This is a genomic window from Sphaerisporangium fuscum, from assembly GCF_018531465.1.
Classification (GTDB): domain Bacteria; phylum Actinomycetota; class Actinomycetes; order Streptosporangiales; family Streptosporangiaceae; genus Sphaerisporangium; species Sphaerisporangium fuscum.
The window spans coordinates 113790-226734 of record NZ_JAHDTF010000019.1; the positions used below are offsets into that span (position 1 = coordinate 113790).

A 112945-nucleotide genomic window follows, 5' to 3' on the forward strand; every position below is an offset into this window, starting at 1 on the left:
GCGGAGCAGCCAGAAGGCATGACCCCACTCCACCAGGCCATCCGGGTCGCGCTCACCGAAGTCGCCGATCCGGACAAGGCCCCCGCCATGCAGGCGTACATGAAGTCCACGATGCCCTTCCTCGGGGTGCAGGCCGTGCCGCGGCGGGCGGCGGTGAAGCGGGTGCTCGCCGAGCGCCGCATCGACGCCGCGCCCGAGTGGCGGCGCGCGGTGCTCGCGGTGTGGCGCGACGCCGAGTACCGCGAGGAGCGGTACGCCGCGATGGAGCTGGCCGCGCACCGCTACTACCGCGAGTTCCAGACGCTCTACACGGTGCCCATGTACGAGGAGATGATCGTCACCGGCGCCTGGTGGGACTACGTCGACGACCTCGCGATCAACCGCGTCGGCGGGCTGCTGCGCGCCTTCCCCGACACCATGCGCCCGCTGATGCTCGAATGGTCGCGCGACGACGACCTGTGGAAGCGGCGCACCTCGATCCTCTGCCAGAACGCCTTCAAGGACCGCACCGATCCGGGCCTGCTGTACGCCTGCATCGAGCCGAGCCTGTCCGACACCGACTTCTTCGCCCGCAAGGCGATCGGCTGGGCACTGCGCGAGTACGCCAAGACCAGCCCGGCCGAGGTCGTCAGGTACGTCGACCACAAGGGGCTGACCGGCCTGAGCCGCCGGGAGGCGCTGAAGAACCTCCCGGTCGCCTAGCCGGCCGCCACCAGCAGGGCCGCGCTGCCGTAGCTGCCGCCGAAGCCGGTCACCAGGGCGGTCCCGTGGTCCCCGCCGCGCAGCTCGCGGACGGCCTGGGCGAGGTTGTTCAGCCCGTGCACGTACCCCTCCGACAGCAGGCCGCCGTGCGGGTTGACCTTCCGGTGGCCGCGTCCCAGCAGGTACGGGCCGAGGTCGGCGCGCTCGGCCAGGCCGAAGTCCTCCAGTTGCCGGGGGACGAGCCAGGAGTAGGCGTCGTAGAGGAGCGGCACCTCGACGTGGCGCGGCGTGAGCCCCGAGGTCTTCCACAGCATCGGGGCGACGTAGGCGGAGAAGATCGTGGTGACGTCGGGCGCCCGGTCCATGGTGGAGCATCCGGGGCCGCCGCCCCGCACCACCGCGTGGACGCGCGGCGCCTCGGGCGCGAGCCGCGCGTCCCGGACGACCAGCGCGCACGCGCCGTCGGTCTCCTGGCAGCAGTCGGCCGTGCGCAGCGGTGTGCAGACGTAGGGCTTGGCGAGGTACTCCGCGAGCGGGAGCGGCTCGCGGCGCAGCGCGCGCGGGTTGCCGGCGGCGTTCTCCCTGGACTGGGCGACGACGGCGTGCAGGTGCTCCTCCGTCAGGCCCGTGTCGTGCAGGTAGCGCTGGGCGGCGAGGGCGAACATCGGGACGGGCCCCGCCATGCCGTACGGGATGGTGAACCTCTCCTGCGGGCCGGTGGAGACGGTGTTCATGCGGGTGCCGGAGCGCCCGTTCAGCGCCCGGTAGACGAGCACGTTGGCGGCCGTGCCGGTGGATATCAGCATCGCGGCGTCGCCGAGGATGGACGCCGCCTGGGTGCCGCCGCCGCTGATGTCGTTGTGCCAGCCGAGCGTCCCGATCCGCAGGGCCCGGGCGACCTGCACCACGGGCGCCGAGTCGTTCAGGTGGTAGCTGAGGACGGCGTCCACCTCGCCCGGCTCGATCCCGGCGTCGGCGAGCGCGGCACGTGAGGCCTCCACCGCCAGTTCCAGCTCGGTGCGTCCGGACCGCCGGGTCAGCCCGGTCATGCCGATCCCGGCCACGGCCGCGCGGCCGGCGAACTCCTGCATGGCACCTCTCGGATACGAGCCGCTCGCCGGGGCAGGGCGCGATCCGCCCCGGCGAGCGGCGGCTGGAGGACGGGGTCACAGGCCACCCGCTCGCTGCTTCGAGTCGACGCCGTCACGCTAACGCCGCCCATCCCAATTAGGCAAGCGCTTGCTCGGTTTGGAGACGGAATCCGCGTCGAGGACCCGACACCCGGACGCCGACCAGGCGGAAAACCGCCACATGATCAACTATCTCGGGCTTTTCGTCTATATTCACCCCTAGGGCGTTTTCGCGAGATGACGTCTCAGGGGACTACGAGGCGAGGGCGGATGAGCGAGGAGCAGGCTCCACCCGGGATCGATCCCAAGATCCCCAGCGTTGCCCGCATGTACGACTACTACCTCGGAGGCAAGGACAACTTCGCGTCCGACCGCGAGGCGGCCGAGAGGGTGATCAAGCTCTTCCCCCGCGCCCGGGACATCGCCCGGGAGAACCGCGCCTTCCTGCGGAAAGCCGTGCGCCTGCTCGCCCGGTCGGGGATCGAGCAGTTCATCGACATCGGCACCGGGCTGCCCACCGCCGAGAACGTCCACCAGGTCGCACTGGAGGCCTCGCCCGACGCGCGGGTCGTCTACGTCGACAACGACCCCATCGTGCTCGTCCACGCCCGCGCGCTGCTCGCCGACAACCCGCAGACGATCGTCATCGAGGGCGATCTGCGCGACCCGAGGGCGATCATCGAGCACCCGGGGGTGCGGGCGCACATCGACTTCGGCAAGCCCTTCGCCGTCATCCTGTGCGCGGTGGTGCACTTCGTGGAGGACGACGCCGAGGCGGCGGGCATCGTGGCCTACCTGCGCGACCGGCTCCCGCCCGGCGGGGCGATGGTGCTCTCGCACGGCTTCAGGGGCGACCGCGGCTCCGACAGCGTCGACGAGGCACAGAAGATCTACTCCCAGACCAGGGGAGCGCTGAAGATGCGCGACCGCGAGACGATCGTGTCGTACTTCTCGGGGCTGGAGCTGGTGGAACCCGGCGTGGTCCAGGTCGAGGCGTGGCGTCCCGACTTCGACTACGACATCGACCCCTCCGCCCCCGGCGGCCTCGGCGGGGTCGGCCTGGTCCCCCGCACCTGACGGAAGCCCACTGGATAGCTGAAGTATCCAGTGGGGTAAGATGAGGCATGCGGATTTCCCAGCTCAGCGCGGCCTCCGGGGTCCCGATCCCCACGATCAAGTACTACCTGCGCGAAGGCCTGCTCCCCCAGGGCGAGCAGACCGCCGCGACGCGGGCCGAGTACGGCGAGGGGCATCTGCGCAGGCTCCGGCTCATCCGCGCGCTGCTGGAGGTCGGCCGCCTGCCCGTCGCCGCCATCAGCCAGATCATCGAGGCGGTCGAGGACGACGCGTTGCCGGTCCACCAGATGCTGGGCACGGCGCACTACGCGCTGGCCTCACCGGTGGAGGTGCAGCCGGACGACGAGGCGCACCAGGCCGCCCGCGAACGCGTGGACACCCTGATCGCCGAGCTCGGCTGGCACATCCATCCCGAGGCGCCCACCCGCGACGAGCTGGCGCAGATCCTGGTGCGGATGGACCAGCTCGGCATGCCGGCCACCGACGGGGAGCTCCGCCATCACGCCGGCGTCATACTGCGCCTGGTCGCCGAGCGCGAGATGACCAAGATCCCCTTCGACGGCCCCCGGGAGACGGCGGTCGAGTCGCTGGTGGTCGGCACCGTGCTGTACGGCAAGGCGTTCGACGTGCTCAGGAGGCTCGCCCACGAGTCGGAGTCGGCCCGGCTCCTCGCCCCTGAGGGCTGAGCGCCCCCGGGAGCCGCACCGACCCGCCTCATGAGGCCGTGATGTGGCGGCCCGACTCGGCCAGGGCCGCGACGAGGGCCGGCACGTCGTGGTGCAGGAGCGTGCCGCCGCGCTTGACGATGCGCCCGCCGACGATCACGGTGTCGACCGCCCTGGTGTCGGCCGCCAGCACCACTGCGCCGATCGGGTCGTGCACCGGGGCGTGGCCGAGGGCGTCCATGCGCAGCATGATCAGATCGGCCTGCTTGCCCGTGCGCAGCGAACCGGTGACGTCGGCGAGGCCCGCGACCTCGGCCCCCTCGATGGTGGCCATCCGCAGCGCGTCGCGGGTGGTGAACTCCATGCCGGCGCCCTCCGGACGTGCCCGCTCCAGCGTGTAGGCGGCCCGCATCAGGCTGAACATGTCACCCGGGGCGCTCGCCACCGTGTCGGCGCCGAGCGCGGCGGGCACCCCGCGCGCCCGCGCGCGTCCCGTCGCCGGGTAGCCGATGCCGAGCTCCGCCTCGACGACCGGGGAGAGCGACACCGATCCTCCACTGTCGGCGATCCTCCCGAGCGCGTCATCGGTGTAGAAGTTCGGGTGGACGTAGGTGGTGCGGGTGCCGAGCAGGTCGTTCTCCCGCAGGAACGCCAGGCCCCGCTCGGCGCTCTCGGCGCCGTGCCCGCCCATGTGGACCGTGACGGGCAGGCCGAGGTCGCGGGCGAGCCGCCACTCGTGCAGGGCCTGCTCCTCGCTGACGATCTCGGGCCCGAGCGCCGCGACCGCCATCGAGAGCAGGTCGCCGGTGAGTTCCTTGTGCACCCGGCGCCCCTCGGCCGCCAGGCCCTCCGGCCCGCCGTCGCCTCCGTAGCAGTAGCCGACGACGGCGCGGATGCCGGCGTCCTTCAGCGACTGGACCACCGCGTCGGTGTGCGCGGGCGTGAGGTTGATGTGGGACCAGTCGACGAGCGTGGTGATGCCCGCGTCCAGGCATTCCAGCGCGCCGGCGAGGTTGCCGGTGTAGACGTCCTCGGCGCGGTAGCGGGGGGCGTACCGGCCGAGGACGCGGCCCAGGTAGCCCGGGAAGTCGATGTCGGGGGCGGCCGAGCGGATGCCGGCCTGCCAGGTGTGCCGGTGGGTGTCGACGAACCCCGGCATGACGATCATGCCGGTCGCGTCGATCACTTCGGCGCCGGGGGCGTCGGGCAGCCCGGCGCCGACGGCCGCGATGACGCCGTCCTCGACGAGGACGTCGCCCCGCTCGGTGGTGGTGGGGACCGGCTCGGTGTCGACGAGCAGGCCGTTGCGCAGGAGAAGGCGTGAAGTCATGAGCGGTAACTTAGAAGAAAGCTTTTCAGAAAGCAATCTGGATGAGGAGTAGCCTTCTGGGGTGCAGCACGACGAATCCCGCGACGAGGTCGACGCGCTGGTCCCGCGATGGGAGGAGTCCGGGCTCTCCTCACGGCTGATCGCGTCCCTGGAGCTCGCCAAGCGCAGCTCGCGCATCGGCCTGCTGGTCGAGCAGGCCACCAAGGCGAGGCTCACCGAGCTGGGGCTGACCTACGCCGAGTTCGACGTCCTGGCGGCGCTGAGCCGCGTCGGCCCGCCGTACCGCCTCAAGCCCAGCGAGCTGACCCGCCGGCTGTTCCTGACCTCCGGCGGCATCAGCAACGTGCTGCAACGGCTGACCAGAGCGGGTTACGTGCGGCGCGAGGACAACCCCGGCGACGCGCGCAGCCGGTGGGTCGAGCTCACCGACGAGGGGCACCGGATCGCCACGATCACACTGCAGGGCGCGGGCGACGCGCACGACGAGGTGATGGCCGGCGTTCCCGAGGAGACCCTGCGGCGCGCGGCGGACGCCCTGCGCGAGGTGCTGCTCGTCGTCGGCAGACGCCGCGTCCGTTAAGGGTTCTCGGGCCGGCGGCGCCCGGCCGCTCCACGACAGGGCGGCGCCCCGGGCCGTCGCCGAGGCGAAGGGAACCTCGGCTCCCGGCCGGCACCGGCGCTTTCTCATGATCGCCGGAGGCCTGGGCGTCCGAATCGTCACCCCCGGCGAGAACGGGGCTCTCCATCGCGGCGTCGACCTGATACGCTTCCCAAGCGAGCGCTTGGTTTACGGTGACCGATCCGGGTCACCGGTGGACCGGGGGCACGGCACGGGCGCGACCGACAGGGCATGTGGAGACGACCGCCAGGGGTACTGCCGATGAAGTTCTCGACCTTCCACCTCTTCCACCGGTCCGACGGCCAGAGCTTCAAGGACGTCTACGACTACCACGTGCGGCTCGTCGAGCTCGCCGAGGAACTGGGCTTCGACGGGGTGCGGCTGGCCGAGCACCACTTCCGCGACTACGGCGTGGTCCCCAACCTGTTCACCATGCTCGGCCACCTCGCCGCGCGGACCGAACGGCTCCGGCTCGGAACGGGGATCGTCGTACTGCCCCTGCACAACCCCGTCCACGTCGCCGAGGAGGCGGCCCTGGTCGACGTGCTGTCCGGCGGCCGGCTCGACCTCGGCATCGGGCGCGGCTACCAGAGCTTCGAGTTCGAGGGCTTCGGCGTGGACCTGGCCGAGGCGCGCGACCGGTTCAACGAGTCGCTGGAGATGATCCTCGGCCTGTGGAGCACCGACAACTACCAGCACGCCGGGAAGTTCTACAGGACCGGGACCGAGGTGTCGCTGGTGCCGAGGCCGCTGCAGGCCCCCCACCCGCCGATCCACGTGGCCGCGGTGTCGCCCGAGACGGTGACCATGTACGCCGAGCGCGGCCTGCCGATCCTCGCCGACCCGGCGGCGCCGTTCCACAAGATCGCAAAGGCCGCCGAGACGTGGCGCGCCACCGCCGAGGCCGCCGGGCACGACGTCACCGAAGCCGGGCTGGTCGTGGCCCGGACGGTGTACGTGGCCCCGACCATCGAGCAGGCCAGGGAGGACCAGGCCAGGTTCGAGAAGATGTTCGACCGGTCGCGGATCTTCAACGAGAAGAGCGCGCCCATCGACTCCCGCACCGGACAGGCCGCGCAGGGGTTCGAGTACTACCAGAACCGCTACCTCAAGGGCGGCTCGGTGAGCAACGAGTTCCGGTGGGAGCAACTGGAGGTCATCGGCGACCCCGAGCGGGTGATCAGCCAGATCAGGATGCTTCAGGACTTCGGCTTCAGCGATCTGATGTGTGACTTCGGCAGCACGCGGCCCATCCCGATCGACGAGATGGAGAACGTCATGCGCTTCTTCGCCGCCGAGGTCATGCCGGCCTTCCGCGACTGACAGAACCACTCCCGCTCAGGAGGCGCGATGAGCACCGTCCACCGTCTGACCCTCGCGGACGTCCTCGCCGAGCACGGCCGCAGCCGTCCGCTGGTCACCGCCGTGGTCGACGGGAACGTCCGGCTGGACTACCCCGCGCTCGACCGGCGCGTCACCGCCCTGGCGGGGGCGCTCGCCACCGAGGGCGTCGGGGTGGGAGACCGGGTGCTGTGGGTGGGCCGGAACTCCCACCGGGTACTCGAGCTGCTGCTGGCCTGCGGCCGGCTCGGGGCGATCTTCTGCCCGGCCAACTGGCGTCAGTCACCGGACGAACTCTCCTTCGTGCTCACCGACCTCACCCCGAAGGTCGTCGTATGGGAGCCCTCGGAGGCCGTGGAGGCGGCCCGGCCCCCGGACGGCGCGCGGTGGGTGCCGTCCGGGGAGGAGTACGAGCGGTTCCTCGCCGGCGCCGTGCGGGGCGGGCCGTCCGAGGGGGAGCACGAGGAGCGGTCCCGCGGGGACGGTTCGCCCGGCCTGGGGGACTTCGGCGACGACGGCGCGCCCGTGCTGGCCCTCTACACCGCGGCCTTCGACGGGCGGCCGAACGCCGCGCTGCTCAGCCACGCGGCGCTGATCGCGCACGCGGCGTCCCTGCTGCACGTACGGCAGATGGAGCCCGGCTTCACCTTCCTCAACAGCGGACCGCTGTTCCACGTGGGCACGATGATGTTCTGCCTGGCCACCCTGCTGGCCGGCGGCACCAACGTCTTCACCCCCACCTTCGACGCCGAGGAGGTCTGCAGGCTCATCGAGGCCGAGTCGTGCACGCAGGCCTTCCTGTTCGGCCAGATGATCGACGCCGTCGTCGCGGCCAACGCCGGCGGCCGGTACAACCTGAAGTCGCTCGGGTTCGTCTCCCACTCGGCGGAGTGGGACAGCATGATCACGGTGTCCGACACGCCGTGGTGCCGTTCCGGGATGGGCGGGTACGGCCAGACCGAGGTCGGCGGCATGCTGACGTTCCTCGGGCTCGCCCCCGGAGGCGCGGGGTACGCCGGACGGCCCTCGCCGCTCGTCCAGGTGCGGCTGCTGGACCCCGCGGACGAGGAGGTGCCGACCGGCGAGGTCGGGGAGATCTGCGCGCGCGGCAAGTCGATCTTCTCCGGCTACTTCAACAGGCCCGAGCTGAACGAGCGGAAGTTCCGGGGCGGCTGGCACCACACCGGCGACCTCGGCCGCAGGGAGCCCGACGGCACCCTCACCTTCGTCGGCCCGAAGCTGCGCATGATCAAGTCCGGGAACGAGAACATCTACCCGGCCGAGGTGGAACGCGCCCTGAGGTCCCATCCCGCCGTCGCGGACGCGGCCGTGATCGGCGTCCCGGACGAGCGCTGGAGGCAGGCGGTGAAGGCGATCGTCGTCCTGAAGCCGGACGCGACGGCGGACGCCGGTTCGATCGTCGGGCACACCCGCGGCCTGCTGGCCTCCTACAAGAAGCCCAGGCACGTGGAGTTCACCGACGCCATCCCCAAGAAGGGCTTCACCCCGGACTACGACGCCCTGGACGAGCTGTACGGAGGCGGCGCCTACCCCGGCACCTGACCACCTTGTGACGCCCCGCCCGGCTCGATCGACGACGGCGCGGAGAAGGGCGACGTCAGGCGGTGGCCGAGTCGCCGTGGTCGACGGGGGCGTCCAGCAGGGCGTTCGCCGAGCGGTGGATCTTCCTCAGTGCGCTGAGGAGATGTTCGCGTTCGGTCTCGGTGAGGTCGGCGGTGACCTTCTCTTCCAGCAGCCGCCGTTCCGTCTCGATGGGCGTCCGCAGGGCGCGTCCGGCGTCGGTGAGCCACAGCCGGACCAGCCGGTTGTCCCGGTCGTCGCGGCGTCGGATGAGCAGGCCCGCCGCGGCCATCCGGGTGGCCGCCTTGACCACGTTGGAGGTGGTGACGTTCAGCTCGGCGGCGACCTCGCCCGGGGTGCGGCCGTCCTGCCGCCACAGCACCGCGAGCAGGTGATCTTGCCCCAGGTGCAGCCCGTGGCGCCGCACGGCCGCCTCGGCCGCCGCCCGCAGCGCCTTCGACGTCTTGCTGTGCATGTCCAGGAATTCGGGCACGTCCAGGGCCTCCAGGTGATGTCGCGAGCGCGGCAGGGTGCGGTTGACAGTAAATCGTGTACCGGTTAACGTTTTTTCTGATCATTAACCGGTTCACGATTAAGAGGCTCTCATGATACTGGTCACCGGTGCCACCGGGAACGTCGGCCGCGAGCTCGTCCGCGAGCTGGACGAGACCGGCGTGCCGTTCCGCGTCCTGGTCCGCGACCCTGCCCGCGCCGCCACCTTGCCCGAGCGGGCCGAACGGGTCGTGGCGGACCTGAACGACCCCGCGACGCTGCCGCCCGCCTTCGCCGGGGTCGAACGGCTGTTCCTGCTCACCCCCGGCATCGGCCTCGACCACACCCGGCACGCCGTCGCCGCCGCCCGGTCCACCGGCGTGCGCCACATCGTGCACCTCTCCTCGTTCAACGTGCTCGGCGACCCCATGCCCGCCATGGGCCGCTGGCACCACGAACGTGAGCAGGTCATCCGGGCCTCCGGCATCCCGGCCACCTTCCTGCGGCCCGGCGGCTTCATGACCAACGCCTTCGACTGGCTGCCCACCATCCGCGAGGAGGGTCATGTCCTCGATCCGGTCGGCCCCGGCCGCTACGCGCCGATCGATCCCGCCGACATCGCCGCCGTCGCCGCCCTGGCCCTGACGGATGACGGCCACCAGGGCCAGGAGTACGTCCTCACCGGCGAGGAGTTGTTCACCGTCGCCGAACAGGTCGAGATCCTCGCCGCGGCGGCCGGCCGGGACATCACGGTCCGGGCCGTGACCACCGCGGAGGAGGCCGTCGCCTCCCGATTCCCCCACGGGGCGCCCCCGGCGCTGGCCGAGGCCATCATCGAGGGGTTCCACCTCATGCGCGCCGACACCGCCGGATTCCGCACCGATACCGTGGAGCGCCTGCTCCGGCGCAAGCCCCGCACCTTCGCCGCCTGGTGCGCACGCAACGCCGGCGCCTTCCGGACCACCTGACCGGCCCGGCGTCCCTTCGCCCACTCACAGGACGGCGAGGGGGTTGATCGGGCTGCCGGTGCCGCCCTCGATCTTCAGCGGGGCCGCGATGAACAGGAAATCATGCCTGCGCCCGCCCCCGGACGCGGAGCCCTCCGAGGCGGGGGGCTCGGGAGTGGAAGGCGGCGCGGCCAGGGCCGCCGAGAGTTCCTCCAGCCACAGCATCTCGGCCAGGTGGATCCCGTGCCGCCACAGAAGGACCATGTGGAGGTCGTCGTCCAGGCCCTCGTCGGCGAGTTGCCGGGCGTTGAGGCCGCCGATGGCCGCGTTGTCCGAGGCCACCAGGGACACGTCCCGGGCGGCGAGCCACCGTCCGCCGTCCCCCGAGAGCCCCGGCTGACCCGACCAGTACTCCTCCCGCGACCGTTCCCACACCACCGGCCAGCCGGTGCGGACGACGGCGACGTCCCCCGGCCGTACATCGGGGACGATCTCCTCCAGCAGGTCGCCGGACACGCGGAAGTCCACGGGCAGGTGCTCCACCCCGAGGTGCCTCGGCACGTCGAACAGCACCCCCCGCCCCACGACGCCCCCCACGGTCTCGATGCCGCAGCGGGAGGCCCCGTACGACCGGACGCGCGCGGCCGGGTGCCCGTTGTAGAGCGTCTCTCCGGACCACATGTGGCACAGGGCGTCCATGTGGGTGCTCGTGCCGTGAGGGGTGACGATCAACGCGTCGTCCGCCATGCTCAGCCCCGCGCCGATCGCGCGGGCGCCCGCCGCGTAGTCGCCGCCGTCCACCGACATGAAATGCTGGGGCAGCGGCCGCCCCTTGAGGTGCGGGACGGTCGTCGGCGCCGGCGACGACGTCGCTCCTCTGATCGGCATCGACAGGCTGACGACCTGGCCGGTGGATGCGGCGCCCAGGGCCTGGAGGACGGCGGCGGGGGTCAGCAGGTTCAGGGTGCCGCGTTGATCGTCTGGGCCGAAGCGCCCCCAGTTGTTAGGCTCGGTGACCAAGCAAGCGCTCCCTTCTACACGAGGTGCGGAGGTTCGGATGACGGCTCACGGCCACTGCGATCCCCGGTTCGCCCGGGTCCGCGAGGTGTTCGACGACCACTTCGCCAAGGGCGAGGAACTGGGCGCCGCCTTCGCCGTCTTCCTCGACGGCGAGCCGGTGGTCGACCTGTGGGACGGGGTCGCCGACCGGCACACCGGGCGGCCGTGGGAGCGGGACACCCCCGCGCTCGCCTATTCGTGCACCAAGGCGGTCACCGCCACGGCGTTCCTCATGCTCGCCGAGCGGGGGCTCGTCGACGTGCGGGGCCGCGTCGCGGAGGTGTGGCCCGAGTTCGCGTCCGGCGGCAAGCAGGACATCACCATCGAGCACCTCCTCAGCCACCAGAGCGGCCTGCCGGTGATCGAGGAGGAGGTCCCGATCGAGGAGTTCGGCGACCAGGCCGCCATCGCCGCGCGGCTCGCCGGGCAGACCCCGATCTGGGAGCCCGGCACCGCGCACGGCTACCACGCCCTCACCTACGGCTTCCTCGTCGGCGAGGTGGTGCGCAGGGTGACCGGCAGGACGGTCGGCGAGGTGGTGGCGGACGAGATCGCCGGTCCGCGCGGCCTCGAGCTCTGGCTCGGCGCGCCCGACGACGTCATCGCCCGCACCGCGCGGCTGTCCGCCGGGCAACGCCTCGCCTCCGGCCGCGCCGACGGCGGCCGTCCCGAGACAAACGGCGGCCGTCCCGGCGCGGACGGCGGCCGGACGTCCGAGGGAGCCGGAGACGGTGTGCCGGGCACCCGCCCCGCGGGGGCGGCGGCGGGACTGCCCGGCAAGGGGCCCGGCGATCCGGTGTACGAGCTGGCGCGCGCCTCGATCGACAAGGACAGCCTGATGAACAGGGCCATGAGCAACCCCAGCCCCAACAGGCTGAAGGGAGGCGCCAACCACCCGGTGATCATGCGGGCGGGCTGGCCCGCGATGGGCATGATCACCACGGCCCGCGGCCTGGCCGGGTTCTACCGCGATCTGGTCTCGGGCGACATCCTCAAGCCCGACACCTTGCGGGACGCGCTGCGCCGCCGGGTCGAGGGCCCCGATCGGGTGATGTTCATCGACAGTTCCTTCGGCCTCGGGTACATGCGCCCCTCGTCGGCGTTCCTGGTCCCGGCGAAGGGAGCCGAGACGGCGTTCGGGCACACCGGCTTCGGTGGCTTCCTCGGCCTCGGCGACGTCCGTCACGGGCTCGCGATGGGCTACACGATGAACATGATGGCCAACGCGATCGCGGGCAGCCTGCGGGCGTATCGCCTGGCCGAGGCCGTCTACGATTCGCTCGGCTGAGCACCGGGCCCCCGCGCTCAATGCATCGTGATTCCGCCGCTGACCGACAGGGTCTGGCCGGTGACGTACGCGGCCCGCTCGGTGCACAGGTACGCCACCAGCCCGGCGACGTCGGCGGGCCGCCCAAGACGCCGCAGCGGTATGCCTTTGGCGATCTTGTCCACCAGGCCCGGCTTCTCGGCGTCGATCCGCCGGAGCATCGGGGTGTCGGTCGGACCGGGGCAGACGACGTTGCTGGTCACGTTGCCCCGCGCGGCCTCCCTGGCGAGGGTCTTGGCCAGGCCGAACAGTCCCGCCTTGGTCGCGGCGTACGCGCCCTCGCCCCCCGATCCGGCGCGGGCGCCGTCGGAGGAGATGAAGACCAGCCTGCCCCAGGAGCGCGCGAGCATCCCGGGGAGCAGCAGGCGGGTGAGCAGCATCGGGGCCCGCAGGTTGACCCTCCACATCAGGTCCCATCCGGCCGGATCACTGCCGGCGAACGGCTCCACGATCGACACCCCGGCGTTGTGGACGACGATGTCGACCGGCCCCACCGCGTCACAGAACTCCTGGATGGATCCGGGGTCGGCGAGGTCGACCTTCGTTCCCACCGCCCCCGCCGCCCCTTCACGGCGGCTCTCCCGCAGGCGCGCGGCGACCTCGGCGGCGCCGGCCCCGTCCACGTCCGCGACGACCACGCCGGCTCCGAGCGCGACCAGGTCGGCGCAGATGGCGGCCCCGATCGCCCCCGCTCCCCCGGTCACCACCGCGGTGCGCCCGCCCAGCCACAATCCGTCCATCACACCTCGAACCCTAGCAACCAAGCACTTGCTCAGCCAGAGTGGCGGTCCTCCCGCGCACCCCAGACGCCGACGAGCTCGGCGGTCTTCGCTCTCGCGGCCAGAAGGCCGATCGTGTGCTCCAGGACGGCTTCGGCGTAGGACTCGGGGAAACCGGCCACGGCGTCGGTGATCACGACCGCCCGGTAGCCGAGGTTGACCGCCTCCAGGGCCAGGCCGGGGATGCCGAGGTTGAGGGAGACCCCGGCGGCCACGACGGTCGAGACGTCCAGCGAGCGCAGGAGCATGTCCAGGGACGTCCCGGTGAAGGGCGAGAAGCCGTGGCCGCGCCGCGACTCCAGGTCCGACGGGTCCCACAGGCCGGGGACGACCTCCACCGCGCCGGTGCCCTCCAGCATGTGCGCGGGGTCCTTCAGCAGGACGGTGATGAACGGGCTGTTGCGCGCGTGCGAGCCGGCCCGGTCGGGCCGGAAGGCGGCGGTGCAGTGGACGACCGGCACCCCGGCCGCACGGGCGGCTTCCAGCAGGGCGTGGGTGTTGGCGATCACGCCGACCCGGTCGCAGGCCTTCACCAGCTCCGGAAACCGCGCCAGGTCCCCGACCACGCCGCGCTGCATCTCCATCACCAGCACCGCCGTACGGCCGGGCGCCACCATCGCCCCGAGATCCACCGGCATGATCGTGTCTCCTTCCGAGCGGCCCCACTCCCTCGCCGGCCAGAGGCGATCGAGGCGCGCAGCCCTCGCACAGGGGCCCGGCCCGACTGTACCTACCTAGCACTTGTTCGGCTAGCCACCCATCGCAGCAGAAGACGATCTCCGGCCGAGCCCCCCGCGGACGCCTCTCCCGGAACCCGCGGTCAGGACTAGTGGAAGCCGGGGACCACCAGAGCACCGGACCATGCCCGGTAGCTATAGGTGTGTCGGAGACGAGCCTGCCCGCCTCCGACGGGCGGAGGGTGGCCTACGTGGCGTCCGACGGTCAGGAAGGGACCGATGGCGTGGAGGCCGGGCACCACATGCTCGCCACCGTCGACGTCACGACGGGCAGGACGCTGACCAAGGTCAGGTTCCGCGGCGTCCCCGAGGACGTCCGGCGGCTCGGAGGTCACCTTCACCCTGGAGAACCAGCCCGCCCTCTGCTCGGCGAGGAAGACCCGTATGAGGATCACCCGGACATAGGCGTCCATGTCGTCCGCCGCGCGGGCCCGGCGCCACTTGACGTAGAGCCTCGTGATCGTCGTCTGGACGAGGTCGTCGGCCCGATGCCAGTCCTGGCACAACAGGTAGGCGGTACGCCGCAGCCACTGCAGCCGCCCGCCGACGTAGGCCGTGTACTCCTCATCGGAACTCATAGGGCTCCCAGGAAAGTAGCTTCACATCCCGGGAGATGCCGCCGGCCCGCCGACGGGTTGCATCGCGGTGTCGCCGGATTCGTCCGCCGTGCCGGCGTCTCCCATGCTTCCCTGTACCAAGCCATTGCTCGGTTTGCCGGAAAAGCTACCGAGACCTTGACATATGCTGAACCGGCATACCTTCCGTAATTGAATCGTCACAGTGGTGATCTACCAAACTCGTGACAACAGGCGGTTCCGGTGAGACCGTCGTCTGGGGAGTCAGGAGCTTTGGTCACTCCGAGGGGACAACGATGGACGCCTGGACCGTTCCGGGGTACCGGGAAGAACGTGTGCTCGGCACCGGCGGCAGCGGCCGGGTCGTACTGGCCACCTACAGCGGCACGGGCGCCCATGTGGCGATCAAATACCTGAGCGACGAGCTCCGGGCCGATCCGCGTTTCCTGGCCGCCTTCCGCGAGGAGGCGCGCACGATGGTCGAGATCAGTGATCCGAACATCGTCCGCTTCTACGAGTACGTCGAGAGCCCGCTGGGCGCGGCCATCGTGATGGAGCTCGTCGACGGCGTCTCGCTGCGCGCGATCCTCCGCGAGCACGGGTCCACCAGCCCCGAGGCCGCGCTGGTGGTGCTGAAGGGCTCGCTGCTCGGGCTGTCGGCCGCGCACGCCGCCGGCATCGTCCACCGCGACTACAAGCCCGAGAACGTCCTGGTCCAGCCCGACGGCTTCAGCAAGCTGGCCGACTTCGGCATCGCCACGCCCGCCGGCAGCCCTGGCACGCCGTCGGGCACCCCGCCGTACATGGCGCCCGAGCAGTGGAACGGCGCCCCGGCCGGTCCGGCGACCGACGTCTACGCCGCGACGTGCGTCTTCTTCGAGTGCCTCACCGGGCACAGGCCCTACCGTGGCGATCACCCGGCGGCGCTGATGCACCAGCACCAGAGCGGCGCGATCCCCGTCGAGGCCGTGCCGGGCTCGGTACGCATGCTGGTGGCCCGCGGTCTCGCCAAGAATCCCGCCGACCGTCCCACGTCGGCCGCCACGTTCGTCGCGGAGCTGGAGACGGCGGCGCTCGCGGCCTACGGCCCGGAGTGGGAGGACCGCGGGCGCCGCCACCTGGCCGAGCTGGCCGCCCTTCTGGCGCTGTTCTTCCCGCTCTCCGAGCAACAGCCGCAGGCGAGCACGAGCCTGGCCCGCACGGTGCTGCGCCGGCCGCTCAAGAACGGCCGCCTGCTCGCCGGCACCGTCGGAGCCGGCATCCTCGCGGTGGGCGTGGTCATCGCCGTGCTGGCCGCCAACCGCCACGACACGCCGGTACGCGACGTGGCGCTGACGAAGCCGACGGCGCGGGCGCAGGTGAACGACCCGGCCGGCGATCCGACCAAGGCGCTCGCCAAGAAGCCCCTGACGCCGAGCCCGGGGCACCCGGCGACCACCGATCCGCGGCCTCCGGCCTCCACCCGCCCCGCCACGGTGCCCAGCCGCACGCACACGGCCGCGCCGAGCCACACGGCCTCTCCCACCCACACGCCGCCGCACACCCCGACGCCGAAGCCGACCCCGACTCCGAAGCCGACGCCGACCCCCACACCCACTCCCACTCCGACGCCCACGCCGCAGGCGGTGAGCGATCTGGCGGTGACCGGGTTCGACGGCCGTACGGCGACGGTCACCCTGCGCGCCTCGACCGCGCAGAACGTCACGCTGACGGTGCGGTTCGCCGAGGGGCGGTCGCGGTCGGAGCTGACGCCGGGGAGTACGAAGACGCTGGCGCTGACCGGTGCGACGTCCTACACGCGGTCGGTGGACGGCGGCTTCGCCCCGCCGCCCTGCGGCACGACGGTGTACCGGCAGGTGACGGTCTCGACGTCGCCGAAGGCCGCCGACGGGGCCGACAGCAGGATCGTCTCGGTGAAGGGCGAGGCGTGCGCGCCGCCCTCGGTGCGCAACCTCTCCCTCGGCTGGAACGGCCGCACGGCGTCCGTCGGGGTGCGCACCGACGGTCCCGGCGCGGTGCGCCTGGCGGCCGAGTTCACGCGCCGGGAAGGCGAGGGCACGGCCAAGGTCGTCGACCAGGCGAGCCGCACGCTGTCCGGCGACACCGCCTACGACCTGTCGCTGGCGGGCGACCTCGGCGACGTGCCCTGCGGCACGGTCGCGTACTTCGGCGTGCGGGTGACCACGCAGCCCGCCGCCGCCAACGGCGCGCAGTCGAAGGAAGTGCGGGTCGTCGGGCCGAGGTGCGCGCCGCCGACGGTCTCGATCACCTCGTGGAACGGCACCGCCGCGACGGTCAGGGTGCGCAGCTCGACCACCGGCCCGGTGAAGCTCACCGTGGGCTTCACGCAGACCGTCACCATCGGTGAACGCACCGTCCAGCACACCGACGGGCGCCAGGAGACCCTGTCCGGCGGCACGGCGTACGACCGCACCTACTCCGTCCGGTTCGGCAGCGTCGCCCGGTGCGGGTACGTGGACGCGAGAAGGGTCTCGGTGCACGTCGAGTCGGCCCTCGGGTCGGCGGACGACAGCGGCAAGGTGGTGCGGCGGGGCGTCCCCTGCACGGAGCCGACCAAGGAGCCGACGAAGGAGCCGACGAAGGAGCCCACGAAGGAGCCGACCAAGGAGCCCACCCGCGAGCCGACGCGGGAGCCCACCCACGAGCCCACCAAGGAACCGACGCACGAGCCTCCCACGAAGGAGCCCACCGTCGAGCCGACGATCGACTGACGCGGACACGGGGGTGGGCGGGCGGGTCGTGAGGGGGCCCGCCCGCCCATCGCGCCGCACCCGGCACCCGACCGGCCCAGCCCCCAGTGCGGCAGTCGTCCCCTGTCCAGGGTGTCGCCGGGCGGCCGGCGGACCGGGGTGGACTGACCCGGGGCCGGGGTTGTGGCAGGGGTGGCCCGAAGTGGTCGAATGGCGGGGTACCCGAACGTGATCGAATAGCGGCACTCCTGGACCTTGTCGGACAACCAAGCGTGCGCTAGCTTGGCTTGCGATGAGCGGTGACACCTCGCCTTACTGGGACGCCTGCCGCCGCGGCGAGCTGGTCGTCCAGGCCTGCGCGGCCTGCGGCCGCCGGGTGCACCTGCCCGCCGCCGAATGCCCCTACTGCGGGACGCCCGGCCCGCCGTTCGCGCCCGTCTCAGGAGACGGGCTCGTGCACACCTTCACGGTCGTGCACCGGAGCTTCGTCCCGGAGTTCCGGGGACGCGAACCGTACGTGCTGGCCTGGGTCGACCTGCCGGAGGGCGCACGGGCGTTCGGGCGGGTGGTGGGGTGCCCACCGGAACGGGTGCGCATCGGCATGCCCGTGCGGGTCACCTTCGACGACGACGATCTACCACAGTGGAGGCCGGCGTGAGCGCGCACGCCCAGAAGCTCGGCAACGTATTGATCCCGGTGGACGACCTCGGTAAGGCGGTGACCTTCTACTCGGAGGTGCTGGGCCTGAAGGTGAAGTTCCGGGACGGCGACCGCTTCGCCGCCCTGGACGGCGGCGGCATCACCATCGCGCTCGCCGCCCAGGCCGAGCAGGTGGCGGGGGCGGTCACGGCGCCCTCCTACAAGGTGGGCGACGTCGAGGAGGCCGTGCGCGACCTGACGGCCGCGGGCGCGGAGCTGGTCAACGGCCCGGAGGCCGGCCCGCACGAGATGAGGGCCGTGCTGCGCGACCCGTCCGGCAACGTCCTGGTGCTGTACGCCCCCTTGCAACCCCCCGCCGCCCCCTGAGCCGCACCCCCGGCGACACGGCGACACCTACCTCGTGTGGAGGCCGTCCATGGCTCGACCGCATGGCAACCCCTACGGCAACTACGGCTACGCCGTCCTCACCGCGAACGCGCTGCGCACCCCCGACGACGTGGCGCTGACCTACTGCGGCGAACAGAGCTTCACCTACGACCAGCTGAACAAGGTGGTCAACCGGCGCGCCCACGCCCTGCGGGCCGCGGGCGTCCAGGCGGGGCGGCGGGTGGCCGTGCTGCTCAACGAGACCCTGAAGGTCGCCGAGGTGTACCTCGCGCAGGCCAAGCTGGGGGCGCTGACCTCCGCCCTGAACCCCTACTGGCCGGTGGAGACGCTTCGGGCGGTGGTGGCGCACTCGGAGTGCACGGCCTTCGTGTACGACGCGACGGTCGAGGAGCTCGCCGGCCGCATCCGCCGGGACCTGCCCGGGGTCACCACCTGGATCAAGGTGGGCGGCCCCGGCACCGACGCCGACGTGGTGGACCTGGACGCGCTGACCTCCGCCGCCCCGGACGGCGAGCCGGAGCTCGGCGGGTTCTGGGACGATCCGCTGGCCCTCTACTACACCTCCGGCACCACGGGCCTGCCGAAGGCCGTCGTCCACACCCACGCCTCCTCGCTCGCGACCGCGCAGATCTGGCTCGACGTGCCGCGCGGCCCGGACTCGGTGTTCGGCACCGGCGCCATCATCTGGGGCATCGGCTTCCCCGCCATCGTCGGCCCCGCCCTCTACACCGGCATGCGCCTGGTCCTGGAGCAGGACTGGGGGCCGGCCAACTTCCTGCGGGTCGTGCCGCGCGAGAAGGTCACGCACGTCAGCCAGATCCCGTCGTTCTACGCCGCGCTGCTCGGCTCGGAGGACCACGCGGGGGCCGACCTGTCGACGCTGCGCGTGATCATGCTGGGTGGCGAGCCACTGTCGGCCGCGCTGCTGTCCCGCATGAAGGAACGCCTGCCCGGCGCCGGTGTCTACAGCTACTACGGCCAGACCGAGGCCCCCTACACCTGCGTCGGCCGGGTCGACGACGGCGGCACGCCGCTGGGGTCGTCGGGCCGCGCGAGGACGGGCTGCGCCGTCCGGGTCACCGGCCCGGCCGGTGAGCGCCTGGTGGGCCGGCCCGGCGAGATCAACCTGGCGGGGCCGCACCGCATGGCCGGGTACGACAAGCTGCCGGACAGGACCGCCGAGGTGCTGCGCGACGGGTGGTACGTCGGCGGCGACCTCGGTGTGGTGTCCGAGGACGGCACGCTGACCGTGCTGGGCCGCCGCGAGGACGCCATCCTCAAGGGCGGCCGGTGGAGCCAGCCGGCGGCCGTGGAGGAGGCCGCCGTGACGCTGGACGGCGTGGCGGAGGCGGGCGCGGTCGGGGTGCCCGCCCACGTCGAGGGCCGGGACGCGGCCGAGCAGCGGATCCTGCTCGCGGTGGTGCCGCGGGCCGGGCGGTCGCTGGACGCCGAGAAGCTGTCGGCGGCCCTGGCCGAACGCCTGCCCGAGCACCAGCGGCCCGACCGCGTGGTGGTCGCCGAGGAACTGCCGCACTTCCAGGACGCCTCCGGCGGACCCGGCAAGCTGCTGCGCCGCGAGATCCGCGAACGCTACGGCCACCTGCTGGAGCAGGCGTGAGCCGCGGCCCCGGCGGAGCGGAGATGATCTACAAGCGGCACGGCCTCCCGGCGGAGCGCCGATGATCCACGAGCACGAGGTCAAGGCGCTGCTGCGTGACGCCGGCGTCGCCGTCCCGAGGGGGGTCACGGCGTCCCGGCCCGCCGAGATCACCGGCGCGGCCGAGGTGCTCGCGCCACCGCTCGTGCTGAAGGCCTACGGTCCGGGCCTGCTGCACAAGTCGGACGCCGGGGCCGTACGGCTGGGGCTGGCCTCGGCGGCACAGGCCGCGCGGGCGGCCGAGGAGATGCGCGGGCGCCTGGCCGCGCAGGGGATCACCCCCGAGGGGTTCCTGGTCGAGGAGCAGGCGGCCCCGGGGGTCGAGCTGATCGTGGGCCTGGTCCGCGACCCCGCGTTCGGACCGGCCGTCCTCGCCGGGCTCGGCGGCGTGTGGACCGAGATCATGCGGGACACCGCGCTGCGGCTGTGCCCCATCGGCGAGGCCGACGCCCGCGAGATGCTGGCGTCGCTGCGAGGCGCTCCCCTGCTGTCCGGCCATCGGGGCACGCCGGCGGCCGACCTCGGGTCGCTGGTCGAGCTCCTGGTGCGCCTCGCCGGCGAGGACGGCCTGTGGAGGGATCTGGACCTCGGCGAGTTCGAGCTGAACCCCGTGATCGCCTCCCCCGCCGGGGCCGTCGCGGTGGACGCCCGCCACATCCCCTCAGGCCGGCCGTCCGGGACGCCGCGCGGCCCGGCGGCGATGACGGACTTCACCGCGCTGTTCGAGCCGAAGAAGGTGGCGGTCGTGGGGGCCTCCACCACCCGGCCGAACTTCGGCAACATGTTCCTGGAGTTCTACAAGCTGACCGGCGTCCCTCTCGTCGCCGTGCACCCCGAGGCCGCCGAGATCGCCGGGGTGCCCGCCGTACCGTCGCTTTCTGACAGCGGCGCCGACTATGCCCTCGTCGCCGTGCCCGCCACGCGCTGCCCGGATGTCGTACGGCAGGCGGCGGGCGTTCCGTTCGTCCAGGTGATGAGCGGCGGGTTCGGCGAGCTCGGCCACCCGGAGCTGGAGGAGGACCTGGTCACGGCCGCGCGCGAGGCCGGGACCCGGCTGCTCGGCCCCAACTGCATGGGCGTCTACAGCCCGCGGGGCCGGCAGACGTTCGTCGGCGGGGAGCAGGGGCGGCCGGGGAGCGTGGCCCTGATCTCGCAGAGCGGCGGCCTGGCGGGAGAGGTCGTCAAGGTGGGCGAGCGGCGCGGCCTGGCGTTCAGCCGGGTGGCGACCGTGGGCAACTCGCTGGACGTCACCCCGGCCGAGCTGCTGCGCTGGCTCGCCGCCGATCCCGAGACCGCCGTCGTGGGCCTGTATCTGGAGGATCCGCGCGACGGCCGGGCACTGCTGGACGCGCTCATGGCGGTGCGCGGGCGGATGCCGGTGTCCCTGCTGGTCGGCGGCCGCAGCGCCCAGGGGCGCCGCGCCGCCGCGTCGCACACCGGGGGCCTCGCGGGCGAGGGCCGCGTCTGGCAGGCGGTCGCCGACCAGTGCGGCGCGGCGCTGGTGGCGAGCCAGGACGACCTGATCGGCACGCTCGCGTTCTTCCAGGCCCACGCGGCCCGCGCGGACGTGCCCGGGGACCCGGGGGTGCTCGTCATCGGGCCGAGCGGCGGGGCGGCGGTGCTGGCGGCGGACGTCCTCGACGGGGCGGGCCTCGCGCTGGACCCGCTCCCCCCGCAGGCCCGGGACGCGCTCACCGCGCTCGGCCTCGGCGTGGGCAGTTCCCTGGCCAACCCGCTGGAGATCCCCGTGGGGCCGAGGGCGCGTCCCGACCTGGTACGCGAGGCGATCGCCGCCATCCAGGCCCGGCGGCCGTACCCGGACGTGGTGGCGCACGTGAACGTGCAGAGCTTCTTCACCTACGGCGACACCGCCGAGCCCCTCTACGCCTACACCCGCCACCTCGCCGAGACCCAGGCCCTGCTGCCGGGCACCCGGATCACACTCGTCACGCGCAACGGGGAGTGCGCCCCGCCGGGGGTGGAGGACGAGGTGCGCGCCGTCGCGGCCGCCGGCGGGATCCCCGTCTACCGCTCCGTGGAGGCCGCGGCCGTCGCCGTCGCCGCCGGCAAACGCCACGCGCGTGCCCGCGCCGCCGCCACCGCGCCGGCCTAGCCACCCGACTACGACTTCCGGAGGAACCGATGGGGATGCTCGAGGGAAAGGTCGCCCTGATCACCGGCGGGGCGCGCGGCATGGGGGCCTCCCACGTCCGCCTGTTCGTCCAGGAAGGGGCGCGGGTGGTCTTCGGCGACGTGCTCGAAGAGGAGGGCAAGGCGCTGGCCGAGGAGACCGGCGCGGTCTTCGTGCGGCACGACGTGACCCGCGCGGAGGAGTGGTCCCACACGGTCGAGGTCGCCACCGGGACGTTCGGCAAGCTGGACGTGCTGGTGAACAACGCCGGGATCCTGAAGTTCCGCAGGATCGCCGACATGAGCGTCGAGGAGTACCAGCGGGTGCTCGACGTCAACCTCAAGGGCACCTGGCTGGGCATCAAGTCGGTGATCGAGCCGATGAAGGCCGCGGGGCGCGGCTCGATCGTGAACATCTCGTCGGTGGAGGGGTTCATCGGCGCGGAGGGGATGTCGGCCTACGCCGCCTCGAAGTTCGGTGTGCGCGGGGTGACGAAGTCGGCCGCCCGGGAACTGGCCCCGGCGAAGATCCGCGTCAACTCGGTGCATCCCGGCGCCATCAACACCCCCATGGTGGCCGATCCCGACATCGCGGCGGAGGTCGACGGCGAGGCCTTCATGAAGGCCATGGTGATCAAGCGGTTCGCCAAGCCGGTCGAGGTCTCCCATGTGGTGGCCTTCCTCGCCTCCGACCGCTCCAGCTACTGCACCGGCAGTGAGTTCACCGTGGACGGCGGCCTGCTCACCGGGGCCGGTTACTGACCTCGGGCCGGGCGGTCAGCCGGCCAGGGCGCGGGTGAACCAGATCGTCTTGCCCCTGCCGCCGGGGCACGGTTCGACGCCCCAGCAGTCGGTGAGCGCGGTGACGATCCGCAGGCCGCGCCCGTGCTCGAGATCGGTGCCGGCGGTGCGCAGGCACGGCCATCCGGGGCCGCCGTCGCTCACCGAGCCGGTGAGGGTGCGGTCCGCGGCGACGAGGGCCACGCGGATCGGGGGACCGCCGTGGATCAGGGCGTTGGCGAGCAGTTCGGTGACGACGACCACCATGTCGTCGGTCAGGCCCTGCAGCCTCCATTCGGCGAGCGTCTCCCGCACGACCGCGCGGCACTTGGCCGTCACGCCCGGATCGGGGGGCAGCTCCCAGCGGGCCTCGCGGGGGCAGGATGGAATGCTGGTCATCAGGAATCTCCCTGGCCTTTCGCGCTTAGGGGTGCATCGGCCTCGAGACGGCTCCCGCCGTGCGAACGAAGGACGGACGGGGCCGGACCTTTACCTTCCGGTGGGCGACGCCGGGCCGAACAGGCGCTCAGACCGGGGGCGTCTGTAGCCCGCGAGGGCGGATCGGCCCCGCGTACCGCCGCTCGTCGCGGAAACCGGCGGTCTGGTCGCCGATTTCCGGCAACCCTGCGTAGTCATGGAATCGCTTTGACTACTGTCGGTGGCGGCGTTACGAATCCAACGGGGGTCGGAGGGGTACGCGATGCCACGCAAGCCACGCAGCCTCAAAGAGGAGATGGACCGCCTCACCACCGAGCTGCGCGAACGGGGCTCCACCTGGGCCGAGATCGCTCAGGAGTACCGGCGGCGCTACCGGCTCAACGCCCGGCAGGCGTTCCGGGAGGCGCACCGCTACACGCAGGAACGCGTGGTCGCCGAGTGGAAGGCGCTGTGGCCGTCCGAGCCGTTCAGCGTCCGCAAGCTCGGGTCCTGGGAGGCCTGGCCAGGCGTCACGGGCAACGAGCCGCCCATGGCGGGCCTCAACCGGCTCGCCCGCATCTACGGCTGCCGGGCCTGCGACCTGGTCGACGGCGAGGACCACACGGGGGTCGACGAGAACGCGAATGTCTCCGGTCGGCGGGATATCCCACCCCCACATACTCCAACTAACCTCACATTCAGCGACATTAAGGGCATCCTGCCGACTCAGCCGCTCCCCGGGCCGACGTCGCCGGGAGAACTGCGTGACCGGGAGTTCGAGCAGCTCGTCCACGCCTTGACGGATTGGGCAACGCAGATGAATCGACGTGACCTCCTCGCCCTGATCGGAGCGGCGGCCACCTCCGCCTACGCCTCGCCGGCCCTCGACCGGCTGAACGGCGACGAGACACAGCGCCTCAGCAAGGCGATGGGCGATCCGAGCCGGGTGGACGACACCACGGTGGGCCACATCGAGGCGGTGCTGCGCCACTGCATGCGCCAGGAGGACGCCCTCGGCCCGCAGGCGACCGTGGCCACAGTGCTCGCCCAGCAGCACCTGGTCGTCTCCCTGCTGTCGAACGGGGTGACCGAGCGGATGCGGCCCAAGCTGCTGTCCCTGCTGGCCGACATCCGCCGCTGCACCGCGTGGATGCTGTTCAACCTCAACGACTTCCGCGGCGCCGACTACCACTACGCCAAGGCCCGCGACGCCGCCCACCAGGCCGACGACGACGCGATGTGCAGCATGGTCCTCGCCAACTGGAGCCAGCTCGCGACCTGGCGGGGCGACCCGCGCCTCGGGGTCGAGCACGCGCTGGGCGCCCTGGCGTGGGGGCAGCGGGCGGGCAGCAGGCTGCTCACCGCCTACGCCTGCGACGTCGGCGCCCGGGCGTACGCGGCGGTGGTCAGGCGCTCGGCCAAGGGCGCGCGCCGGGCCGACCACACCCGCTGCTTCAGGTCGGTGGACCAGGCCCGGCGGGAGCTCCACGGGGCCGACCCCGGCGATCCGGGTGCCCGTCTGGTCCCGTTCTACGGGGAGGGCCAGTACCTCTCCACCAAGACCGGCTGCCTGCTGGACACCGGCGATCCCGCACAGGCCCTCCAGGTGGCCGCCACCGCCGTCGCGGGCATCGACCCGACATTCGTCCGCAATGTCGCCTACATCCGCCTGAAGACCGCGCAGGCCCATCTCCGGCTGCGCGAGATCGACGAGGCCTGCCGGGAGCTCGGGGAGGCGGCACGGCTGGCGGTGCACAACACCTCCCCGCGCCTGGTGCGGTCGGTGGTCGAGACGCGCGAGAAGCTCGGCCCGTGGCACCGTACCCGCGCCGTGGCCGAGCTGGACGAGCGCCTACACGCGTCCCGGCTCATCGCCTAACGGCCGGGGGCGCCCTTCACCGCCTGGCGAGGCGGATCCACACGGCGGCGGCCAGGCAGGCCGCCGTGAGCACCGCCAGGACCACCGGCACCGCGCCCACGCCGTACCACTCGATGGCCTTGCCCGTGACCGGCGGCACGGCGACGCCGCCGATCATGGACGCGGCCACGATGTACCCGCTGGTCCCGGGAAGCAGCCGGGTGAGCCACGGCAGGCCGGTGGGAAAAATGGGGGCGATGAACAGCCCGACTCCGGCGTAGGCGTACGGGGCGAGCGCCGGCACCAGGGCCAGCAGCAGGCAGGCCAGCATGCCGGCCAGGCCGCCGATGACGATGGCCGGGGCCGACCAGCGCAGGCTGAGCGGGGCCGCCACGAGCCGTCCCACGGTCATCATCAGCCAGTAGACGGCGGTGGCGGAGGCGGCGGCGCGAGCGGAGTACCCGGCCGTCTCCAGGTGGGTGGGTTCCCAGCCGCCCACCCCGCTCTCGACGCCCACGTGCAGCACGTAGAGCACGAGGAACGCGGCCAGCAGGCCCCAGGCCCGCCGGATCCCCGTTCCGGACCCGTCACCGGAGCCCGCCCGGGCGAGGTCCTCCTGTCCCTCGCCCACGCCGCGCAGAGTCAGCAGCAGTGCCGCCGACAGCACGGCGAAGCCCCCGAAGATCAGGCCGTAGCGTTCGGGGCCGAGCAGGCCGACGAGCGCCGGCCCGAGGATGGCGCCCACGCCGAACTGGGCGTTCAGCACGTTCAGCATCGCCGTGCTGCGGGCGCCGAAGCCGATGGAGAACAGCTGGTTGAGGCCGTAGTCGATGCCGCCGAAGCCGAGCCCGGTGACGAGCGCGGCCGGCAGAGCCACCGACCACCACGGCGCCAGGGCGAATCCGGCGGCGCCCACGGCCATCAGCAGGTAGGAGGCGCCGATCATCCTGCGGTTGCCGATCGTCCGATGGATCCGCTGGAAGAGCAGGACGCCGAGCACGCCACCGACGAAGTGGGCGCTCAGCGCGAGGCCGGCTCCGGACGGCGACAGGCCGAAGTTCCCCCGGAAGGCCGAGATCGCGGGTCCGTACAGGGCCTGCAACGCGCCGATCAGCACGAACCCGGCGCATGAGGAGACGACCGCCCCCCGGCTGAACAGCCGCGTCCCTGCTTGCCCTTCTGCCCGTAGGGTGCTCCCCACCTATCCCCCCGAGAATCCATGTGAACGTTCACAAGAACCCTCACGGTAACCGGCAAAAAGGTCAAGATCGTGACAAGATGGACTTCTAGTCCGGTTCCCCCGTATCCTCCGCCACCTTAGCGGCGGGCCGGGGCACGGGACGGCGATGGCGCAGGGCCCGCGCGACGCTCAGCACCACCAGGCACAGGATGATGAGGTCGGCGGCCAGCGGGGCCACCAGCGGGCGGTAGGTCTCCGAGATCCACTGAGTGAAGGCGGTGGGGCTCAGGATCGCGGCCCCGCCCGGCAGGTAGATCAGGCTCGTCACCACGCCCCGGGCGACCAGCAGCCCGTCGAGCCGCCCCGCGGGCATCAGGGCGAGCATCGGGAACAGCATGGCGTCGTACCAGGGGTGCTGCACCGGGGAGGTGAGCAGCCAGCACAGGCACCAGGCCAGCGCCGGGCGCACGGACCCGAGGCCCTCCGGCCCCTCGGGCAGCCCCCAGCACAGCAGCAGGCCGATGACCAGGGCCGCGCCGAGCGCGAGCCGCCCCTCCAGCACCGACGACTGCACCCCGAGTCCCATCGCGTCGGTGATCAGGCGCCAGGGGTCGGCCAGGGAGCGGGACCCGATCTTGCCGGCGACGTTGTCCAGCGCCTCCGGGCCCTGCGTGGCGTACGCGGCGACCAGGGCGGCGCCGAGCCCCATGAGCATCGCCGCCAGTGCCGTGAACCGCTTGCGGGCCGCCCACATCAGACCGGCCCCGGCGAGGATGAACGGCGCCTTGACGGTGGCCGCGGCGGCGAGCAGCACTCCCGATCCGAACCCGCCGGCCAGCCCGCCCCCGCGCAGGGCGAGGAACGCCGCGATGAGGAAGAACGCCCCGAGCCCGTCGATGTGGCCGCCCAGCACGACGTGCCACAGCATCAGCGGGTTGAGACTCCACAGCAGGTGCACCCGGGCGCGCCGGCCGCGGTCGGGGCCCGCCAGCCGGTCGAGCATCAGCGCCGAGAGCAGGAACGCGACCGCTGTAATGATCTTGAAGGCCAGCACGGTGCCGGCCATGGAGTCGCCGCCCAGCCGCGAGGCCGCCATCTGCGCCCAGGTGGCGAGCGGCCCGTACACCGAGGGCGTGTGGCGCCAGGCCTGCGGCGCGAAGACCCCGACCGGGTCACCGATCTTGAACAGCCAGGACGGCGTGGTGATGTACGGGTCGTGGCCCAGCGCGGCGATCCGGCCGTAGACGGCGTAGTTGAGCACGTCCGTCGAGCCCGCGGGCGGCACCAGCGCCATGGCCGGCACGGCGAGGAGGACGCCCGCGAGCAGGACGCCGCGTGCCGGGCGCCATCCCCGCCGCAAGGCGTGCAGGGCGACGCCGACGCCGAGGCCACCGGTGATCATCGCCACCCATCCCAGCTGGACGGCCAGCGTGTCCGACGGCCCGGCCCGCCACGACCACGGAGGGGGACCGCCGACGTTCGGCACGGCCGCGGACGGCCCCAGCAGCGCGATGGCCAGCATGACGGAGACGGCGAGGCCGATCAGCACGAGCCCGGCCCACCCCGCGACGCGCGCGGGCCGCGACGGCTTCCCCGCGGGCAGCGGGCCCGTCATCGAGGGCGGGACAGCGCACACCGACGTCGGCACCGGCCGAACCTCCTCCGCTGGAGCACCAGGATGGTCATGGCGTCACGGCGGCCGGACCGCGGGCCGGCACGGTCGCCTGACCTGCCCCATGATCGGCTCCTGCCGGGACGCGATCGGGTCGCCGACCTCACGGTAAAGGGAGCCGGGTCAGCGGAAGCTTGGCGCAGGATTAACGCAATGCTTACCTTAAGCGAACCTGAGCGCCTCCGCGGCCCCCGCGGGGTCGTGATCCAACAGGGCGCGGAGAGGAGGTATCATCGTCCACAACAGGGGTCTCAATACCCCTTCGAGATCGATTTCCCGATGATTATCGGATAATCGCATCCTTTGTGGCCGGTTAACGCTGAATAAGCGAATCATTCCGGAGAACGGGCGAGCCGCAAGAACGTTCTCGCCCGCTTTCCCCCGGCATTTCCCGCCCCTAATGCACTGGGGCCGATTACGACGAAACCGGAAGCGGCCCGCCGGACGGTGGCGCTTCGGACCTCGCGATGTCGGACGCGGCGTTGTCAGGCCGTCCGCCCCCGGACGGCGTGCCGACCGGCGCCGCACCGCCTGATCGCTTCGCTCCCGCCCGCGCGGCGCCGGTCGCCCTGGTACGCGACGGCTTCGCCCCGGAGGCGCCGCTCCCGGACCCCGTGCCGCTCTCGGGCCCCACCTTGTCGAACCGCGCGGTCGCGGGCGCCGGGCCACCAGGCGCGGCGCTAACCGACTGCGCGGTGTCCGGCGAGCCGCTCCCGGACCCCGCGGCGCCGGACACCGTCGCCTCGGGCCGCCGGTGGCGCTTGCCGGGCAGCGGCAGCTTCGGCATGCCGACGGTGAGGAACGCCTCCGCCTGGAGCGCCGAGACGCCGATGCGCGGCAGGTCGCGGGCGGTGGGGTAGACCAGGAACCTCGGCTCCCAGAAGGGCCGGAACTTGGCGTTGAACTTGTACAGCGACTCGATCTGGAACCAGCGCGACAGGAACACCAGGATGCCGCGCCAGGCGCGCAGTACCGGGCCCGCGCCGAGCCGCTCGCCCCGGGCGAGCGCCGAGCGGAACATCGCGAAGTTCAGCGAGACCCTGGTCACCCCCAGGGAGGGGGCCGCCTGAAGAGCCTTGACGATCAGCAGCTCGTTCAGCCCCGGGTCGGCGCCCCGGTCTCGGCGCATCAGGTCGAGCGACATGCCGTTCTTGCCCCAGGGGACGAAGTTGAGCACCGCCCGGATGTCGTCGCCGGGGAGGTCCTGGCCGTCCTCGGAGGCCTTGTGGGCGGTGACGACCACGCACTCGTCGTCGGCCGGGTCGCCGAAGCGGCCCAGGGCCATGGAGAAGCCGCGCTCGGTCTCGGTGCCCCGCCAGAAGTCGGCGGCCCTGCGGATCTGGTCCTTCTCCTCGTCGGTGAGGTCGCCCACGCGCCGCACCAGGCAGGTGTATCCGGCGCGCTCGGTGCGCTTGACCATCTGGCGGACGTTGCGCATCGCCCGGCCTTCGAGGGTGAAGTCGGCGACCTCGACGATGGCCTCGTCGCCGATCTCCAGCGCGGACAGCCCCGCCTCGCGCGTCCAGACCTCGCCGCCGGTCTCGCCGCACCCGATGACCGCCGGGACCCAGGCGTGCCGGCCGGCCTCCTCCATGAAGCGTTTGATGGCGCCGGGCCACGCCTCGATGTCGCCGATCGGGTCGCCGCTGGCCAGCATCACTCCGGCCACCACACGGTAGGCGATGGCGGCCTTGCCCGAGGGCGAGAAGATCACGCTCTTGTCGCGGCGCAGGGCGAAGTAGCCCAGCGAGTCGAGCGAGCCGTGCCGGGCGAGCAGCTCGCGCAGCCTCTGCTCGTCGTCGGGGCTGAGCGCGGCCACCGGCCGCTCGGGACGGAGCAGCAGGTAGAGCGTGGTGATCGCGGTGAGCGCCCCAAGGCCGGCCAGCGAGTAGTAGACCAGGTCGGAGGTGCGGTCGAGGGAGTACTGGACCGGGCCCTCCATGCCGAACAGGCCGAGGACCACGTGTTGCAGCCGCTCCCCCGCTGAAGGATCGCCCACCATGGTCATCGGGTGGATGCTCACGATCACCCAGCCGATGGCGATGTCGAGCAGGCCGAGCGCGAGGAAGTTCCACAGGGCCCGCCACCTGGACCTGGGGTCCGACAGGGCGTGGAACTCGCGACGGTTGATGATCAGCACGATGAACAGCAGAATGCTGATGACGGCGGGCGCCGACTTGCGCCAGTGGAGCGCCTCGATGAGGGCGCCCAGGGGTAGCAGCACCACCACCGCCCGCCACGCCCGCACCTTCCGGCGCCGCAGCGCGTGGGCGATCATGACGAGCAGCACGCCGACGAGTATCGAGGCCGCCGCGGCGAGCGTGGTCACCGTTCCCGGGAAAACGCTCGCAATGGCCTCGACGCGGCTCCTGCGGAAATGCGGGACCACGCCTCTGATGATGTCGAGTATGCCGATGGCGAGCGCGGCGTAACCCGCCGCCGCCGGCACCCAGGAGCGCGACGCCAGCACCCGCGAAAGGGGTGTCCGATCCTTCACATCAGGACACACTAGAGGCTGAGGTCCGTGCATCGGACGTCCGTAGGGTGATACATCCTTACTTTGCCCTTATATCGATTGAGTAACTTTTGCTAGGCACTACCTTAAAAGACGCTGTGAGCAGCACCAAGACCGGGGGACGTTAGATTGGGACTCACGTCGACAAAGCTGGAGATTGCGATGGCCCTGCTCGCCGTGGCGGGCCTCGTCGCCACGGTCTGGTGGGTCTGGCCTCGCCTGAGCTCCCGCACCTGGAAGGCCGTGCTCGGGCGGGTGGGGGTGCTCCTCGCCAACCAGCTTCTCATCCTCCTCGCGCTGGCCCTGGTCATCAACAACTACGGCCTGTTCATCGGAAGCTGGAGCGACCTGTTCGGCACCGACGAGAACACCGGCGGATCCATCATCACCCAGGGCGGCGAGATCGACACCACGACCGGACAGGGGTCCAAGGGCGTCCAGGTGATCAACACCTCGCCGGTGGGGTTGCTCGCCAAGGGCCATTCGGGGGGCAAGCTCCAGGAGGTCGTCGTCTCGGGCGCCACCTCGAAGCTCAGCTCCTCCGGCTTCGTCTACCTTCCTCCCCAGTACTTCGAGAAGAAGTGGCAGAACAAGCGCTTCCCCGTCATCGTCGCGCTGACCGGCTACCCGGGTGACGCCCGCAACCTGATCACCAGGATGGAGCTTCCCACCCGCCTGGCGCAGGCCATCGACAACCACGAGATCCGCCCGACGGTGATGGTGCTGATGCGCCCCACCGTCGCCCCGCCGCGCGACACCGAGTGCATGGACGTCCCGAACGGGCCGCAGGTCGAGACCTACTTCACCAAGGACCTGCGCGAGTCGCTCTCGAGCGCCTACCGGGTGGGCACCAAGCGGGAGAACTGGGGCATCCTGGGCGGGTCCACGGGCGGCTACTGCGCGTTGAAGATGAGCATGCGCCACCCCGAGGCGTTCGCGGCCGCCGTGTCGCTTTCGGGCTACTACAAGGCGCCCATCGACCCCACCACGGGCGACCTGTTCGGCGGCGACCACAAGCTCCAGGACGAGAACGACCTGATGTGGCGGCTCGCCCACCTGCCGCACCCGCCGATCACCGTGCTGGTCACCAGCAGCAAGAAGGGCGAGGCGAACTACAAGTCGACCATGGCGTTCCTCGGGGCCGTGAAGCCCCCCATGCAGGCCTCGTCGCTGATCCTTCCGAGCGGCGGGCACAACTTCAACACCTGGAACCGCGAGCTGCCCCAGGCCCTGCCCTGGCTCGGCCAGCAGCTGCAGGCGCCGACCGACGAGGCCGCGACCCCGACCAGCGCCGACGCGACCCCCGCGTCCTGAACCCGCCCGGCGCCCGGCTCACCCCGGGCGCCCGGTCACCGGCCCTCAGACCGGGCCGTTGCCCTCCAGCCAGGCCGAGGGCGTGATGAACAGGCCCGTCGCCTCGACGAGCACCGTTCCGTCCGGCGAGGCGATGGCGCCGTCCACCCAGGTCTTGCGGCCCTCGACACGGGAGACGGCCGCGGAGGCGGCCAGCGGCTCGCCGTACGGGACGGGCCTGCGGTACTTGATGCTCAAGGTGGCGGTCATGCCGGGTCTGCCGGCCGCGGCGACGGCGTCGCCGAGCATGTGGTCGAGGATCATGGCGCTGACCCCGCCGTGCACGGAGGCGGGCGGCCCCTCGTGGACCGGGCGGAAGGTCACCTCGGCTGTGGAGCCTCCGTCGTCGGCCCTGTCGATCACCAGCGGCAGCGCGTGCGGGTTGCATTCGCCGATGACGGCGTTGCCGAGGTGCCGGAAGCGGCCGTCCGGCCCGTACTCGTGGGGCAGGGGCCCGCTGCGGCTACTGGCCTCCAGCCGTTCGGTCAGCGCGACGAGCTCGGCGGTCACCGCCCTCAGCTCGTCCTCGGGCACGTCCGTCAGCACGACCGCGTCAGCGAGGTCCCTGACCTGCTGGGCGAGTACGGCGAGGGCGCCGAGGCGGGCCTCACCGCCGGACTCCTGGGGCGTCGCGAGCTCGGGCATCATGACGACGAGTCTAGAACGATCGACCGAACGCTGTTCGACTTTGTCCGTTTTAGTCATGTTTGGGTAAAGAAATCCCAATCCATGCATGATCTGCCGCGAAGCCGACCGGGGCGCGAAACGCCTGGTCAGGGGCTTCTTGCGATCACCTCCCCGAGCCGGTGACGGGCGACTTGGGCTGTCTTGGTGTGCTTTTGACCTGCTCTTTCCCTCGCTAACGTCCTGCTCCACACGGACAGCCCCTGACGTGGCCCGCGTCAGTCGTACGAACGGAAGGATCCCTCGACTTCCCATGTCGCCTGAACTGCAGAAACTGATCCACTTGCTCCGCACCCAGCTCGGCTACAGCGAGCAGGCGGGCGGATACACCAAGTTCGGATCCTGGTACGGCAAGACGGTGGAGTTCGACTCCGACTACTCGGCCCAGCCCTGGTGCGACATGTTCCTGTCGTGGGGCGCGCACAGCCTCGGCTACGACAAGTGGTTCGGCCAGTTCGCCTACACCGTCGACCACGCCAAGTGGTTCATCGAGAAGGGCGCCTGGGGGCACGCTCCCAAGCCCGGCGCCGTCGTCTTCTTCGACTGGGGCGGCTCCGAGGTGGTCGACAACATCGACCACGTCGGCCTGGTCACCTCGGTCGACGGCGACACCATCCACACCATCGAGGGCAACGTCGACGGCCAGTACGTCAGGGAGAAGGTCAGGGACCAGAGCTACGTCGTCGGCTACGGCTACCCGGACAAGATCAGGCAGAGCACCGACGCCCTGATCCTGGCCAAGAAGGCCGCGGCGGAGTCCGCGCTGCCGGTGGGCGCGGCCACGATGGGCGTCCCCGTCGGCGCAGGCGGCCTCGCCGGTCAGCAGGACCTGGGCGCCCTGGTGATCCCGGTCCTGATCGCCGCCCTGGTCGTCCTCGCCTACCTCAAGGTCCAGCACGCCGGCGTACGGCTGGCGGCGGCCACCCGGCGCCACCCCGGGCGGCACGGCACGGCCGAGTAGGGCTCGCGGCTCAGGACTTCTCGGCGTGCACGAAGCGTTGATCGGCGAGACGGGAAGATCACGACCGGCGGGCCGAAGGTACCTGGAGACGTAGTCACCGGTGCCGACCTGCTCGCGCTCGGCCCAGCCGTACTCGCGCAGCAGACCGCCGACAAGGTCAGCGTGAAGGAGCGGGCGCCGTCAGGTCGTACCGGGTCGCGAACTCCTCCAGCTTCGCGACCGCCTCCCGGCCGCGGCCCCACGGGCGGACGATCATGCGGTCGACGCCGAGCCGCTCCCAGGCGGCCACCTCCTCCGGCCCGCCGAGCCAGTAGGCGTGCACGGTGACGGAGAACGGCCGGTCCCCCTCACGCAGGGCGGCGAGCCGGTCCAGCCGGGGACGGATCGACTCCAGCGTGTGCGGCATGCTGATCCAGCCGTCGCACAGGCGCGCCGCCCGGCGCAGCGCCGCCGCCGACTCCCCTCCCGCCAGGATCGGGAGCCGTTCCTGCACCGGCTTCGGCTCGAAGGCGACCTCCGGGAAGGAGAAGAACCGGCCGTCGTGGGCCACGGCCGGCTCCGACCACAGCCGGCGGGTGACCTCGATGGCCTCGTCGAGGCGGGGCCCGCGCGTGGCGAAGTCGAGCCCGGCGGCCGCCCACTCCCCCGGGTACCACCCGGCGCCCACCCCGCAGACGGCCCGGCCGCCGGAGACGTGGTCGAGGGTGGCGAAGGCCCGCGCCGACACCAGCGGGTGGCGCAGGGCGTACAGGTGGACGGCCGTGCCGAGCCGCACCCGCGTGGTGAGGGCGGCGAGCCAGCACAGGTAGGCGGGCGCGTCGAACAGCGGCGTGGTAGGCGATATGCCCGGCTTATCGGTCCCCGGGTAGATCGCCAGGGACAGGTCCGTCGCGAACACCAGGTGCTCCGGCAGCCAGACCGACTCGAACCCGAGCTCGTCAGCGGCCACCGCCACGTCCTTCCAGGCCCCCGGATGCAACAACCCGAGCGGCACCCCGAACCTCACCGGCGCCACCTGCCCTTCACCGGGGCGGACACGGCCGTCATCGGCATCTCCGCAGTTGCGGGGTGCCGAGAACGGCCGATCTGAGGCGTGCGCGGTGCAGGCCGGTGTCGCCGTAGGCCGAGGCGAGCGACCACACCCGGGCCAGCCACAGCCGCAGGTCGAGCTCGTCGGTGTACCCGATCGCCCCATGGACCTGAAGGGCCACCCGGGCCGCCCGGTCGGCCGCCTCACCGGCCGCCGCCTTGGCCGCGCTGACGTCCCGGTCCGCGGACGGCAGGTCGCGGTCGGCGGCGAGCGCCGCGGCGTACACCAGCGGCGCGGCGAAGTCGACCGCGATCGCGACGTCGGCGAGCTGGTGCTTGACCGCCTGGAACGACCCGATGGCGGCCCCGAACTGCCTTCGCGTCCTGGCGTACTCCACGGTGGCCGAGAGCAGGTGCCGGGCGAGGCCGATCAGCTGGGCGGCCACCGCCACCGTCACCTCTCGCAGCGCCCCCGGCTGCTGATGGGCCACACGGGTGCGCGGCGAGGGGTCGAAGGCGACCGTGAACAGCCTGCGCACCGGGTCCACACCGGCCTGCGGCGTGAGCCGCACCGCGGGGGCGGGCACGGCGTGCAGCTCGCCGCCGCGCTCCAGGAGGAGCAGGCCGGCGAGGTCGGCGTCCGGCGCGTACACCTGGTCGCCGACCCGCACGCTGACGCGGGTGGTCCCGGCCGCCACGTCGGGGAGGACGGCGGCGGCCGCGGCCGGGTCGGCCGCCAGGAGCGCGGGCGCGGCGGCGGCGGTCTCGGCCACCGGTCCGGGCAGCGCCGCCCTCCCGATCTCCTCGAAGGCGAGCACCGCGTCGGTGATCCCGAGCCCGACCCCGTCGTACCGCTCCGGGACGAGCAGGCCGAACAGCCCCACCTTGGCGAGATGGGCCCAGGCGGGCGTGCGGTCGCCGTCGCGCGCGGCCTCCCGTACGGCGGACGGCGGGCAGTGCGCCCGCAGGACGTCCCGCACGGTCGCCGCCAGGGCGAGCTGGTCGTCGCTGAAGGAGAAGTTCATCGCGGCAGCCCGAGGACGCGTTCGGCGATGATGTTCCGCTGGATCTCGTTGGTGCCGGCGTAGATGGGCCCGGCCAGCGAGAACAGGAAGCCGTCCAGCCACCGCCCGCCGTCCGGCGCGTCGGGCGCGCCGCCGGACAGCAGCCCCCGCTCGCCGAGCAACCGGAGGGCCAGGTCGTGCATCCGCACGTCCAGCTCGGACCAGAAGACCTTGCCCATGCTGGACGCCGGCCCGATCTCCTCCCCGGCCTCGATCCTGCGCGCGGTGCCGAAGGTGTGCAGGCGGTACGCCTCGGCGTCGGCCCAGGCCCGCGCGACCTGGTCGGCCAGCACGGGGTCGGGGTCCAGGGTGCGGGCGAGCCGTACGAGCCGGTCGGCCGTGGCGAGGAACCGGCCGGGGCTGCGCAGGGTGAGTCCGCGCTCGGAGGAGGTGGTGGCCATGGCGATCCGCCAGCCCTCGCCGGGGGCGCCGAGCACCTGGTCGTCGGGGACGAACACTCCGTCGAAGAACAGCTCCGCGAAGCCGTGCTCGCCGTCGAGCTGGGCGATCGGCCTCACCGTGACCTCTCGTAGCGGGAACATGAAGTAGGTCAGCCCGCGATGCCGTACCGACTCCGGGTCGGACCGGAACAGTCCGAACCCCCAGTCGGCGTAGCTCGCCCGGGAGCTCCAGGTCTTCTGCCCGTACAGGCGCCAGCCGCCGTCGGCACGCTCGGCCCGGGATCGCAGCGAGGCCAGGTCGCTGCCGGCCTCGGGCTCCGACCAGGCCTGCGCCCAGACGTCGTCCGCCCGCGCCATCCGGCCGAGGAACCTCTCGCGCTGGGCGCCGGTGCCGAAGGTGAACAGGGTCGGGGCGAGCAGGAAGATGCCGTTCTGGCTCACCCGGCCGGGCGCCCCGGCCGCCCAGTACTCCTCCTCGAAGATCAGCCATTCGACCAGGGACGCGCCCCGCCCGCCGTACTCGGCGGGCCAGCTCACGACGGAGTACCGCTCGGCGGCGAGGAGCCGCTCCCATTCGCGGTGCGCCGCGAACCCTTCGGCGGTGTCCATGGACGGCAGCGGCGGATCGGGCACGTGCTCGGCCAGCCATTCGCGTACCTCTGCCCGGAACTCCTGCTCGGCCCGCGTGAAGTCGAGATCCACAAGCCCTCCATCGGTCGCCCCTTAACCAAACTAGCGCACGCTTGGTAGAACGGCCAGCCGCCGGCGGCGGATCAGAAATCGTCGCGGCCGGCGCCCCGGTAGCTCGCCTGGGCCTTCGCCATCCGCCGCTTCAACGGCGGCAGGTGGTTGACGGCACGCATGGCCGTGCGCATGCCGGCCAGCATGATCCGGCCGATGACCGGACGGTGAAGGGGGTCGTCGCCGCTCATCTGCCGCCGCGACTTCACCACCGCGTCGAAGCCGTAGTCGATCATCCGGGTCTCGTAGGCGCGGACCGCCGCGAGCAGCGGCTTCTCCCCGTCCCGGACGGCGACCAGCTCGCGCCGCAGGATCGCGGCGTCGCGCAGCGCCGTGTTGGCGCCGACGCCGCGCCCGGGGGTCATCGTGTGGATGGCGTCGCCGAGCAGCGTGACGTTGGTGGTGTCCCACTGCGGGATCGGCACCGAGGTGCGGATGTTGAGCGGGAAGCACGTCGTCGGGTCGGTCTTCGCGACCAGTTCACGCAGGTTCGGGTGCCATCGGCCGGTGAGCTCCCTCACCATCCGGTGCAGCTGCGGACCGCTCATGCTCAGCACCTCGGACGGAAGGTTGCGCCGGGCCCCGGCGAAGCCCCACATGATGTAGTCGCGGGTGTTGTCGAAGGTGAGCCCGGGCCAGGCGGCCAGCAGCTCGGCGTCGTCCCCGCCGATGCCGTTCTTCAACTCGCCCCGCTGGTCCCATTTGAACTCCATCACGTGAAGAATGCAGGAGTACCCGCCCGGCGCGAAGATCATCGATACCCCCTCGATCGCCTTCGGCGGGAGCAGCGTCCTGGTCTCCCCGGTGAGCGGGAGCTTCCCCGTCACGCCGACCAGGCCGGAGTCCTCCAGTCCGGCGTGCGGAAGGTACTGCCGCCGCACCCGGGAGTTGGAGCCGTCGGCGGCCACCAGCAGGTCGGCTGTGTCGGTGGTGCCGTCCTCGAAGTGCGCCGTCACCCTGCCGTCGGCCCCGTGGGAGTACCGGGCGAAGACCTTGCCGAAGCGCACCTCGTCCTCGAGGCCGGTGAGGAGCACCTGGCGCATGGTCATCCGGCTGACGGACTTCTCGCTGTCGACCGGATCGGCGGACACCGGCCCGGAGTCGACCGAGAGGACCTCCTTCAGGCGCTCGGTGTAGATGTTGCCGTAGCGGGGGGCGCGGGCGCAGGTGGCGACGAAGGTGTCGTACAGCTCCTTCGGCAGGCAGGCGTGCAGCGCGCGGCTGCCGTCGGGGTCGATGCCGACCCGGTAGCCCTGCAGGCCGTCACTCCTCGTGCGGTCGCGCTCGTACACGGCGACCTCGATGCCCGACCGCTTGAGGCCCTGGGCCAGGCAGAGCCCGCCGGTTCCCGCCCCGATGACGATGACCTTCACTGCCGCTCCTCCTCCATGGCCTCACGAAGCTCCTGCTGCGACCAGCCGAGACGCCCCGAGCGCAGGTCGTCGACGACGGCGGCCACGAAGGACAGCTCGGCGGCGGCCATCCCCCGCAGGTACTCGACCTCGACCAGGGACACGCGCGGCAGGCTCTGGCGGTACTCGGCGAGCTCCGCGTCCAGGCGTGCGACCTCGCCCTCCAGATACGCCCGCCGCGTCTCCAGCGCCTCCCGCGCCTGGTCCGGTTCGAGCAGCGGCAGGAGGGAGATGGCGGCGGGGAACTCCGGGAACTCGCGCCTGGGCGCGGAGAGCATCTCCCGCATCCACCGACGGGAGACCTCGCGCCCGGCGTCGGTCATCTCGTACACGGTGCGCTCGGGGCGCAGCCGCTCACGTTCGGTCTCGCGCACCCTGATCAGCCCGTCCCTGACGAGCCGGTCGATCGTCTTGTACAGCGTCGCGCGCGAGCCGACGTTGATCACCTGGTCCTTGCCCCACTGCTTGATGACCACCTGCATCCGGTACGGATGCATCGGCGCGCTGGTGAGCAACGCCAGCACGGCCAAGGCCAACGGAGAACGATGATATTCCGTCATAGTTGCCAGCATACTAGTTTCCCAACGACTAGTCATCTCTGGATATTTGCGTCTGGCGCATGATTGGCCGGTTGTGCTCACGAGCGATTCGTCCTCCCTCTGACGGGCGAGCCCGGGAATCCCTCGCACCGGCGATGTCCGCCACCCCCGGTGAGGCCGAGGATTTCCGGCATGAACTCTCGCATCGCCTTCATCGCCGCTCCCGTCCTGGTGTTCGCCTACGGGGTGATCCGCATCCTCGACGGCCTCGACGGCAGCCGCGGCCCCGGCCTCGCCTGGACCACCGGGCATCTCGCGTTCATGGCGGCACTCGTCCTGTTCGTCCGCACCTTCTGGACGATGCGGCGGATGGCCGGGGGAAACGCGTTGGCCACCACGGGCGCGGTGGTGGGGACCGCGGGCGTCGTGGCCCTGCTCGCCCAGTTCGGGATCGACATCGCGGTCGGGTTCCTGTCCGCCGACCACGCCGGCATGAACGTCCTGTTCGACCAGGTCAGGAGCGTCCCGGGCGTACCGATCGCGGTCTACGACGGCGGCCCGTTCCTGTTCTACGCGGGCCAGCTGGCCCTGGTGGCGCAGCTGGCGGCCATGCGCCGGGTCAAGGCGTGGACGCCGGTCCTGGTCCTGCTCGACCTCGTCGTGCCGTTCATCGACAAGGACCTCATCCCGCTCGGGGCCCTCTGCCTGCTGGTCTCCTACGTCCCGCTCGCTCGCGGAGCCGCCGTCGCCAGGCCCGCCGCCGCCCTCGTCTGACGCGACGGGCAGGATTGGACACCGTGTTCGACCCGAGGTTCCTCACCCGGCTTCGCCGTTGGGCGGGATCACTGCCCCCGATCTGGCTGGACGCCGCGCTCGCGGCCCTGGTGCTGATCGTGCAGCTGTGGCCGCTCCTGACCCGCGTGAACCCCCGCGGCGGCCCCTGGCACTGGTGGGGCTACGTCGTGGTGATCGCCGCCTCCGTGCCGCTGGTATGGCGGCGGCGCGCTCCCGTGGCCGTCCTGCTGGCCACCCTCGCCGCGACCTCGTCCTACGACGCCGTCGACGATGTGGCCGCCCAGCCCATCTGGTACGGCGGCCTGGTGGCCCTCTACACCGTGGCCGCCACCTCCGCCCGGTGGCCACGGATGATCATGCTGGTCGTCACGACCGGCGGCGGCCTGCTCCTGGTCGGCTCGCCGGAGACCGCCATGCGGGGCGTCGTGCTCTTCGTCGCCGCCTACGCCATCGGCCGCGCCGCCGCCTCCTCGCGGGCCCACGCCGCGGCGCTGGAGGAGCGGGCCGCCCAACTGGCCCGCGAGCGCCAGGCCGAGGCCGAGCGGGCCGCCGAGCGCGAGCGGGCCAGGATCGCCCGCGACATGCACGACATCCTCGCCCACGCGGTCAGTCTCATGGTGGTCCAGGCCGAGGCCGGGCCCGTGGTGGTCGGCCGCGACCCGGCCAAGGCGGAGGCCGCGTTCGACGCGATCGCGGCGGCGGGCCGCGACGCGATGGTCCAGCTCCGCCGCCTCCTGGACGTGCTGAAGGAGGAGGACGGCCCCCGGGCGCCCCAGCCGACGATCGCCGCGCTCACCACCCTGGCCGACAACGTCAGGGCCACCGGGATCACCGTGACCTACTCCACCTCGGGCGAGCCCCGCCGGCTGTCCCCGGACACCGAGATCGCGGCCTACCGCATCACCCAGGAAGCCCTCACCAACATCGTCAAGCACGCGCGCGCGACCCGCGCCGACATCGGACTCGCCTGGCAGGACGACACCCTCATGATCGACATCACCGACGACGGGCGCGGCCCGGCATCGTCCGCCCGCTCCGGCGGCAACGGGCTGATCGGCATCCGCGAGCGGGCCGCCGCCTGCGGCGGCACCGCGGTCGCCGGTCCACGCACCGACGGGCCGGGCTTCCAGGTTCGCGCACGGCTCCCCCTGCCCGCCCCGGTGGTGACGGCATGACGGTGCGAGTGGTGGTGGCCGACGACCAGGAGCTGGTGCGGGCCGGGTTCGGCATGATCCTCGACGCCCACCCCGACATCGAGGTCGTCGCCGAGGCGGGGGACGGCGCGCAGGCCGTCACCGCCGTCCGGGAGCACCGTCCCGACGTCCTCCTGCTGGACATCCGCATGCCGGTCATGGACGGCATCGAGGCGGCCCGCGTGGTGTGCGCGGACAGCGACTGCCGCGTCATCATGCTGACCACGTTCGACCTGGACGACTACGTCTACGACGCGCTGCGCGCCGGGGCGAGCGGGTTCCTGCTCAAGGACGTGCGCCGCGACGACCTCGTCCACGCCGTTCGCGTGGTGGCCGCGGGCGAGTCACTGCTCGCGCCCTCGGTCACCACCAAGCTGATCGCCCAGTTCACCTCCAGGGTGCCCGCCCCGCCCGCCGCCCCGCCGGCCGAACGCCTCGCCGTGCTCACCCCGCGCGAGCGGGAGACGCTGCGGATGGTCGCCCGCGGGCTGTCCAACGCCGAGATCGCCCAGGCCATGGTGGTCAGCGAACACACGGTGAAGACGCACGTCAGCAACGTGCTGACCAAGCTGGGGCTGCGCGACCGGGTGCAGGCGGTGATCACCGCGTACGAGACGGGCCTGACGGTCCCCGGCGATCCACGCTGAGGGCGGCCAGGTCACCGACATGGCTCAGGAACCGGCGCAGGGCGGGGTTGGGGTTGTCGCGGTGCCAGGCCATGGTGATCGGGACCGTGGGGACAGGGTCGGCGAAGCGCCGGATCGCGACGCCGGGGACGTGCAGCGTCGCGGACTTGCCCTCGGTGATGAAGGTGATGCCGTGGCCCTGGGCCACGGCGTGCAGCATGTGCTCCTCCTCCGGCTCCCAGTGCGCGACAGGTGGGCGGACGCCGTCCCCGAAGACCTGGTCGAGCATCCGGTCCCACATGCGGGGCCCGTGTTCGCGGGGCCACCACACCAGCGGGCGGCCGGCCACGTCGTCTCTGCGGAGGCGGCGTTTGCGGGCGAGCGGATCGGTGCTGGTGACGGCGGCCACGATGGCCTCGCCCCCGACGGTGCGGACGGCCAGGTCGTCGCGCGGGTCGTCCAGCAGCCGCAGGAACGCCACATCGATCGAGCGTTCGCGCAGCCGCTGCTCGTCCCGAGCGGTGAAGCCGCTGGTGAGCCAGACGTCGACGGCCGGGTTGGCGGCCCGGAAACCGTCGATGACGTCGGTGACGACGCTGCGCGGCGCCGAGCGGGTCAGGCTGATCGCCAGCCGTCCCGCCTGCCCGGCGCCGTAGCGGCGGGCGAGCTCGACGGCGGCGTCGGCGCGGGCGAGCACGTCCTGGGCGGCGGGCAGCAGTGCGCTGCCGGCGTCGGTCAGCGACACCCCGCGCCGGTTGCGGGTGAACAGTGAGACCCCCAGCTCACGTTCGAACGCCTTGATCTGCTGGCTGAGCCCCGGCTGGGCGATGTGAAGCCGCTCGGCCGCGCGCCCGTAGTGGAGTTCGCCGGCGACCGCGACGAAGTACCGAAGATGCCGCAGTTCCATGGCGCCCAGCTTAACGCCTGTGATAAGCGCGGCTTCTCACACGGAAAGATCCTGGACTTGGACGCCACAGTGCGACAGGTGGCGAAATGACCACATGGTCACCGTCATGAGGAATCCGCGCGCCGCCGTCCGGGGCGGCACGGACGCGCGGAAGTGGATCGCTTTGGTCTCGGTGTTGCTCGCCACGTTCATGGGCCTGCTGGACGCCGCCATCGTCACGGTCGCCGTCCCCTCCATCCAGCAGGACCTGCGCGCCTCGTTCGGCGAGGTGCAGCTCGTGTCGGCCGGGTACACCCTCGCCTACGCCGTCGGCCTGGTCACCGGCGGCCGGTTGGGCGACCTGTACGGCCGCCGCCGCCTGTTCCTCGTCGGGGTGACGCTGTTCGTGCTCACCTCGGTCGCCTGCTCGGCCGCCCCGGCCGCGCCGGTACTGATCGGGGCACGCGTGTTTCAGGGGCTGGCCGCCGCGGTGATGCTGCCGCAGGTGTTGTCGATCATCCAGAACGCCTTCACGGGACCGGCCCGCGCGAGCGCCCTCGGCGGCTACGGAGCGACGATCGGACTGGCCTCCATCTCCGGTCAGATCGCCGGCGGGCTGCTGCTCGCCTGGAACCCCGCGGGCCTCGGCTGGCGGGCCGTCTTCCTGGTGAACGTGCCGATCGGGCTGCTGGTCATGGCGGTCGCGGGCCGTACCGTCACCGAGAGCCGCGGCGCTCGCTCCCGCCTCGACCTGGCAGGAGCCGGGCTCCTGGCGGTCGCGCTCACGGCGCTCCTGCTGCCGCCCGTGCTGTCCCGGGGCCTGCCTCTGCTGGCCGTCGGCGTCGTCCTGCTCGTGCTGTTCGCACTGGTCGAACGCCGTGCGGCCGACCCCCTGGTACCCCTGCGGCTGCTCACCCGGCGGCTCACGCGCGGCCTGCTCACCGTGGTGGCCTTCTACTCCGGCAATGCGGGCTTCTTCCTTCTGTTGGCCTACCACCTGCAAGCCGGCCTCGGGCAGAGCCCACTGGACAGCGGGCTGATCTTCGCGCCGCTCGGGATCGGCTTCGCGGTGACGAGCCTGCTGGGCAAGAGGCTGAACGCGCCGGTCCCCGGCGCCGCCCTGATGGCGGTCAGCCTCGCGTCGGTCGTCCTCATCGCCTGGCACATCCCCCCGCGGCACCAGGTGGCCTGGCTGCTGCCCGCCCTCGCGCTGTCCGGGCTGGGCGAGGGCCTGGTCGCCGCCCCGCTGATCGGCCGGGTGCTGTCCGGGGTGGATCCCGCCGAGGCCGGGGCCGCCGGCGGCGTCCTGCTCACCGCCACCCAGATCGCCAACGCCTCCGGCGTCGCCCTGATCGGCGGCCTGTTCGCCCGCGTGCTCGGCGGGACACCCGCCACGCCGGGGATCCCGTTCACCGAATACGCCCACGCCACGGCGATCACCACCTCCGCCGTGCTCGTCCTCGCCGTCCTCACCGGACTGCTCGCCCGCACCCGCTGACACCCGTCTGGAGACATCATGCCGCTCGACCCCGAACTCGCCGAGATCGTCGCCGGCCTGCCCCGTACCGACTTCAGCGATCCCGTCGCCACCCGTGAGGCCGCCCTGGCAGCGGCCCGTGCCGCCGTCGCCGCGCTGCCTCCCGACGATACGGTGAGCGTCACCGACCGGGCCACCACCGGGCCGGCGGTCCGGATCTACCGGCCCTTGCGGGCCGCCTCGCCGTCCCCCGTCCTGCTGGACTTCCACGGCGGCGGGTTCGTGATGGGCAGCCTGGACAGCGAGCACGGGCGCGCGCTGGACCTGGCCCGCCGCACCGGCTTCGTCGTGATCTCCGTGGACTACCGGCTGGCCCCCGAGCACCCCTTCCCCGCCGGGCTGGAGGACTGCTACCACGCCCTGGAATGGACCGTGAAGAACGCCGCCGAACTGGACATCGCCCCGGACCGCGTGGCCGTCGGTGGCGGCAGTGCCGGTGGCGGCCTGGCCGCCGCTGTGGCGCCCCGGGCTCGCGTTTCACTGCGGGCCCGCGAGGAGATGGCCGCCGCTCTCGTCCGAGCGCTGTCGGGTGAGTCGGCCGCGGAGGTCCGCCGCCGGCCCCGCTAGTGCTCCTCGGCGCGCAGGAGGACGCGGCGCAGGAGGTCGGACAGCAGTCGCCGCTCGTCCTTGTCGAGGGCTCCGAGGAGGCGGTACTCCTCGTGGCCGACGCCGTCCATCGCCCCCAGCCAGGCCTGCCGTCCCTCGTCGGTCAGCTCGACGTCGACGCGCCGCCGGTCGGTGGGTGAGGGGGTGCGGCGGACGAACCCGCGGCGGGCGAGCGCGTCGAGCCGTCCGGTGACGGAGTTGGCCGGCATCCGGAGATCGGCGGCGAGCTGCGACGGCGCGGCGCGCCCTCCCCGCCCGGCCAGGGCGTGCAGGGTGTCGTACTCGTGGGACTGCAGGTGGAAGTCGGCCAGCGACTGCTCCTTGACCCGGCGCAGGTGGTCGGTGAGCACCTTGGCGCGGGTGACCGCCCCCTCGATGTCCGGGTCGAGATCGGGCAGGACGGGCAGCCAGCGCGCGACGTGATCGTCGGTGCGATCGCGCCGACCCTCGTCGCCGTGCCTCTCGTCCTGGCGGTGGTCCATGGCATGGATCGTAACGCGCACAAGCCGGAGATCCCCGTTATCTCGACGACGAATACTTCCTTGACGAATATATCGCTATCGAACTACCGTCTGGCACATGCCTCATCCCCTGCGCGACCGGGACTTCCGGCTGCTCTTCACCGCCCGCACGCTGTCGTTGAGCGGCGACGCCGCCGTACCCGCCGCCCTCGCGCTCGCCGTCCTCCGAGCCACGGGGTCGACCTCGGCGCTCGCCCTCGTCCTCGGCTGCGCGATGGTGCCGAAACTGCTCCTGCTGCCGATCGGGGGCGTGGCCGCCGACCGCTTCGACGCCCGCTCGGTCGCCATCGCCACCGACCTGATCCGCTTCGTCTCCCAGCTCTTCGCGGGCGTGGAGCTTCTCGGGGGCCACCCCACCCTGTGGCACATCGCCGTCGCTCAGCTGGCCGGCGGCGCGGCTTCGGCGTTCGCCGCGCCCACCGGCTCACCGCTCGTCACCGGCACGGTCGAGGCCGCCGCCCTGCAGAAGGCCAACGCCCTGCTCGGGACGGCGAACGGGGCCACCCGCCTCGCGGGCCCGGCGCTGGCCGGCGCCTTCGTGCTGACCGTCGGCCCCGGCTGGACGTTCATGCTGGACGCGGCGACCTTCGCCGCGAGCGCGGCGCTGCTCGCCATGATCCGCGTGCGGCGCGTGCCGGTGCCGCGCCGGTCACTGCGTGCCGACCTGGCCGAGGGGTGGTCGGAGGTGCGCTCCCGGGACTGGTACTGGACGAGCCTGATCGCGCACGCGGTGTGGAACGGCGCCTCAGGCGTCCTGCTGACCCTCGGGCCCGCTCTGGTGGTCGGGGAGGCCGGCGGCGAGGGCGCCTGGATCGTCGTCCTGCAGACCGGCGCGGCAGGGCTGCTGCTCGGCTCACTGCTGGCGGGCCGGCTCCGGCTCCGCAGGCCCGTGCTCGTCGCGAACCTCGGCCTGGCGACGTACGCCCTGCCGCTCGCCGCGCTCGCCCTCGGCGCACCCACGCCGGTGATCACCGTCGCGTACGGCATCGCGCTGACGGGGCTCGGCCTGCTGAACCCGGTATGGGAGACGGCCGTGCAGAAGTCCGTGCCGCCGCACGCGCTCGCCCGCGTCACCTCCTACGACTGGCTGCTCTCTCTGGCCGCCATGCCGCTGGGATACGCTCTGGCGCCGCTGGCCGCCTCGGCTTTCGGCCCGGCCGTGCCGCTGACGGTGGCCGCCGTCCTGGTCGCCGCCGCCTGCCTGGCGACGGCCGCGGTGCCGGGGGTGCGCCGGAACGGCCTGACGGCGCGAGCCGTCCCGGCGGAAACGGGCGCCGCCGTCAGGTGAGGCGGCCGACGTAGGCGAGGGCCTGCTTCAGCAGCACGCCCTGGCCGCCCGCCATCTCCTGCTGCACCAGCGGGGAGGCGGCCTCCTCCGGGGTGAACCAGGCGAAGTCGAGGGCGTCCTGACGGGGACGGCAGTCACCGGCCACCGGCACGATGTACGCCAGCGACACGGCGTGCTGGCGCGGGTCGTGGTACGGCGTCACGCCGGGCGTCGGGAAATACTCGGCGATGGTGAACGGCTGCGGCGAGGGCGGGATGTTCGGCAGCGCGACAGGGCCGAGGTCCTTCTCCAGGTGGCGCAGCAGCGCGTCGCGCACCCGCTCGTGGTGCAGCACCCTGCCGGAGATCAGTGCCCGGCTGACCGTCCCCTCCGGGTTGATCCGCAGCAGCAGGCCGACGCGGGTGACCACGCCGGTGTCGTCGACCCGCACGGGCACGGCGTCGACGTAGAGGATCGGCATCCGGCCCCGCACCGACTCCAGCTCGTCCGGAGCAAGCCACCCGGGCACGGTTTCGGTCTGTTCGGTCACCCGCCGATCGTACTTCCTGGCACCACTCCCGCGACGCGGCGACCCCGCCGTGGACGGCGGAGCTCTCACCCCAGGTACGCCGCCCGCACGGCGGGGTCGCCGCGTATCTCGGCCGGCGTGCCGGTGGCGATCACCTTGCCGAGGTTCAGCACGATCAGCCGGTCACAGGTCTCCATGACGAACCCCATGTCGTGTTCCACCAGCAGCACAGTGGTGTCCAGGGCGGCGACGACCTCCTTCAGCCGAGCGGTCTGGCCGGCGTCCAGGCCGGAGGTGGGCTCGTCCAGCAGGAGCAGGGACGGCCGGTCGGCGATCGCCCGCGCCAGCTCCACCAGCCGCCGCCCGCCGACCGGCAGCGCGGCCGCGTAGGCGTCACGCAGGGCGGAGAGCCCGCACAGCTCGAGCACCTCGTCCACGCGCTCGCGCCTGCGCCGCTCCCGGGCCCGCCGCCCCGGCCAGGCGGTGAGGTCGGCGAGCAGGCCGCCCCCGCCGCCGCGCCACTCCATGGCGGCCAGGACGTTGTCGGCCACCGTGAGCCTGCCGAACACCTGGGTCCGCTGGAACGTCCGGCGGACCCCGGCGCGGGCCCGGCGCACGGCGGGGACGGCGGTCACGTCCCGGCCGCCCACCCGCACCGAGCCGGCGCCGGGCCGCCGCAGGCCCGAGACGACGTCGAACAGCGTGGTCTTGCCCGCGCCGTTCGGCCCGATGACGCCGCAGACCTGCCCCTCCGGGACCGTGAACGACACCTCGCTGAGCGCCCTGACTCCCCCGAACGACACCGAGACGTCCTCTACGGCGATCACGAGACCCCCAGGTAGGCGGCGGTGAGGCGTTCGGGGTCGACCTCCGCGCGCGGGCCGGTCCAGGTGATGCGGCCCAAGCGCATGAACGCCACCCGGTCGGCGACGCGCAGCGTCTCGGTGGCCTTCTCCTCCACCAGCAGCAGCGCCACTCCCCTCTGCCTGAGCTCGGCGAAGACCTCGAAGATCTGGTCGACGACGAGCGGGGCGAGGCCGAGCGACGGCTCGTCGGCGATCAGGACCCGGGGCGGCCTGACGAGGGCGGGGGCGAGGGTCAGCAGTTGCTGTTCGCCCCCGGACAGGGCGCCGGCCGCGACCGTGCGGCGCGCGGCGAGCTGCGGCAGCCGTTCGTACACCGGGCCGGGGTCGGGGAGCCACGTCCTGAGGTTCTCCTCCACGGTGAGGCCGGGGAACACGCCGCGTCCTTCGGGGGCGAGCAGCACGCCGCGCCGTGCCCGGTGGTGGGCGGGCCAGGCGGTGACGTCGGCGCCGTCCAGCCGCACGGCTCCCGCGGTGACCGGAAGGTCTCCGGCGGCGACGGCGCAGGCGGTGGACTTGCCGGCGCCGTTGGCGCCGAGCAGGGCCACCACCTCGCCCGGCCACACGGCCAGGCTCACGCCCCGCAGCACGGTCACCTCGCCGTACCCCGCGACGACGGACTCCAGCGCGAAGACCGGCGGGCGGTCCCGGCCGGGGGCATGCGGCGCGGCGTCCGGTGCGCCGGCGCGCTCCACGACGGCGGCGCGCCGCGCGGACCCGGCCCGTTCCCGGCGCGCGTGCCGGCGGTGGCGGATGCCGGCCATCTGGGCGAGGACGCCGTCGGGGTGCCGGGCCAGGATCACGCCGCCCGCGCCGAAAAGGATCGACCCGACATGCGCCGACAGCCCGAGGGCGGCCAGGATCTCCGGGAACGCCGCCGCCACGACGCCCGCCAGCACCGCCCCGCCGATGCGGCGGACCCCCTGGAGCACCACCACCGCGATCCACACGAACCCCGCGAACGCCGGAAGGTCGGTGGCGGTCACCGAGCCCTTGAAGACGGCGAACAGCACCCCGCCGAGGCCCGCGACGGCCGACGACAGCGCGAACAGCAGGATCTTCGCCCGGGGCGCGGAGATGCCGCTGGTCGTCGCGGCGGCCGGGGCCGACCGCACGGCGAGGACGGCACGGCCGGACGCCGACCGCTCGAGGTTGCGCACCAGCACCCCGACCACGCCGATCAGCGCCAGCAGCAGCACGACCCGCACGCGCGGATCGGTCGTGTCGGCGAACCCGAAGCCGAGCGCGGGCAGCTGCCATCCGATCGTGCCGTTGCTGAACGCGTCGATCTGGAACAGCACCTGGTCGGCCAGGAGCGCCAGGGCGAGCGTGGCGAGGGTGAGGACGCGCCCGCCGAGCCGCAGCGCGGGCAGCGCCACCAGGACCCCGACGGCGGTGGCGGCGGCCACGCCGGTGAGGATCGCCGCGGCCAGGGGCAGTCCCGACGAGAACGCCCAGCCGCAGGTCAGCGCGGCCATGGCGGCGAACGAGGCCTGGGCCAGGTTCACCATGCCGCCGATGCCGGTCACCACGACGAACGAACAGAAGATCAGCGCCAGCACCAGCCCCTGGGCCGCGATGCCGGCGTAGTAGTCGCCCGCGGTGAACGTCCACGCGAGCAGCGCGACGGTGGCCGTGATCCAGGGGGCGCGCCGCCGCCACACGGGCAGGCCGGCCAGGTGGTCGGGCGGCGGGGCGTCCTCCGCGGACGACCCGGCGACCCGTTCGCGGGAGCGGTTCAGCAGCACGAGCCCGGCGAACAGCAGCAGAACGGGCACGGCCGTGCGCAGGCCGGTGATGTTCTCGGCGAAGTCGGCGTACCCGGCGACGAGGTTCTGCACGACGCCGAGCCCAAGCCCGGCGGCGAACGTCACCGGGATCGAGCTCAGCCGCCCGAAGACGGCGGCGGTCGCCGAGACGAACAACATGACGGTGAAGGCCGTGGAGTCCAGCCCGAGCGTGGGGAGGGCGAGCACGCCGGCGAGACCGGCGAGCGCCGAGCCGAGCATCCAGGCCAGGGCCGAGGCGGCGTCGGCGTCGATGCCGCGCAGCGTGGCCAGGCGCCTGCGGTCGACCGCGGCGCGCATGCGCAGGCCGTACGGCGTGTGGCGCATGAACGCCCGCAGTCCGGCGGCGGCCAGCGCGGCGAAGGCGAAGGTGATGATCTGGTCGGAGTCCAGCGTCACCCCGGCCGCCTCGGCGGTCACCGGAGGGTGGGGGCCGAGGCCGCGCGGCAGGGCGGTGGAGTCGGCGGCGGGCAGCCGGCCGTCCGACAGCTCCACGATCCACAGGCCGAGCGCGGGCAGGGCGATCGTCAGCCCGATGGTGGCGACGATCTGCGCGGTCTCCCCCGCCTGGGCCAGGCCCCGGAACATCGTGCGGTGCAGTGCGTACCCCAGGGCCGGGGCGAACAGCGCGAGCGCGGCGAGCCCGGCGAGCCACGACGGCCAGCCGAAGCCGGCCGTGAGCTCGTAGAAGACGAGCGCGGTCAGGAAGCCGACCGCGCCGTGGGCGAAGTTGAACACCCCGGTCGCCGCGTACGACAGGGTGAGGCCCGACGCCATGACCGCGAAGACGGCGCCGGTGACCAGGCCGCTCAGCACGTATCCGGCGAGCTCCGACATGTCATCCCCCTGGTGTCGCCGACCCGGTGGCCGGGAGCCCGGCTCCCGGCCACCGGTGTCGTGCCGCCGTGAAGTGGCCCGCCGGTCACCTCAGGGGCACGTTGTCGAAGCACTTCATGTTCCTGGCGACCTGGAAGGCGCCGTGGACGAGCCGGACCAGGGCGCCGCAGCCGTTGGGCTCGTCGTGGTCCTTGGGGTAGTCGACGCGGCCGAAGCCGGCGTTCTCGTAGGTGAAGCCGGAGTTGGCGGTCCGCAGGAACTTCGCCCTGGTCACGTCCTTTCCGGTCTTCTCCAGCACCTTGAGGAAGATGTCCGCCGACCAGTAGCCGATGGCGAGGTGCTGCGTCAGCGTCGTACCGGGGGCGATCTTCTCGACGTCGGCCCTGAGCTGGGCGATCTCGGGGGCGGTGGACTCGAAGGGTTCGAACATCGGCGCGGCGACGACCCCCTCCAGCGCCTGGGCGGTGGCCGGGTCCTTGAGGATGGCCGCGTCGTAGCTGGTGGCGTCGGTCAGGTAGCCCTTGTACCCGGCCTTCTTGAGGGCGGAGTAGAGGCCGGTGTTGAACTTGGTCCCGGCGATGATGGAGACGACGACGTCGGGCGGCCGGCCGCCGGCCGACTTCATGATCTTGTTGACGTACGGCAGCCAGTCGGGGGGCGGCGCGGCGGCGGGCAGGCCCGAATTGACGCCGGCGAGCCTGAAGCCGGCCGCCTGGAACGACTGCGAGATGGTGGTGCCGCCGTACTTGCTGCCGCTGGAGTCGGTGGTCTGGACGTAGACGGTCTTCCCCTGGGCGCCGCCGATGAGGTCGGCGAACTGGTGGCCCCACCAGGTCTGGGAGCCGGCGCCGGGCTTGGGGGCGAGGCAGCCGTTGTAGCCGAAGCCGGTGGTGGTCCCGCACCACTGCGGGCCCGTCGCCCAGCCGAACCACGGCACCTTGCTCTGTTCGAGGAAGGCCGCGCCGCCGAAGTTGGGCGCGTGGACGGGGACGACGGCGAAGACTCCGTCCTTCTGCACGAGCTTCTTGGCCGCCGCGTCGCCCTTGGCGGCGTCCTGGTTGTCGTCCTCGGCGCCGACGAACTCGATCCTGCGGCCGTTGACGCCGCCCTGGGCGTTGGCCCGCTCGAACCGGGCCCGGGCCCCGATCTCGGCGTCCTTGGTGGAGTACCCGCTGGCACTGGTCCTGGTCAGCACGGCGCCGACCCTGACGGTGGTGGCGGTGACGCCTTCGCCGCCCGGCGCCGTCCCGCCGCCCGCCTTCTGCTGGGCCGCGCATCCGGCGCATCCCGCCAGAGCGGCCACCACGATGAGCCCTGCGAGCGCCTGCCGTCCCATGTCACTCCTTCGCGCCGTACCCTCACGAGCACCTCACTTGCCCTAGCGCTCGCTTGGTTGCCCGCAGAGTAAGTTCGGCCCGCGACGGTGTCAATGGAAGCCCTGCCCGCCAAGCAATTGCTTGCTTCGATCGGACCGCCTCGCTAGCGTTCGAGGCGGACAGCAGGTGGCAGACGGGAGCCCCGCCCATGTTGATGCGCGCAGCCGTAGTGACCGAGTTCAAGGCCCCCATGCAGGTCCGGGAGATCGAGATCGCCGACCCCGGCCCCGGCGAGGTGCGCGTCAGGATCGCCGCGTCCGGGGTGTGCGGCTCCGACATCAAGGCCCTGGACGGCAAGAGCGCCGTCCTGCGCGAACCGCCGTTCGTCCTCGGCCACGAGAGCGCGGGCGTGGTCGAGAGCGTCGGCGCCGGCGTCACCGCCGTCAGGCCCGGCGACCACGTCATCATCGCCATGAACGGCCCCTGCGGGCGCTGCCGCAACTGCGGCGCCGCCCGCTACCACCTGTGCGGCGGGCGCGCCCGCATGGCCGCCATCATGGGCACGATGGCCGACGGCACCACCCGCCTGAGCGTGGACGGCGTCCCGGCCCGCCCGATGATCGGCATCGGCTCGTTCGCGGAGTACGCCGTCGTCAACGAGCCGATGTGCGTGAAGATCGCCAAGGACGCGCCGATGGACGTCATGTGCCTGCTCGCCTGCGGGGTCGTCACCGGCGTCGGCGCGGTGCTCAACGTCGCCCGCGTGCCGCCCGGCTCCAGCGTGCTGGTCGTGGGCTGCGGCGGCGTCGGCCTCAACGTCGTCCAGGGCGCCCTCCTCGCCGGGGCGACCACGATCATCGCCGCCGACGTCGCGGAGAACAAGCTGAAGCTCGCCGAGAGGTTCGGCGCCACCCACACGATCCTGGTCGGCGACCTGCCCGCGCAGGTCCGCGAGATCGTCCGTGGCGGCGTCGACCACGCCTTCGACGTCACCGGCGTGGCGGGCGTCCTCGGCGCCGCGTTCGCCGCCACCCAGCCCGGCGGCACGACCGTCATGGTCGGCAGCCCGCCCCCCGGGAGCACCCTGGACGTGGACGCCTCCCTGCTGTTCGCCTCCCGCCGCCTGATGGGCACCCAGGGCGGCGACGCCGCCCCGCTGCGCGACCTGCCGATGCTCGCCGAGCAGTACCTCCGGGGCCGCCTCGACCTCGACGGCCTGATCAGCGAGCGCCTCCCCCTCGACGAGGTCAACACCGCCGTCGAACACGTCCGCCGGGGCGCCGTCGCCCGCAGCGTCATCGTCTTCGACTGACCTCCTCCCGCCGAAATCGTCACAACATTTCCGCGAGCGCGACCGTCTACCTCTTCGACGGGGGCAACCGCCCTCGTTCGCTCCCACATGGAGGGGACACACGTGGTCGCGACAATCTCCCAAACCGTCCGGCTGTCGGCAGACGGGGCACGCGTGACGGTCGACCTGCCGCCGGAGGCCGGACCTCTGGCCTGGCACGGTCACACGCGGTTCGCCGGGCCCGGACTGGTGCGCAACTTCGGCCTCGCCCCGGCGGGCCACCACCGGGTGATCCCGGACAAGATCTTTCCCGGCGGCCGGGCGGAGACGTACCGCAGGCAGGGCTTCGACCTGCTGCTGTTCGAGTCCGCCGACCGTTCGGACAGCTGCCTGGTCTGGGCCGGGGCCTACAACGAGGCCACGACGTGGTTCAGCGGACCCGCGCCCCGCCGCGTCGTCCTCAACAGGCTCGTCTCCTCGGTGAGTTTCGTGGACGCCCCCGAGGGCGCGAAGCTGACGCCGATGTTCACGCCGGCGATCCAGCAGTACGGCACGATGGTGCTCGGCGTCAGCGACGACCTGATCCTGATGATCAGGGACGCCCGCGCCGCCAAGGACCGGCTGCCCACCTGGCAGGGCGCGCCGCAGGGCGACGCCGAGGTGTGGAAGGAACAACTGGACCTCGACCCGGAGCAGCAGAAAGCGCTTGCCGGGACCCCGTTCGAGTGGCGCTACACCTTCGCCAACCCCACCAGCGTCTTCACGCTGGTCTTCCCCAGGAGCCCCGGCGCGGCGAGCCTGCGGAGCACGGCGGAGAACGACCGCGTCGACGCCGTCATGTCGAACGTCAAGGTGGCGTGGAGCGCATGAGCCTCGCCACCTCGCTCGCGCTGCTCGCCCTGCTGGTCGCGGTGTTCGCGGTGCTGGCCGTCGGGGCCGTGTACATCCGGGTCCGACGGCTGGAGGCGACGGCGCTCACGCCGGGGAGCGCCCGGCTGGCCGACGAACCCCGCCTCGTGCCCGGCGCCCTCGCGCCCGAGCCGGGGCAGCGGGCCGCCCTGGTCGTGCTCCTGGACGGCACCTGCGCCATCTGCCACGCCCTCTGGGACGCCGTCACGGCCGCCCATCTGCCGCAGGTCAGGGTCCTCGGCCTGCTCCCGGACGAGACGGCGGCCGGGACGTTCGAGGGCGGGACGGTGCTCGCCGACCCCGGTCTGTGGAGCTCGCTCTACGAGGGGTACACCCCCTGCCTCTATGTGATCGACACCTCCGGCGCCCTCACCGACCGGCGCTTCGTCTACGGCGACACCGACGTTCCCGCGCTCCTGGCCGAGCTCGTGCCGGCCGCGCCCGAACCGGCCGCCTCCAGCCAAGGGAGTGCTCATGCTTCTTGACTCGATCCCCAGCATGGACCGGCCGCCCGCCGGGGCGGCGCCGAGCCGCGTGCGCGAGCTGATCACCGTGATGCCGGTGTCGCGCCGCGGCCTGCTGAAGGGGCTGGCGATCTCGGCGATGACCGCCGCCCTCGTGCCGTTCGACTGGTTCGTCTCCCGCCGCGCCGCGCACGCCGTGGGCCCGACGTCGGAGTGGACCGGCGCCGACTGCAAGGACTCCTACCCCGGCGGGTACGAGCAGGAGCGCGCCAACTGGTGGGCCGGCCCGGCGGTGTGCTACGGCGGCTGGCGGATCGGCTCCTACCCGTGCAACACCAACAACCGCCACTTCGAGGGCGAGCGCGTGCACAAGAACGGCGAGGAGGTGTACAAGGCCTACCGCATCGACACCGCCTGCGGCGAGGGCGACAAGACGCGCAACGCCTGGCGGTGGACCTACGGAGGCGGCGTCTACCGCTGTTCGGACGCGTGGACCAAGGTGACGTGGGCCGACGGCACCTACCACAGCGATCTCACCGTCGCGATGTGCAAGCTGTGACCACCCGTCTTCGCCGGTCGGCCCTCCACCCCCTGGTCGTCGCCGTCCCGATCGTGTTCGGGCCGGCCCTGCCCTGGGCGGCCGGAGGGCCGGCCGTGGTCCTGTTCCTGTGGGCGGGCCTGATCGCCGGGTACGCCAACTCCGGCAGCACTTGAAGCCACAACTCGGCGTTCCTGCTGAGCGCGTCGGTCTGGCGCGGTTCTGGTGCTCTGGCCTTCTTCGGAGTCGGCCTTCTGCTCGGTGCGTGGTGTGTCGCGGTCGTGGGCGCGGTCCTCGGCGGCGTGGTCCAGGCCCTGGCGCCCTGGCCCGTGCGCCTGGCGCTGCTCGGCCCGCTCGCCGCGGTGGTCCTGCTGCGCGAGACCGGGATGATCTCGCTGCGGGTCCCGGAGAACCGGCGGCTGGTCCCCGAGCACGTCCTCAACCGGGGGCGTGTCCTCGGCGGCGTCCAGTTCGGCTTCGAGATGGGGACGGGCATGCGCACCTACTCCCCGTCCTCGCTCCCCCACCTGGTGCTGGCCGCGCTCCTGCTGGCCGTCCCCTGGACGGGAGCCCTGGCGGCCGGCGCCGGTTTCGCCGCGGCCCGCTGGATCATGGCGGCGGCGAGCATCGCCCACAGCGACGACGGCTCCTGGACGACGCTGTGGCGGGCCAACTCCCGCCTCCTGGCCACGGCCACGGCCGTCGCGGCGATCGCCTCCCTGGCGGCCGGCCTGGCGATGGAGTACGGCCTGCCGTACGGGTGAGCGGCCCGGCCGCGGTGCCGGTTCCCGAAGGGGTCACGGCCGGGTGCTCGGGTGGCACCCGGCCGTGGACGTACGGCGCGGTCAGCTCGCCGCGGTGCCGACCAGTTGCTTGTCGTGTTCCGACGCCGCCGGCTCGTCGTCGTCGGCGTGGTCGGCGATGGAGAGGTTGGGCAGGAGACGGTCGAGCCAGGCCGGGCACCACCAGTTGGCCCGGCCGAGCAGCACCATCGTGGCCGGGACGAGCAGGCCGCGGATGATCGTCGCGTCCACCGCGATCGCGACCGCGAGCCCGACGCCGAACACCTTCACCAGCGGGTCGGGGTAGGCGATGAAGGCGACGAACACCACGACCATGATGAGCGCGGCCGAGGTGATGACGCGCCCGGTCGCGCCCAGTCCGTCGGCGACCGCCCGCCGGTTGTCACCGGAGCGCAGGTAGGCCTGGCGGACCGACGTCAGCAGGAAGACCTCGTAGTCCATCGACAGCCCGAACAGCACCGCGAACAGCATCAGCGGCACGTAGGAGTCGATCGGCACGCTGAAGAAGATCGTCGACAGGTAGGAGCCGTCCATGGACACCGGCGGGTCCATGCCCACCAGGCGGCTGCCGAGCCCGTAGGAGAACACCAGCGCCAGCGCGCCGAACGCCGCGCCGAGGGAGATGAGGTTCATCAGGGCCGCCTTGAGCGCCACCACCGGAGCGCGGAACGCCAGCAGCAGGAGCAGCGCGCTGAGCAGCACGACGACGGCGATGACGGGTGGTGTGCGGTCGGCGATGCGGTCGCTCGCGTCGGTCAGGCCCGCGACCTGGCCGCCCACGTGCAGCTGCACGCCGGGCACGTGCATGCCGCGGATCGCCCGAACCACGTCGCCGGCGCGGGGATCGCTCGGCCGGTAGTCGGACACCACCTGGACCAGCACGGACATCCCCGAGATGTTGATCTTCGCGGGGGCGACGTGCGCGACGCCGGAGGTGTGCTCCAGCCGGTTCTTCAGATCCTTCACCACGGGCGCGTCGGCCGAGGCGACCTTGGTGTCGAGCTCGCCGACCACGATCATCGCGCCGTTGCTGCCGGGCCCGAACCCGGCCTCCATCAGCTCGTACGCCCGCCGCGACGCCTGCCCGCGGTCGCCGTACCCGTCGTCGAGGGGGCCGAGCTTGAGCGCGAGCGCCGGGGCGGCGAGCGCGCCGATGACCAGCAGGGAGGCCAGCAGTACCCGCCACGGGCGGCCCGCGACCCAGTTCCCGAGCCCTGCCCAGCCGCTCCCGGAGTCGCCCGAGCCGCGCACCCGTCCGACCAGCGGCAGGCGCAGCGCGTTGATCCGGTGGCCGAGGAGGCCGAGCAGCGCGGGCACCAGGGTGAGGGAGGTGAGCACGGCGCACACGACCGAGATGCCGGTGACCCAGCCGAGCGTGCGCAGCATGGGGAATCCGGCCAGCATCAGCGCGCTGAGCGCGATGACGACGGTGCCGCCGGCGAACAGGACCGCGCCGCCCGAACCGGTCGCCGTACGGCGGATCGACTCGTGGACGGGCACGCCGTCGGCGAGCAGTTTGCGGTGCCGCGACAGCAGGAACAGGGCGTAGTCGATGCCGACACCGAGGCCGATCATCGAGGACATGACGCCGGCCTGCTTGGGGACGTCCACGAGGTGGCCGAGCAGGCCGATCACACCGAGGCCCACTCCGAGGCTGATGACCGCGGTGAAGATGGGGACGAGCGCGGCGACGAGCGTGCCGAAGGCGAACAGCAGCACGAGCAGGGCGCACGCCACGCCGATGATCTCGCTGGCCCCGGTCTTGATCTCCTTGTCGGCGGGGTTGCCGCTGCCGGCGGGAACGACCTCGACGCCGACCCGCCGCACCGGCTCGGCGGCCGCCGAGAGCTGCTGGGTGGTCTCGGTGAGCTTGCTGTGGTCGTTGCCCGACAACCGGACGGCGATGACGCCGATCTGGAGGCTGGAGGAAAGGCCGCCCACGCGATAGGGCGTGTCCACCTGGACGACGTGCGGCACCTTGCGAATCTCGGCGACGGCGTCCTCGACGGCGTGTTTCCGCGCGGTGGCGAGAAGCGATCCGTCCTTCGAATAAAGGACGAGCTGAACGCTGCCGCCGGGGTCGTATCCGGGACCGAAACCGTGGCGCATGAGATCGTGCGCCCGCTGGGCGTCGGTGCCGGGAATAGAGACGTCGCTGCTCACGGGGCGGCCGAACACCAGTGTGCCCGCCGTGAGGGCGGCCGCGAGCATGAGCCAGGCGGCGAGCACGATACGCCCGTGCCGTGCGCACCACTCGCCCAGTCGACCCAGGAAGCTAGCCATCGGTGACCGTCCAAGACACTATTGAGGAATTGGAAACATTGCTGCGACGCTCGTTCTGTACGGCCGTTCAGGACGTACGTTTAAAGCTTAGGCGCGAATATCCTTGAACGCTCGACCGCGCTGAGAAGTGAGACGATGACCACATTGGACCGGGGCAACGACACCCGCAGCCGCATCCTCGCGGCCGCCTGCGAGCTGTTCGCGGAACGGGGGTACGCCGCCACCTCTCTGGCCGACATCGCCGCCAGGGTCGGCCTGACCAAGACCGCCGTTGCCTACCACTTCCACCCGAAGGACCGCCTGGCCGCGGAGCTCATCGCGCCGGCGGCCGACGACCTCATCGCCCTGCTCGGCCGCGACTTCGGCCCCGATCCGCGCAGCTTCATCGAGCCGCTGACCGACTTCGTGGTCCGGCACCGCGCCGTCATCGGGCTCCTCATGGAGGACATCGGCGGCGCCGACGGCGCCCCTCCCGGTTCCCCCGGCGAGACGATCCGGGCCTTCCGCGACGAGATCTACGCCAAGCTGGCCGGCCCGTCCCCCGACGACGCCTCGCGCGTGCGGGCGTGGGCCGTCATGGGCTCGCTGTACTTCGCCGTCGTGAAGACCATGGACCTGCCCCAGGAGTCCGTGTACGACATGCTGCTCACCGCGGCCCTCGCCGTCCACGACGCGTCCTTATCCACCGGCCGGGGACGGTGACCGGTGCGGGAGCGGGGCGAACGCGGCGACGGCTCCCATCCGGCCACCCGCTCCGGGAGCCCACCACGTCCCCCTGACACCGAGGCCGGGACCTCGGTGTCGGAGAGCCGGCCGGCGCTGCTGCGGCGGCTGGAGTCGGCCCTGCTCCGCCCTCCCGTGACCCTGCTGATCCACGGCGAGGCCGGCATCGGCAAGACCCACCTGCTCGCCCGGACCGAGGCACTGGCCAAGGACATGGGCTACCGCGTGCTCCACGGCCAGGCCCGCGACTTCGGCAGCGGTCTCGCCTACGCCTCCCTCGCCGACGCGCTCGGCCCCCTCCACTCGGTCCCCGCCGCGCGTGAGCCGCTGAAGGACCTGCTGTGCGCCATCGACGAGGCCGCGCTCGGCGCCACCGGCTCGGCCCCCGCCGTCCGCACCGCCAACCTGCTCGAACGGCTGCCCGGACGTACCTTTCTCGCCATCGACGACCTGCACCTGGCCGACGCCGACACCCTCGGCGTCCTGTCGTACCTCCCCCGCCGCGTCCGCGACCTCGCCGTGGCCGGTACGGCGCGGCGGCTGCCCGCGATGGACGCCGACCTGGTCGTCCGCCTCAGCCCCCTGTCGCTGGACGAGGTCACCGCGCTGGTCACCGCCGTGCTGGGCCGCACACCCAGCGAACCGGTCGTGCGGCGCGTCCACGAGGAGAGCCGGGGCAACCCGTGGTTCGTCCGCGAGGCGGTGCTGACCCTCGTGCAGGGCGGTGCCGTGCAGTCCACCTACCCCGGGCCGCGCCGGGGCGCCATCCTCAGCCGCCTGTTCCAGCGCGACCGCGGCGGGCGGGACCTCGCCCGGGTGCTGGCGGCGCTGCGCCGTACCCGTCCCGCGCGGACCGGTGACCTCCCGGCGCTCGCCGAGGTGGCCGGGCTCGACCCGGGACAGGCCGAGCGCGCGTTCGACGGGCTGGTGCGCGACGGCCTCGTCGTGGCGACCTCCGACGACACCTACGAGTTCGCGCACCCGCTGGTCGCCGACGCCCTGTACGCCGACCTCGGCCCCGCCGAGCGGCGGCGCGTGCACGCGCGCATCGCCGAACTGCTGCGACGGCGGGGCCTGACCGGCACGCGCCGGGTCTTGGAGTGGGCGACCCACGTCGCCGAGGGCGGGACGAACGCCGAGGCGCTGGCCGCCGTCCTGCGCGCCGCCGAGGCCACCCGCTGGACGGCTCCCCTGTCGGCCGGCCACTGGTACGGCCGGGCGGCCGAGCTCGCCGCGCCGGAGGAGCGCGGCGTGCTGCTCGCCCGGCAGGCGCTGTCGTACTGGAAGGGGTCACGCCCGATGGAGGCGCTGCGCGCCGGACGGGCCGCCCTCGCCGTACTCCCACCGGGACGGCGGCACACCCGCACCGCGCAGACCATGGTGAACGCGGCCCGGGCCATGGGACGGTACCGCGAGGCGGTGTCGATCGCCGAGGAGCGACTCCCCCACGCCGACGACCGTACCGCCCTGCTCGCCCAGCAGGCCGTCTGCGCCACACAGCTCGGGCTGGACTCGGCGCGGCCGGCGGCGGAGGCCTGGAAGGCGCTGCCGGGATGCCCGCCCGAGGACCTGGTGATCGCCCTCACCGGGCTGGCCGGGAACGCGATCATCAACGGCAGGTGGGAGGAAACCGAGCGCGCGCTGTCCGCCCTGCTGTCGGCCTCGGCCGCGCTGCCGCCCGCCGCGCGGCTGGCGTCCCTGGAGTCGGCGGCCCACCTGCTGGCCAGTGGGGGCGCCCGCACCCGCGCCCTCGACCTGCTCTCACAGGCCGAGCAGATCTACCGGGGGCTGGGCTGGCACAACATCGCCGGACAGCACGTCCGCACGATGGCGGTGGTGCGGCGCCTCGGCGGCGAGTGGGACCACGCCCTGCGCGACATCCGTTCCGACGCGGTCACGCTGGGCGACGCGGGACTGGTGGAGAACGTCGCACTGCTGCGGAACATCGAGATCGACATCCTGCTCGACCAGGGGAGATACGCCGAGGCGGAGCGCCTTTTCGCCGATCCGCCGCCGGACTGCGTCCTGCAGGTGTCGCTGCGGGCGATGTTCCGCGCCAGGCACGCGTTCGGCCTCGGCGACCGTACGACGGCCGCCCGCCTGCTGGACGAGGCGGCCGGCGGACCGCCCGACGTGGTGTACCGGGTGCTCGCCATCCGGGCCCACATGTACGGCACCGCCGGGGAGCCGGCCGCGGCGCGGGCCGCGGCGGAGGCGCTGCGGGACGTCGCCCGCACCGGCGTGCCGCGGGCGCGGCTCATCTCCGAGCTGACGTCGGCCGGCGCCTTCAGGAGCGCGGATCGGGCCGAGGCGGCGCTGGAGCTGGCGCGTGCGGACGGCCAGCGGTTCGAGGAGGGACGGGCGCGGCTCGTCCTCGGCACCCTCGGCGACGGCGCCCAGCTGGTCCGTGCCCACGCCATCTTCGCCGACCTCGGCGCGGCCCCCTGGCGCGACCGCGCCGCCCACCACCTGAAGGCCGCCGGCCTGGCCCCCTCCCCGACGGCCGCCCTGACCCCGGCCGAACGCCGCGTCATCGAACTGGTCGCCGGCGGCCTGTCCAACCCCCAGATCGCCGAGGAACTCCACTACAGCCGCAAAACGGTCGAGGTCTATCTGACCCGCGTCTACGCCAAGACCGGCCTCCGCTCCCGCGTCGAACTCGCCCTCGCCTACGAACGCGGCGAGGTGTGACACCGGTTCCGGCCGCCGGGGTCAGGAGGCGGTCGAAGGGGGACGGGAGAAGGTCCTGACGTCCGCGGTACGGCAGAGCGAGGCGACCGTCCTTGCCGCGGTCATCGACCAGTGGCCGTGACCTGGTCGGAGGGCGACTCGTCCGCCAGCCGGTTGTTGCGGTCGATCTCCGGCATGTGCGTCTCGGCCCAGGCCCGCAAGGCGGAGAGCGGTCTTTCGAGGGACAAGCCGAGCTTGGTAACCATCCCTCACCACCAATGGAGTCCCGGCATGCCCGAACTGCGACGCGTCCCCGTCAACGGTGTCGAACTGAACGTCGCCCTCGCCGGATCCGGCCCGGCCGTCCTGCTGCTGCACGGCTTCCCGCACACCTGGGAGCTGTGGACGGATGTCATGGCCGATCTGTCCGGCCGCTACCGCGTCATAGCGCCGGACCTGCGCGGGTTCGGCGCGAGCAGCCGGGCCGTCTCCGGATACGACGCGGGCACCCTGGCCGAGGACGCCGCGGCGCTTCTCACCACGCTCGGCGTGTCCTCGGCCGCGGTGGTGGGCATCGACGCGGGCACCGCGCCGGCCTTCCTCCTCGCCCCGCGCCACCCCGGCCTCGTCCGGCGCCTGGTCGTCATGGAGGCACTGCTGGGCAGGCTGCCCGGCGCCGAGGACTTCCTCGCCGACGGGCCGCCGTGGTGGTTCGGCTTCCATTCCGCCGCGCCCGGCCTGGCCGAGACCGTGCTCGAAGGCCACGAGGCCGATTACGTCGACTGGTTTCTGCGCACCGGCACGCTCGGCGAGGGGGTGCGCCCCGCCATCCGGGACGCCTTCGTCCGCGCGTACACCGGCCGGCAGGCGTTGAGCCGCGCGTTCTCGTACTACCGGGCCCTTCCCGAGAGCGCGGTGCAGATCGAGCGGGCGGTCACCACTGCCCGCCTGACGGTACCGACGATGGCCCTGGGCGCCCGGCCTGTCGGTGCCGCGCTGGAACGCCAGCTCCGCCCGGTCACCGACGATCTGACCGGACACCTCATCGAAGACTGCGGCCACATCATCCCGCTGCACCGGCCGCGCGCCCTGCTCACGCTGCTGCGCCCGTTCCTGGCCGGTGCGGCGAGAGCGTGACGGGGGCGGGGGCCGGTCGGCGAGGTCCCCGATCGAGGAGCGCTACGCGGGCTGACGGCGGGGGCGCATGTCGAAGACCGCTGGCCGTGGCCCGTTACCGCGAACGCCACACCGTCGCCCGCGCGAAGTCCGACCACGCCGACGCCATGACTCTGGCGAACATCCTGCGCGTCGACGCCGACCACCACCGGCCCCTACCGGACGACTCCGAGCTGGTGCAGGCGATCGCCGTGCTGGCCCGAGCCCAGCAGGACGCGGTCTGGAGCCGCCAGCAGCCGGCCAACCAGCTCCGGTCGCTGCTGCGCGAGTACTTCCCTGCGGCGTTGAAGGCCTTCCACGTCAAGAACATCGGCCTGACCTCCCGCGAGGCCCGCACCGTCCTTCAAGCCGCGCCGACGCCCGGCGCGGCCGTCAAGCTCACCACCCGCCGGCTGCACGCCCTGCTGCGTGCCTCGGGCCGACAGCGCAACCTTAAGACTTGGGTCGACCGGCTCCAGGCGCTGTTCCACGAAGAACACCTTCGCCGGCTCCCACTGGTCGAGGAAGCGCTCGGCCGCCAGGCCCAGGCCCTACTGTTGCAGCTGGACGCGGCCTGCCGCGCCGCCGACGAGCTCGCCGAGGCCACCAGCGAGGCCTTCCACCAGCACCCCGACGCCGCCATCATCACCAGCTTCCCGGGCCTTGCCGACCTGACGGGCGCCCGCGTGCTCGCCGAACTCGGCGACGACCGTACCCGCTTCGCCGACGCCCGCGCGCTGAAGGCCTCCCGATCCAGCTGGAGGAAGGGCGTGGGAGTCTTGACATATGACAATTGAGTGGTCCCGACAGGAGGTCCTCGAAGCGGTCAGGACACGCTTGCTACGCCCGGGCGGTGTGACGAAGGAGTACTCCGCCGTCGATGTCATGGCAGCGCCCGACGGCATGCTAGTGATTTTCCACTGGCGGCGAGATCCGAACACATACGCCATCAAGGTCGGGTTTCCGATGGCGTCGAGGAGTCCGTGGACCGGCGGTTCGTACACTGGCCTGCCGGTGACCTCGGCGGATGAATGGGCCACAGACTTCGCATCCCGCCTTGCGGAGGAACTCGATACCGGGCTGGTTCGCCGAAGCCGCCGGGTAATCCGAGATGGGTACGTCCTGTTGGACACTCACGATGCCCCAGACGTATGCCCCACCGGGTTCTTCATCAGTTCGGTTCCACTTGACGTGGGGCTCTCCGCCTCGCCGGACGACCTCGAGAGGGCCTATTCCATTCTGGGATCGCCGTCGGCATCGGTTTCTCCGCCTGCGTCCAAGGTCGGCATCTGGCTGGCCCGGGCAGGGATGGATGTCACCACTCCCAGACGACTGATCGTCGAGGCCCGGCTCGCCTGCTGGCTTCAGGCCTACGTCGACAACGCCCGCGGGGAACCCTTTGTCGGTCAGGCAGCCGCGTCTTGGGAGGACGAGCGGCACACCATCGCCCGTCTCGAGGTGGTGCACATCCAGCCCGGCGTCCCATCACAGGTGCGCGACGCGCTGGTGCGTCTTGCGGTCTGCGAGGTAGCCGAGGCCGGCGCCCTACGCGTCGTCACCGCGGTCGACGATCCCGAGTTCCATGGACTGGGGTTCCGGCCCGCGAGCGGTGGCGGCCTTACGCTTCACACCAGGAGCACTGAACCGCCATTGGATCCGTGGCCGGAACCTGATCCAAGGCGAGCTTGACGGCTTAGGCAGATCGGATGTCTCGGCGCTCGGCGGCTCCACGACCACGCGCAGGCGTCCCGGTCCTCGGCGCGGCCCTGTCGTCGCACAGGCCTGCTCCCCCACGAGGGCCGGGACTGTGAACGGCCGGCCCGTCAGGGGCGGGGGCGGAGGCCGTCCAGCAGGACGGTGAGGTAGGCGTCGGCGAGCTCCTCGGACGAGGGCCGGGCGCGGGCGACCGCCAGGGCGGTCTGGCCGATCAGGGTCGTGGTGACGGCGGGGTCGATGTCGGTGCGGACCGTGCCGTCGCGGCGCGCTCCGTCGATCATCTCCTCGACGGCCCGGACGAGGTCGGCGCGCAGGGCCGTGGTGGCCGGCAGGTCCAGGCCGCCCAGCTGGTCGTTGATGGCGTGGTGCGCGGTCTGGAAGGCGATCAGCTCACGGAGGAAGACCCGCAGGGCCCGCGTGGGCGTGGTCTCGGCGAGCAGGTCGCGGGCGCGCCGCACCACTGGTTCCAGCAGGCGGGACACCGCGGCGTCCAGGAGCGCGTCCTTGCCGCCGAAGGCCCGCACAACGGTCCCCGCCCCCAGGCCCGCCTTCTTGGCGATGGCCTCGACGGTCAGGGAGGCGCCCGGCTCGGCCAGCAGGGCGGTGGCCGCGTCCAGGGCGAGCCGGCGGTTGCGCACGGCGTCCGCCCGGCGCTTGGGCCCATCGGAGGTTGACAAATGGAATGCCCCTTCCAAATAATCAACTGGAACGCACATTTCGCTTATCGTAGCGCGAAGGGGCTCCCCATGAACGAGCGGATCCTGATCTCCGGCGCCAGCATCGCCGGCCTGACCCTGGCCCACTGGCTGGCCCGGCACGGCTTCACGCCCACCGTGGTCGAGCGCGCGCCCGCGCCGCGCTCGGGCGGCAACGGGGTGGACGTGCGCGACAACGCAGTCGAGGTGGTCGAGCGGATGGGGATCATGCCGCGCGTCCGCGAGCTCGCCACCGACGTCCAGGGCATGAAGTTCGTCGACGCCGCCGACCGGGCCGTCGCCCGGATCGACACCCAGGACCCGGCCTCCGTCGAGATCATGCGCGGCGACCTGGCGGCCCTGCTGCACGAGGTGACCGACGTGGAGATCCTTTTCGGCGACTCCATCACCGGTATGGAGCAGGACGACGACGGCGTGACGGTCACCTTCGAGCACGCGCCCGCCCGCCGCTTCGACCTGGTCGTCGGGGCCGACGGCATGCACTCCAACGTCCGCCGTCTCGCCTTCGGCCCCGAGGAGCGGTTCGTCCAGTTCAAGGACCACTACTTCGCCTTCGCCGACACCGACGCCTCGCTCGGCGAGGACCGCTGGGTGACGATGTTCAACACGCCGGGCAAGATGACCGGGCTCTACCGCTCCGGCAACCACGCCCAGGCCAAGGCGTACTTCATCTTCCGCTCCGCACAGCTGGAGTACGACCACCGGGACGTCGGCGCCCACAAGCGCCTGGTCAGCGAGGTGTTCGGGGACGACTCGTCCTGGCGGACCCGGGAACTGCTCGACGCGGCCCTCGCCGACCCCGACTTCTACTTCGACGCCCTGGCGCAAGTGCGGATGGGCTCCTGGTCCAACGGCCGCGTCGCGCTCGTCGGCGACGCCGCCTGGTGCGCCTCCCCCGCCTCCGGCGCCGGCGCGGAACTGGCCCTGGTCGGGGCCTATCGCCTCGCCGGCGAGCTCGCCGCCGCGGGCGGCGACCACCGCGTCGCCTTCGCCCGCTACGACGCCGTCCACCGTCCGCTGGTCGACAAGAAGCAGCAGATCGGCGCCAACGTCCGCCTCATGGTGCCCAGGACCGAAGGCGGCCGGTGCCTCCGCGACACCGTCGCCCGCCTGCCGCTGATGAAGGCGATCGGCGCGGTGGAGCGCCGGGTGCAGGCCAGGAACGCCCGCCCGCTGCCGGAGTACACCCCGGCCCGTTAGACGAGGGCGCACGCCCATGGCGGGAGGCCGCTCCCGCCATCGTCACGCCGGTGGAATGCCGAAGTCGGCGCGGTCGGCGTCGACCAGCTCCCCCAGAAGCGTGACGAAGACGTCGGCCAGCTCGCCGACGGTGGCGTCGGAGGCGGGGGAATCGCTCTCGAACGCGCGCCGGACGGTGCGCGCGAGAAGCTCGGCCCGCCGCTCGGGGTCGTCCACCGGCACGGCGCTCTCGGCCCGCAGGAAGCCCTCGAAGGTCGCCTGGTAGGCGTAGCCGACCTCGTCGGCGCTCAGGTCGTCGCGCAGCAGACCGTGCCGGGCGAGCAACCGGAAGTACTCGTTCAGCGTCGCCGCGTGCCGGTCGTCGCGGCCGGTGCCGGGTGAGCCGGTCAGCTTGCCGAGCAGATCGGGGTCACCCAGCAGGAACCCGCGCAGCAGCGGCCGCTTGGCGATCGCCAGGAAGTAGGTCCGCGCGAAGCGGTGCAGCAGGCTCACCCGCGGATCGTCGCGCAGGGCCTGGCGCAGCTCGTCCACCGCGTCGAGCACCTCGCGCGCGAACACCGCGCCGAACAGTTGCTCGCGGGTCTTCCAGTGCAGGTAGACGGTGCCCTTGCCGATGCCGGCCCCGGCGGCCACGTCGTCGATGGTCACCCGCCGGTAGCCATGGCGCAGCAGCAGGTCGGCCGCCACGTCGAGGATCGTCGCGGCCCGTTCGGCCCGCTGCCGGGGATCACGGAGTCGTTCGGACGAGACACTCACACACGGACCTTATGACCAACTGGCGAATAGAGTCAATCCACAACTGCTAGTTGACCAAATCTCAAAAATCGTCATATGTTCATGCCCAGCACAACGACCGCATCACAAGGAGCACTCCATGAACACCACCATCGAGACCCGCGACAGGACCGTCCTGGTCACCGGCGCCACCGGGAACCAGGGCGGCGCCACCGCCCGCCACCTGCTCGCCGCCGGCTGGCACGTCCGCGCCCTGGTCCGGGACGACGCCGCGCCAGCGGCCGTCGCGCTCGCCGCCGCCGGCGCCGAGCTCGTCCGCGGCGACCTGGACGACCGCGCCTCCGTCGAGGCGGCGGCACGCGGCGCCCACGGCGTCTACAGCGTCCAGTCCGCCAACCCGAACGAGCTCGCCCAGGGCATGAACGTCGCCGACGCCGCCAAGGCCGCCGGCGTCCGGCACCTGGTGTACTCGTCGGTCGGCGGCGCCGAGAGCCAGAACGCCTTCTACCTGGAGCGGGGCTGGGGACCGATCGAGAAGTGGCGGATCGAGGAGCACATCCGCGACCTGGACCTCCCCGTGACGATCCTGCGCCCCGCCGGGTTCATGGAGGACTTCACCAGCCCCGCGCGCTTCTTCCAGAACGGCTCGCTCAACGTCCCCTGGCACGACGACCTGGTCATGCAGCTCATCGCCATCGACGACACCGGGGCGTTCGCCGCGCTGGCCTTCGCGAAGCCGGACGAATACCTGGGCAAGGCGATCGAGATCACCGGAGACAGGCTGACCGCCCCGCAGATCGCCGCGAAGCTGAGCGCGGCGGCCGGCCGCCCGATACCGCACACCCAGGTTCCGCTCGACGCCCTGTGGGAGCACGCGCCCGAGGCCGCCAAGGTGTTCACCTGGGCGGACGAACGGTACTTCGACACCGACGTCGTCCCCCTGCGGCAGGCCCACCCCGGCCTCATGGACTTCACCACCTGGCTGGACCGGACGGGCAAGGCCCGCCTCCTGGCCCAGCTGGACTCCCTGCCCGCCTGACCGCCGGCCCGCCCTCCCCCGCCCACGCCCCGGCTCACTCCCCGCGCGGCACTGCCTGCGAGGTGACCGAAGGACACCGAACCGTCCGGCTCGGCCGGACACGGGGCGGGAGGCCGGGGTTCAGCAGCGGCAGCCCGCCGAACCGCTCACGCAGCAGCCGCCGGAGTGGTCCTGCAGGTCGGGCGCGTCCTTCACGATGCGGCGGTAGTCGGGGCAGTGGGTGAAGTCGTCGGCCGTGCATCGCATGAGGTGCTCGATCAGCGCCTTGGACGCCGAGATCTCCCGGAGCCGGTGCTCCAGTTCCGCGTGGTGGCGCTGGAGGAGCGCCTCGCGTTCGGCCCGGCCGGAGACGCCGAGCATCTCCCGGATCTGCTCCAGGCTCATCCCCGCGGCCTTGGCGCGGATGATCGTCAGCACCCGGACGACGTGGTCATCGGTGTAGCGGCGGCGTCCGCTCACCCGAGCGGCCGGCGTGAGCAGCCCCATCGCCTCCCAGTGGCGTAGCACGTGCGGCGCGAGGCCGAACCTCTCGGCCAGCTCTCCGATCCGCAGGTACTCACTTGACTTCATGTTCACATTAACTTGCAGAGTTGTCTCCGCGTCAAGCGATCAACGCTCATGGAGGCAAGATGTTCGACGTCGTCATCGTCGGCGCCGGCCCGGCCGGCACGGCCGCGGCCCTGACCCTGGGACGGGTCCATCGCACGGTGCTCCTGCTCGACTCCGGGGAGGGCCGCAACGCCCCGGCCGAGAACGTTCACAACTTCCTGACCCGGGACGGCACGCCGCCCGCCGAGTTGCGCAAGCTCGGCCACGAGGAACTGGCCGCCTATCCGTCCGTCACGGTACGGAACGAGGCGGTCGGCGACGTGCGCGTCCTGGACGGCGGTGGCTTCCTGGTGGAGCCTTCCGGCGGCGGCACGGCACAGGCACGGCGGCTCCTGCTGGCCACGGGACTGGCCGACCAGCTTCCCGGCCCTCGCGGGGTGGAGGCGCTGTGGGGCCGGTCCGCGTTCCACTGCCCCTACTGCCACGGGTACGAGTGCACCGGCGAGCGGGTCGCGGTGATCGGCGCGGAGCCGGCCCGCATACGGCTGGCGCTGCAGCTGAGCCGCTTCGCCGCCGACGTCGTGCTCTGCACCGACGGCGAGCCGCTCGGCCCGCCGTCGCGCGCGAAGCTGGAGCGCAACGGCGTCGGCGTGCGCTGTGAGACCATCGCCCGCCTGGAGGGGACGGACGGACGGCTCGAGCAGGTCGTCTTCGAAAGCGGCCCGCCGATGCTCAGGGACGCGGTGTTCGTCGTCAACGTGCCGCGTCAGCGCTCCGACCTTGCCGCCCGTCTCGGCTGCGCGTCATTCGCCGACGGGTGTGTGGAGGTGGACGAGTTCGGCCGGACCAGCGTGCCCGGGGTGTACGCGGCCGGGGACATGGCGCGGCGTGCCACCGTCCCGATGCCGATGGCCGCCGTGATCGCCGCCGCCGCGAGCGGCACCGTGACCGGAGGGGCCATCGACCAGGACCTGCTGTGCGCCGACTTCGACCTGCCCGACCCGCTCGCCCGGGCGAAGGGGTGAGCATGGCGTCCGCGAACCTCACCCAGGCCCGGCCTAGGGCGGGTGGCAATGTGCCGCTCGCCACGGCCGGCCTCCTGATCGGCATGCTGCTGTCGGTCCTGGACCAGACGGTGGTGGCCATCGCCCTGCCCGACATCGCCACCGACCTGGGCGGCATGAACGCGATCGGCTGGATCGTCACTTCCTACGTGCTGGCCTCCACCGCGACCGGCGCGCTGTACGGCCGCCTCAGCGACCGGTTCGGCCGGCGAACCGTCTTCATCACCGCGGTCGCCGTCTTCGTCGCGGGCTCGGCGCTGTGCGGCCTGGCCCAGACGATGCCCCAGCTGATCGCCGCCAGGACCGTGCAGGGCATCGGCGCCGGCGCGCTGTTCGTGCTGCCCACGATCACGCTCTCGGAACTGTACCCACTGCGTCTGCGCAGCAGGATCCAAGGTTTCACCGGCGGCGTCTTCGCGATCGCCAGCGTCGGCGGCCCGCTCGCCGGCGGCGCCATCACCGACGCCTGGGGCTGGCGCTGGATCTTCTACATCAACCTGCCTCTCGGCCTGCTCAGTATGGCGCTCATCGCGTTCGCACTGCGGTCGCCCGGGTCCGGCGGGGACGGCAAGGTCGACCTACCGGGAGCCGCGCTGGTGACCGGCGCGATCGTGGCCCTGCTGCTGGTGGGCGAGTGGGGCGGCCGGACCTACGCCTGGACCTCCGGCGTGATCGTCGCGCTGGCCGGGGCGTTCGCCCTCCTGCTCGCCCTGTTCCTCTGGCGGGAACGACGCGCGGTCGACCCACTGCTCCCGCTGCGGCTGTTCGCCGAGCCCGCCCTGCGCGTCGCGCTCCCCGCCACCGCGCTGCTGGGTGCGCTGCTCGGTGGATCGGTCGTCTACCTGCCCACCTATCTGCAGGACGCGTACGGCATGGGCGCCACCCAGGCGGGCCTGGCGCTCAATCCGTACGTTCTGACGTTCATGGTGGTCTCCTTCCTCTCCGGCGCCCGAATCGGCGCCAGTGGCCGGTTCAAGCCTTATCTGATCGCGGGCTCGGTGATCGCGGTGCTGGGGTTCGCGCTGCTGAGCCGGCTCACTCCCGGCACTCCCTACGTTCTGCTGGCCGCGGAGATCGGCCTGCTGGGTGCGGGCTTCGGGCTGCTGATGCAGAACCTGGTGGTCGTCGCACAGAACGCGGCCTCCCCCGCGGATCTGGCCGCGACCACCTCCGCCGCGGTGTCCGTCCGCGGGCTGGGCCTCTCGCTCGGCGTGGCGGTCTTCGGCAACCTCCTCACCCGGCGACTGCAGGGTCACGCCGCGGGCCCGCGGGCGACGTCCGCGGCCATTTCCGACGTCCTCTTCTGGGGCGCCCCGGCCGCCGCCGTCCTGGTGGCGCTGATGGTCTTGCTGCCCCGGACGGTGAACCACCACCCCACAGCCTCAGGAGACGCACCGTCATGAGCACCGGCGACCAGACCGTCGTGATCGAGGGATACGAGGCCGTACGCGCTCTGCTGGCCGACGCGAGACTCTCCAGCGCGCCGGCCCACGGACAGCAGGGCTTCGGCGGCCGGCACATGCTCAACTCCGACCCACCCGATCACACCCGGCTCCGCAAACTGACGCAGAAAGCATTCACGGCACGGCGGGTGGAAGCACTCCGGCCACGCATCCAGGAGATCACCGACGCGCTGATCGGCGACATCTCCCCACTAGGGAAAGCGGACCTGATCGGGGACGTGGCCTTCCCTCTTGCCACCACTGTCATCTGTGAGCTTCTCGGGGTTCCGCCGAGCGACCGGTACAGGTTCGGAGACTGGTTCACCGCTGCTCTCACACCGGCGGACGCCCCCGACGCGGCCACCATCGTCGGCCGGGCCCTCCGGACGCTCGACGCCTACATACAGACGTTGATCGACACCAGGCGGAACTCTGCCGAGGATGCCGGCTCCGACCTGCTCACCGGCCTCATCCAGGCCAGGGACGGCGATGACGCCCTGAGCGAGCAGGAACTCGTGGCCACCGTGTTCCTGCTGCTCGGAGCCGGCCACGAGACCACCGTCAACCTGATCGGCAACGGCATGCTGGCGCTGCTCACCAACCCCGATCAGTACCGGCTCCTCAAGGACCGGCCTGAGCTGTTGCCCTCCGCCGTCGAGGAGTTCCTGCGCCTGGACGGACCGGTACAGCACGCCACACCGCGCACCGCGCTCGAAGAGGTGAAGGCCGACGGCATCGTGATCCCCGCCGGCAGCCGCGTCATCCTGAAGATCGCCGCAGCCAACCGCGACCCGGTCGTCTTCCCCGAACCCGATCGTCTCGCCCTCCACCGCACAGGCCCTTCCCACCTGGCATTCGGTCACGGTATCCACCACTGCCTCGGCGCTCCCCTCGGCCGCCTCGAAGCCCGGATCGCCATCGGCACCCTGCTCACCCGGCTACCCGACCTCCACCTGGACGGCCCGGCCACCGGTCTACGCTGGAAACGAGGTGACTTCCTCCGTGGCCTCGAAGCACTGCCTGTGCGATTCACCGCCGTCTAGCACTCGCCTCCCCCGTGGCGAGAGCCACCATCGCCGCGCTCCTGGCCGTTCCGGCCCATGCCGAGGACCACGAGGCCGCCGATGACCGCCAGGCCCAGCAGAACGGCGCCGAAGACGGTGGCGCCGCCGGTGAGGCCGATGGCGTCGCTGAGGTAGCCGGCCGCGACGGGCAGGGCGCCGGCGGGCAGGTAGCCGCCGACGTTGAGGGCGGCGTTGGCCTCGGCCAGATGCTGCGGCGGGACGCCTGTGTTGAGCAGGGACAGCCCGCCGAGCTGCCCCATGCCCTGCCCGGCGCCGGCCAGCAGGGCGGCGGCGACGAGCATCGGGACGGACGAGGCGTTCACGGCGGCGACCAGGGCCGCCATGCTGATCGTGGTGCTCACCGCGCCCGCGATGAGGATGGTGCGCCGGCGCAGCCTCTGGACGGCGAGCTGCACCCCGGTGGCGGCGAGGAACATCACGAACGCCATGGCGCCCGCGACGACGCGGCTGGTGGTGCCCAGCAGGCCGGACAGCAGCGAGGGCCCCAGGGACAGCACGAACGAGGTCGCGGTGATGCCCGGGGCGAACACGGCGACGCCGAGGATGAGCTGCCGGCCGTTGCCATGGGGGACGCGCGGCAGGCGTACCCAGGCCCCCGTGCCGGGCGTGGCCGGGCGCGGGACGGGCATGCGCCGGACCGCGAGGACGGCGGTGACCAGCAGCACGGTCTCGACGGCGAAGACGGTGACGGTCGGGCCGGGCAGGAGCTCGGACAGCACACCGGCCAGCAGCGGTCCGAGTCCCGCCCCGAAGACCATGGAGCAGGAGGCGAGCAGCGCGGCGAGCCGTTTGCGGGCCGGCCCGGCCACGTCGGTGACCGCCGCCATGCCGGCCGAGACGACGGCGCCGACGGCGACGCCCGTGAACAGGCGGGCCACGATCAGCGCGGCCACACTCGACGCGGTCGCGAAGATCCCGGAGGCGGCGAGGGCGAGGGCGAGCGCGGGCAGCAGCACCCGCTTGCGTCCGAGCCGGTCGGACACCACGCCGGAGACGAGCAGGGAGCCGAGCAGCCCGGCGATGTAGCAGGCGAAGATCACGGTGAGCGTGCCCCTGGAGAACCCGATGTCGCGCTGCCACAGCACGTACAGCGGGGTCGCCGCGTTGGACAGCACGAACACGGCGGTGACCGGCCAGGCGGCCAGCCATACCCACCAGGTCGGAGCCGGGGAGGCCCCGGGACGCTCGCCCGCGGCGGCGCGGATCGCCTCCTCGGCCATGATCCGGCTATCTGACACGGCATCCTCCCAGCACGACGACAGTACGACTTGACTCGAATAAGTACGAGCGGAGTCGAACATAACATGCTGTACGATTGGAGTCGTACAAGGGGACCGCGAAGGAAGGAGCCGCCGGTGCCGACCGTGGCCGCCGTCAAGGAACTACCGGAGCCTCCCGGCCTCCCCCAGCCGCTGCCCGAACCGGCGCTGGAGGAGCTGCGTCTGGAGACGGTGATGGGCGCGCTGAGCGACCCGCTGCGCATGCGCATCGTGCAGAAGCTGCTGCTGGAGCGCGAGCAGTTCGACCACCCCTGCGGCTGGTTCGGCCTCGACCGCCCGAAGTCGTCGCTCACTCACCACTTCAAGGCGTTGCGCGAGGCCGGCATCATCAGGCAGCGCCAGTACGGCCTGGAGCGCCGCAGCCACGTCCGCGTCGCCGACCTCGACACCCGCTTCCCCGGCCTGCTGGCCCTGGTGACGGCCTGGACCCCGGCCCCCCGCTGACCGCGCCGCCGTCATCGCGTGGCTCCTGCGAGATTGAACCGTGGCCGTACGCCGCGGGGACGGCCGTGCCGCTGGGCGCCGACGTATGGCTGTACCTGGCTTTCGACGACGATCGCCGGCACCTGCCCGTTTCGGGCGGGCTACCCGACGAGGTCTACCGCGACGACCCCCCGCCGCGGCTGCCGTTCGACGCGTTCCGGCCCGACGTGGACGTGTTCCTCATGACGCTGGCACGGCTGCCGGAGGTCCGCCGGCCATGGCTCCGGGCGATCTATGACCAGGTGAGGGAACACCGATACAGTCACCCGTTCTAGAGATCAGCCGGCGGTGGGGAGTGCCTGCCGACACCGCGGGTGCCGGCAGGCGGTTGGTCAGGAGACTCTGTCGAAGCGGAACGAGGTGCGGCCGTTGGCGTCGGTCCAGACGTCGGCCGCGTTCGCCACGCCGGTGTTGTCGTTGCGCTGGACCTCCAGGCGGATCGTCGTGGGACCGCTCACGGTGACGAGCTCGCTGATCGGAGCGGTCACGTTGCCGCCGACGGCCCCGGCCGCCAGAAGGGTGTTGTCGTAGACCTGGTTGAGGATGCGCTCGCTGTTCGGCAGGGCGGCGCCGGAGGTGACGTCCCAGAGACGGCCGACGATGTACACGTTGACGGGCGGAAGCCCGGTGAGCCGTGTCCGGACGTTCAGATCGAGCGCGTACGTTCCGGCCTGGGGCAGAGTCACCTCCAACCCGGTGTTGACCCACGTGCCCGACACGGTGGGCAGGAGGTTGACGCGCGCGGGCAGATAGGCGATGCCCGAGGGCCAGGCCAGCTGATGGTGCTCAGTGGAGGGGACCGGGACCGGGTCCGCGGCTGCCGCCGCCGGCATGGCGGCACCACCGATCGCCAGGACGGCGGCGCCCGCGGCGATCAGGCATGCCCGCCTGCTCGAGATGAAGGCCTTGCCACAAAGATTGGACAAACTGAACTCCCACAGCTCGGGTTGCAGAGTTGACCGTGCACATCACACGGCCCGATTCACGGCCGCGTACGACCCACGTCAGGGGGAACCGGTCCATGAGCTGAGCGGCCCGCCACAGGCACGGGCACATACAGCGGCGGTACGGGTCGTCACACGAGCGCGATCATTCTCTGCGGGTCGGAGCGGGAGCGGGCTCGCCGTACGTATGTGTCGGGCCTCGAAAAGGTAAACGATCAATGCGGCGATGCGGCTGGTGATCTTCCAAAATACGTTGAGGCGGGAGCGAAAGCGGCGGTGGAGCGGCTTGGATGGGGGCCCTGACACACGACGACGATGAAGAGGTGAGCGCCCGATGAGGCGACATGCGGTGCTGTGCATGCCGCTGGTGACGGTGTCGGTGCTGATGGGGGCGGCGGGGCCCGCCGCGGCCCAGAGTCCTGCCGAGGTCGCCACTCCTGACGCGGCGAGGCGGGCGACCGGTGACTACGGCCAGTACTCGCGGATGTTCGAGCGCAGCGCCGGGCAGTACTGGGCCGACGGGAAGGCCGCCGGGCAGTGGGCGTGGAAGCCGCTGTCCAGCACGGTGTCGGAGATCAGCTGGGGCGACCCGGCGCAGTGGCCCCCGGACTACGCGGAGAAGTTCGTCCACAGTGGCGAGTGGGTGATGCTCGACGGCTGGCGAGGAAACGGCACGTACTACACCCTCAGGGTGACCAAGGAACAGATCGGCAACGCGAGCTGCGGCGACCTGCGCACCCTGGCCACCTCCGGGCGTCAGCACTACGTGAAGTGGGACATTCCCGCGCAGGGGTACTGCCTGAAGGCCTGGGGCACGCTCACGGAGAAGTCGTCAGGGAAGGTGGTCCAGTTCGGGCACACGCAGATCTGGTCGCCGCCCGCGCCCTGTTCCAACCCTCATCTCGGCGCGCAGACCTGCATCAAGCAGTGGGAATCCTGGTGGGACGACAAGGACGCCCCCGGCAAGCCGATCACCAGGAAGCTGGACCGCGACCAGCTCATCGCCCGCGGCCACGGCATGGCGTTCTCCATCCACCAGTACTTCCCGAAGCCCTGGCAAGCCGACGCCAAGTCCTACTGGAACTGGTAACCCGGCACAAAGAACCCGGCACCACCGCACGACGCCCCTCTCCGCCCCCGCAGACCCTCAAAACCGGCACCGCGACGGCGGGAAGGATGCACGGCGAAACCAGTCCCGCCCCACAACACCGTCCCCGCCCATCACAGCGCTTTCAAACCCGGCGCCGCGACGGCAGGGGACGGTCCAGCCCCGCCGCACAACACCCTCCCCGCCCATCACGGGACTTTCACAACCGGCCCGCGACAGCGGGGGACGATCCAGCCCCGCCGCACGGCACCCTCCCCGCCGATCACGGGGCTTACACAACCGGCGCCGCGACGGCGGGAAGAAGGTACGGCGAAACCGGCGCCGCCGTACGGCGAGGACCTGGCGAGGGATCGGTGCCGTGCCAGGCAGGAAAGGTCAGGTGTTGAAGTGGCCACCCTTGATGCCGCTAAGGAACGTCGCCCACTCCCCCGGTGCGCAGGTCAAAGCCGAGCCCGCCAAATCCTTGCTGTCGCGGACACCGACGACACCGGGAAGGTTCGAGGCAACCTCCACACACTCACCTGCATCGGCGCTGAAGCTGCTCTTGCGCCACGACGCGCCCCGAAGATCACGTATCAATGTGGTTCACCGCTTCCTCTATGAGCCGGAGTGACTGCTTGAACGGTACGGCTTCTGCCCTGATCGCGTCATAGCGCCGGAGCAACTCCATCAGCACCTGAGGATCGTCCAGTGTGCGCCCTACCGGTTGAACGTCCACGTATGCGGCGTACACGTGGTTGTTCCGTTCGGCGATGATGAAGCCGCCCTGTAGCCCGCAATGCGGCCGGGCCTCGTAAGGGACGATCTGGATCGTCACATTGGGGAGCTGAGCGATCTCCAGCAGGTAGCGCAGTTGCTCCCGCATGATCTCGGGGCTCCCGACAGGATGGCGGATGACATCCTCGTCGAGGATCACATGGAACACTGGCGGATTCTCTCGGTGGAGGATCGCCTGCCTTTGTAGGCGATTCGTGAGCTTTTCCTCAAGCTCCTCGTCGGTAATGCCCGGCCAGCTGGCCAGCACAGCCCGCGCATACGCCTCCGTCTGCAGCAGACCTGGGATGACCATGGGCTGCCACGTCCGTAGGCAGTGGGCGCGTGCTTCCTCGTCCAGCCAGGACAGGAGGTACTGCGGCGCCCTGTTCCGGACGATGCCCAAGTACAGCCTCGTCATGACGCCGTCGAGGCCGAAGACCTGGTCGCAGAGTTTTGCGAAGTCCTCCGACGGGGGCCTTTTGGCCTGTTCGACCATGTTGACCATGGAGTCGGAGTACTTGAGGCGGGCTCCGAGTTGCCGCTGGGTGAGCTTCGCCGCCTGACGAAGGCGTTGCAGCTCGAACGCGAACTGGGCGAGCGGGGACTCGTAAGGGTCTCTTTCGCGGTTGGGGGGCACGTTTCACCTACCTGTCCGAAAAATCAGCGCTTAAGAGGATTAGCCGGTTCGCTTACACGGCTGTGAGCACATGTGACCCGGTACCGCTGCTGACGATGCGCTCTCAACGTCATTCTGAGGACCGGATGACGACCGCGCACGGGTTTTCAAAAAGAAAGACAGGTGAAAGAAGAAAGCCGCTACCGGAAGGGCTGAAGCCCTCGCAGCACACCCCTCCACCTCCTCATACGTATATACGCATACGACAGGTGAACCACAGCGGGCAGAGCGCGCACGACCCGTACACGCGCCGCTCGTTCGCGCATTCATACGGGACATGGAGTCGTTCAATTCAAAGGGTGGGGCCACCTCTTGGCCACGACAGAAACCGGACGGAATGTCACACCGGCAGCCGGATTTCGAGCCGTACCAGGAGGCCTCGGGCGCGCGAATCGCCTGGGGGGCCCTGTCGCACCCCTGAACGCCGGTCCCTGGCACAGCGCGGTCTGCCATGGTCCGGGCCCCGCTGGCAGGGTTGATGTGTCACGGCCGCCCGACCGGAGAGGAGACACCAGCATGCGGACCACACCATCGGGCGCCGACCGCCCCAGGCCGGGGCCTGGCCGCCGCCCGCACCGCGGGAACCACCGCCCGCGCCGCAGGAACGGCCGCCCGTGCCGCGGTTCGAGATACCGGAACGGCCCGGTCGGTGTCACCGGCTTGGGAGGCATGGGCATGACGTCGAGCCCACGGGACGACTCCCCTCAGGACGCCCTGCCCGCCCCCGTCGGCGGCCGCCACTGATCCATCCCGAAGGAAGAAATTCGATGCGAGCGACTTTGATGTACGGCGCCGGTGACGTGCGCGTGGAGGACGTCCCCGACCCGAAGATCCAGAACCCGACCGACGCCGTCGTGCGCGTGGTGCGTTCGTGCGTCTGCGGTAGCGACCTGTGGCCGTACGGGTCGATGCCGGCCGCCGAGCAGGGCAGGCGCATGGGGCACGAGTTCCTCGGCGTCGTGGAGGACATCGGCTCGGAGGTGTCCGGGTTGAAGCGTGGCGACCTGGTCGTCGCGCCGTTCGTCTGGGCGGACGGCACCTGCGACTTCTGCGCCGAGGGCCTGCACCCGTCCTGCCGTAACGGTGGCCGTTACGGTTTGGACGGCGTGGACGGCGGCCAGGGCGAGGCCGTGCGGGTGCCGCAGGCCCAGGGGACGCTGGTGAAGCTGCCCGTAGGCGAGGACTCCGCGCTGCTGCCCTCGCTGCTCACTTTGTCCGATGTGCTCTGCACGGGCCACCACGGCGCGGTGACGTCCCGGGTCGGGCCCGGGACGTCCGTGACGGTGGTCGGCGACGGCGCGGTGGGGCTGTCGGCGGTGCTGGCCGCCAGGCGGCTGGGCGCCGAGCGGATCATCCTGATGGGCCGGCACAAGGACCGCACCGACCTGGGCCGCGAGTTCGGCGCCACCGACGTGATCGCCGAGCGCGGCGAGGAGGCGGTCGAGCGGGTGCGGGAGCTGACCGGCGGCGACGGGACGCACGCGGTGGTGGAGGCCGTCGGCACCGAGCAGTCGATGGACGTGGCGCTCGGCGTGGTGCGCGCCGGCGGCGCGATCAGCAGGCTGGGCGTGCCGCAGTACAACGAGGTCCCGTTGGGGCGCGACACCTTCATGCGCAACATCACCGTCACCGGCGGCCCCGCGCCCGCCCGCGCGTACATCGAGGAGCTGCTTCCCGACATCCTCGACGGGAAGATCGAGCCGGGCCGGGTGTTCGACCGTACGGTCGGCCTGGAGGAGGTGCCGGACGGCTACCGCGCGATGGCGGCCCGCGAGGCGCTGAAGGTGCTCATCCAGCCCTGAGGCACGTGAGCCGGCCCCGCTTGCGGCGGGGCCGGCGACGATCAGTCGACCATGACCAGCTTGCCCGGAGCTGGGCGGGCCCGCGACGATCAGTCCAGGTCCATGACCAGCCTGCCCGGAGTCGGGCAGGCCCGCGACGATCAGTCCAGGTCCATGACCAGCCTGCCCGGAGTCGGGCAGGCGGGCGACGATCAGTCCAGGTCCATGACCAGCCTGCCCGGAGTCGGGCAGGCGGGCGATGGTCAGTCGAGGTCCATGACCGCCTTGCCCGGAATGCGGCGGCCGAACAGGGCCTCGACGGCCTCGCCGAACCTCGTCCAGCTCCCGCGCCAGCCCACCCCCGGGTCCAGGACGCCACGAGCGGTCAGGTCGACGAGAGTGGCCAGGTCGGGGCCGGGTTCGGCGGCGTCGCCGAACGAACGCAGCGACTTGGCCGCCCCGAGCGCGAAGATCGAGTTCGGTGGGAACACCGCCGGCTCGCCGGACGCCCAGCCGATGCTCTCCAGTACCCCGCCCGGCTTGAGCAGGCCCCACGCGGCGACCAGGTGCGCTCCCCCGACGTTCTCCAGCACCACGTCCACCGGCTCCGTGACCGTGTCGAGCCCGACCACCACCTCGTCCGCCCCCAGCGCCGCCAGCCCCTCCCCGCGGGCGGGCGATCCGACTGACGCGACGACGTACGCGCCGGCATGCTTGGCGAGCTGGACGGCCGCCCGGCCGACACCGCCCGAGGCCCCGGTGACGAGCACCCTGCGGCCGAGGACGAGACCCGCGTCACGCAGGGTCCGCAGCGCGGTGATCCCGACCAGGGGCAACGCCGCGGCGGCGGCGAGGTCGACCTTCTCCGGGACGACCGCGACACTGTCCGTGCCGAACACCGCTCGCTCTCCCCACGCTCCCGGGCCGAACGCCACCACCCGCTCGCCCACGGCGGGACCGCTGCCGTCCTCGGCGGCCTGGACGACGTACCCGGCCGCGTCGTACCCGAGCACCGTCCCGGCGGGCTGGAAGCCCAGGTGACGGACCTCCCCGAAGTTGACGGACGCGTGCCGCACCTCCACGGTCACCTGGTCCGGGGCCGGGACCGGCTCGGGGGCCTCGGCGTGGCGGTACCCCTCGGTCGTCTCGGGGGCGGAAATCAAGGCGCGCATGACAGAACCTCCACGGATATCCGGACCGACAGTCCGGATGTGTGCAGGCGATACTATACGGACCAACAGTCCGATTACCAGGAGACGCCATGGCACCCGAACGCGCCGACGCCGCCCGCAACCGGCAGGCGATCCTCCGGGCGACCGAGGAACTGCTCACCGCCCACGGCCCCGACCATGTCTCCCTCGACCGCGTCGCCCAGGTCGCGGGGGTGGGCAAGGGCACGGTGTTCCGGCGGTTCGGCAGCCGTACCGGGCTGTTCCAGGAGCTGCTCGCCGAACGGGCGGCCCGCATCCGCGACGCGATCGAGAACGGCCCGGTCCCCCTTGGGCCCGAGGCGCCGCCCCGCGACCGCCTCCTCGCCTTCCTCGACGAGCTCGCCGAACTGGCCGCGCGCAACATCGCCCTGTTCGCCGCGCACGAGCAGGCCTGCGCGACCGACAAGCACCAGGACCCGACCTACCGCCTCTGGCACGAGCACGTGACCGGGCTGATCGCCGAGATCCGCCCCACGGCCGACGCGGACTTCCTCGCCCACGCGCTGCTCGGCTGCTTCGACGGGGACCTGGTGCGCGAGATCACCTCCAACGGGGGCGTCACCCGCCTGCGCGCCGCTCTCCGCGAGCTGGCCACCGCCGTCATGTCGTGACGACCGAGAACAGCGCCGCAGGCCTGTCACCGGTCGGTCGTGCCGTTGAGGTAGGCGAGGACGGCGAGGACCCGCCGGTTGGTGTCGTTGGACGGGGCGAGGTCGAGCTTGGCGAAGATGCCGGTGGTGTACTTGCTGACCGAGCCCTCGCTCAGGCAGAGCCGCTGGGCGATCACGGTGTTGGAGTGCCCCTCCGCCATCAGCGCGAGGACGTCCAGCTCCCGAGGGTTCAGGCGGGACAGCGGCGTGCCGGCGGCGGTGCCGGCCAGGAGCTTGGAGATCACCTCGGGGTCCATCGCCGTGCCGCCGGCGGCCACGCGGCGCACCGCCTCGACGAACTGCTCGGCGTTGAACACGCGGTCCTTGAGGAGATAGCCCACCCCTCCGGTGCCGTCGGCGAGCAGCTCCCGGGCGTAGAGCTGCTGGACGTACTGCGACAGCACCAGCACGGGCAGGCCGGGAACGCGGCGGCGCGCCTCCAGCGCCGCGCGCAGGCCCTCATCGGTGAACGTCGGCGGCAGCCGCACGTCGACCACGGCGACGTCGGGCCGCTGGTCGGCCAGGGCCCGTTCGAGCTCGGGACCGCTCTCGACGGCCGCCACCACCTCCAGACCGTGAGCCGCCAGCAGCCGGGACAGGCCGTCTCTCAGGAGGTAGAGGTCCTCGGCGAGGACAACGCGCACGGAATCTCCATCATCACTCTGGTGGGACCGCCGCGAGGGCTGTCCACGGTCACATTTCCATCGAAGACGCCCAGCCGGCGCCGTACGCCCTGCAGTCCACCGCCACACGCCGGATCAGCGCCACCCCGGCCGTCGTCGGCCACCGCGATGCGCAGCCGCTCTCCGTCGTGCCGGACGGTCAGCTCGACGTGCGTCGCCCCGGAATGGCGTGCGGCGTTGGTGAGCAGTTCCGACACGGCGAAGTACGCCGCCGACTCGAGCGGCGGCTCGGGGCGGCCTGCCATGTCCACCTCGACGCTCACCCGGAGCGGGGCCTCCAAGGCCAGCAGGCGCAGCGCGTCACCGAGACCGCGTTCGGCCAGCACGGGCGGATAGATGCCGTGCACCAGGTCGCGCAGCTCGCCCAGCGCTTTGGCGGAGCTCTCGCGGACCTCGGCGACCAGCGCGGCGGCGGCATCCGGATCGCTCCTGATCAGCTGCTCGGCCGCCCCGAGCGTCATGCCCATCGCCACCAGCCTGGCCTGCGCTCCGTCGTGCAGATCGCGCTCGATGCGGCGTAACTCCGCGGCCTGCGCGTTGACCGCGTCGGTCCGCGTCTCGGTGAGACGCTCCACACGGCGCGCCAGCCACGCCTGACGGGTCGGTGCGAGCACGGCGTGCGTCCATCGCCCGTGCATGCGCAGCAAGGACGGCGCGATCGCCACCCCCAGCAGCGCGATCACCACCCCCAGCAGCACGGTCACCACCCCAACCGCCGCGGCCGGCACTCCGAACAGCGCGGCACCCCCGACCGACACTCCCGGCGACCCGGCGCCCCCAGACGGCACTCCATACAATGCCGCGCCCCCGACCGACACTCCGGGCAATCCGGCGGTCCCGGCCGACAGCACGGACACTCCGGCCGGCACGGCAGGCACTCCGGCCGCCGCCACCCCGGCCGGCATGGCGGCTATGAATGGGACGGTCGTGCCGGTCCACGGCATGGCCAGGCCGTAGGCCACCAGGCCGGCGGGGAGCAGGGCGAGCAGGCCTCCGATCAGCGGGTCCGTCGCCAGCCAGAGCAGGTCACGCCAGGTCGCCGGGTCGCGGACCAGCCAGTTGAACATCAGGGAGACCCTCGCGACCCACCGCGAGTGGTGGTAGTCGTACCCCGTCCAGTACCAGCCGTGCGCCACCCGTTGCAGGGCCGGACGCGGCAGGTACGGCGCCGGTATCTCGATGCCGCCCCACCGGCCGTTCAACCTCCTGGTGAGACCGGCCAGCCACCGCCCGCCGAGCACCGTGACCGCGAGCGCAGGCGAGATCGCGCCGGCGTAACCGGTGACCACGACGAGCACCGGCAGCCCGGCGAGCATCGCGGCCACAGGCTTCAGGCCGCCGAGCAGCAGCCCATGCCCCAACGCCCCGAGGTGCCGGGCAGCCCGCGCTCCTACCTTTCCCACGCGCCCAAGTGTCCCGCCTGCCGGCCTCCGATCACACCCGGCTGGACCCAGACTCGGGTGGGGCCAGCCCCACCGAAGACGGGGTCTGGCGGGATTACGGCGGACCCGTGGTGGTCCCTACCGTCGACACGTGCTCCCTACCGTCGACACCGTTCGACTCTCCCGGTCGGCGACCGCTCATCCCCAGAAAGGCCTTTGATCATGAATGCTCAGGACGTCCGTGCTTCCGCGACACCGGCGCCCGCGCCCAGCGTGCCGACGGGGCCCGCCATCCGCCGGGTCTTCGTCCTGCTCTACGTCAACTGCGTGCTCAGTGCCGGGTTGCTCGGGGCGGTGTGGCTGCTGCGAGACGGCCTCGACCCCGTGGTGTGGATCCGCGCCGCCGGGGTGACGGTCCTGGCGCTACTCTGCCTGCGCTGGGCCGGCCGGCTCCGCGCCGGGAGGCGTTCGGCCTACCTGCGCATGCTGTGGGTCTCGATCGCCGGCCCGATCGGCATCGCGGCGCTGGTCTCGCTCCCCGGGCCGTACCCCGTCTGGGTCCGCGTCGAGCAGGGCGTCCAGGGGCTGGTGCTGCTCGCGGTCGCCTGGGCCGTCACCCGCCCGGAGATCCGCGCCCACGTGCCCCGCAAGTCCCGCTGACCGCCCCCGATCATCCGATTTCCGCCTGTCCCAAGGCTGCCCGCCGCGATCCAGACGGCCGCCTACTTCGCCGATTGTCGAGAGGTACCCACCATGACCGATACGACCCGTCGCGCCATGTTGCGTCAGACCTCACAGGCCGCCCTGGCAGGCCTCCTGGCCACCGGGGCGCTCGCACCCAGCGCCCACGCCGACGCCGACGCCAAGGCCAACGCCCACGTCCACACCCACGCCGACCCCGACGCCGACGCCGACGCCGCACACCGCTGCAGGCCGACGTTCGTGCTCGTCCATGGCTCCAACGGCGGCTCCGGTTTCTGGGGGCCGATCATCGGCGAGCTCGCCGTGCTCGGGTACCGCGCCCTCGCGGTCGACCTGCCGGGGCACGGCCCGGCCGCCTGGTACCCCGCCTCCTACCAGTCACCCCAGGATCTCGGCACGTTCGCCACCGAACGCTCGCCGCTGGCCGATGTCACCCTCCAGGACTACGTCACCCACGTCACCGGCGTCGTACGACGGGCTGCGGCGCACGGGCCGGTGGTGCTGGCCGGGCACAGCCTGGGCGGAGTGACCATCACCGGAGTCGGCAACGCCGTACCCCATCTGATCAGCAGGATCGTCTACATCTCGGCATTCTGCTGCTCCACCCTGGGGAGCGTCCTTGAGTGTTACCAGTCGCCCGAGGGCCGCGACAGTCTGGTCCTCAAGGTGCCGCACGTCGGCGACCCCGCCAAGACGGGGGCCCTGCGGACGAACTGGCGTACGGCCGACCCCGGCTTCCTCGCCACGGTCAAGGCCGCCTTCCTCGCCGACGGCACCGACGACATGCTGCGCGTAGTGATCAACGAGTGCCAGCCGGACGAGCCGGTGTCGATATCGCTGGCCGAGGCGCGCATCGCCCCCGAGACCTGGGGCCGCATCGACCGCACCTATATCCGGCTCCGCCATGACCGGTCCCTGCCCCTCGCCCTGCAGGACCGCATGATCCGCGACGCCGACGCGCAGGCCCCCGGCCGGTTCCGGGTCGAGACCCTCGACACCAGCCACCTCGGCATCCTGTCCAAGGCACACGAGCTCGCCGGCCTCCTTGCCGGCCTCGCCTGACGGCCTCCGGCGTGTACGGCCTGATCGACATGGGAGCACTGCGAGCCCACCTGGTCGCGGCACCGCCGTCCCGATGGGACCACGGCGAGCCCACCTGGTCGCGGCACCGCCGTCCCGATGCGCGGGGCCGCGCGTGCCGGCCACCGACCGCGAACAGCCCTCGTCCAGACGTGCTCCCCGGCGACGCCTCGCGCGTTCCCATCGTCATCTCCTGATGGCAAAGACCTGGAGATGTAGGGAACTCCCTACTGCTGCTCGCGGGCCATCCGGGTCAGGCTTGACCGCATGACGTCACCGATCCTCGACCACGCTGACCGCGTATGGCGCGGGTCGGTGGCCCCGCAGGACGTACCACTGCGGGACCTGCGCTCGAGGGGGGTGCAGGAGGTGGCCGAGGGCGTGGTCATGTGGCCGGCCTTCGGCAATGTGTACGGCATTCGGGGCGATGGCGGCCTGGCTCTGTTCGACACGGGCAACACCGTGGACGCCTCCACCATGCACGCCGCCGTGCGCGCCTGGTCGGACGGGCCGGTTCGCTATGCGATCTTCTCCCACGGGCACGTCGACCATGTCGCGGGCATGGACCCGTTCGACGCCGAGGACGGCCCGCGGCCCCAGGTGGTCGCGCACGAGAACGTGCCCGCGCGGTTCGCCCGCTACGCCAGGACCGCCGGGTACAACACGGTGATCAACCAGCGGCAGTTCGGCTTCACCGGCCTGCGGTGGCCGACCTCCTACCGCCAGCCCGACCTGACCTACCGCGACCAGATGGCGCTCTCGCTGGGTGACGTGACCTTCCGGATGCGGCACGCGCGCGGCGAGACCGACGACGCGACCTGGGCGTTCCTGCCCGAACGCGGCGTGCTGCTGACCGGCGACCTGTTCGTCTGGGTCACGCCGAACGCCGGGAACCCGCAGAAGGCGCAGCGCTACCCCGACGAGTGGGCCGTCGCGCTACGCCGGATGGCGGCCCTGGACGCCGAGGTGCTGCTGCCCGGACACGGCCTGCCCATCGCCGGCGCGGCCCGCGTACGGCAGGCGCTCACCGACACGGCCGACTACCTCGACAGCCTCGTCGACCAGACGCTGGAGCTGATGAACGCGGGCGCCCGGCTCGACGAGATCATCCACGCCGTCCGGCCGCCACGGGAGCTCGCCGGGCGGCCGTACCTGCGGCCCGACTACGACGAGCCGGAGTTCGTGGTGCGCAACATCTGGCGGCTGTACGGCGGCTGGCACGACGGCAATCCGGCACACCTCAAGCCGGCGCCCGACGAGGTGCTGGCCGAGGCGCTCGCGGGTCTCACCGGGGGCGCCTCCGCGCTGGCCGCGCGCGCCGCCACGGCCGCCGCCGACGGCGACCTCCGCCTGGCCTGCCAGCTCGCCGAGCTCGCCATGCAGGCCGCCCCGGCGGACGCGCAGGTGCACGAGATCCGGGCGCGGGTCTACACGCTGCGCGTACGGCAGGAGACCTCGACCATGTCACGCGGCGTCTACACCTGGGCCGCCGCCGAGTCGCGCAGCGCGATCACCGGCGCCGACCTGCTGGACGTCTACCAGGAGATCGCGTCCGGGGCGATGTGGTGGGTGCCGCCTCCTTCTCACAGCAGCGACGCGTAGCGGTCGAGGACGGGCAGGACGACGTCGGAGGAGGCGCTGGGGAGTTGGCAGACGACCTCCTCGATGCCGAGCCCGGCGTAGTAGTCGAGCTTCTCCCGGCTCGGCACCGTCCCGAAGGGCACGACCGTGACGGTCCCGGGGTCGCGGCCGGCCTTGTCGTACGCCTCGCGCAGGGCCGGCAGGGCGTCCTTCACTCCCTTGCCGCCGATGGGCATCCACCCGTCGGCGTACTCGGCGACGTGCGCGAACAGCTTGGGCCCGGCGCCGCCGCCGATGTAGACCGGCGGGCCGGAGACCGGCTTGGGCCACGACCAGGACGGCTCGAAGCGCACGTGCCGCCCGTCGTAGCCGGCGACGTCCCCGCTCCACAGCGCCTTCATGGCCAGCACGTGCTCGCGGGCGACGTCGCGGCGGGAGCCGTACGGCACGCCGTGGTCCTCCATCTCCTCGACGTTCCAGCCGAACCCCACTCCGAGCGCGACCCGGCCGCCGGACAGGTGGTCGAGCGTGGCGACGGCCTTGGCGGTGACGATGGGGTCGCGCTGGGCGGCGAGGAGGATGCCGGTGCCGACGGTGAGGCGTTCGGTGACCGCCGCCGCGTAGGCCAGGGCGACCAGCGGGTCGAGGGTGCGCTTGTACTCCTCGGGCAGCGCCTCCTGCCCGGCGGGGGGCGGTGTGCGGCGGGAGATCGGGATGTGGGTGTGCTCGGGCACGTACAGCGAGGCGAGGCCGCGCTCCTCGGCCGCGCGCGCCAGGTCGGGGACCGGCATCGCCTGGTCGGTGGTGAACATCGTGACGCCCAGCCGCATGCGCCCATCCTCTCGCCGTGTCCATCGTGGGGCCAGCCCTCATGGCTAAACAAGCGATTGCTCGGTTAGCATTCCTAGGGTAGCTTGCCTGGCGGGAAGTCCTCAGCAGGAGGGGCGCTCATGGCATTCGCCGACGTCGACGGCGTGCGGTTGTTCTACACCGATGACGGCTCGTCCGACTCGGTGCTGCTGCTCGTCCACGGATGGGGCTCCGACTCCCACGAGTGGTCCCACCACATCCCCACGCTGAGGGAACGCCACCGCGTGATCGCCGCCGACCTGCGCGGGCACGGCTACTCCACCTGCCGTGACACCGGCAACACCCCGCGCCGCATGGCCGACGACCTCGCCGAGCTGCTGACCGGGCTCGGCGCCCCGCCGGTCGTCGCGGTCGGCCACTCGATGGGCGGGCAGGTGGTCTCCCACCTCGCCGTCGAGCACCCCGACCTCGTCCGCGCCCTGGTCACCGTCGACCCCGGGTACGGATTCGCCGGGCCGGTCGCCTCGGCGTTCCCCGCCATGGTGACGGCCCTGCGCGACGGCGACACCGGCGCGGTCGCCGTCGACATCGACCGCTGGTCGTACACCCCGGCCACCCCGGCGTGGATCAAGGAGTGGCACCGCCGCCGCACGCTCGCCACTCCCCCGCACGTGCTGGTGGAGGCGTTCGAGGCGATGTTCGCCGCGCCGGGCGCGATCGGGCTGCGCGCCGGCTCCGACGAGTACCTGGCGCGGCGGGACCACCCGGTGCTCAGTTTCTGGTTCGACCCCGCGCAGGCCGCCTGGGAGTCGGGGGTGTTCAAGGACCCCCGCTCGCGGGCCGTGGTCTGGGAGGGCAGCGGCCACCGGCTCCACGAGGAACGCCCGGCGGAGTTCCTCCTCGTCGTCGACAACTGGCTCAAGGCGCTCGCCGGCGCTCGTGCATGAGGAGTTTGCCGTGAAATTCGCAATAATGCTCAACCCGCAGATCCCCGGCTCCGGCTACAGCCAGGAGGAGAACGCCCGGGCGCGGCGGCCGATCGGACGCGACACCGAGTCGTACCAGAAGCTGCTGCACGAGGTCCGCGAGATCGCCGTCCACGCCGACCAGCTCGGCTTCGACGCCCTGATGATGACCGAGCACCACTTCCACTCCGAGGGGTTCGAGTTCTCGGTCAACCCGCTGATGGTCCTCACCGACCTCGCGGCGCGCACCGAGCGCATCCTGCTCGCGCCGCTCGGCCTGGTGCTGCCCGCCTGGGACCCCATCAGGGCGGCCGAGGACGTCGCCCTGCTCGACCAGTTCTGCAAGGGACGGCTGCGGCTCGGCGTCGCGCGCGGGTACCAGAACCGCTGGATGAACGTCCTCGGCCAGCGCTGGCACGCGGCGGCGGCCCGCTCGGACGGGTCGGCGTCCGACAACCGCAACTTCGACGTGTTCGGCGAGATCCTGCACATCATGAAGCTCGCCTGGACCCAGGAGACGCTCCGGTACAAGAGCGAGACGCTCGACTACCAGGTGCCCTTCCCCTACGACGGCATCGAGGGCTGGCCCGCGCTGGAGTGGACCAGGACCTTCGGCGCGCCGGGCGAGGTGTCCGACGACGGCAGGATCCAGGCCGTCGCCGTGTGCCCCAAGCCGTACCAGAACCCCCACCCGGAGCTGTGGCAGCCGTTCACGATCAGCGACCGCTCGGTGATCAGGGCCGCGCAGGAGAACATCATGCCGTGGATGTTCACCCCGAACCCCGACGAGCACGCCGCCAAGGCCAAGCTCTACCAGGAGGAGTCGGCCAAGTGCGGGCGTGACTACAAGCTGGGCGAGCACACCGGCATCCTCAAGGTCGTGGGCATGGCCGACACCCGCGAGGAGGCCATCGCGACCTACGGGCCCATGCAGAAGGACTTCGCGGCGTTCTTCGGCCCCTTCGGCTACCTGGAGGTCCTGCGCAAGCAGGAGGACGACAGGCACGTGCCGATCTCGCCGGAGAAGGGCGACTACAAGCGCATGAACGAGGTCGAGCTGGCCCTGCTGGGCACACCCGACGACGTCAAGCGCGGCATCCAGCGGATGCTCGACCGGATGCCCGACCTGGAGTGGTTCGGCCTGTTCATGCAGGGCCAGCAGGGAGTGCTGCCGCTCGACACGGTCAAGCGCAACCTGGAGCTGTTCGCCACCAAGGTCATCCCCGAGTTCACGGGCTGACGGCCTTGTCCGGGATGCGCTTCTGGCTGGGGGCGTCGTTCACCGACACCGACCAGTTCGTCGAGCTGGCCAAGGCGTCCGAGCGGTGCGGCTTCGACACGCTGACGCTGTCGGACCACATCTTCTACGCCGACTACAGCTCCCCCTACCCCTACTCCCGCACGGGACGGCCACGCTGGACCGCCGCGACACACTGGCCGGACGTCTGGGTGACGATCGGGGCGATGTCCGCCGTGACCGAACGGCTGCGGTTCGCCCCGAACGTGTACATCGCCCCGGCCCGCGACCTGTTCACCGTGGCCAAGCAGGTGTCCACGGCCGCCGTCCTGTCCCGCGACCGTGTGAGCTTCGGGGTCGGCGTGGGCTGGTGCGAGGACGAGTTCCTGCAGACCGGGCAGGACTTCCACACCCGGGGCAAGCGGCTGGACGAGATGATCCCGGTGCTGCGGGAGCTGTGGACGGGCGGCACGGTCGAGCACCACGGGAGGTTCTTCGACTTCGGGCCGCTGTCGATCGCGCCGACGCCGGGGCGCCCGGTGCCGTTCTTCGTGGGCGGGGACAGCGACGCGGCGCTGCGTCGCGCGGCCCGGCTCGGGGACGGGTGGATCGGCAACCGGGTCTACACCGAGGAGCAGCTGGACGACGTGCTGGCCCGGCTCCGCGGCCACCTGAAGGAGTACGGCAGGGCCGAGGACGCGCTGGAGATCGTCGCCGGCGTCGCGGCCCTGCCCGACCCGGCGACCTACCGCAGGATCGCCGAGAAGGGCGTCACCGGAACCCTGGCCGCCCCCTGGTGGCTCGCCACCCCCGAGGAGAAGGAACGGTACGGCGAGGGCGGCCTCGAACTCAAGATCGCCACCCTCGAACGCTTCGCCGAGGAGGTCATCACCCGGATGTAGCGGTGGTTCTCCGTACCAGGCGGCCGAGGAGGAGCTCGAGCTCGGCGGCCGGGTCGGCGGTGAGGCCCGCGTGGACGGGGCCGGTCTGGACGACCGTGCTCCGGGGGGCGGTCAGCCAGCGGAAACGGCTGCCGAGGGACTCGCGGCGCAGCGGGCCGGAGTCCTCGGTGCAGGCCCGCTCGTAGGCCGCCAGCGCCTGCCGGATGCCCGCGACGTCGGCCCTCTCGTCGAGCGCGAGCAGCCGCGCCTCGTCCAGCTCGACGCGGGCGCAGAGGTACCCGCACGGCTGGGAGTAGAGGATCACCCCCGCGTTGATCAGCTCGCCGCGTACCACGCACGGCACGACGCGGACCACGGCGTACTCGTAGACGTGCAGCTCGCTCATCGGGCGGCCACCTCCGGGAGCCAGGCGCGCGGGCCGTGGGCGCGGGCGAGCAGGTGGTCGACGTACGCCCGCCGCACCGCCGCGGCGTCGTCGAAGCCGGGCTCGCCGTCGAGCCACTCGTCGGGGACCAGGGCCACGACCTCGCGCAGCAGCCCCTCGGTGATCAGGCCGGGCAGCTCGGCGTCGGCCTCCTTCAGACGGGACGCGAACGGCGCGAACACGTGGTCGTCGGCCTTGAACGGGCGCTGCGGGTCGGCCGTACGCCAGTTGTGGTGGAACCACAGGGCGGCGCCGTGGTCGATCAGCCAGGTGTCGCCGTGCCAGACCAGGAGGTTGGGGTTGCGCCAGCTGCGGTCGACGTTGTGGACGAGCGCGTCGAACCACAGCACGCGTGAGGCGAAGCCGGCGTCGGGCGTCCAGGCGAGCGGGTCGAAGCCGAGCGCGCCGGGCAGGAAGTCGACGGCGAGGTTGTGGCCCTCGCTGGCGTTGAGGAGGTCCTGGATCTCCTGGTCGGGCTCGCGCGTCCCGATCTGCGGGTCGAGGTCGATGACCTTCAACTCGGGGGTGCGCATGCCGAGGCGTCGCGCCAGCTCCGCGCAGATGATCTCGGCGACGAGGACGCGTCGCCCCTGTCCCGCGCCGCGGAACTTCACCACATAGGTGCCGAGGTCGTCCGCCTCGATGACACCGGGCAGCGACCCGCCCTCCCTCAACGGGGTCACGTACCGCGTCGCGGTCACCTGTTCGAGCACCCGCCCAGGGTACCGGCGCCGCGCACCCCGCTCGTGCCGAGGGATCGGGCGAAGGGTCAGAACAGCACGGACATGAACGTGTCGACCTCTTTGAACCCCACCCGGCGGTAGGCCGCCCGCGCGGGGGCGTTGAAGTCGTTGACGTACAGCGACACCGTCGGGGCGAAGTGCCGCAGGGTCAGGTCGACGATCGCGGCCATGCCCGCCACGGCGTGTCCCTGACCGCGCCGCTCGGGATGCACCCAGACCCCCTGGATCTGGCAGACCTGCGGCGTCACCGCCCCGACCTCGGCCTTGAAGACCACCTGGCCGTCCTCGATGCGGGCGAAGGAACGGCCGATGCGGATCAGCTCGGCCACCCGCGAGCGGTAGAGCGCGCCGCCGTCGCCGAGGTCGGGCGAGATGCCGACCTCCTCGGTGAACATCGCCACGCAGGCGGGCAGCACGGTCGCGAACTCCTCGGGCCGGACCTGCCGCACGAGCGGATCGGCCGGCACCGGTGACGGCGAGGACGTCGCCATCACCGGCTGGGCCCAGCGGATCGCCCGCGCCGGGCCCCAGTGGGGCTCGAGCCGTTCCCACAGCTTCTCCACCGCGTCGACAGGGCCGACGATGGAGGAGCATCGGCGGCCCTGCCTGCGGGCACGCTCGGCGAAGGCCTGGACGGCCTCCGGCCCGGCGTTGACCGGGACGAGGTTGGCTCCGGCGTAGCACAGTGAGGTCATCGCGCCACGCGGGCCGAATCCCCACATCTGTCCGCCGAGCCTGGCCGGGTTGAGCCCGACGGACCGCACCCGGGAGGCGACGAAGACGTTGGCGACGGGGTCCGCGTCGAGGATGCCGAGCACCTCTTCGCGGTCCTGATCGTCGAGCACACGCGACGCCGATGTTCGCAGCATCACGGGCCCAGCCTACGCGACCGTCCCGATTTTGGAACGAACCGACCCTACTGGCCGAGAAGCGCGTTGGATGTGCGCAGACGATCAGGGGTCGACGCGAGCGGAAGGATCGGCCGTGGCTCGGGCGTCGTGCCGCAGACGGCGTCGGCCTGGCGCCCGGAGTGCCGGTCCGCCCCACCCGGGACGGTCGCGTCGCGCAGGTAGGCGAACACGTGCCGGTCGACGCAGGTGTTGCCGCTCAGGGACACGCCGTGGTTGCCGCCGGCCTCGGCGACCAGCCGGGCGCTCGGGAACAGCCCGCGCATGCGCAGCGCCCCCGCGTACGGCGTGGCGGCGTCCTGCTTCGACTGGATGAGCAGCATGGGCGGCAGGTGGGCGACGTCGCCGATGTGCGGCGCGGTGCCCCCCTTGACCGGCCAGAAGGCGCACGGGGCGTTGTACCAGGCGTTGGGCCAGGCCATGAACGGCGCCTTGGCGTTCACCTTCACGGTGTCGGACTGCCAGCGCGACCAGTCACGCGGCCACTCGGCGTCGCGGCACTGCACGGCGAGGTAGACGGCGTAGTTGTTCTCGGCCGCGGCGTCGTGGTCGACGAGCTGGCGGTAGGCCGCCATCAGGCCGTCCGGCTGCCCCTTCTTGGCCTGCAGCGAGAAGGCGGCGGCGAACAGCGGCCAGACCGCGTTGGTGTACCCGCCGACGGTGAAGATGTCGTCCAGCTCGCTCGGGCCCACCAGGCCGCCCGCGGGCTTGACCGCGAGGTGCTTGCGCATGGCGTACCAGGCCGACGACACCTCGTCCTCGGTGCGGCCGAGGTGGTACACGTCGTTGTGCCGGGCCACCCAGGCCAGGAACTCCCGGTGCCGGCGGTCGAAGCCGTAGTCCTGGGAGATGTTCGCGTCGTACCACACGCCCTCGGGGTCGACCACGCTGTCGAGCACCAGCCGCCGCACGTGGCTGGGGTACATGGTGGCGTACAGCGCGCCGAGGTAGGTGCCGTACGAGTACCCCATGTAGCTGATCTTCTGCTCGCCGAGCGCCTCCCGGATCACGTCCATGTCGCGGGCGGAGTTCTCGGAGGTCAGGTGCGGCAGCAGCCACCCCCAGCGCGCGCCGCACGCGTCGGCGTACCCCTTGGCGCGCGCCAGCAGGGGCGCCTGGGCCGCCTCGCTCAGCGGCACCTGGTCGGGCCGGGGCGCGGCGAAGAGCTTGTGGTAGTCGACGCAGGTCAGCGCCGGCTCGCTGGCGCCGACGCCGCGCGGGTCGAACCCGACCACGTCGTAGCGCGAGGCGATGTCCTTCGGCAGGGCTCCGGCGATGAACCGCGACAGCGCGATGCCGGACGCGCCGGGCCCGCCGGGGTTGACCAGCAGCACCCCCTGCCCCTGGCGGTCATGGGACGCCGAGCCCTTGATGCGGTTGAGCGCCAGCGTGATCGTCTGCCCGCCGGGCTTCGTGTAGTCGAGCGGCACCTTCACCGTCGCGCACTCGACAGTGCTGGTGCTCTTGGCTCCCGGGCACGAGGTCCACGCCACGGTGTCCCGTGGAACGGCCGACGCCCCCTGTGCTCCTCCCGTCAGGCTCGCGACCACCATCGTCGCACCGGCTATGACGCAGAAAACCCGCTTCACCCGTAACTCCCCCTGCTCCTTGTGGCAGAGGTGATGCTGCCGGATGCGGGCTCGTGGTCACGCACGACCCGGCCCAAAGTTTACCGTTCCGTAGTCAGCGGATTGCTCTTCGTATCCCTAATCGGGCAAACGCTGGATCGCGACCATGGCGGCGTCGTCGCCCAGACGGCCCCCGACATGGGCGAGCAGGTCGTCGCGGACGTAGTTCACCAGCGTCTCGGGGCCGTCGCCCTGCCACGACGACAGCCGTTCGTGCAAGGGATAGAACCGGCCGTCGGGGCAGCGGGCCTCGATGACCCCGTCGGTGTACAGCAGGATCGTGTCGCCCGCCTTGAAGTCGAAAATCTCGGCGTCGTAGCCGGGCTCGGTGAGCTCTCCGAGTCCGAGCGGGGGCGCGGGGTTCGGCACCTGAAGGCTCATGACGTGGTGGTCGCGGATCAGCAGGGGTGGGGGGTGCCCGCAGTCGATCAGCTTGATCACCGGCCGGTCGTCGGGGATCTCCATCACCGCGGCGGTGATGAAGTTCTCGAACAGCTGCTCGCTGCCCTCCAGCTCCCCGGCGTGCTCCTCGACCTCGGCCCGCACGCTGTCGTCCAGGTGGAGCGCGACCTCGGGCAGGGTCGGGTCGCGGCGGGCCGCCTCGCGGAAGGCGCCGAGCAGCATGGCGACATCCGAGACGGACGCGAGCCCCTTGCCGCGGACGTCGCCGATGACCAGGCGGGTGCCCGAGTCGCCGCGCGTGGCGGCGTACAGGTCACCGCCGATCTGGGCCTCCTCGTCCGCGGCCAGGTAGCTGGAGGCCAGCCGGATGGAGCCGAGCCGGTTCGGCAGTGGCCGCAGCAGGGCGCGCTGCGCGGCCTCCGACACCGACCGCACCCTGGTCAGCACCTCTTTGTGCCGGTGCCTGAGGTAGGAGAACAGCACGAGGAACGCCGTGACCACGATCAGCGCGAGGAGCTCGGTCTGCACCACCCGGCGCCCCAGCAGGCCGGAGTACGTGTCCAGGAAGATCTCGTCGAGGATCGTGAGGGCGCCCACGAACCCCGTGAGACGGGGGCCGGCGAACGAGGCCGTGATCGCGGGAGCGGTGATCAGCAGCGGGCTGAGCGAGATCTCGGTGGGCGTCAGGATGTCGGCGATCGTGATGAACAGGATCAGCGCGAGCGGTATCGCCGCCAGGGCATGGCCCGGCGGCCACTCCCCCGACAGTCGCTCCCGAACCCGCACTCTTCCTGAATACACCCCCGGCCCCCGCAGCAGGAATGCCAAGCCCCCCTGACCAGGCAGAATATGCCCAATCCCCCCAAACCGCCAGATAACCCCCACCGCCCACTTCTCGCACTCCATGAGCGCCTTGACCGGCACCGACGCCGACGAGGACCGCAACCCGGCAGAGCTCTCGGTCAGCGCGGGAGAGAGCGGGGCAGCGGGGGGACGCCGGGCCAGTGCGGGGGACGCCGGGCCAGTGCGGGGGACGCCGGGCCAGTGCGGGGGACGCCGGGCCAGTGCGGGGGACGCCGGGCCAGTGCGGGGGACGCCCGCCCGGCACCCCGGCGAGAAAGGCCGCGGCCCCCTCGCGCTCCGTCAGCGCTATGACCGGCGCCGCGACGGCGGGGACCGTAGTACGGCGAAACCGGCGCCGTACTACGGGGAGCAAGCCCTGGAGGCGGTGCGGGGAGGCCCGCGTCAGCGGACGATGACCTCCGGGCCGGGGGCGGCCTCGTCGTCGACGTCGACCTCCACGCCCATCTCCTCGGCCAGCCGCAGGGCCTCCTCGATCAGGGTCTCCACGATCTGCGACTCGGGGACGGTCTTGACGACCTCGCCCTTGACGAAGATCTGCCCCTTGCCGTTGCCGGAGGCCACGCCGAGGTCGGCCTCACGCGCCTCGCCCGGACCGTTCACGACGCAGCCCATGACCGCGACCCGCAGGGGGACCTTCAGCCCGTCGAGCCCGGCGTGGACCTGCTCGGCCAGGGTGTACACGTCGACCTGCGCACGCCCGCACGAGGGGCAGGAGACGATCTCCAGGCCGCGCTCGCGGAGGTTGAGCGACTCCAGGATGCCGATGCCGACCTTGACCTCCTCGACCGGAGGCGCGGACAGCGACACCCTGATCGTGTCGCCGATGCCCTCGGCCAGCAGCGCCCCGAACGCCACCGCCGACTTGATCGTGCCCTGGAACGCCGGGCCCGCCTCGGTCACGCCGAGGTGCAGCGGGTAGTCGCACTTCTGGGCGAGCAGGCGGTAGGCCTGGATCATCACGACCGGGTCGTGGTGCTTGACCGAGATCTTGATGTCGTGGAAGCCGTGCTCCTCGAACAGCGAGCACTCCCACAGCGCCGACTCCACCAGCGCCTCCGGCGTCGCCTTGCCGTACTTGGCGAGCAGGCGCGGGTCGAGGGAGCCGGCGTTCACGCCGATGCGGATCGGGACGCCGTGGTCGGAGGCGGCGCGGGCGATCTCGCCGACCTTGTCGTCGAACTTCTTGATGTTCCCGGGGTTCACCCGGACGGCCGCGCACCCCGCCTCGATGGCCGCGAAGACGTACTTCGGCTGGAAGTGGATGTCGGCGATCACCGGGATCTGCGACTTCTTGGCGATGACGGGCAGCGCGTCGGCGTCGTCCTGCGAGGGGACCGCCACGCGGACGATCTGGCAGCCGGACGCGGTGAGCTCCGCGATCTGCTGCAGGGTGGCGTTGACGTCGGCGGTCACCGTCGTGGTCATCGACTGCACGGAGACGGGCGCGTCGCCGCCGACCGGCACGGAGCCGACCATGATCTGCCGCGACACCCGCCGCTCGGCGATCGGCTTGCTGCGTACCGAGGGGATCCCCAGATCAACAGATGTCATATCTTCCAGCACCTTGGTGTTCGGCGACAGATCAGAGCGGACGCACCCAGTCTAAGGAGCCCCGCGCACCGCCGGGTGCCGGACGCCGGTACGCGCCCTCATCGGACAGCCGCCGCCCCTGCTCACCTGCCGTCCCCTGGAAGGGGCGAGCGGAGGCGTGTCGAGAGTCACCTCCCCCGGGGCCGTCACCCTCCGGCGGTCAGCTCGCGGGCGCGGGCGCGGGCCCAGGCGTCGGCCGCCAGGACCTCCTCCACGGAGCCGGCGGGAGAGATCTCGTGCTCCTCCACCACGGTGGCCACGGTGTCGACGATGCCGAGGAACGGCAGCCGCCCGGCGAGGAACGCCGCCACGCACACCTCGTTGGCCGCGTTGTAGACGGCGGGAGCCGTACCCCCCTGGGACCCGACGTGCCGGGCCAGCGCCACGGCCGGGAAGGCCTCGTCGTCGAGCGGCTCGAACGTCCAGGTGTGGGCCTTGGTCCAGTCGACGGCCCTGGCCGCGCCCGGGACGCGGGACGGCCAGCCGAGGGACAGCGAGATGGGAAGCCGCATGTCGGGCGGGCTGGCCTGGGCGATCGTCGAGCCGTCCACGAACTCCACCATCGAATGGATCACCGACTGCGGATGGACGACCACGGTGATGCGGTCGAAGGGGATGTCGAACAGCAGGTTCGCCTCGATGACCTCGAGCCCCTTGTTGACCAGGGTGGCCGAGTTGAGAGTGATCACGGTGCCCATGTCCCAGGTGGGATGCTTGAGCGCCTGCTCGGGGGTGACGTCCGTCAGCTCGGCGCGGCTGCGGCCCCGGAAGGGCCCGCCGCTCGCGGTGACCACCAGCCGCCGCACCGCCGCCGGGTCGTAGCCGGACGGCCCCGCCGCCCACAGGCACTGGGCGAGCGCGGAGTGCTCGGAGTCGACCGGCAGGATCTGCCCCGGAGCGGCCAGCCGCTTCACCAGCGGGCCGCCGATGATCAGCGACTCCTTGTTGGCGAGCGCGAGCACCCGTCCGGCCGACAGGGCCGCCAGGGTCGAGGTGAGGCCGACGGCCCCGGTGATGCCGTTCATGACGATGTCGCACGGCCAGGCCGCGACCTCGGCGACCCCCTCGGCGCCGGCGAGGATCGGCACCGGGCCGACGGCCTCCCGCAGCGCGGGAACGGCGCGCTCGTCGGCGACCGCCACCACCTCGGGGCGGAAGCGTTCCACCTGCCGCGCGAGCAGATCGACCTGCCCGCCGCCCGCCACCAGCCCGGCGACACGGAAACGGCCCTGCTCACGCTCGATGACGTCGAGCGCCTGGGTGCCCACCGATCCGGTCGATCCGAGCACCACGACCGACCGCGGCCGCCCCTGGGCCTCTGATCCCGCCGGCACGACGGCGTCCCCGAGCTCGGCCTGGTCCACAAGCGGCGTCTGCATCCCCCCATTATCGGCCCGGCGCGTGCCGGGCCGGGAAGGGCGGGAGGTCGTCACCGCAGGGACGGGTGAGAAATCAGCAGTTCAATGCCCGAATCCCGTCATACCGGTCTCGGTGAAACGCGAGAAATGCGGCGTTCGACCGCACTACCTTCCCCCGTCAGAACGGCACCCCTCACCCGCGCGGAAGCCGGGCACGAGGAGGCACGCAGCGCGCCGTCCCCGCGGCGGGCCGTGCCCTCGCATGCCCGGCGAACGCGACCACAGCACGGAGGACCCCCGCATGCACCGCACGGCACGACGTCTCATCCCCATCCTGGCGATCTCGCCCATCGCCGCGGCCGGAGTCCTGGCGGCCGCGCCGGCGGGCGCCACGCCCTCCGCACGCCCGCGCCCCATCGTCCACGACGCCGCCGACACCAAGAGCGAGCAGCGCGAGGTCAAGGACTTCTGGACCCCGGCGAAGATGGCGGCGGCCAAGCCGCTCGACCTCGTCCGGTCACGCGGCGGCCGCACGACGACCACACCCGGCGGCATCCAGGGCTCCGGCACCGCGAAGCGCGCCGACGGCATCCAGGGCTCGGGCGGCGCGGTGAAGCGCGCCGGGATTCAGGGCTCCGGCCGCGCCGGCGGCATCCAGGGCTCCGGGGCGAACCGCGCCGGCGCCGCGCCCGGGGCGCCCACCGCGCCTCCCCCGCCGGTGACGGCCTCCCCCACTCCCACCGCCTCCGCGTCCTCGTCCACCGCCGGCGCCCCGGCGCTCGCGGCCCGCTCCTCGGGCGCCCCGTGGACGGCCGGCGGCGCGATCGTCAAGACCGAGGGCCGCGTCTTCTTCACCTACCAGGGACGCAGCGCCTCCTGCTCCGGCACCGCCGTCACCAGCGCGAACAAGAGCGTGGTCATCACCGCCGGGCACTGCGTGAAGCTCGGCGGGGCCTTCCACACCAACTGGGTGTTCGTCCCCGGTTACAGCAGCGGCAGCCGCCCGTACGGCACCTGGGTCGCGACCAACCTGCTCACCACCCAGCAGTGGAACGCGAGCGAGGACATGAACTACGACGTCGCCGCCGCCGTGGTGGCCCCGGTGGACGGCCGGCGGCTCACCGACGTCGTCGGAGGGCAGGGCATCGCGTTCAACCAGGCGCGCGGCCGGCAGATGTACGCCTTCGGGTACCCCGCCGCGAGCCCGTACGACGGCTCGAAGCTGATCTACTGCGGCGGCAGGCCGTTCGACGACTTCCTGGTCTCCACCGACCAGGGCCTCACCTGCGACCAGACCGGCGGCGCGAGCGGCGGCGGATGGTTCGCCGGCTTCGACGAGAGCACCGGCGCCGGAACGCTGAACTCGGTGAACAGCTTCAAGTACAACTTCGCGCCCTACTGGATGTTCGGGCCGTACTTCGGCCCCGAGGCCCAGGCGGTGTACACGACCGCGCAGAACGAGAACCTCACCTGACCGGCCCCCGCACCGATCTAGATCTGATTACCGAAAGTATCCGCAAGGCCGCGAACGGTAGTACAAACTAGGGGGCCATGACCCCGATCCTCCCCCTGCTTGCCGTCGCGCCGCTCGTCGCCGGGCTGGTGGGCCCTCCGCCCACCGGGCCGGCGGCCTCGGGCGACGACCGCCAAGCCGTCACGAGGAACGTCCGGACGGCTCTCCCCTCTCCTGGTGTCGTCCAGCACACGGCGGCCGAGACCGTGGCCGAGCAGCGCCGGGTGCTGGCCTACTGGACCTCCGATCGCATGGAGAAGGCCCTTCCGGCCGGCCTGCTCGGCGCCGTCGCGAAGATCGGCAGGCTGGCCGGCGGCGCGCTGCCCCTGCGCCTGACACTCCACTCGCGTTCCACGGCCGGACCCGCCGCCCGCGGCGCCTCGTCCGCCTCTCCGGCGAGCGCGCCCGGCGTGAACACCAGTGGCGCCAGGTGGACGGCCGCGGGCGCCGTCACGCGCACCACCGGCCGGGTGTTCTTCACCCTCGGCTCGGTCGACTACGTCTGCTCGGCGGGCGCGGTCAGGAGCCAGAACATGGACGTCGTCGTCACGGCGGGCCACTGCGTCAAGGACGGCGTGGGCGCCTGGTCGAAGAACTGGACGTTCGTGCCCGGCTACGACGGCGGCCGCCGCCCGTACGGCGTCTTCACCGCCCGCCGCATGTACGTCGCCGAGCCGTGGTCACAGAAGGGCGATGACAGCCACGACGTCGCCATGGTCGCCGTCAACCCCTCGCCCGAGGGCCATCTGAACGAGGTCGTGGGCGGGCAGGAGATCGGGTTCGCCCAGCCGCGCGGGAGGCGGGCCTTCGGCTTCGGTTTCCCCGCCGACCCGCCGTACGACGGCGAGCACCTCATCTACTGCTCGGGCGCTCTCCACGGCGACCCGCACAACCAGACCCGTGACCAGGGCATGCGGTGCGACCTGACCGCGGGGTCGAGCGGCGGCCCGTGGCTGAGCTCGTTCGACCCCGCGACCGGGCAGGGCGTGGTGACCTCGGTGAGCAGCTTCAAGTACAGCGACGACCCGGGCACGATGTACGGCCCGTACTTCGGCGACCAGGCCCGGCACCTGTTCGAAGCCGCCCAGCGAGGCTAGCCGGGCCCGTTTTCCGCACCTCGCCCTCCGATCACCGACCGCGGACATCGTCCGAGCAGGGAGAGCGGAGAGCAGGCCTAAAGGGTGAGGCCGGTGAGGACCATCACCTTCTCGTAGGTGAAGTCCTCCATCGCCGAGCGAAGGCCCTCGCGTCCGATGCCCGACTGCTTCACGCCGCCGTACGGCATCTGGTCGGCGCGGTAGGACGGCACGTCGCCGATGATGACCCCTCCGACCTCGAGCTCCTTGTTCGCGCGGAAGGCGATGTCGATGTCCCGGGTGAACACCCCGGCCTGCAGGCCGTACTTGGAGTCGTTCACCGCGGCGAACGCCTCGTCGACGGAGGCGACCGGCTGGATCACCAGCACCGGCCCGAAGACCTCCTCCTGCACGACCTTGGCGTCGGCGGGCACGTCGGTGAGGACGGTCGGCTCGACGGTGGCGCCGTCGCGGCCGCCTCCGGTGAGCAACCGGGCGCCGCCCGCGACGGCCTCGCTCACCCACTGCTCGACCCGCTCGGCCGCCTCGACCGACACCAGCGGCCCGACCTGCGTCTTGTCGTCGGCGGGGTCGCCGACGACGAGCGACTCCACGGCGGCCACGAGCTTGGCGGTGAACTCCTCGCGCGCGGCCTCCTCGACGATCACCCGCTGGACGGCGATGCAGCTCTGCCCGGCCTGGTAGTTGGAGAACAGGGCGCAGCGCGTGGCGGCCCAGTCGAGGTCGGCGTCGGCGAGCACGACCGCGGCGGCGTTGCCGCCGAGCTCCAGCGTCACGTGCTTGCGCGGCACCTGGTCCTTGATGGCGTAGCCGACCGGGCCGGAGCCGGTGAACGACACCACCGGCAGGCGCGGGTCCTCGACCAGGGCGGCGGCGCGGTCGTTCGGCACCGGCAGCACCGAGAACATGCCCGCGGGCAGGTCGGTCTCGGCGAGGATCTCGCCGAGCACCAGCGACGACAGCGGGGTCGCGGGGGCGGGCTTGACGATCACCGGGGCGCCGACCGCGATGGCCGGGGCCACCTTGTGCGCGACGAGGTTGAGCGGGAAGTTGAACGGCGTGACGGCGAGCACCGGCCCGTACGGCTGGCGCGAGACGTAGGCGAGGCGCCCCTTGGCGGCGGCCTCGGTGTCCAGCCGCTGGACGTCACCGCTGAAGCGCCGGGTCTCCTCGGCGGCGAAGCGGAAGGTCGCGATGGCGCGGCCGACCTCGCCGCGCGCCCAGAAGATCGGCTTGCCGTTCTCGGCGCTGATCAGCTGGGCGATCTCCTCGGCGCGCTCGGACAGGCGTCGCGAGACGTGGGCGAGCGCCTCGGCGCGCACGTGGATGGGCAGGGCCGCGGCCTCCTTGCGCACCGCGTGCGCCGCCGCGATGGCCTGCTCGACCTGCTCGGGCGTCGGCATCGAGGCGACGCCGACCACGCGGTCGTCATGGGGGTTGGTCACGGTGAGCTCGGCGTCGCCCGTGGCGGGCGAGCCGGCGAGCCAGAAGGGGCGTACGTCCATGTCTCGACCGTATGCCACCGGGTCGGCGGCGGTCCCACTCCAGTGCGGACAAGCAGCCCGGGAAGCGCTACATTTCGGATAAGTGACAGAGCTTTCCCCGTTCTGTAACGGACATGCGGCAATTTCGGGATGTTTTCTATTGCATGCCGGTTTGAAGCTCTTGGCACATGGTTAAGTCAACATGCGGGTCCGCGCGGGACCCTTGGGGAGAAGGGGCTGAGGTCTACTCATGGGTTCGCCTGCGCCGCTCGGGCTCCAGGGAGCGTACGCACGGGGCAGCCACACCTCCCAGGACGAGCTGCGCAGCCGCCTCATCGCCGTAGCGGGAGAGCTTCTCCTCACCGACGGACCGGACAGCCTCACCGTACGGCGCATCGCCGCCGAGGCGGGATGCGCGACCACGGTGGTCTACACGATGTTCGGCAACAAGGAGGGGCTCGCCGAGGCGCTCTACCTGGAGGGCTTCGAGCGCTTCCGCCGCCGGCTCGCCGCCGTGCCGCGCCACCCCGACCCGCTCGAGTACCTCGTCTCGCTCGGCCCGGCCTACCGTGACGCCTGCCTGGCGGAACCGGGCTACTACAGCGTGATGTTCGAAAAGGCGATCCCGGGCTTCGAACCGAGCGAACGCGCCCGCACGCTCGCCCGCGCGGCGGTCAACGTCCTCGACCGCGCCATCGCCGACTGCATCTCGGCCGGCTACCTCGTCCCCACCCAGCCTCGCAAGATCGCCGACTGCCTGTGGGCCGCCGCGCACGGCGCCGTCAGCCTCGAACGCGCCGGCCATCTCAGGGACGACCGCGTCTACCGCTCGGTCACCCTCGCCGCCATCAGCCGCTACCTGGTCCAGAAGAACTCCCTCCACGTCCCCCTCTAGCTCCGACGGCCGACAGGGCTATCCAGAGCTCGGCGCGGGCGGCCGGGTCGTCCAGGTCGCGGTCGAGCAGCTCGGAGACGCGGCGCATCCGGTAGCGCAGGGTGTGGCGGTGGACGCCGAGGCGGTGGGCGGCGGCGTCCCAGTGGCCGTTGCAGGCGAGGTAGGCCCGCAGCGACTCCACGAGGTCGGCCCGCGAGCCGTACTCCCGCAGCGGTGCGAGCAGCGAGGTGGCGAACCCGGAGAGCACCCCGGGGTCGACCAGCGACAGCAGGCCCTGCCCCGCCAGATCCGCGAATCTCATGACGGGAGCGGCCGAGGCGAGTGCCCGTTGCGCCTGGTCGAGCCCCGTGGCGAGGTCGGCGAGCACGACCGGCCCTCCGATCCCGACCCGGCCCAGCCCGGCGGCCGTCCCGATCGCCTCCTCCGCCTCACCGGCCCCCACCAGGGCGACCACGAGCCGCCCCCAGGGGGCGGTGAAGCCCGGCAACGCGTCCTGCAGCGCCTCGGCGTCGCGCGGCTCGCAGGCCAGCACGGTCACCGGCCCCGCCGGCACGGACGCCGGCGCGCCCTCGCCGACCGCCTCCAGGGTCTCCTCGGCGGCCGGCCGGTCCCCCGCCAGCAGCAGCCGCAGCGCGGCGGAGCGGACCCGGCGGACGACGGCCAGCCGTTCCCGGGCCTGTTCGAGCGCGAGGGTGAGCAGCGAGCTCGCGGTGTTGACGACGGTGTGCCCCACGGGCGAGAACGGCCGCGCCCCGCCCACCGCGAAGAACCCGCGGATCCGCCGGTGGTCACCGAGGGGCTGCACGATGACGTGCTCATACGGGCCGGAGAGCGCCAGGCTGGACGGCGCGCCGGGGGTGCGCAGCCGTCGGAGGTCGCCCCGGACCGCCGCCACCCCCGCCTCGGCCCCCTCGCCGGCGGCGTGCAGCACGGCGCCCGTCTCGTCCAGCAGCACGGCCCAGCCCTGGATCTCCTTGGCGAGCCGCTCCACCACGGCGGCCATGCCACCCGCCTGGACGGCGGCGCGGGTGAGCCGTCCCTGCGCGGCGAAGGCGTTGCTCAGCTCGTCGTACCGCTCGGCGGCCAGCATCTCGCTGACCGCCTTGCCGATCGCGATGAACGGCGTCTCCCTCGGCACCTCCAGCAGCGGCAGCCCGGCCCGGGCGGCGGCCTCGACGAACTCCGGCGGCACCCGGTCGTGGCCCAGCCCCACCCCGAACCCGAGCCCCGCCACGCCCCGCTCCACCAGCCGGGAAAGGTAGGGTCCCGCGTCGTGCGCGGTCAGGCGCATCCCGGTGGTGAGCACCAGCTCGTCGCCCTCGAGGAACGGCGTCGGGTCCTCCAGCTCGCTGACCGCGACCCAGCGCACCGGCCGGTCGAGCGCGCCCTCGCCGGCGTGCACCCTCAGCCGCAGCGGCGCGAGGGCGGCCACGCGCCGCAGGGTCGGAGCCATCGGAAGCCCCCTGGGACGTCGGCGGTTTGTCCACCGTGGACAAGTGTGATGTCCATATTGTGCCATGTCGCCAGGTCGGCAGGCGGGGGCGGTGACCGTAGCGTCGAGGCCATGAGCATCGAGTCGCCCCATCAGCCCGTAACGGGCGGTCCCTCGCTCCCGCAGGAGCGCCGCCTGGTCACCGAGATCCCCGGCCCGAGGTCGCGGGAGATGTTCGCGCGCAAGCAGGCGGCCGTCCCGCCGGGCATCGGCACCACGCTGCCGGTCTTCGTGACCCACGCGGGCGGCGGCGTCGTGGTGGACGCCGACGGCAACTCCCTGATCGACTTCGGCTCCGGCATCGCGGTGACGACCGTCGGCAACGCCGCGCCGCGCGTGGTCGAGCGGGTCCAGAAGCAGGTCGCGGACTTCACCCACACCTGTTTCATGGTCACACCGTACGAGTCGTACGTCGAGGTCTGCGAGAAGCTCAACCGGCTCACCCCGGGCGACCACGACAAGCGCTCGTTCCTGGTGAACTCGGGCGCCGAGGCCGTGGAGAACGCGGTCAAGGTGGCGCGGCACGCGACCGGGCGCCAGGCGGTCGTGGTCTTCGACCACGGCTACCACGGCCGCACGCTGCTCACGATGACGCTGACGGCCAAGAACATGCCCTACAAGCACCGGTTCGGCCCGTACGCCCCCGAGGTGTACCGGATGCCGATGGCCTACCCGTTCCGCTGGCCGACCGGCCCGGAGAACTGCGCCGAGGAGGCCGCGGCGCAGGCCATCGACGCGATCACCAAGCAGATCGGCGCGGAGAACGTCGCCGCCATCGTGATCGAGCCGATCCAGGGCGAAGGCGGCTTCATCGAGCCGGCCAAGGGCTTCCTGCCGAGGCTGCTGGAGTTCGCCAAGGCCAACGGCATCGTGTTCATCGCCGACGAGGTGCAGACGGGCTTCGCCCGTACGGGCCACCTGTTCGCCTGTGAGGACGAGGGCATCGTCCCCGACATCATCTGCACCGCCAAGGGCATCGCGGGCGGCCTGCCCCTCGCGGCCGTCACCGGCAGGGCCGAGCTCCTGGACGCCGTCCACGTCGGCGGCCTCGGCGGCACCTACGGCGGCAACCCGCTGGCGTGCGAGGCGGCCCTGGCCGTGCTCGACACCATCGAGGCCGACAACCTCGTCGAGCGGGCCCGGCGGATCGGCGACATCATGCTCCCGCGGCTGCGGTCGATGGCCGAGCGGTTCGACGTCATCGGGGACGTCCGGGGACGCGGCGCCATGATTGCGATCGAGCTGGTGACGCCGGGCACCAAGGAGCCGAACGCCGCGGTGACCGGCGAGGTCGCCAAGCGCTGCCACGCGGAGGGCCTGGTGGTGCTCACGGCCGGCACGTACGGCAACGTGCTGCGCTTCCTGCCGCCGCTGGCGATCTCCGACGAGCTGCTGGAGGAGGGGCTGTCCATCCTGGAGAAGGCCCTTTCGTCCGTTTAACAGCACGACAAAAGGGGCACCCGGCTTGCTGCCAGGTGCCCCTTTTGTCGTTATACGGCCTGCTCGATGCCGCCGATTTAACCCGTCCTTGACATCGCGCTAGTCGATCACTGGCTGTAGTGAGGCTATAACGGTTCGGGTACGAGACACTCGATCCACGGGAGCGTGATGAGCTGGGATCCGACCGGAGCGGCACGGCTCAACCTGACATTCGACCCGGAAGACCTCAGCGTCCCGCAGCGTGAGGGGGACGCCTGCGTGGTGTGCCACAAGAAGTGGCCCCGGCCCCGCGTCCGCGTCGGAAGGCTGCCGAACGACGCCCCCGTCATGGCCTGCGAGGAGTGCGCCCACGCACTGCTGCCCGCCGCTCCCGCGCCGCGCCAGAAGCCCTCCACCAAGCGTGCCGCGCTGCCGTAGTCACTGCTCGCGCATCCCCCACGGGGAGCCGTACTCGTTCAGCAGGTCCAGGAACGGCAGCGGGTCGAACGCCTCCGGGCCGAGCACGCCCTCGCCCTTCCAGATGCCGCGCGCGAGCAGCTCCAGGGCGACCACCGGGTGCACCGCGGTCTGCCACACGACCGCCTGGGCGCCGTACTCCCGCATGGACCACTCGTTGTCGACCACGTGGTAGAGGTACACCTCGCGCGGCTCGCCGTCGACGCCGACGCCCTTGATCCAGGTGCCGGCGCACGTCTTGCCGCGCATCCGCTCGCCCAGGGTCGCCGGGTCGGGCAGCGACGCCGCCACGACGTCGCGCGGTGACACCTCGGCGCCCCGGACCCGTACCGGCTCGGTCGAGTCGAGTCCCAGCTTGTGGAGGGTGCGCAGCACCTCGATGAACTCGCTGCCGAGACCGTACTTGAAGGTGACCCGGCCGGCCTTCACCCAGCGCGGGACCAGCAGCACCTCCTCGTGCTCGACGTTCACGCACTCCACCGGGCCGATGCCCTCGGGGAAGTCGAACACCTCCGGCTCGCTGAACGGCTCGGTGGTGTGCCAGCCGCCGTTCTCCCAGATGACCGGCGGGTTGAGGCACTCTTCGATGGTGGTCCAGATCGAGAAGGTGGGCGCGAAGGCCTCCTCGCCGTCCGGGCCCTCGACGACGAGGTTGGCACCGTCGCGGATGCCGATCTCGTCGATGCTCTCGAAGAGGTGGTCGGCGGCGTACCTGGCGAAGACGTCGGCGAGGCCGGGCTCCACGCCCATGCCGACCAGCGCCAGCTTGCCGGCGGCCTCCCACTGCGGCGCCATCGCGAACTGCTCGTCGCCCAGCTTCACCCCGGGCATCTCGTACGGCCGGTTCGGATGCGGGCGCGACAGGGACAGGGCCATGTCGAGATAGTGGGCGCCGACGTTCAGCGCGGCGCGGAACAGGGACATGTTGAAGCGGGGGTCGACGGCGTTGAACAGGACGTCGCAGCGGTGCTCGCGCAGGGCGGCCTCCACCGCCTCCTGATCACCGGCGTCGAGGCCGATGGCGCTGAAGCGGGTGTCCCCCGCGGTGTCGGGCCCGTGCTCGGACCCGACCTGTTTAGAGACCCTGACCTGTTTGGAGACCACGGCCTCGGCACGTGAACGGTCATAGTCGGCGACGACGATGTGCTCGAAGAAGTACCGGCGGGCGGCGATCGGGACCACGGCGGAACCCACGCCTCCCGCACCCACGAGAAGGATTCGCATGACCAGACCGTACCAACTGACTGGTCGACCATTCAATATGTGAGGCACAAGAAGGTGACGCATTTCACGACGGAATCCGTTGCGTAAGAGCGATCAAGAAGAGGAGATCAACGGTCGGAGCCGACGGAACCTCCGGATCGTCACATGCTGAGAGGGAGGCGCTCCGGAGTCAGGGGAGTATCCGGAGCGCCTCTGGCAGGCGACGCCCAGCGGGGGGACGGGCGCGCCCGCGGCCTTCTCACGTCGTACCGATCACCCCGTCTACTCGACGAGCCGCGCCCATCGCGCGGCCCAGTCGTCGGTGTAGTCCGTGCATTCCCCGCCACGGCCACCGCAATCCTTCGTCGGGCGAACGGCAAAATGGATCTTTTCCAGCAGGGCGTCGTCGTCGATCCGGTAGGCGTCGCACGTCCGCTTCGCCTGGGCGGACTGCCCGGTCTTGACGGGCTCGTCCTTGAGCTTCCAGGTGCAGGCCAGCGGGTTGGCGGGAGCGAGCCCGTTCCACACCGCCGCCTGCTGCTGGACCTTGGCCGTGCTGGTCCAGTCGAGCCACCTGTAGGCGCAGTTGGGCGAGGCCGCACGCGCCGAGACCATCCACGAGTCGACCCAGCCCGTCATCGCGTCGCCGGAGGCCTTCACCGACCCGGCGCCGCGCAGGAGCATCAGCTGGTACGGCAGCGCGCGCGCCACCCGCGCCGTCCCTCCCGCGAACGCCTGGACCAGGTCGACAGGCTCCTTCCAGTAGGGACGCCCGTCGCCGCGCCACTGCTTCAGAAGATCGAAGGTGGCGTCGAGCTGGGGCCGGGTGAGCTGGAAGGGATCCTTGATGCCGAGCTCCGGCCGCTCCCCGGCCAGCAGCAGCGCGGCGTCGGCCACCGACATGGGGCTGTCCTTGAGCATGACCGGGCCGTCCTCGAGGGCGCCGGCCGCGGTGCCGTCGTGGATCGTGAGGAAGTATCCCCACAGGTAGGGCACGCCGTACACCGCGTCGCCGTCGGCGATGGACGGCTGCGACCGCAGCCACCGCGGGATCTGGTCATAATGCGGGATGAGCGAAGTGGTGAGCCGCGTGACCTTCTTCTCGGCGATCAGGCGCATCGCGGTCTGGGGCGGCGCCGACACCACGTCGAAGCTCGCCCTGGCGAGGTAGTCGTCGGCCGGCTCCCCCGACGGCGGGGACTGGAGGTTCACCCGGCAGCCGGTGCTCTTCTCGAACGGCGTGACCCAGTTGAAGTTGGGGTCGCCGCCGCCGTACTCGGCGTAGCCGGGGAAGGTCAGCACCGTCAGGGTGCCCTCCCCCGGCCCGAGACCCTTCGGCGTGGGCGAGGGCCGGCCCGTGGCGGACGCGGAGGGGGAGGGCGAGGTAGGGGCCGCCGAGGTCACGCGCCCGGCGGCCGCCCGCGTCGTCCCGGGGACGGCCGACGGCCCGCCGCACGCCGCGAGGGCGACCACCGACGACGCCAGAAGACCGGCGACCCCGATACGTCGTCGACTCACCGCTGCCATGACCGGACCCCCTCGCGCCCTCGACTTCCGCTGGAAGCCTATAGTCCGGTGACGGCGGCGGCCGGACGCCTCAGCCGTTGGTCGGGAAGCCGAGGTTCAGGCCGCCGTGGCTGGGGTCGAGCCAGCGGGAGGTGACGACCTTGCCGCGGGTGTAGAAGTGGACGCCCTCGGTGCCGTGGACGTGGGTGTCGCCGAAGAGCGAGGCCTTCCAGCCGCCGAAGCTGTAGAACGCCATCGGCACCGGGATGGGCACGTTGACGCCCACCATGCCGACCTCCACCTCGTTCTGGAAGCGCCGCGCGGCGCCCCCGTCGTTGGTGAAGATCGCGGTGCCGTTGCCGTACTCGGTGTCGTTGATGACACGCAGGCCCTCCTCGTAGGAGGAGACCCGGACGATCGACAGCACAGGGCCGAAGATCTCGTCACGGTGGACGACGGACCCGGGCCTCACCTGGTCGATCACCGTGGGGCCCAGCCAGAACCCGGAGGTCTCGGCCGCGGTGGTGCCACCCTTGACCGGTGTCTCGCGCCCGTCGACCACCAGCTTGGCGCCCTCGGCGACGGCGGTGTCGAGGTAGGAGGCGACCTTGTCGCGGTGCGCCCGCGTCACGAGCGGCCCCATCTGCGCCTCGGGGTCGTCGCCGGGGCCGACGGTGAGCCCGGCGACCCGCTGGACGATCTTGTCGACCAGTTCGTCGCCGATCGGGTCGACGGCGAGCACGACCGAGATCGCCATGCACCGCTCCCCCGCCGAGCCGAAACCGGCGTTCACCGCCGCGTCGGCCACCAGGTCCAGATCGGCGTCCGGCAGCACCAGCATGTGGTTCTTGGCGCCGCCCAGCGCCTGCACCCGCTTGCCGTGTCGCGTACCGGTCTCATACACATACCGGGCGATCGGCGTCGAACCCACGAACGACACCGCACGCACATCCGGGTGCTCCAGCAGCCGGTCCACCGCCACCTTGTCACCCTGCACCACGTTGAACACCCCATCGGGCAGACCCGCCCGCTTCCACAGCGACGCCATCAGCAACGACGCCGACGGATCACGCTCCGACGGCTTCAGCACGAAGGTGTTCCCACAGGCGATCGCCACCGGGAACATCCACATCGGCACCATCGCCGGAAAGTTGAACGGCGTGATCCCCGCCACCACCCCCAGCGGCTGCCGGATCGAGAACGAGTCCACGTTCGTCGAGACGTTCTCCGAGAAACCACCCTTGAGCAGATGCGGGATCCCACAGGCGAACTCCACCACCTCAAGACCCCGCGCCACCTCACCCAGCGCGTCCGAATGCACCTTGCCATGCTCGGCCGAGATCAGCCCGGCCAGCTCGTCCCGATGCGCGTCCAGCAGCTCACGGAACCGGAACAACACCTGCGCCCGCTTCATCAGGGAAGCGTCCCGCCAGGCCGGGAAGGCCGCCTTGGCGGCCGCGACCGCCGCGTCGACGTCCTCGGCGGACGCCAGGTCGACGTGCCCGGCGACCTCGCCGGTCGCCGGGTTGAAGATCTCCGCGTGCCGGGACGAATCCTGCTCCGCCTCCGCGCCACCGATCCAGTGCGTGACCCGCTTCACTTGCCGTACTCCTCGTTGATGGTCTCGAGCGCGGTGACGATGATGCCGAGCCCCTCGCGCGCCTCGTCGTCGGTGAGCGTCAGCGGCGGCGCCATGCGCAGCACGTTGCCGTACAGGCCGCCCTTGCCGGCGAGCAGGCCGAGCTTCTTGGTCTCCTCCATGAAGCGGCCCGCCAGCGCCGGGGCGGGAGCGCCGGTGGCGGGGTCGACCAGCTCCAGAGCGAACATCAGGCCCTTGCCGCGCACGTCACCCACGATGGGCAGGCGGCCCTTGGCCTCGCGCAGCCCTTCGAGCAGGATGGCGCCGGTGGTGGCGGCGCGGGCCTGCAGGTCGTGGTCGAGCACGTAGTCGAGGGTCGCGTTGGCGGCCGCCATGGAGATCGGGTTGCCGCCGAAGGTCGACAGGCCGATCGCGTGCAGGCCGTCCATCAGGTCGCCGCGGGCGACCACGCCACCGACCGCGAACCCGTTGCCGAGCCCCTTGGCGAAGGTCATCATGTCCGGCGTCATGCCGTGGTTGTGGATGCCGAAGAACGCCGAGCCGGTGCGGCCCCAGCCCGTCTGCACCTCGTCGGAGATGAAGAGGACGCCCTCCTCGTCGAGGACCTCCTTGTAGGCCCTGAACAGGCCGTCGGGAGCCATGGTGAAGCCGCCGACGCCCTGGATCGGCTCGGCGATCAGCGCGGCGACGTCGCCGCCGACGGCGGTGGCGAGGACGTGGCGGAGGTCCTCCACGCAGACCTTGATGTAGTCGGCGTCCGACAGGCCGCGGAACTGCGGCAGGTGGCGGTCGGCGCCGTGCAGGAAGTGCACGTTGAGCGGGGAGAGCGAGTTGTTCTTCCAGCTGCGGTTGCTGGTCACGGCGACCGCGCCGAAGCTGCGGCCGTGGTAGCTCTGCCGCATGGCGAGCACCTGGCCGGTCTTGCGGGCGTAGGTGGCCAGCAGCAGGGCCGCCTCGTTGGCCTCGGTGCCGGAGTTGGTGAAGAAGACCTTGGCGTTCTCGATGCCCGACAGCCTGGCGATCTTCTCGGCCAGCTCGACCTGGGCGCGCAGGAGGTAGACGGTGCTGGTGTGCACGACGCCGGTGGCGAGCTGACGCTCGACCGCCTCGCGCACCTCGGGCACGTCGTACCCGATCATGTTGGTCAGGATGCCGGCGAAGAAGTCGAGGTAGGTGTGGCCTTCGGCGTCGACGACGCGGTTGCCCTTCCCCCGCACGATCTCGATCGGCTGGTCGTAGTAGAGGGACAACCAGTTGGGCATGACGGCACGATGGCGCGCAAGCAGGTCGGACATAGTCCGATTATGGCCATTTATGCCCATCGGTCACACCTCCAAGGTGTCGGCGTACCGCGAATTCACCTTACATGCTGCTGCCTCGCTTGCGGACATGATGTCCTGACATAGAGACGGCCCTCCGGCATCGGCCGGAGGACCGTCGCCTGCTCACGCGACCGGCTCATGCTGGGGCGCGGCGGCGGGAACGGGACGCGGACGCAGCACCACGAAGGCGAGCGCGCCCGCGGCCAGGGTGAACGCCACACCGACCCAGGAACCGAAGGACATCGCCGACACGAAGGCCTCCTTGGCCGTGCGCGCGAGGCCGGGGTCGCCGGTGGCCAGCGCCGCGCCGATGGAGTCCCTGGCCGCCGCCGGAGCGCTTTCGGGCATCTCGGCGGTGTACACCCCCGCGAGCACGCTGCCGAGGACGGCCACGCTGAGCGCCATGCCCACCTGTTGGACGGTGTCGTTCAGCGCCGAGCCCACGCCGGCGTGCTCCGGCGGCACCGCGCTCAGCAGGGTGGTGTAGGCGGCCGGCCCGGCGATACCACCGCCGACCCCCATGATCAGCAGTCCGGCGATGAGCTTGCCGTACCCGTCGGACGGCCCGATGAGCCCCAGCGTCGCGAAGCCACCGGCCATGATCACCATGCCGAGCGCGACCAGCACGCGGTTGCTGACCCGCTGCCCCAGACCGGCGCCGGCCGCGTTGAACACCGCCGCGGCGACCGCGTACGGCAGCAGCCCGAGGCCCGCCTTCATCGGCTCGTACCCCAGCACGAACTGCAGGTACTGGGTGAGCATCAGCAGCAGCGCGCCGGTGCCGAACGACATCAGCACGATGGAGAACGACGACCCGCTGAAGTTCCGGTCGCGGAACAGCCGCAGCGGAAGCATGGGGTGGGCCGAACGCCGCTCCCACAGCACGAAGCCCGTGAGCGCCACCACGGCCACGGCGACGGCCGCCAGCGTGCCGCCCGAACTCCACCCGTCCCGGGGACCGGTGATGATCATGTACACCAGGGCGGTCATGCCGGCCGTCGACAGCAGGGCGCCGAGCGGGTCGGTCGGCCTCGCCGGGCCGCGCGACTCGGGCATCAGCAGCACGGCCGCGACGATGGCCAGCACGGCGATCGGCACGTTCAGCAGGAACACCGAGCCCCACCAGTAGTGC

At 72.0% G+C, this 112945-nt stretch carries 105 protein-coding genes and 2 pseudogenes (2 of these 107 only partly in view); 56 read left to right on the top strand and 51 right to left on the bottom strand.

The window, feature by feature from the left end; all coding sequences use genetic code 11:
• Both KIK05_RS23935 and KIK05_RS23940 read left to right on the top strand, forming a co-directional pair.
• Positions 1–22 carry the 3' end of a TetR/AcrR family transcriptional regulator gene (locus KIK05_RS23935; protein WP_372455607.1) on the top strand. Its footprint begins 707 nt before the window's first position, so the window shows 22 of its 729 coding nt (coding positions 708–729); its start codon lies beyond the left edge, outside the window; its stop codon occupies positions 20–22.
• Entirely contained in the window at positions 19–702 is a 684-nt protein-coding gene (locus KIK05_RS23940; protein WP_214413048.1) for a DNA alkylation repair protein, read from the top strand. The genes KIK05_RS23935 and KIK05_RS23940 overlap by 4 nt, the downstream gene beginning before the upstream one ends.
• Here the strand turns inward: KIK05_RS23940 and KIK05_RS23945 are convergent.
• The gene (locus KIK05_RS23945) at positions 699–1793 is read right to left on the bottom strand and encodes a thiolase C-terminal domain-containing protein (protein ID WP_214413049.1); all 1095 of its coding nucleotides are present in this window, start codon (positions 1791–1793) and stop codon (positions 699–701) included. The two genes, KIK05_RS23940 and KIK05_RS23945, sit on opposite strands and share 4 nt — an antisense overlap.
• Positions 1794–2102: 309 nt before the next feature.
• On the opposite strand from KIK05_RS23945, the gene KIK05_RS23950 reads away from it, so the two are divergent.
• A complete protein-coding gene (locus tag KIK05_RS23950; protein ID WP_214413050.1) occupies positions 2103–2909 on the top strand; it encodes an SAM-dependent methyltransferase in 807 nt (268 codons plus the stop codon).
• Between the two features lie 47 nt (positions 2910–2956).
• A complete protein-coding gene (locus KIK05_RS23955) occupies positions 2957–3595 on the top strand; it encodes a MerR family transcriptional regulator (RefSeq protein WP_214413051.1) in 639 nt (212 codons plus the stop codon).
• A gap of 28 nt (positions 3596–3623) precedes the next feature.
• Here KIK05_RS23955 and KIK05_RS23960 read toward each other — a convergent pair whose 3' ends face one another.
• A complete protein-coding gene (locus tag KIK05_RS23960) occupies positions 3624–4904 on the bottom strand; it encodes an amidohydrolase family protein (RefSeq protein ID WP_214413052.1) in 1281 nt (426 codons plus the stop codon).
• A gap of 61 nt (positions 4905–4965) precedes the next feature.
• On the opposite strand from KIK05_RS23960, the gene KIK05_RS47170 reads away from it, so the two are divergent.
• The 3 genes from KIK05_RS47170 (at position 4966) to KIK05_RS23975 (ending at position 8427) form a co-directional block, all read left to right on the top strand.
• Positions 4966–5484, top strand: a complete 519-nt coding sequence (locus KIK05_RS47170) for a MarR family winged helix-turn-helix transcriptional regulator (RefSeq protein WP_214413053.1) — start codon at positions 4966–4968, stop codon at positions 5482–5484.
• A 300-nt stretch (positions 5485–5784) separates the two neighbouring features.
• Positions 5785–6846, top strand: coding sequence for an LLM class flavin-dependent oxidoreductase (locus KIK05_RS23970; RefSeq protein WP_214413054.1), 1062 nt, complete (start codon positions 5785–5787; stop codon positions 6844–6846).
• Between the two features lie 27 nt (positions 6847–6873).
• Positions 6874–8427, top strand: coding sequence for an AMP-binding protein (locus KIK05_RS23975; RefSeq protein WP_214413055.1), 1554 nt, complete (start codon positions 6874–6876; stop codon positions 8425–8427).
• Between the two features lie 55 nt (positions 8428–8482).
• Here the strand turns inward: KIK05_RS23975 and KIK05_RS23980 are convergent, their stop codons facing one another.
• A complete protein-coding gene (locus tag KIK05_RS23980; protein WP_214413056.1) occupies positions 8483–8938 on the bottom strand; it encodes a MarR family winged helix-turn-helix transcriptional regulator in 456 nt (151 codons plus the stop codon).
• Positions 8939–9050: 112 nt separating this feature from the next.
• Here KIK05_RS23980 and KIK05_RS23985 point away from each other — a divergent pair, with 112 nt between their 5' ends.
• Positions 9051–9905, top strand: coding sequence for an NAD(P)H-binding protein (locus KIK05_RS23985; RefSeq protein WP_214413057.1), 855 nt, complete (start codon positions 9051–9053; stop codon positions 9903–9905).
• Positions 9906–9929: 24 nt separating this feature from the next.
• On the opposite strand, the gene KIK05_RS23990 is transcribed toward KIK05_RS23985, so the two are convergent.
• Complete coding sequence (locus KIK05_RS23990) at positions 9930–10904, bottom strand: cyclase family protein (protein WP_214413058.1); 975 nt, start codon at positions 10902–10904, stop codon at positions 9930–9932.
• 37 nt (positions 10905–10941) lie between these two features.
• Here KIK05_RS23990 and KIK05_RS23995 point away from each other — a divergent pair, with 37 nt between their 5' ends.
• Entirely contained in the window at positions 10942–12231 is a 1290-nt protein-coding gene (locus KIK05_RS23995; protein WP_214413059.1) for a serine hydrolase domain-containing protein, read from the top strand.
• Positions 12232–12248: 17 nt separating this feature from the next.
• On the opposite strand, the gene KIK05_RS24000 is transcribed toward KIK05_RS23995, so the two are convergent.
• The 3 genes from KIK05_RS24000 to KIK05_RS47175 form a co-directional block, all read right to left on the bottom strand.
• Entirely contained in the window at positions 12249–13010 is a 762-nt protein-coding gene (locus KIK05_RS24000) for an SDR family NAD(P)-dependent oxidoreductase (protein WP_214413155.1), read from the bottom strand.
• A 32-nt stretch (positions 13011–13042) separates the two neighbouring features.
• Positions 13043–13687 (bottom strand): cysteine hydrolase family protein, encoded by a 645-nt coding sequence (locus tag KIK05_RS24005; protein WP_214413060.1) that lies wholly within the window; start codon positions 13685–13687, stop codon positions 13043–13045.
• Positions 13688–13875: 188 nt separating this feature from the next.
• Complete coding sequence (locus KIK05_RS47175) at positions 13876–14364, bottom strand: sigma factor (protein WP_250563327.1); 489 nt, start codon at positions 14362–14364, stop codon at positions 13876–13878.
• Between the two features lie 293 nt (positions 14365–14657).
• Between KIK05_RS47175 and KIK05_RS49755 the strand changes: the two are divergent.
• Positions 14658–15389, top strand: a pseudogene (locus KIK05_RS49755) (serine/threonine-protein kinase); the annotation flags it as partial.
• Positions 15390–16795: 1406 nt separating this feature from the next.
• Here the strand turns inward: KIK05_RS49755 and KIK05_RS49760 are convergent.
• Entirely contained in the window at positions 16796–17143 is a 348-nt protein-coding gene (locus KIK05_RS49760; protein WP_504740192.1) for a hypothetical protein, read from the bottom strand.
• Between the two features lie 221 nt (positions 17144–17364).
• Here KIK05_RS49760 and KIK05_RS24020 point away from each other — a divergent pair, with 221 nt between their 5' ends.
• The 5 genes from KIK05_RS24020 (at position 17365) to KIK05_RS24040 (ending at position 22668) form a co-directional block, all read left to right on the top strand.
• Positions 17365–17730, top strand: a complete 366-nt coding sequence (locus tag KIK05_RS24020) for a Zn-ribbon domain-containing OB-fold protein (RefSeq protein ID WP_214413062.1) — start codon at positions 17365–17367, stop codon at positions 17728–17730.
• Positions 17727–18098 (top strand): VOC family protein, encoded by a 372-nt coding sequence (locus KIK05_RS24025; protein ID WP_214413063.1) that lies wholly within the window; start codon positions 17727–17729, stop codon positions 18096–18098. Before KIK05_RS24020 ends, KIK05_RS24025 begins: the two co-directional genes overlap by 4 nt.
• Before the next feature lie 49 nt (positions 18099–18147).
• Positions 18148–19737, top strand: coding sequence for a class I adenylate-forming enzyme family protein (locus KIK05_RS24030; RefSeq protein WP_214413064.1), 1590 nt, complete (start codon positions 18148–18150; stop codon positions 19735–19737).
• A 61-nt stretch (positions 19738–19798) separates the two neighbouring features.
• Positions 19799–21889: an acetate--CoA ligase family protein gene (locus KIK05_RS24035; RefSeq protein WP_214413065.1), complete on the top strand. Its 2091-nt coding sequence runs from the start codon at positions 19799–19801 to the stop codon at positions 21887–21889.
• Between the two features lie 35 nt (positions 21890–21924).
• On the top strand, positions 21925–22668 hold the full coding sequence (locus KIK05_RS24040; protein ID WP_443729129.1) for a glucose 1-dehydrogenase: 744 nt from the start codon (positions 21925–21927) through the stop codon (positions 22666–22668).
• 15 nt (positions 22669–22683) lie between these two features.
• Here the strand turns inward: KIK05_RS24040 and KIK05_RS24045 are convergent, their stop codons facing one another.
• Positions 22684–23085: an ATP-binding protein gene (locus KIK05_RS24045; protein WP_214413067.1), complete on the bottom strand. Its 402-nt coding sequence runs from the start codon at positions 23083–23085 to the stop codon at positions 22684–22686.
• Between the two features lie 301 nt (positions 23086–23386).
• Here KIK05_RS24045 and KIK05_RS24050 point away from each other — a divergent pair, with 301 nt between their 5' ends.
• Positions 23387–24982 carry an NsdA family TPR-like regulatory protein gene (locus tag KIK05_RS24050; protein ID WP_214413068.1) on the top strand — a complete coding sequence of 532 codons (1596 nt, stop codon included), beginning with the start codon at positions 23387–23389 and terminating at the stop codon, positions 24980–24982.
• A gap of 16 nt (positions 24983–24998) precedes the next feature.
• On the opposite strand, the gene KIK05_RS24055 is transcribed toward KIK05_RS24050, so the two are convergent.
• From KIK05_RS24055 to KIK05_RS24065, 3 genes are all read right to left on the bottom strand, one after another.
• A complete protein-coding gene (locus tag KIK05_RS24055; RefSeq protein ID WP_214413069.1) occupies positions 24999–26162 on the bottom strand; it encodes an MFS transporter in 1164 nt (387 codons plus the stop codon).
• Between the two features lie 85 nt (positions 26163–26247).
• Complete coding sequence (gene mptB, locus KIK05_RS24060) at positions 26248–27789, bottom strand: polyprenol phosphomannose-dependent alpha 1,6 mannosyltransferase MptB (protein ID WP_214413070.1); 1542 nt, start codon at positions 27787–27789, stop codon at positions 26248–26250.
• A gap of 439 nt (positions 27790–28228) precedes the next feature.
• A complete protein-coding gene (locus KIK05_RS24065) occupies positions 28229–30310 on the bottom strand; it encodes a phosphatidylglycerol lysyltransferase domain-containing protein (protein WP_214413071.1) in 2082 nt (693 codons plus the stop codon).
• Positions 30311–30490: 180 nt separating this feature from the next.
• Between KIK05_RS24065 and KIK05_RS24070 the strand changes: the two genes are divergently transcribed.
• On the top strand, positions 30491–31642 hold the full coding sequence (locus KIK05_RS24070; protein WP_214413072.1) for an alpha/beta hydrolase: 1152 nt from the start codon (positions 30491–30493) through the stop codon (positions 31640–31642).
• 45 nt (positions 31643–31687) lie between these two features.
• Here the strand turns inward: KIK05_RS24070 and KIK05_RS24075 are convergent, their stop codons facing one another.
• Positions 31688–32329, bottom strand: a complete 642-nt coding sequence (locus KIK05_RS24075; RefSeq protein WP_214413073.1) for a PaaI family thioesterase — start codon at positions 32327–32329, stop codon at positions 31688–31690.
• A 289-nt stretch (positions 32330–32618) separates the two neighbouring features.
• On the opposite strand from KIK05_RS24075, the gene KIK05_RS24080 reads away from it, so the two are divergent.
• Positions 32619–33326, top strand: coding sequence for a CHAP domain-containing protein (locus KIK05_RS24080; protein WP_214413074.1), 708 nt, complete (start codon positions 32619–32621; stop codon positions 33324–33326).
• 157 nt (positions 33327–33483) lie between these two features.
• Here the strand turns inward: KIK05_RS24080 and KIK05_RS24085 are convergent, their stop codons facing one another.
• From KIK05_RS24085 to KIK05_RS24105, 5 genes are all read right to left on the bottom strand, one after another.
• Positions 33484–34332, bottom strand: a complete 849-nt coding sequence (locus KIK05_RS24085) for a TIGR03619 family F420-dependent LLM class oxidoreductase (RefSeq protein ID WP_214413075.1) — start codon at positions 34330–34332, stop codon at positions 33484–33486.
• Positions 34333–34369: 37 nt separating this feature from the next.
• Positions 34370–35380: an acyl-CoA dehydrogenase family protein gene (locus tag KIK05_RS24090; protein WP_214413076.1), complete on the bottom strand. Its 1011-nt coding sequence runs from the start codon at positions 35378–35380 to the stop codon at positions 34370–34372.
• Positions 35377–36522 carry an acyl-CoA dehydrogenase family protein gene (locus KIK05_RS24095; RefSeq protein WP_214413077.1) on the bottom strand — a complete coding sequence of 382 codons (1146 nt, stop codon included), beginning with the start codon at positions 36520–36522 and terminating at the stop codon, positions 35377–35379. Before KIK05_RS24095 ends, KIK05_RS24090 begins: the two co-directional genes overlap by 4 nt.
• 71 nt (positions 36523–36593) lie before the next feature.
• The gene (locus tag KIK05_RS49000; RefSeq protein ID WP_214413078.1) at positions 36594–37934 is read right to left on the bottom strand and encodes an FAD-dependent oxidoreductase; all 1341 of its coding nucleotides are present in this window, start codon (positions 37932–37934) and stop codon (positions 36594–36596) included.
• Complete coding sequence (locus KIK05_RS24105; RefSeq protein WP_250563329.1) at positions 37931–38509, bottom strand: PadR family transcriptional regulator; 579 nt, start codon at positions 38507–38509, stop codon at positions 37931–37933. The genes KIK05_RS49000 and KIK05_RS24105 overlap by 4 nt, the downstream gene beginning before the upstream one ends.
• Positions 38510–38704: 195 nt before the next feature.
• Here KIK05_RS24105 and KIK05_RS24110 point away from each other — a divergent pair, with 195 nt between their 5' ends.
• Genes KIK05_RS24110 through KIK05_RS24120 form a run of 3 tightly spaced genes read left to right on the top strand, consistent with a single transcriptional unit; the run spans position 38705 to position 41147 of the window.
• The gene (locus KIK05_RS24110; protein ID WP_214413079.1) at positions 38705–39286 is read left to right on the top strand and encodes a hypothetical protein; all 582 of its coding nucleotides are present in this window, start codon (positions 38705–38707) and stop codon (positions 39284–39286) included.
• A 23-nt stretch (positions 39287–39309) separates the two neighbouring features.
• A complete protein-coding gene (locus tag KIK05_RS24115) occupies positions 39310–40482 on the top strand; it encodes a sensor histidine kinase (protein ID WP_214413080.1) in 1173 nt (390 codons plus the stop codon).
• Entirely contained in the window at positions 40479–41147 is a 669-nt protein-coding gene (locus tag KIK05_RS24120; protein WP_214413081.1) for a response regulator, read from the top strand. The genes KIK05_RS24115 and KIK05_RS24120 overlap by 4 nt, the downstream gene beginning before the upstream one ends.
• Here KIK05_RS24120 and KIK05_RS24125 read toward each other — a convergent pair.
• A complete protein-coding gene (locus KIK05_RS24125) occupies positions 41101–42033 on the bottom strand; it encodes a LysR family transcriptional regulator (RefSeq protein ID WP_214413082.1) in 933 nt (310 codons plus the stop codon). The two genes, KIK05_RS24120 and KIK05_RS24125, sit on opposite strands and share 47 nt — an antisense overlap.
• Positions 42034–42139: 106 nt before the next feature.
• Here KIK05_RS24125 and KIK05_RS24130 point away from each other — a divergent pair, with 106 nt between their 5' ends.
• Entirely contained in the window at positions 42140–43510 is a 1371-nt protein-coding gene (locus KIK05_RS24130; protein WP_214413083.1) for an MFS transporter, read from the top strand.
• A gap of 18 nt (positions 43511–43528) precedes the next feature.
• Positions 43529–44116: an alpha/beta hydrolase gene (locus tag KIK05_RS24135; protein WP_214413084.1), complete on the top strand. Its 588-nt coding sequence runs from the start codon at positions 43529–43531 to the stop codon at positions 44114–44116.
• Here the strand turns inward: KIK05_RS24135 and KIK05_RS24140 are convergent.
• A complete protein-coding gene (locus KIK05_RS24140) occupies positions 44113–44637 on the bottom strand; it encodes a MarR family winged helix-turn-helix transcriptional regulator (protein ID WP_214413085.1) in 525 nt (174 codons plus the stop codon). The two genes, KIK05_RS24135 and KIK05_RS24140, sit on opposite strands and share 4 nt — an antisense overlap.
• 97 nt (positions 44638–44734) lie before the next feature.
• Between KIK05_RS24140 and KIK05_RS24145 the strand changes: the two genes are divergently transcribed.
• Positions 44735–45964: an MFS transporter gene (locus tag KIK05_RS24145; RefSeq protein ID WP_214413086.1), complete on the top strand. Its 1230-nt coding sequence runs from the start codon at positions 44735–44737 to the stop codon at positions 45962–45964.
• On the opposite strand, the gene KIK05_RS24150 is transcribed toward KIK05_RS24145, so the two are convergent.
• The 4 genes from KIK05_RS24150 to KIK05_RS24165 all read right to left on the bottom strand — a co-directional run bounded on the left by KIK05_RS24150 (position 45957) and on the right by KIK05_RS24165 (position 51295).
• A complete protein-coding gene (locus KIK05_RS24150) occupies positions 45957–46493 on the bottom strand; it encodes an NUDIX hydrolase family protein (RefSeq protein WP_214413087.1) in 537 nt (178 codons plus the stop codon). The genes KIK05_RS24145 and KIK05_RS24150 overlap by 8 nt on opposite strands.
• Positions 46494–46558: 65 nt before the next feature.
• Entirely contained in the window at positions 46559–47299 is a 741-nt protein-coding gene (locus KIK05_RS24155; RefSeq protein ID WP_308250085.1) for an ABC transporter ATP-binding protein, read from the bottom strand.
• Positions 47296–49959: an ABC transporter permease subunit gene (locus tag KIK05_RS24160; RefSeq protein WP_214413088.1), complete on the bottom strand. Its 2664-nt coding sequence runs from the start codon at positions 49957–49959 to the stop codon at positions 47296–47298. Before KIK05_RS24160 ends, KIK05_RS24155 begins: the two co-directional genes overlap by 4 nt.
• Positions 49960–50044: 85 nt before the next feature.
• Positions 50045–51295 (bottom strand): ABC transporter substrate-binding protein, encoded by a 1251-nt coding sequence (locus KIK05_RS24165; protein ID WP_214413089.1) that lies wholly within the window; start codon positions 51293–51295, stop codon positions 50045–50047.
• A gap of 188 nt (positions 51296–51483) precedes the next feature.
• Here KIK05_RS24165 and KIK05_RS24170 point away from each other — a divergent pair, with 188 nt between their 5' ends.
• The 6 genes from KIK05_RS24170 (at position 51484) to KIK05_RS24195 (ending at position 55241) form a co-directional block, all read left to right on the top strand.
• Positions 51484–52587, top strand: coding sequence for an alcohol dehydrogenase catalytic domain-containing protein (locus KIK05_RS24170; RefSeq protein WP_214413090.1), 1104 nt, complete (start codon positions 51484–51486; stop codon positions 52585–52587).
• A 153-nt stretch (positions 52588–52740) separates the two neighbouring features.
• On the top strand, positions 52741–53436 hold the full coding sequence (locus KIK05_RS24175; RefSeq protein ID WP_214413091.1) for a hypothetical protein: 696 nt from the start codon (positions 52741–52743) through the stop codon (positions 53434–53436).
• The gene (locus KIK05_RS24180) at positions 53433–53960 is read left to right on the top strand and encodes a hypothetical protein (RefSeq protein ID WP_214413092.1); all 528 of its coding nucleotides are present in this window, start codon (positions 53433–53435) and stop codon (positions 53958–53960) included. The genes KIK05_RS24175 and KIK05_RS24180 overlap by 4 nt, the downstream gene beginning before the upstream one ends.
• A complete protein-coding gene (locus KIK05_RS24185; RefSeq protein ID WP_214413093.1) occupies positions 53950–54498 on the top strand; it encodes a hypothetical protein in 549 nt (182 codons plus the stop codon). Before KIK05_RS24180 ends, KIK05_RS24185 begins: the two co-directional genes overlap by 11 nt.
• Positions 54495–54653, top strand: coding sequence for a hypothetical protein (locus KIK05_RS24190; RefSeq protein ID WP_214413094.1), 159 nt, complete (start codon positions 54495–54497; stop codon positions 54651–54653). The genes KIK05_RS24185 and KIK05_RS24190 overlap by 4 nt, the downstream gene beginning before the upstream one ends.
• Before the next feature lie 105 nt (positions 54654–54758).
• Positions 54759–55241 carry a hypothetical protein gene (locus tag KIK05_RS24195; protein ID WP_214413095.1) on the top strand — a complete coding sequence of 161 codons (483 nt, stop codon included), beginning with the start codon at positions 54759–54761 and terminating at the stop codon, positions 55239–55241.
• Between the two features lie 81 nt (positions 55242–55322).
• Here the strand turns inward: KIK05_RS24195 and KIK05_RS24200 are convergent, their stop codons facing one another.
• The gene (locus KIK05_RS24200; RefSeq protein ID WP_214413096.1) at positions 55323–57563 is read right to left on the bottom strand and encodes an MMPL family transporter; all 2241 of its coding nucleotides are present in this window, start codon (positions 57561–57563) and stop codon (positions 55323–55325) included.
• 135 nt (positions 57564–57698) lie between these two features.
• Here KIK05_RS24200 and KIK05_RS24205 point away from each other — a divergent pair, with 135 nt between their 5' ends.
• Together KIK05_RS24205 and KIK05_RS24210 are read left to right on the top strand one after the other, a co-directional pair.
• Complete coding sequence (locus tag KIK05_RS24205) at positions 57699–58265, top strand: TetR/AcrR family transcriptional regulator (RefSeq protein WP_214413097.1); 567 nt, start codon at positions 57699–57701, stop codon at positions 58263–58265.
• Between the two features lie 3 nt (positions 58266–58268).
• A complete protein-coding gene (locus tag KIK05_RS24210; RefSeq protein ID WP_214413098.1) occupies positions 58269–60977 on the top strand; it encodes a LuxR C-terminal-related transcriptional regulator in 2709 nt (902 codons plus the stop codon).
• Between the two features lie 101 nt (positions 60978–61078).
• Here the strand turns inward: KIK05_RS24210 and KIK05_RS48275 are convergent, their stop codons facing one another.
• A complete protein-coding gene (locus tag KIK05_RS48275; RefSeq protein ID WP_284681417.1) occupies positions 61079–61204 on the bottom strand; it encodes a hypothetical protein in 126 nt (41 codons plus the stop codon).
• Between the two features lie 43 nt (positions 61205–61247).
• Here KIK05_RS48275 and KIK05_RS24215 point away from each other — a divergent pair, with 43 nt between their 5' ends.
• The 3 genes and pseudogenes from KIK05_RS24215 (at position 61248) to KIK05_RS24225 (ending at position 63800) form a co-directional block, all read left to right on the top strand.
• The gene (locus tag KIK05_RS24215; RefSeq protein ID WP_214413099.1) at positions 61248–62093 is read left to right on the top strand and encodes an alpha/beta fold hydrolase; all 846 of its coding nucleotides are present in this window, start codon (positions 61248–61250) and stop codon (positions 62091–62093) included.
• Between the two features lie 77 nt (positions 62094–62170).
• A pseudogene (locus KIK05_RS24220) lies at positions 62171–62869 on the top strand (IS110 family transposase); the annotation flags it as partial.
• Positions 62870–62966: 97 nt separating this feature from the next.
• A complete protein-coding gene (locus tag KIK05_RS24225; RefSeq protein WP_214413100.1) occupies positions 62967–63800 on the top strand; it encodes a hypothetical protein in 834 nt (277 codons plus the stop codon).
• Positions 63801–63934: 134 nt separating this feature from the next.
• On the opposite strand, the gene KIK05_RS24230 is transcribed toward KIK05_RS24225, so the two are convergent.
• Positions 63935–64504: a TetR/AcrR family transcriptional regulator gene (locus tag KIK05_RS24230; RefSeq protein WP_214413101.1), complete on the bottom strand. Its 570-nt coding sequence runs from the start codon at positions 64502–64504 to the stop codon at positions 63935–63937.
• A 69-nt stretch (positions 64505–64573) separates the two neighbouring features.
• On the opposite strand from KIK05_RS24230, the gene KIK05_RS24235 reads away from it, so the two are divergent.
• Positions 64574–65743, top strand: coding sequence for an FAD-dependent monooxygenase (locus tag KIK05_RS24235; protein ID WP_214413102.1), 1170 nt, complete (start codon positions 64574–64576; stop codon positions 65741–65743).
• A 42-nt stretch (positions 65744–65785) separates the two neighbouring features.
• Here KIK05_RS24235 and KIK05_RS24240 read toward each other — a convergent pair whose 3' ends face one another.
• Positions 65786–66499 carry a TetR/AcrR family transcriptional regulator gene (locus tag KIK05_RS24240; protein WP_214413103.1) on the bottom strand — a complete coding sequence of 238 codons (714 nt, stop codon included), beginning with the start codon at positions 66497–66499 and terminating at the stop codon, positions 65786–65788.
• A 118-nt stretch (positions 66500–66617) separates the two neighbouring features.
• On the opposite strand from KIK05_RS24240, the gene KIK05_RS24245 reads away from it, so the two are divergent.
• Positions 66618–67517 (top strand): NmrA/HSCARG family protein, encoded by a 900-nt coding sequence (locus tag KIK05_RS24245; RefSeq protein WP_214413104.1) that lies wholly within the window; start codon positions 66618–66620, stop codon positions 67515–67517.
• A 120-nt stretch (positions 67518–67637) separates the two neighbouring features.
• On the opposite strand, the gene KIK05_RS24250 is transcribed toward KIK05_RS24245, so the two are convergent.
• A complete protein-coding gene (locus KIK05_RS24250) occupies positions 67638–68087 on the bottom strand; it encodes a helix-turn-helix domain-containing protein (protein ID WP_250563330.1) in 450 nt (149 codons plus the stop codon).
• A 59-nt stretch (positions 68088–68146) separates the two neighbouring features.
• Between KIK05_RS24250 and KIK05_RS24255 the strand changes: the two genes are divergently transcribed.
• The 3 genes from KIK05_RS24255 to KIK05_RS24265 are packed head-to-tail and all read left to right on the top strand — an operon-like array spanning position 68147 to position 71615.
• On the top strand, positions 68147–69091 hold the full coding sequence (locus KIK05_RS24255) for an NAD(P)/FAD-dependent oxidoreductase (protein ID WP_214413105.1): 945 nt from the start codon (positions 68147–68149) through the stop codon (positions 69089–69091).
• A 2-nt stretch (positions 69092–69093) separates the two neighbouring features.
• Entirely contained in the window at positions 69094–70533 is a 1440-nt protein-coding gene (locus KIK05_RS24260; protein ID WP_214413106.1) for an MDR family MFS transporter, read from the top strand.
• Complete coding sequence (locus KIK05_RS24265; RefSeq protein ID WP_214413107.1) at positions 70530–71615, top strand: cytochrome P450 family protein; 1086 nt, start codon at positions 70530–70532, stop codon at positions 71613–71615. The genes KIK05_RS24260 and KIK05_RS24265 overlap by 4 nt, the downstream gene beginning before the upstream one ends.
• On the opposite strand, the gene KIK05_RS24270 is transcribed toward KIK05_RS24265, so the two are convergent.
• Positions 71612–72895 (bottom strand): MFS transporter, encoded by a 1284-nt coding sequence (locus KIK05_RS24270; RefSeq protein WP_308250086.1) that lies wholly within the window; start codon positions 72893–72895, stop codon positions 71612–71614. The two genes, KIK05_RS24265 and KIK05_RS24270, sit on opposite strands and share 4 nt — an antisense overlap.
• 117 nt (positions 72896–73012) lie before the next feature.
• On the opposite strand from KIK05_RS24270, the gene KIK05_RS24275 reads away from it, so the two are divergent.
• A complete protein-coding gene (locus KIK05_RS24275; RefSeq protein ID WP_308250087.1) occupies positions 73013–73381 on the top strand; it encodes an ArsR/SmtB family transcription factor in 369 nt (122 codons plus the stop codon).
• 65 nt (positions 73382–73446) lie between these two features.
• Positions 73447–73695, top strand: a complete 249-nt coding sequence (locus KIK05_RS24280) for a hypothetical protein (protein WP_214413109.1) — start codon at positions 73447–73449, stop codon at positions 73693–73695.
• Between the two features lie 57 nt (positions 73696–73752).
• On the opposite strand, the gene KIK05_RS24285 is transcribed toward KIK05_RS24280, so the two are convergent.
• Positions 73753–74346, bottom strand: a complete 594-nt coding sequence (locus tag KIK05_RS24285) for a hypothetical protein (protein ID WP_214413110.1) — start codon at positions 74344–74346, stop codon at positions 73753–73755.
• Positions 74347–74698: 352 nt separating this feature from the next.
• Here KIK05_RS24285 and KIK05_RS24290 point away from each other — a divergent pair, with 352 nt between their 5' ends.
• Positions 74699–75454 (top strand): hypothetical protein, encoded by a 756-nt coding sequence (locus tag KIK05_RS24290; protein ID WP_214413111.1) that lies wholly within the window; start codon positions 74699–74701, stop codon positions 75452–75454.
• A gap of 393 nt (positions 75455–75847) precedes the next feature.
• Here KIK05_RS24290 and KIK05_RS24295 read toward each other — a convergent pair whose 3' ends face one another.
• A complete protein-coding gene (locus KIK05_RS24295; protein WP_214413112.1) occupies positions 75848–76051 on the bottom strand; it encodes a DUF397 domain-containing protein in 204 nt (67 codons plus the stop codon).
• Positions 76041–76865: a helix-turn-helix domain-containing protein gene (locus KIK05_RS24300; protein WP_214413113.1), complete on the bottom strand. Its 825-nt coding sequence runs from the start codon at positions 76863–76865 to the stop codon at positions 76041–76043. Before KIK05_RS24300 ends, KIK05_RS24295 begins: the two co-directional genes overlap by 11 nt.
• 806 nt (positions 76866–77671) lie before the next feature.
• Between KIK05_RS24300 and KIK05_RS24305 the strand changes: the two genes are divergently transcribed.
• The gene (locus KIK05_RS24305) at positions 77672–78706 is read left to right on the top strand and encodes a zinc-binding dehydrogenase (RefSeq protein ID WP_250563331.1); all 1035 of its coding nucleotides are present in this window, start codon (positions 77672–77674) and stop codon (positions 78704–78706) included.
• A gap of 242 nt (positions 78707–78948) precedes the next feature.
• On the opposite strand, the gene KIK05_RS24310 is transcribed toward KIK05_RS24305, so the two are convergent.
• Complete coding sequence (locus KIK05_RS24310) at positions 78949–79857, bottom strand: zinc-binding dehydrogenase (RefSeq protein ID WP_214413114.1); 909 nt, start codon at positions 79855–79857, stop codon at positions 78949–78951.
• 89 nt (positions 79858–79946) lie between these two features.
• On the opposite strand from KIK05_RS24310, the gene KIK05_RS24315 reads away from it, so the two are divergent.
• A complete protein-coding gene (locus KIK05_RS24315) occupies positions 79947–80507 on the top strand; it encodes a TetR/AcrR family transcriptional regulator (protein WP_214413115.1) in 561 nt (186 codons plus the stop codon).
• A gap of 26 nt (positions 80508–80533) precedes the next feature.
• Here the strand turns inward: KIK05_RS24315 and KIK05_RS24320 are convergent, their stop codons facing one another.
• Both KIK05_RS24320 and KIK05_RS24325 read right to left on the bottom strand, forming a co-directional pair.
• The gene (locus KIK05_RS24320; protein ID WP_214413116.1) at positions 80534–81190 is read right to left on the bottom strand and encodes a response regulator transcription factor; all 657 of its coding nucleotides are present in this window, start codon (positions 81188–81190) and stop codon (positions 80534–80536) included.
• Positions 81154–82632 (bottom strand): sensor histidine kinase, encoded by a 1479-nt coding sequence (locus tag KIK05_RS24325; protein WP_308250088.1) that lies wholly within the window; start codon positions 82630–82632, stop codon positions 81154–81156. The genes KIK05_RS24320 and KIK05_RS24325 overlap by 37 nt, the downstream gene beginning before the upstream one ends.
• Positions 82633–82833: 201 nt before the next feature.
• Between KIK05_RS24325 and KIK05_RS24330 the strand changes: the two genes are divergently transcribed.
• The 3 genes from KIK05_RS24330 to KIK05_RS24340 all read left to right on the top strand — a co-directional run bounded on the left by KIK05_RS24330 (position 82834) and on the right by KIK05_RS24340 (position 85995).
• Entirely contained in the window at positions 82834–83271 is a 438-nt protein-coding gene (locus KIK05_RS24330; protein WP_214413117.1) for a hypothetical protein, read from the top strand.
• Positions 83272–83364: 93 nt separating this feature from the next.
• A complete protein-coding gene (locus KIK05_RS24335) occupies positions 83365–84375 on the top strand; it encodes an alpha/beta fold hydrolase (RefSeq protein WP_250563332.1) in 1011 nt (336 codons plus the stop codon).
• Between the two features lie 285 nt (positions 84376–84660).
• Positions 84661–85995 (top strand): alkyl sulfatase dimerization domain-containing protein, encoded by a 1335-nt coding sequence (locus tag KIK05_RS24340; protein ID WP_214413118.1) that lies wholly within the window; start codon positions 84661–84663, stop codon positions 85993–85995.
• Here KIK05_RS24340 and KIK05_RS24345 read toward each other — a convergent pair.
• Complete coding sequence (locus KIK05_RS24345; RefSeq protein ID WP_214413119.1) at positions 85977–86804, bottom strand: LLM class F420-dependent oxidoreductase; 828 nt, start codon at positions 86802–86804, stop codon at positions 85977–85979. The two genes, KIK05_RS24340 and KIK05_RS24345, sit on opposite strands and share 19 nt — an antisense overlap.
• Positions 86805–86924: 120 nt before the next feature.
• Here KIK05_RS24345 and KIK05_RS24350 point away from each other — a divergent pair, with 120 nt between their 5' ends.
• Genes KIK05_RS24350 through KIK05_RS24360 form a run of 3 tightly spaced genes read left to right on the top strand, consistent with a single transcriptional unit; the run spans position 86925 to position 89888 of the window.
• Positions 86925–87731: an alpha/beta fold hydrolase gene (locus KIK05_RS24350; RefSeq protein WP_214413120.1), complete on the top strand. Its 807-nt coding sequence runs from the start codon at positions 86925–86927 to the stop codon at positions 87729–87731.
• A gap of 10 nt (positions 87732–87741) precedes the next feature.
• Positions 87742–88989 carry an LLM class flavin-dependent oxidoreductase gene (locus tag KIK05_RS24355; RefSeq protein WP_214413121.1) on the top strand — a complete coding sequence of 416 codons (1248 nt, stop codon included), beginning with the start codon at positions 87742–87744 and terminating at the stop codon, positions 88987–88989.
• A gap of 14 nt (positions 88990–89003) precedes the next feature.
• Positions 89004–89888 carry a TIGR03619 family F420-dependent LLM class oxidoreductase gene (locus KIK05_RS24360; protein WP_214413122.1) on the top strand — a complete coding sequence of 295 codons (885 nt, stop codon included), beginning with the start codon at positions 89004–89006 and terminating at the stop codon, positions 89886–89888.
• Here KIK05_RS24360 and KIK05_RS24365 read toward each other — a convergent pair.
• From KIK05_RS24365 to dxr, 7 genes are all read right to left on the bottom strand, one after another.
• A complete protein-coding gene (locus KIK05_RS24365) occupies positions 89875–90273 on the bottom strand; it encodes a DUF3037 domain-containing protein (protein ID WP_214413123.1) in 399 nt (132 codons plus the stop codon). The genes KIK05_RS24360 and KIK05_RS24365 overlap by 14 nt on opposite strands.
• A complete protein-coding gene (locus tag KIK05_RS24370; protein WP_214413124.1) occupies positions 90270–91025 on the bottom strand; it encodes a HipA family kinase in 756 nt (251 codons plus the stop codon). Before KIK05_RS24370 ends, KIK05_RS24365 begins: the two co-directional genes overlap by 4 nt.
• 56 nt (positions 91026–91081) lie before the next feature.
• On the bottom strand, positions 91082–91924 hold the full coding sequence (locus KIK05_RS24375) for a GNAT family N-acetyltransferase (RefSeq protein WP_214413163.1): 843 nt from the start codon (positions 91922–91924) through the stop codon (positions 91082–91084).
• Between the two features lie 47 nt (positions 91925–91971).
• Entirely contained in the window at positions 91972–93552 is a 1581-nt protein-coding gene (locus KIK05_RS24380) for an alpha/beta hydrolase (RefSeq protein WP_214413125.1), read from the bottom strand.
• A 117-nt stretch (positions 93553–93669) separates the two neighbouring features.
• The gene (locus tag KIK05_RS24385; RefSeq protein ID WP_214413126.1) at positions 93670–94779 is read right to left on the bottom strand and encodes a PP2C family protein-serine/threonine phosphatase; all 1110 of its coding nucleotides are present in this window, start codon (positions 94777–94779) and stop codon (positions 93670–93672) included.
• 459 nt (positions 94780–95238) lie between these two features.
• Positions 95239–96408 (bottom strand): flavodoxin-dependent (E)-4-hydroxy-3-methylbut-2-enyl-diphosphate synthase, encoded by a 1170-nt coding sequence (ispG, locus tag KIK05_RS24390; RefSeq protein WP_214413127.1) that lies wholly within the window; start codon positions 96406–96408, stop codon positions 95239–95241.
• Positions 96409–96593: 185 nt separating this feature from the next.
• On the bottom strand, positions 96594–97826 hold the full coding sequence (gene dxr / locus KIK05_RS24395) for a 1-deoxy-D-xylulose-5-phosphate reductoisomerase (protein WP_214413128.1): 1233 nt from the start codon (positions 97824–97826) through the stop codon (positions 96594–96596).
• 241 nt (positions 97827–98067) lie between these two features.
• Between dxr and KIK05_RS24400 the strand changes: the two genes are divergently transcribed.
• Together KIK05_RS24400 and KIK05_RS24405 are read left to right on the top strand one after the other, a co-directional pair.
• Positions 98068–99279 carry a trypsin-like serine peptidase gene (locus tag KIK05_RS24400; RefSeq protein WP_214413129.1) on the top strand — a complete coding sequence of 404 codons (1212 nt, stop codon included), beginning with the start codon at positions 98068–98070 and terminating at the stop codon, positions 99277–99279.
• A gap of 77 nt (positions 99280–99356) precedes the next feature.
• Entirely contained in the window at positions 99357–100415 is a 1059-nt protein-coding gene (locus KIK05_RS24405) for a trypsin-like serine peptidase (protein WP_214413130.1), read from the top strand.
• A gap of 77 nt (positions 100416–100492) precedes the next feature.
• Here the strand turns inward: KIK05_RS24405 and KIK05_RS24410 are convergent, their stop codons facing one another.
• Positions 100493–101920: an aldehyde dehydrogenase family protein gene (locus KIK05_RS24410; protein ID WP_214413131.1), complete on the bottom strand. Its 1428-nt coding sequence runs from the start codon at positions 101918–101920 to the stop codon at positions 100493–100495.
• Between the two features lie 229 nt (positions 101921–102149).
• On the opposite strand from KIK05_RS24410, the gene KIK05_RS24415 reads away from it, so the two are divergent.
• The gene (locus KIK05_RS24415) at positions 102150–102794 is read left to right on the top strand and encodes a TetR/AcrR family transcriptional regulator (RefSeq protein WP_214413132.1); all 645 of its coding nucleotides are present in this window, start codon (positions 102150–102152) and stop codon (positions 102792–102794) included.
• On the opposite strand, the gene KIK05_RS24420 is transcribed toward KIK05_RS24415, so the two are convergent.
• Complete coding sequence (locus tag KIK05_RS24420; protein WP_214413133.1) at positions 102748–104247, bottom strand: PucR family transcriptional regulator; 1500 nt, start codon at positions 104245–104247, stop codon at positions 102748–102750. The genes KIK05_RS24415 and KIK05_RS24420 overlap by 47 nt on opposite strands.
• A gap of 111 nt (positions 104248–104358) precedes the next feature.
• Between KIK05_RS24420 and gabT the strand changes: the two genes are divergently transcribed.
• On the top strand, positions 104359–105726 hold the full coding sequence (gene gabT, locus KIK05_RS24425) for a 4-aminobutyrate--2-oxoglutarate transaminase (protein ID WP_214413134.1): 1368 nt from the start codon (positions 104359–104361) through the stop codon (positions 105724–105726).
• Between the two features lie 168 nt (positions 105727–105894).
• Entirely contained in the window at positions 105895–106143 is a 249-nt protein-coding gene (locus tag KIK05_RS24430; RefSeq protein ID WP_214413135.1) for a hypothetical protein, read from the top strand.
• Here the strand turns inward: KIK05_RS24430 and KIK05_RS24435 are convergent, their stop codons facing one another.
• The 5 genes from KIK05_RS24435 to KIK05_RS24455 form a co-directional block, all read right to left on the bottom strand.
• Positions 106144–107406 carry a saccharopine dehydrogenase family protein gene (locus KIK05_RS24435; RefSeq protein ID WP_214413136.1) on the bottom strand — a complete coding sequence of 421 codons (1263 nt, stop codon included), beginning with the start codon at positions 107404–107406 and terminating at the stop codon, positions 106144–106146.
• A 261-nt stretch (positions 107407–107667) separates the two neighbouring features.
• Positions 107668–108903 (bottom strand): extracellular solute-binding protein, encoded by a 1236-nt coding sequence (locus KIK05_RS24440; protein ID WP_214413137.1) that lies wholly within the window; start codon positions 108901–108903, stop codon positions 107668–107670.
• Positions 108904–108982: 79 nt separating this feature from the next.
• Complete coding sequence (locus tag KIK05_RS24445) at positions 108983–110491, bottom strand: CoA-acylating methylmalonate-semialdehyde dehydrogenase (RefSeq protein ID WP_214413138.1); 1509 nt, start codon at positions 110489–110491, stop codon at positions 108983–108985.
• Positions 110488–111786, bottom strand: coding sequence for an aspartate aminotransferase family protein (locus KIK05_RS24450; RefSeq protein ID WP_214413139.1), 1299 nt, complete (start codon positions 111784–111786; stop codon positions 110488–110490). Before KIK05_RS24450 ends, KIK05_RS24445 begins: the two co-directional genes overlap by 4 nt.
• A 150-nt stretch (positions 111787–111936) precedes the next feature.
• Positions 111937–112945, bottom strand: the 3' portion of a protein-coding gene (locus KIK05_RS24455; protein WP_214413140.1) for an MFS transporter. It continues 503 nt past the right edge of the window; only the last 1009 of its 1512 coding nucleotides appear in the window; its start codon lies beyond the right edge, outside the window — the gene reads right to left on this strand; the stop codon is at positions 111937–111939.

Bases quoted from the DNA above. Each gene is read 5' to 3' on its own strand.
- KIK05_RS23940 (WP_214413048.1), top strand. From the start codon at position 19: ATGACCCCACTCCACCAGGCCATCCGGGTCGCGCTCACCGAAGTCGCC.
- KIK05_RS23945 (WP_214413049.1), bottom strand. From the start codon at position 1,793: ATGCAGGAGTTCGCCGGCCGCGCGGCCGTGGCCGGGATCGGCATGACC.
- KIK05_RS23950 (WP_214413050.1), top strand. From the start codon at position 2,103: ATGAGCGAGGAGCAGGCTCCACCCGGGATCGATCCCAAGATCCCCAGC.
- KIK05_RS23955 (WP_214413051.1), top strand. From the start codon at position 2,957: ATGCGGATTTCCCAGCTCAGCGCGGCCTCCGGGGTCCCGATCCCCACG.
- KIK05_RS23960 (WP_214413052.1), bottom strand. From the start codon at position 4,904: ATGACTTCACGCCTTCTCCTGCGCAACGGCCTGCTCGTCGACACCGAG.
- KIK05_RS23970 (WP_214413054.1), top strand. From the start codon at position 5,785: ATGAAGTTCTCGACCTTCCACCTCTTCCACCGGTCCGACGGCCAGAGC.
- KIK05_RS23975 (WP_214413055.1), top strand. From the start codon at position 6,874: ATGAGCACCGTCCACCGTCTGACCCTCGCGGACGTCCTCGCCGAGCAC.
- KIK05_RS23985 (WP_214413057.1), top strand. From the start codon at position 9,051: ATGATACTGGTCACCGGTGCCACCGGGAACGTCGGCCGCGAGCTCGTC.
- KIK05_RS23995 (WP_214413059.1), top strand. From the start codon at position 10,942: ATGACGGCTCACGGCCACTGCGATCCCCGGTTCGCCCGGGTCCGCGAG.
- KIK05_RS24000 (WP_214413155.1), bottom strand. From the start codon at position 13,010: ATGGACGGATTGTGGCTGGGCGGGCGCACCGCGGTGGTGACCGGGGGA.
- KIK05_RS24005 (WP_214413060.1), bottom strand. From the start codon at position 13,687: ATGCCGGTGGATCTCGGGGCGATGGTGGCGCCCGGCCGTACGGCGGTG.
- KIK05_RS47175 (WP_250563327.1), bottom strand. From the start codon at position 14,364: ATGAGTTCCGATGAGGAGTACACGGCCTACGTCGGCGGGCGGCTGCAG.
- KIK05_RS49760 (WP_504740192.1), bottom strand. From the start codon at position 17,143: ATGGGCGGGCGGGCCCCCTCACGACCCGCCCGCCCACCCCCGTGTCCG.
- KIK05_RS24020 (WP_214413062.1), top strand. From the start codon at position 17,365: ATGAGCGGTGACACCTCGCCTTACTGGGACGCCTGCCGCCGCGGCGAG.
- KIK05_RS24030 (WP_214413064.1), top strand. From the start codon at position 18,148: ATGGCTCGACCGCATGGCAACCCCTACGGCAACTACGGCTACGCCGTC.
- KIK05_RS24035 (WP_214413065.1), top strand. From the start codon at position 19,799: ATGATCCACGAGCACGAGGTCAAGGCGCTGCTGCGTGACGCCGGCGTC.
- KIK05_RS24040 (WP_443729129.1), top strand. From the start codon at position 21,925: ATGCTCGAGGGAAAGGTCGCCCTGATCACCGGCGGGGCGCGCGGCATG.
- KIK05_RS24045 (WP_214413067.1), bottom strand. From the start codon at position 23,085: ATGACCAGCATTCCATCCTGCCCCCGCGAGGCCCGCTGGGAGCTGCCC.
- KIK05_RS24050 (WP_214413068.1), top strand. From the start codon at position 23,387: ATGCCACGCAAGCCACGCAGCCTCAAAGAGGAGATGGACCGCCTCACC.
- KIK05_RS24070 (WP_214413072.1), top strand. From the start codon at position 30,491: ATGGCCCTGCTCGCCGTGGCGGGCCTCGTCGCCACGGTCTGGTGGGTC.
- KIK05_RS24075 (WP_214413073.1), bottom strand. From the start codon at position 32,329: ATGATGCCCGAGCTCGCGACGCCCCAGGAGTCCGGCGGTGAGGCCCGC.
- KIK05_RS24080 (WP_214413074.1), top strand. From the start codon at position 32,619: ATGTCGCCTGAACTGCAGAAACTGATCCACTTGCTCCGCACCCAGCTC.
- KIK05_RS24090 (WP_214413076.1), bottom strand. From the start codon at position 35,380: ATGAACTTCTCCTTCAGCGACGACCAGCTCGCCCTGGCGGCGACCGTG.
- KIK05_RS24110 (WP_214413079.1), top strand. From the start codon at position 38,705: ATGAACTCTCGCATCGCCTTCATCGCCGCTCCCGTCCTGGTGTTCGCC.
- KIK05_RS24120 (WP_214413081.1), top strand. From the start codon at position 40,479: ATGACGGTGCGAGTGGTGGTGGCCGACGACCAGGAGCTGGTGCGGGCC.
- KIK05_RS24125 (WP_214413082.1), bottom strand. From the start codon at position 42,033: ATGGAACTGCGGCATCTTCGGTACTTCGTCGCGGTCGCCGGCGAACTC.
- KIK05_RS24130 (WP_214413083.1), top strand. From the start codon at position 42,140: ATGAGGAATCCGCGCGCCGCCGTCCGGGGCGGCACGGACGCGCGGAAG.
- KIK05_RS24135 (WP_214413084.1), top strand. From the start codon at position 43,529: ATGCCGCTCGACCCCGAACTCGCCGAGATCGTCGCCGGCCTGCCCCGT.
- KIK05_RS24140 (WP_214413085.1), bottom strand. From the start codon at position 44,637: ATGGACCACCGCCAGGACGAGAGGCACGGCGACGAGGGTCGGCGCGAT.
- KIK05_RS24145 (WP_214413086.1), top strand. From the start codon at position 44,735: ATGCCTCATCCCCTGCGCGACCGGGACTTCCGGCTGCTCTTCACCGCC.
- KIK05_RS24160 (WP_214413088.1), bottom strand. From the start codon at position 49,959: ATGTCGGAGCTCGCCGGATACGTGCTGAGCGGCCTGGTCACCGGCGCC.
- KIK05_RS24165 (WP_214413089.1), bottom strand. From the start codon at position 51,295: ATGGGACGGCAGGCGCTCGCAGGGCTCATCGTGGTGGCCGCTCTGGCG.
- KIK05_RS24170 (WP_214413090.1), top strand. From the start codon at position 51,484: ATGTTGATGCGCGCAGCCGTAGTGACCGAGTTCAAGGCCCCCATGCAG.
- KIK05_RS24180 (WP_214413092.1), top strand. From the start codon at position 53,433: ATGAGCCTCGCCACCTCGCTCGCGCTGCTCGCCCTGCTGGTCGCGGTG.
- KIK05_RS24185 (WP_214413093.1), top strand. From the start codon at position 53,950: ATGCTTCTTGACTCGATCCCCAGCATGGACCGGCCGCCCGCCGGGGCG.
- KIK05_RS24200 (WP_214413096.1), bottom strand. From the start codon at position 57,563: ATGGCTAGCTTCCTGGGTCGACTGGGCGAGTGGTGCGCACGGCACGGG.
- KIK05_RS24205 (WP_214413097.1), top strand. From the start codon at position 57,699: ATGACCACATTGGACCGGGGCAACGACACCCGCAGCCGCATCCTCGCG.
- KIK05_RS24215 (WP_214413099.1), top strand. From the start codon at position 61,248: ATGCCCGAACTGCGACGCGTCCCCGTCAACGGTGTCGAACTGAACGTC.
- KIK05_RS24235 (WP_214413102.1), top strand. From the start codon at position 64,574: ATGAACGAGCGGATCCTGATCTCCGGCGCCAGCATCGCCGGCCTGACC.
- KIK05_RS24245 (WP_214413104.1), top strand. From the start codon at position 66,618: ATGAACACCACCATCGAGACCCGCGACAGGACCGTCCTGGTCACCGGC.
- KIK05_RS24250 (WP_250563330.1), bottom strand. From the start codon at position 68,087: ATGAAGTCAAGTGAGTACCTGCGGATCGGAGAGCTGGCCGAGAGGTTC.
- KIK05_RS24255 (WP_214413105.1), top strand. From the start codon at position 68,147: ATGTTCGACGTCGTCATCGTCGGCGCCGGCCCGGCCGGCACGGCCGCG.
- KIK05_RS24260 (WP_214413106.1), top strand. From the start codon at position 69,094: ATGGCGTCCGCGAACCTCACCCAGGCCCGGCCTAGGGCGGGTGGCAAT.
- KIK05_RS24265 (WP_214413107.1), top strand. From the start codon at position 70,530: ATGAGCACCGGCGACCAGACCGTCGTGATCGAGGGATACGAGGCCGTA.
- KIK05_RS24290 (WP_214413111.1), top strand. From the start codon at position 74,699: ATGAGGCGACATGCGGTGCTGTGCATGCCGCTGGTGACGGTGTCGGTG.
- KIK05_RS24305 (WP_250563331.1), top strand. From the start codon at position 77,672: ATGCGAGCGACTTTGATGTACGGCGCCGGTGACGTGCGCGTGGAGGAC.
- KIK05_RS24310 (WP_214413114.1), bottom strand. From the start codon at position 79,857: ATGCGCGCCTTGATTTCCGCCCCCGAGACGACCGAGGGGTACCGCCAC.
- KIK05_RS24315 (WP_214413115.1), top strand. From the start codon at position 79,947: ATGGCACCCGAACGCGCCGACGCCGCCCGCAACCGGCAGGCGATCCTC.
- KIK05_RS24330 (WP_214413117.1), top strand. From the start codon at position 82,834: ATGAATGCTCAGGACGTCCGTGCTTCCGCGACACCGGCGCCCGCGCCC.
- KIK05_RS24335 (WP_250563332.1), top strand. From the start codon at position 83,365: ATGACCGATACGACCCGTCGCGCCATGTTGCGTCAGACCTCACAGGCC.
- KIK05_RS24340 (WP_214413118.1), top strand. From the start codon at position 84,661: ATGACGTCACCGATCCTCGACCACGCTGACCGCGTATGGCGCGGGTCG.
- KIK05_RS24345 (WP_214413119.1), bottom strand. From the start codon at position 86,804: ATGCGGCTGGGCGTCACGATGTTCACCACCGACCAGGCGATGCCGGTC.
- KIK05_RS24350 (WP_214413120.1), top strand. From the start codon at position 86,925: ATGGCATTCGCCGACGTCGACGGCGTGCGGTTGTTCTACACCGATGAC.
- KIK05_RS24360 (WP_214413122.1), top strand. From the start codon at position 89,004: ATGCGCTTCTGGCTGGGGGCGTCGTTCACCGACACCGACCAGTTCGTC.
- KIK05_RS24365 (WP_214413123.1), bottom strand. From the start codon at position 90,273: ATGAGCGAGCTGCACGTCTACGAGTACGCCGTGGTCCGCGTCGTGCCG.
- KIK05_RS24375 (WP_214413163.1), bottom strand. From the start codon at position 91,924: ATGCTGCGAACATCGGCGTCGCGTGTGCTCGACGATCAGGACCGCGAA.
- ispG (WP_214413127.1), bottom strand. From the start codon at position 96,408: ATGACATCTGTTGATCTGGGGATCCCCTCGGTACGCAGCAAGCCGATC.
- dxr (WP_214413128.1), bottom strand. From the start codon at position 97,826: ATGCAGACGCCGCTTGTGGACCAGGCCGAGCTCGGGGACGCCGTCGTG.
- KIK05_RS24400 (WP_214413129.1), top strand. From the start codon at position 98,068: ATGCCCGGCGAACGCGACCACAGCACGGAGGACCCCCGCATGCACCGC.
- KIK05_RS24405 (WP_214413130.1), top strand. From the start codon at position 99,357: ATGACCCCGATCCTCCCCCTGCTTGCCGTCGCGCCGCTCGTCGCCGGG.
- KIK05_RS24410 (WP_214413131.1), bottom strand. From the start codon at position 101,920: ATGGACGTACGCCCCTTCTGGCTCGCCGGCTCGCCCGCCACGGGCGAC.
- KIK05_RS24415 (WP_214413132.1), top strand. From the start codon at position 102,150: ATGGGTTCGCCTGCGCCGCTCGGGCTCCAGGGAGCGTACGCACGGGGC.
- KIK05_RS24420 (WP_214413133.1), bottom strand. From the start codon at position 104,247: ATGGCTCCGACCCTGCGGCGCGTGGCCGCCCTCGCGCCGCTGCGGCTG.
- gabT (WP_214413134.1), top strand. From the start codon at position 104,359: ATGAGCATCGAGTCGCCCCATCAGCCCGTAACGGGCGGTCCCTCGCTC.
- KIK05_RS24430 (WP_214413135.1), top strand. From the start codon at position 105,895: ATGAGCTGGGATCCGACCGGAGCGGCACGGCTCAACCTGACATTCGAC.
- KIK05_RS24435 (WP_214413136.1), bottom strand. From the start codon at position 107,406: ATGCGAATCCTTCTCGTGGGTGCGGGAGGCGTGGGTTCCGCCGTGGTC.
- KIK05_RS24450 (WP_214413139.1), bottom strand. From the start codon at position 111,786: ATGTCCGACCTGCTTGCGCGCCATCGTGCCGTCATGCCCAACTGGTTG.